Annotated in this window: 97 protein-coding genes and 3 rRNA genes (1 of these 100 running past the window's edge); 50 read left to right on the plus strand and 50 right to left on the minus strand. The window is 70.4% G+C overall.

Annotation, left to right across the window (positions count from 1 at the left end; translation table 11 throughout):
• Positions 1 to 271 precede the first annotated feature (271 nt).
• Positions 272 to 1,114: an amidohydrolase family protein gene (locus OG587_RS25465; protein WP_329079493.1), complete on the plus strand. Its 843-nt coding sequence runs from the start codon at positions 272 to 274 to the stop codon at positions 1,112 to 1,114.
• Positions 1,115 to 1,213: 99 nt separating this feature from the next.
• Here OG587_RS25465 and OG587_RS25470 read toward each other — a convergent pair whose 3' ends face one another.
• Both OG587_RS25470 and OG587_RS25475 read right to left on the minus strand, forming a co-directional pair.
• Complete coding sequence (locus OG587_RS25470) at positions 1,214 to 1,765, minus strand: Clp protease N-terminal domain-containing protein (RefSeq protein ID WP_329079495.1); 552 nt, start codon at positions 1,763 to 1,765, stop codon at positions 1,214 to 1,216.
• Positions 1,766 to 1,767: 2 nt separating this feature from the next.
• Positions 1,768 to 1,995, minus strand: coding sequence for a helix-turn-helix domain-containing protein (locus tag OG587_RS25475; RefSeq protein WP_329079497.1), 228 nt, complete (start codon positions 1,993 to 1,995; stop codon positions 1,768 to 1,770).
• A 99-nt stretch (positions 1,996 to 2,094) separates the two neighbouring features.
• Here OG587_RS25475 and OG587_RS25480 point away from each other — a divergent pair, with 99 nt between their 5' ends.
• Positions 2,095 to 2,457 (plus strand): DUF2203 domain-containing protein, encoded by a 363-nt coding sequence (locus tag OG587_RS25480; protein WP_329079499.1) that lies wholly within the window; start codon positions 2,095 to 2,097, stop codon positions 2,455 to 2,457.
• Between the two features lie 31 nt (positions 2,458 to 2,488).
• Here the strand turns inward: OG587_RS25480 and OG587_RS25485 are convergent, their stop codons facing one another.
• Positions 2,489 to 2,899 (minus strand): organic hydroperoxide resistance protein, encoded by a 411-nt coding sequence (locus OG587_RS25485; protein WP_329079500.1) that lies wholly within the window; start codon positions 2,897 to 2,899, stop codon positions 2,489 to 2,491.
• Positions 2,900 to 2,978: 79 nt separating this feature from the next.
• On the opposite strand from OG587_RS25485, the gene OG587_RS25490 reads away from it, so the two are divergent.
• Positions 2,979 to 3,410, plus strand: a complete 432-nt coding sequence (locus tag OG587_RS25490) for a MarR family winged helix-turn-helix transcriptional regulator (protein ID WP_329079502.1) — start codon at positions 2,979 to 2,981, stop codon at positions 3,408 to 3,410.
• A 64-nt stretch (positions 3,411 to 3,474) separates the two neighbouring features.
• Here the strand turns inward: OG587_RS25490 and OG587_RS25495 are convergent, their stop codons facing one another.
• Positions 3,475 to 4,476, minus strand: a complete 1,002-nt coding sequence (locus OG587_RS25495) for a hypothetical protein (RefSeq protein WP_329079504.1) — start codon at positions 4,474 to 4,476, stop codon at positions 3,475 to 3,477.
• Positions 4,477 to 4,576: 100 nt separating this feature from the next.
• Here OG587_RS25495 and OG587_RS25500 point away from each other — a divergent pair, with 100 nt between their 5' ends.
• The 5 genes from OG587_RS25500 to OG587_RS25520 all read left to right on the plus strand — a co-directional run bounded on the left by OG587_RS25500 (position 4,577) and on the right by OG587_RS25520 (position 10,143).
• Entirely contained in the window at positions 4,577 to 5,785 is a 1,209-nt protein-coding gene (locus OG587_RS25500) for an LLM class flavin-dependent oxidoreductase (protein ID WP_329079506.1), read from the plus strand.
• A complete protein-coding gene (locus tag OG587_RS25505) occupies positions 5,782 to 7,107 on the plus strand; it encodes an NtaA/DmoA family FMN-dependent monooxygenase (protein WP_329079508.1) in 1,326 nt (441 codons plus the stop codon). The genes OG587_RS25500 and OG587_RS25505 overlap by 4 nt, the downstream gene beginning before the upstream one ends.
• Positions 7,104 to 8,282, plus strand: a complete 1,179-nt coding sequence (locus OG587_RS25510; protein WP_329079510.1) for an LLM class flavin-dependent oxidoreductase — start codon at positions 7,104 to 7,106, stop codon at positions 8,280 to 8,282. The genes OG587_RS25505 and OG587_RS25510 overlap by 4 nt, the downstream gene beginning before the upstream one ends.
• Complete coding sequence (locus tag OG587_RS25515) at positions 8,279 to 9,412, plus strand: LLM class flavin-dependent oxidoreductase (RefSeq protein WP_329079512.1); 1,134 nt, start codon at positions 8,279 to 8,281, stop codon at positions 9,410 to 9,412. Before OG587_RS25510 ends, OG587_RS25515 begins: the two co-directional genes overlap by 4 nt.
• A gap of 383 nt (positions 9,413 to 9,795) precedes the next feature.
• Positions 9,796 to 10,143 (plus strand): hypothetical protein, encoded by a 348-nt coding sequence (locus tag OG587_RS25520; protein ID WP_329079514.1) that lies wholly within the window; start codon positions 9,796 to 9,798, stop codon positions 10,141 to 10,143.
• Positions 10,144 to 10,222: 79 nt separating this feature from the next.
• Here the strand turns inward: OG587_RS25520 and OG587_RS25525 are convergent, their stop codons facing one another.
• Entirely contained in the window at positions 10,223 to 10,660 is a 438-nt protein-coding gene (locus OG587_RS25525; RefSeq protein WP_329079516.1) for a nitroreductase/quinone reductase family protein, read from the minus strand.
• Between the two features lie 27 nt (positions 10,661 to 10,687).
• Entirely contained in the window at positions 10,688 to 11,449 is a 762-nt protein-coding gene (locus OG587_RS25530) for an SDR family oxidoreductase (protein ID WP_329079518.1), read from the minus strand.
• A 241-nt stretch (positions 11,450 to 11,690) separates the two neighbouring features.
• Here OG587_RS25530 and OG587_RS25535 point away from each other — a divergent pair, with 241 nt between their 5' ends.
• On the plus strand, positions 11,691 to 14,948 hold the full coding sequence (locus tag OG587_RS25535; protein WP_329079519.1) for a BTAD domain-containing putative transcriptional regulator: 3,258 nt from the start codon (positions 11,691 to 11,693) through the stop codon (positions 14,946 to 14,948).
• Here OG587_RS25535 and OG587_RS25540 read toward each other — a convergent pair.
• Positions 14,923 to 16,080, minus strand: coding sequence for a cation:proton antiporter (locus OG587_RS25540; protein ID WP_329079521.1), 1,158 nt, complete (start codon positions 16,078 to 16,080; stop codon positions 14,923 to 14,925). The two genes, OG587_RS25535 and OG587_RS25540, sit on opposite strands and share 26 nt — an antisense overlap.
• An 8-nt stretch (positions 16,081 to 16,088) precedes the next feature.
• Positions 16,089 to 16,571 carry a cation:proton antiporter regulatory subunit gene (locus OG587_RS25545; protein WP_329079523.1) on the minus strand — a complete coding sequence of 161 codons (483 nt, stop codon included), beginning with the start codon at positions 16,569 to 16,571 and terminating at the stop codon, positions 16,089 to 16,091.
• Between the two features lie 167 nt (positions 16,572 to 16,738).
• On the opposite strand from OG587_RS25545, the gene OG587_RS25550 reads away from it, so the two are divergent.
• The 5 genes from OG587_RS25550 (at position 16,739) to OG587_RS25570 (ending at position 21,884) form a co-directional block, all read left to right on the plus strand.
• A complete protein-coding gene (locus OG587_RS25550; RefSeq protein ID WP_329079525.1) occupies positions 16,739 to 17,563 on the plus strand; it encodes an ABC transporter permease in 825 nt (274 codons plus the stop codon).
• Positions 17,542 to 18,381 (plus strand): ABC transporter ATP-binding protein, encoded by an 840-nt coding sequence (locus OG587_RS25555; protein WP_329079526.1) that lies wholly within the window; start codon positions 17,542 to 17,544, stop codon positions 18,379 to 18,381. The genes OG587_RS25550 and OG587_RS25555 overlap by 22 nt, the downstream gene beginning before the upstream one ends.
• The gene (locus OG587_RS25560) at positions 18,378 to 19,376 is read left to right on the plus strand and encodes an ABC transporter substrate-binding protein (RefSeq protein WP_329079528.1); all 999 of its coding nucleotides are present in this window, start codon (positions 18,378 to 18,380) and stop codon (positions 19,374 to 19,376) included. The genes OG587_RS25555 and OG587_RS25560 overlap by 4 nt, the downstream gene beginning before the upstream one ends.
• A 40-nt stretch (positions 19,377 to 19,416) precedes the next feature.
• Positions 19,417 to 20,526: an LLM class flavin-dependent oxidoreductase gene (locus tag OG587_RS25565; RefSeq protein WP_329079530.1), complete on the plus strand. Its 1,110-nt coding sequence runs from the start codon at positions 19,417 to 19,419 to the stop codon at positions 20,524 to 20,526.
• Between the two features lie 164 nt (positions 20,527 to 20,690).
• Positions 20,691 to 21,884, plus strand: coding sequence for an RNA-guided endonuclease InsQ/TnpB family protein (locus OG587_RS25570; protein ID WP_329094012.1), 1,194 nt, complete (start codon positions 20,691 to 20,693; stop codon positions 21,882 to 21,884).
• A 229-nt stretch (positions 21,885 to 22,113) separates the two neighbouring features.
• Here the strand turns inward: OG587_RS25570 and OG587_RS25575 are convergent, their stop codons facing one another.
• Positions 22,114 to 23,145: a TetR/AcrR family transcriptional regulator gene (locus OG587_RS25575; protein WP_329079532.1), complete on the minus strand. Its 1,032-nt coding sequence runs from the start codon at positions 23,143 to 23,145 to the stop codon at positions 22,114 to 22,116.
• A gap of 82 nt (positions 23,146 to 23,227) precedes the next feature.
• On the opposite strand from OG587_RS25575, the gene OG587_RS25580 reads away from it, so the two are divergent.
• A complete protein-coding gene (locus OG587_RS25580; RefSeq protein WP_329079533.1) occupies positions 23,228 to 24,940 on the plus strand; it encodes a right-handed parallel beta-helix repeat-containing protein in 1,713 nt (570 codons plus the stop codon).
• 528 nt (positions 24,941 to 25,468) lie between these two features.
• Positions 25,469 to 25,753, plus strand: a complete 285-nt coding sequence (locus tag OG587_RS25585) for a DUF1540 domain-containing protein (protein ID WP_329079534.1) — start codon at positions 25,469 to 25,471, stop codon at positions 25,751 to 25,753.
• Positions 25,754 to 25,768: 15 nt separating this feature from the next.
• Here the strand turns inward: OG587_RS25585 and OG587_RS25590 are convergent, their stop codons facing one another.
• The gene (locus OG587_RS25590) at positions 25,769 to 25,969 is read right to left on the minus strand and encodes a hypothetical protein (RefSeq protein ID WP_329079535.1); all 201 of its coding nucleotides are present in this window, start codon (positions 25,967 to 25,969) and stop codon (positions 25,769 to 25,771) included.
• A 185-nt stretch (positions 25,970 to 26,154) separates the two neighbouring features.
• On the opposite strand from OG587_RS25590, the gene OG587_RS25595 reads away from it, so the two are divergent.
• From OG587_RS25595 to OG587_RS25620, 6 genes are all read left to right on the plus strand, one after another.
• Positions 26,155 to 26,382, plus strand: coding sequence for a Tn3 family transposase (locus OG587_RS25595; RefSeq protein ID WP_329094014.1), 228 nt, complete (start codon positions 26,155 to 26,157; stop codon positions 26,380 to 26,382).
• Between the two features lie 28 nt (positions 26,383 to 26,410).
• Entirely contained in the window at positions 26,411 to 26,680 is a 270-nt protein-coding gene (locus OG587_RS25600; protein WP_329079537.1) for a hypothetical protein, read from the plus strand.
• Between the two features lie 224 nt (positions 26,681 to 26,904).
• Positions 26,905 to 29,031 (plus strand): hypothetical protein, encoded by a 2,127-nt coding sequence (locus OG587_RS25605; protein WP_329079539.1) that lies wholly within the window; start codon positions 26,905 to 26,907, stop codon positions 29,029 to 29,031.
• The gene (locus OG587_RS25610) at positions 29,028 to 30,683 is read left to right on the plus strand and encodes a hypothetical protein (RefSeq protein ID WP_329079541.1); all 1,656 of its coding nucleotides are present in this window, start codon (positions 29,028 to 29,030) and stop codon (positions 30,681 to 30,683) included. The genes OG587_RS25605 and OG587_RS25610 overlap by 4 nt, the downstream gene beginning before the upstream one ends.
• 12 nt (positions 30,684 to 30,695) lie before the next feature.
• Positions 30,696 to 30,824: a hypothetical protein gene (locus OG587_RS25615; RefSeq protein ID WP_329079543.1), complete on the plus strand. Its 129-nt coding sequence runs from the start codon at positions 30,696 to 30,698 to the stop codon at positions 30,822 to 30,824.
• Between the two features lie 558 nt (positions 30,825 to 31,382).
• The gene (locus tag OG587_RS25620) at positions 31,383 to 31,772 is read left to right on the plus strand and encodes a nuclear transport factor 2 family protein (protein ID WP_329079545.1); all 390 of its coding nucleotides are present in this window, start codon (positions 31,383 to 31,385) and stop codon (positions 31,770 to 31,772) included.
• Between the two features lie 571 nt (positions 31,773 to 32,343).
• Here OG587_RS25620 and OG587_RS25625 read toward each other — a convergent pair.
• The 3 genes from OG587_RS25625 to OG587_RS25635 form a co-directional block, all read right to left on the minus strand.
• Positions 32,344 to 33,204 (minus strand): hypothetical protein, encoded by an 861-nt coding sequence (locus OG587_RS25625; protein ID WP_329079547.1) that lies wholly within the window; start codon positions 33,202 to 33,204, stop codon positions 32,344 to 32,346.
• Positions 33,205 to 33,232: 28 nt separating this feature from the next.
• Complete coding sequence (locus OG587_RS25630; protein WP_329079549.1) at positions 33,233 to 33,442, minus strand: hypothetical protein; 210 nt, start codon at positions 33,440 to 33,442, stop codon at positions 33,233 to 33,235.
• A 62-nt stretch (positions 33,443 to 33,504) separates the two neighbouring features.
• Positions 33,505 to 34,002, minus strand: coding sequence for an ATP-binding protein (locus OG587_RS25635; RefSeq protein ID WP_329079551.1), 498 nt, complete (start codon positions 34,000 to 34,002; stop codon positions 33,505 to 33,507).
• Positions 34,003 to 34,325: 323 nt separating this feature from the next.
• Between OG587_RS25635 and OG587_RS25640 the strand changes: the two genes are divergently transcribed.
• Positions 34,326 to 35,705, plus strand: coding sequence for a helix-turn-helix transcriptional regulator (locus OG587_RS25640; RefSeq protein ID WP_329079552.1), 1,380 nt, complete (start codon positions 34,326 to 34,328; stop codon positions 35,703 to 35,705).
• 153 nt (positions 35,706 to 35,858) lie between these two features.
• Here OG587_RS25640 and OG587_RS25645 read toward each other — a convergent pair whose 3' ends face one another.
• Together OG587_RS25645 and OG587_RS25650 are read right to left on the minus strand one after the other, a co-directional pair.
• Positions 35,859 to 37,310 carry an MFS transporter gene (locus OG587_RS25645; RefSeq protein ID WP_329079554.1) on the minus strand — a complete coding sequence of 484 codons (1,452 nt, stop codon included), beginning with the start codon at positions 37,308 to 37,310 and terminating at the stop codon, positions 35,859 to 35,861.
• Positions 37,311 to 37,617: 307 nt separating this feature from the next.
• Complete coding sequence (locus tag OG587_RS25650; RefSeq protein ID WP_329079556.1) at positions 37,618 to 39,225, minus strand: M4 family metallopeptidase; 1,608 nt, start codon at positions 39,223 to 39,225, stop codon at positions 37,618 to 37,620.
• Between the two features lie 482 nt (positions 39,226 to 39,707).
• On the opposite strand from OG587_RS25650, the gene OG587_RS25655 reads away from it, so the two are divergent.
• On the plus strand, positions 39,708 to 40,196 hold the full coding sequence (locus tag OG587_RS25655; protein ID WP_329079558.1) for a hypothetical protein: 489 nt from the start codon (positions 39,708 to 39,710) through the stop codon (positions 40,194 to 40,196).
• A gap of 147 nt (positions 40,197 to 40,343) precedes the next feature.
• On the opposite strand, the gene OG587_RS25660 is transcribed toward OG587_RS25655, so the two are convergent.
• The 3 genes from OG587_RS25660 to nfi all read right to left on the minus strand — a co-directional run bounded on the left by OG587_RS25660 (position 40,344) and on the right by nfi (position 42,692).
• Positions 40,344 to 40,892, minus strand: coding sequence for a hypothetical protein (locus OG587_RS25660; RefSeq protein WP_329079560.1), 549 nt, complete (start codon positions 40,890 to 40,892; stop codon positions 40,344 to 40,346).
• A 127-nt stretch (positions 40,893 to 41,019) separates the two neighbouring features.
• Positions 41,020 to 41,985, minus strand: coding sequence for an ankyrin repeat domain-containing protein (locus tag OG587_RS25665; RefSeq protein WP_329079562.1), 966 nt, complete (start codon positions 41,983 to 41,985; stop codon positions 41,020 to 41,022).
• Positions 41,986 to 41,987: 2 nt separating this feature from the next.
• Positions 41,988 to 42,692 carry a deoxyribonuclease V gene (gene nfi, locus OG587_RS25670; RefSeq protein ID WP_329079564.1) on the minus strand — a complete coding sequence of 235 codons (705 nt, stop codon included), beginning with the start codon at positions 42,690 to 42,692 and terminating at the stop codon, positions 41,988 to 41,990.
• A gap of 26 nt (positions 42,693 to 42,718) precedes the next feature.
• On the opposite strand from nfi, the gene OG587_RS25675 reads away from it, so the two are divergent.
• The 3 genes from OG587_RS25675 to OG587_RS25685 all read left to right on the plus strand — a co-directional run bounded on the left by OG587_RS25675 (position 42,719) and on the right by OG587_RS25685 (position 45,521).
• Positions 42,719 to 43,489 (plus strand): MOSC domain-containing protein, encoded by a 771-nt coding sequence (locus tag OG587_RS25675; RefSeq protein ID WP_329079566.1) that lies wholly within the window; start codon positions 42,719 to 42,721, stop codon positions 43,487 to 43,489.
• 272 nt (positions 43,490 to 43,761) lie between these two features.
• A complete protein-coding gene (locus OG587_RS25680; RefSeq protein WP_443075229.1) occupies positions 43,762 to 44,064 on the plus strand; it encodes a thiamine-binding protein in 303 nt (100 codons plus the stop codon).
• A 263-nt stretch (positions 44,065 to 44,327) separates the two neighbouring features.
• Positions 44,328 to 45,521, plus strand: a complete 1,194-nt coding sequence (locus OG587_RS25685; RefSeq protein ID WP_329079568.1) for an MBL fold metallo-hydrolase — start codon at positions 44,328 to 44,330, stop codon at positions 45,519 to 45,521.
• A 27-nt stretch (positions 45,522 to 45,548) separates the two neighbouring features.
• Here the strand turns inward: OG587_RS25685 and OG587_RS25690 are convergent, their stop codons facing one another.
• The 6 genes from OG587_RS25690 to OG587_RS25715 form a co-directional block, all read right to left on the minus strand.
• Positions 45,549 to 46,313, minus strand: coding sequence for a nucleotidyltransferase domain-containing protein (locus OG587_RS25690; protein WP_329079571.1), 765 nt, complete (start codon positions 46,311 to 46,313; stop codon positions 45,549 to 45,551).
• Positions 46,310 to 46,960 carry a nucleotidyltransferase domain-containing protein gene (locus OG587_RS25695; protein ID WP_329079573.1) on the minus strand — a complete coding sequence of 217 codons (651 nt, stop codon included), beginning with the start codon at positions 46,958 to 46,960 and terminating at the stop codon, positions 46,310 to 46,312. The genes OG587_RS25690 and OG587_RS25695 overlap by 4 nt, the downstream gene beginning before the upstream one ends.
• Positions 46,961 to 47,294: 334 nt before the next feature.
• Positions 47,295 to 48,551 carry an MFS transporter gene (locus tag OG587_RS25700; protein ID WP_329079575.1) on the minus strand — a complete coding sequence of 419 codons (1,257 nt, stop codon included), beginning with the start codon at positions 48,549 to 48,551 and terminating at the stop codon, positions 47,295 to 47,297.
• A 129-nt stretch (positions 48,552 to 48,680) separates the two neighbouring features.
• Complete coding sequence (locus OG587_RS25705; RefSeq protein WP_329079576.1) at positions 48,681 to 49,307, minus strand: DsbA family oxidoreductase; 627 nt, start codon at positions 49,305 to 49,307, stop codon at positions 48,681 to 48,683.
• A gap of 19 nt (positions 49,308 to 49,326) precedes the next feature.
• Entirely contained in the window at positions 49,327 to 50,847 is a 1,521-nt protein-coding gene (locus tag OG587_RS25710) for an MFS transporter (RefSeq protein ID WP_329079578.1), read from the minus strand.
• A complete protein-coding gene (locus OG587_RS25715; RefSeq protein WP_329079579.1) occupies positions 50,844 to 51,500 on the minus strand; it encodes a DsbA family oxidoreductase in 657 nt (218 codons plus the stop codon). Before OG587_RS25715 ends, OG587_RS25710 begins: the two co-directional genes overlap by 4 nt.
• A 99-nt stretch (positions 51,501 to 51,599) precedes the next feature.
• Between OG587_RS25715 and OG587_RS25720 the strand changes: the two genes are divergently transcribed.
• Complete coding sequence (locus OG587_RS25720; RefSeq protein ID WP_329079581.1) at positions 51,600 to 54,260, plus strand: helix-turn-helix transcriptional regulator; 2,661 nt, start codon at positions 51,600 to 51,602, stop codon at positions 54,258 to 54,260.
• Positions 54,261 to 54,444: 184 nt separating this feature from the next.
• On the opposite strand, the gene OG587_RS25725 is transcribed toward OG587_RS25720, so the two are convergent.
• Positions 54,445 to 54,723: a hypothetical protein gene (locus tag OG587_RS25725; RefSeq protein ID WP_329079583.1), complete on the minus strand. Its 279-nt coding sequence runs from the start codon at positions 54,721 to 54,723 to the stop codon at positions 54,445 to 54,447.
• Positions 54,724 to 55,104: 381 nt separating this feature from the next.
• Between OG587_RS25725 and OG587_RS25730 the strand changes: the two genes are divergently transcribed.
• Complete coding sequence (locus OG587_RS25730) at positions 55,105 to 56,070, plus strand: GntR family transcriptional regulator (protein ID WP_329079585.1); 966 nt, start codon at positions 55,105 to 55,107, stop codon at positions 56,068 to 56,070.
• Positions 56,071 to 56,141: 71 nt separating this feature from the next.
• Here OG587_RS25730 and OG587_RS25735 read toward each other — a convergent pair whose 3' ends face one another.
• On the minus strand, positions 56,142 to 56,888 hold the full coding sequence (locus OG587_RS25735) for a pirin family protein (RefSeq protein WP_329079586.1): 747 nt from the start codon (positions 56,886 to 56,888) through the stop codon (positions 56,142 to 56,144).
• Between the two features lie 234 nt (positions 56,889 to 57,122).
• On the opposite strand from OG587_RS25735, the gene OG587_RS25740 reads away from it, so the two are divergent.
• From OG587_RS25740 to OG587_RS25760, 5 genes are all read left to right on the plus strand, one after another.
• Positions 57,123 to 58,865 (plus strand): glycosyltransferase family 2 protein, encoded by a 1,743-nt coding sequence (locus OG587_RS25740; RefSeq protein ID WP_329079587.1) that lies wholly within the window; start codon positions 57,123 to 57,125, stop codon positions 58,863 to 58,865.
• A complete protein-coding gene (locus OG587_RS25745) occupies positions 58,862 to 60,880 on the plus strand; it encodes a galactose oxidase early set domain-containing protein (RefSeq protein ID WP_329079588.1) in 2,019 nt (672 codons plus the stop codon). The genes OG587_RS25740 and OG587_RS25745 overlap by 4 nt, the downstream gene beginning before the upstream one ends.
• Before the next feature lie 99 nt (positions 60,881 to 60,979).
• Complete coding sequence (locus OG587_RS25750) at positions 60,980 to 61,984, plus strand: glycoside hydrolase family 6 protein (protein ID WP_329079589.1); 1,005 nt, start codon at positions 60,980 to 60,982, stop codon at positions 61,982 to 61,984.
• A 101-nt stretch (positions 61,985 to 62,085) separates the two neighbouring features.
• Positions 62,086 to 64,083: a Xaa-Pro dipeptidyl-peptidase gene (locus OG587_RS25755; protein WP_329079591.1), complete on the plus strand. Its 1,998-nt coding sequence runs from the start codon at positions 62,086 to 62,088 to the stop codon at positions 64,081 to 64,083.
• A gap of 239 nt (positions 64,084 to 64,322) precedes the next feature.
• The gene (locus OG587_RS25760; RefSeq protein ID WP_329079592.1) at positions 64,323 to 64,493 is read left to right on the plus strand and encodes a hypothetical protein; all 171 of its coding nucleotides are present in this window, start codon (positions 64,323 to 64,325) and stop codon (positions 64,491 to 64,493) included.
• Between the two features lie 306 nt (positions 64,494 to 64,799).
• Here OG587_RS25760 and OG587_RS25765 read toward each other — a convergent pair whose 3' ends face one another.
• Both OG587_RS25765 and OG587_RS25770 read right to left on the minus strand, forming a co-directional pair.
• Positions 64,800 to 65,018 carry a DUF2277 domain-containing protein gene (locus OG587_RS25765; RefSeq protein WP_329079594.1) on the minus strand — a complete coding sequence of 73 codons (219 nt, stop codon included), beginning with the start codon at positions 65,016 to 65,018 and terminating at the stop codon, positions 64,800 to 64,802.
• A 237-nt stretch (positions 65,019 to 65,255) separates the two neighbouring features.
• Positions 65,256 to 65,612, minus strand: a complete 357-nt coding sequence (locus OG587_RS25770) for an ArsR/SmtB family transcription factor (RefSeq protein WP_329079596.1) — start codon at positions 65,610 to 65,612, stop codon at positions 65,256 to 65,258.
• A gap of 139 nt (positions 65,613 to 65,751) precedes the next feature.
• Between OG587_RS25770 and OG587_RS25775 the strand changes: the two genes are divergently transcribed.
• Positions 65,752 to 66,852 (plus strand): NADH:flavin oxidoreductase/NADH oxidase, encoded by a 1,101-nt coding sequence (locus OG587_RS25775; RefSeq protein WP_329079598.1) that lies wholly within the window; start codon positions 65,752 to 65,754, stop codon positions 66,850 to 66,852.
• A 219-nt stretch (positions 66,853 to 67,071) separates the two neighbouring features.
• Here the strand turns inward: OG587_RS25775 and OG587_RS25780 are convergent, their stop codons facing one another.
• Positions 67,072 to 68,379, minus strand: coding sequence for an aminotransferase class I/II-fold pyridoxal phosphate-dependent enzyme (locus tag OG587_RS25780; protein WP_329079601.1), 1,308 nt, complete (start codon positions 68,377 to 68,379; stop codon positions 67,072 to 67,074).
• Between the two features lie 162 nt (positions 68,380 to 68,541).
• Between OG587_RS25780 and OG587_RS25785 the strand changes: the two genes are divergently transcribed.
• The 3 genes from OG587_RS25785 to OG587_RS25795 are packed head-to-tail and all read left to right on the plus strand — an operon-like array spanning position 68,542 to position 71,234.
• The gene (locus OG587_RS25785) at positions 68,542 to 69,600 is read left to right on the plus strand and encodes a PucR family transcriptional regulator (protein WP_329079602.1); all 1,059 of its coding nucleotides are present in this window, start codon (positions 68,542 to 68,544) and stop codon (positions 69,598 to 69,600) included.
• A gap of 29 nt (positions 69,601 to 69,629) precedes the next feature.
• A complete protein-coding gene (locus OG587_RS25790) occupies positions 69,630 to 69,788 on the plus strand; it encodes a hypothetical protein (protein ID WP_329079604.1) in 159 nt (52 codons plus the stop codon).
• 3 nt (positions 69,789 to 69,791) lie between these two features.
• A complete protein-coding gene (locus OG587_RS25795) occupies positions 69,792 to 71,234 on the plus strand; it encodes a WS/DGAT/MGAT family O-acyltransferase (RefSeq protein ID WP_329079605.1) in 1,443 nt (480 codons plus the stop codon).
• Here OG587_RS25795 and OG587_RS25800 read toward each other — a convergent pair.
• From OG587_RS25800 to OG587_RS25815, 4 genes are all read right to left on the minus strand, one after another.
• Positions 71,121 to 71,648: an ATP-binding protein gene (locus tag OG587_RS25800; protein WP_329079607.1), complete on the minus strand. Its 528-nt coding sequence runs from the start codon at positions 71,646 to 71,648 to the stop codon at positions 71,121 to 71,123. The genes OG587_RS25795 and OG587_RS25800 overlap by 114 nt on opposite strands.
• Before the next feature lie 261 nt (positions 71,649 to 71,909).
• Positions 71,910 to 72,455: a type 1 glutamine amidotransferase domain-containing protein gene (locus OG587_RS25805; RefSeq protein ID WP_329079609.1), complete on the minus strand. Its 546-nt coding sequence runs from the start codon at positions 72,453 to 72,455 to the stop codon at positions 71,910 to 71,912.
• A 32-nt stretch (positions 72,456 to 72,487) separates the two neighbouring features.
• Positions 72,488 to 72,805: a DUF4031 domain-containing protein gene (locus OG587_RS25810; RefSeq protein ID WP_329079611.1), complete on the minus strand. Its 318-nt coding sequence runs from the start codon at positions 72,803 to 72,805 to the stop codon at positions 72,488 to 72,490.
• The gene (locus tag OG587_RS25815) at positions 72,802 to 73,353 is read right to left on the minus strand and encodes a TetR/AcrR family transcriptional regulator (protein ID WP_329079613.1); all 552 of its coding nucleotides are present in this window, start codon (positions 73,351 to 73,353) and stop codon (positions 72,802 to 72,804) included. The genes OG587_RS25810 and OG587_RS25815 overlap by 4 nt, the downstream gene beginning before the upstream one ends.
• Before the next feature lie 116 nt (positions 73,354 to 73,469).
• Here OG587_RS25815 and OG587_RS25820 point away from each other — a divergent pair, with 116 nt between their 5' ends.
• Together OG587_RS25820 and OG587_RS25825 are read left to right on the plus strand one after the other, a co-directional pair.
• Positions 73,470 to 75,056: an MDR family MFS transporter gene (locus OG587_RS25820; protein ID WP_329079615.1), complete on the plus strand. Its 1,587-nt coding sequence runs from the start codon at positions 73,470 to 73,472 to the stop codon at positions 75,054 to 75,056.
• 76 nt (positions 75,057 to 75,132) lie between these two features.
• Positions 75,133 to 76,083: a GNAT family N-acetyltransferase gene (locus OG587_RS25825; RefSeq protein WP_329079617.1), complete on the plus strand. Its 951-nt coding sequence runs from the start codon at positions 75,133 to 75,135 to the stop codon at positions 76,081 to 76,083.
• Positions 76,084 to 76,103: 20 nt separating this feature from the next.
• On the opposite strand, the gene OG587_RS25830 is transcribed toward OG587_RS25825, so the two are convergent.
• The 5 genes from OG587_RS25830 to OG587_RS25850 form a co-directional block, all read right to left on the minus strand.
• Positions 76,104 to 77,399, minus strand: coding sequence for an AAA family ATPase (locus OG587_RS25830; RefSeq protein ID WP_329079619.1), 1,296 nt, complete (start codon positions 77,397 to 77,399; stop codon positions 76,104 to 76,106).
• Between the two features lie 85 nt (positions 77,400 to 77,484).
• Complete coding sequence (locus OG587_RS25835; RefSeq protein ID WP_329079622.1) at positions 77,485 to 78,954, minus strand: hypothetical protein; 1,470 nt, start codon at positions 78,952 to 78,954, stop codon at positions 77,485 to 77,487.
• Positions 78,955 to 79,201: 247 nt separating this feature from the next.
• A complete protein-coding gene (locus OG587_RS25840) occupies positions 79,202 to 80,329 on the minus strand; it encodes a hypothetical protein (protein ID WP_329079624.1) in 1,128 nt (375 codons plus the stop codon).
• 28 nt (positions 80,330 to 80,357) lie between these two features.
• Positions 80,358 to 81,134, minus strand: a complete 777-nt coding sequence (locus tag OG587_RS25845; protein WP_329079625.1) for a hypothetical protein — start codon at positions 81,132 to 81,134, stop codon at positions 80,358 to 80,360.
• A gap of 135 nt (positions 81,135 to 81,269) precedes the next feature.
• On the minus strand, positions 81,270 to 83,321 hold the full coding sequence (locus tag OG587_RS25850; protein ID WP_329079627.1) for a HelD family protein: 2,052 nt from the start codon (positions 83,319 to 83,321) through the stop codon (positions 81,270 to 81,272).
• 73 nt (positions 83,322 to 83,394) lie between these two features.
• Here OG587_RS25850 and OG587_RS25855 point away from each other — a divergent pair, with 73 nt between their 5' ends.
• Entirely contained in the window at positions 83,395 to 84,000 is a 606-nt protein-coding gene (locus OG587_RS25855; RefSeq protein WP_329079629.1) for a TetR/AcrR family transcriptional regulator, read from the plus strand.
• A gap of 61 nt (positions 84,001 to 84,061) precedes the next feature.
• On the opposite strand, the gene gndA is transcribed toward OG587_RS25855, so the two are convergent.
• The 3 genes from gndA to OG587_RS25870 all read right to left on the minus strand — a co-directional run bounded on the left by gndA (position 84,062) and on the right by OG587_RS25870 (position 88,821).
• Positions 84,062 to 85,492, minus strand: a complete 1,431-nt coding sequence (gndA, locus tag OG587_RS25860) for an NADP-dependent phosphogluconate dehydrogenase (RefSeq protein ID WP_329079631.1) — start codon at positions 85,490 to 85,492, stop codon at positions 84,062 to 84,064.
• A gap of 237 nt (positions 85,493 to 85,729) precedes the next feature.
• The gene (locus tag OG587_RS25865) at positions 85,730 to 87,406 is read right to left on the minus strand and encodes a serine/threonine-protein kinase (protein ID WP_329079633.1); all 1,677 of its coding nucleotides are present in this window, start codon (positions 87,404 to 87,406) and stop codon (positions 85,730 to 85,732) included.
• Between the two features lie 158 nt (positions 87,407 to 87,564).
• Positions 87,565 to 88,821 (minus strand): glycosyltransferase family 4 protein, encoded by a 1,257-nt coding sequence (locus tag OG587_RS25870; RefSeq protein WP_329079635.1) that lies wholly within the window; start codon positions 88,819 to 88,821, stop codon positions 87,565 to 87,567.
• A gap of 981 nt (positions 88,822 to 89,802) precedes the next feature.
• On the opposite strand from OG587_RS25870, the gene OG587_RS25875 reads away from it, so the two are divergent.
• The 3 genes from OG587_RS25875 to rrf all read left to right on the plus strand — a co-directional run bounded on the left by OG587_RS25875 (position 89,803) and on the right by rrf (position 95,077).
• Positions 89,803 to 91,326: ribosomal RNA gene (locus OG587_RS25875) — 16S ribosomal RNA — on the plus strand.
• A 426-nt stretch (positions 91,327 to 91,752) separates the two neighbouring features.
• A 23S ribosomal RNA gene (locus OG587_RS25880) occupies positions 91,753 to 94,878 on the plus strand.
• 82 nt (positions 94,879 to 94,960) lie between these two features.
• Positions 94,961 to 95,077, plus strand: a 5S ribosomal RNA gene (rrf, locus tag OG587_RS25885).
• The 16S, 23S and 5S rRNA genes sit together here, the layout of an rRNA operon.
• 108 nt (positions 95,078 to 95,185) lie before the next feature.
• On the opposite strand, the gene OG587_RS25890 is transcribed toward rrf, so the two are convergent.
• Positions 95,186 to 96,325, minus strand: a complete 1,140-nt coding sequence (locus OG587_RS25890) for a serine hydrolase domain-containing protein (RefSeq protein WP_329079637.1) — start codon at positions 96,323 to 96,325, stop codon at positions 95,186 to 95,188.
• Between the two features lie 749 nt (positions 96,326 to 97,074).
• Here OG587_RS25890 and OG587_RS25895 point away from each other — a divergent pair.
• Together OG587_RS25895 and OG587_RS25900 are read left to right on the plus strand one after the other, a co-directional pair.
• Positions 97,075 to 98,250 carry a sugar phosphate isomerase/epimerase family protein gene (locus OG587_RS25895; RefSeq protein ID WP_329079639.1) on the plus strand — a complete coding sequence of 392 codons (1,176 nt, stop codon included), beginning with the start codon at positions 97,075 to 97,077 and terminating at the stop codon, positions 98,248 to 98,250.
• Positions 98,251 to 98,434: 184 nt separating this feature from the next.
• A complete protein-coding gene (locus OG587_RS25900; RefSeq protein WP_329079640.1) occupies positions 98,435 to 101,761 on the plus strand; it encodes a PQQ-dependent sugar dehydrogenase in 3,327 nt (1,108 codons plus the stop codon).
• 56 nt (positions 101,762 to 101,817) lie between these two features.
• On the opposite strand, the gene mctP is transcribed toward OG587_RS25900, so the two are convergent.
• From mctP to OG587_RS25920, 4 genes are all read right to left on the minus strand, one after another.
• Entirely contained in the window at positions 101,818 to 103,413 is a 1,596-nt protein-coding gene (mctP, locus tag OG587_RS25905) for a monocarboxylate uptake permease MctP (RefSeq protein WP_329079642.1), read from the minus strand.
• 4 nt (positions 103,414 to 103,417) lie between these two features.
• Complete coding sequence (locus OG587_RS25910; protein WP_329079643.1) at positions 103,418 to 103,660, minus strand: DUF3311 domain-containing protein; 243 nt, start codon at positions 103,658 to 103,660, stop codon at positions 103,418 to 103,420.
• A gap of 453 nt (positions 103,661 to 104,113) precedes the next feature.
• Complete coding sequence (locus OG587_RS25915; protein ID WP_329079645.1) at positions 104,114 to 104,830, minus strand: TetR/AcrR family transcriptional regulator; 717 nt, start codon at positions 104,828 to 104,830, stop codon at positions 104,114 to 104,116.
• 42 nt (positions 104,831 to 104,872) lie between these two features.
• Positions 104,873 to 106,063 carry a cytochrome P450 gene (locus tag OG587_RS25920; protein WP_329079647.1) on the minus strand — a complete coding sequence of 397 codons (1,191 nt, stop codon included), beginning with the start codon at positions 106,061 to 106,063 and terminating at the stop codon, positions 104,873 to 104,875.
• Positions 106,064 to 106,309: 246 nt separating this feature from the next.
• Here OG587_RS25920 and OG587_RS25925 point away from each other — a divergent pair, with 246 nt between their 5' ends.
• Entirely contained in the window at positions 106,310 to 107,224 is a 915-nt protein-coding gene (locus OG587_RS25925) for an SDR family oxidoreductase (RefSeq protein ID WP_329079649.1), read from the plus strand.
• Between the two features lie 53 nt (positions 107,225 to 107,277).
• Here OG587_RS25925 and OG587_RS25930 read toward each other — a convergent pair whose 3' ends face one another.
• Positions 107,278 to 108,432 (minus strand): helix-turn-helix transcriptional regulator, encoded by a 1,155-nt coding sequence (locus OG587_RS25930; protein ID WP_329079651.1) that lies wholly within the window; start codon positions 108,430 to 108,432, stop codon positions 107,278 to 107,280.
• A complete protein-coding gene (locus OG587_RS25935) occupies positions 108,320 to 108,679 on the minus strand; it encodes a CocE/NonD family hydrolase C-terminal non-catalytic domain-containing protein (RefSeq protein WP_329079653.1) in 360 nt (119 codons plus the stop codon). Before OG587_RS25935 ends, OG587_RS25930 begins: the two co-directional genes overlap by 113 nt.
• A gap of 298 nt (positions 108,680 to 108,977) precedes the next feature.
• On the opposite strand from OG587_RS25935, the gene OG587_RS25940 reads away from it, so the two are divergent.
• From OG587_RS25940 to thyX, 3 genes are all read left to right on the plus strand, one after another.
• On the plus strand, positions 108,978 to 111,119 hold the full coding sequence (locus tag OG587_RS25940; protein WP_329079655.1) for an anthranilate synthase component I: 2,142 nt from the start codon (positions 108,978 to 108,980) through the stop codon (positions 111,117 to 111,119).
• A gap of 120 nt (positions 111,120 to 111,239) precedes the next feature.
• Positions 111,240 to 112,736: an amidohydrolase family protein gene (locus OG587_RS25945; protein ID WP_329079657.1), complete on the plus strand. Its 1,497-nt coding sequence runs from the start codon at positions 111,240 to 111,242 to the stop codon at positions 112,734 to 112,736.
• Positions 112,737 to 112,809: 73 nt separating this feature from the next.
• The gene (thyX, locus tag OG587_RS25950) at positions 112,810 to 113,541 is read left to right on the plus strand and encodes an FAD-dependent thymidylate synthase (RefSeq protein ID WP_329079659.1); all 732 of its coding nucleotides are present in this window, start codon (positions 112,810 to 112,812) and stop codon (positions 113,539 to 113,541) included.
• 94 nt (positions 113,542 to 113,635) lie between these two features.
• Here the strand turns inward: thyX and OG587_RS25955 are convergent, their stop codons facing one another.
• Positions 113,636 to 113,965, minus strand: a complete 330-nt coding sequence (locus OG587_RS25955; protein WP_329079661.1) for a hypothetical protein — start codon at positions 113,963 to 113,965, stop codon at positions 113,636 to 113,638.
• Between the two features lie 365 nt (positions 113,966 to 114,330).
• Positions 114,331 to 115,343, minus strand: the 3' portion of a protein-coding gene (locus OG587_RS25960; protein WP_329079662.1) for a globin domain-containing protein. It continues 103 nt past the right edge of the window; only the last 1,013 of its 1,116 coding nucleotides appear in the window; its start codon lies beyond the right edge, outside the window; the stop codon is at positions 114,331 to 114,333.

Below are 115,343 nucleotides of genomic sequence, written 5' to 3' on the forward strand. Positions count from 1 at the left end.
TCGCCCCCGCCCGTACACGCGAGGGCGGGCTTATGAGAGCGCCCGTCACCGGCCGGTAGGCGTGAGGGAGTCTCCGCCGGGTCTGTGTGAGAGCGCGCCACCGATCTCGTACGCGTGAGGGAGCGCCCTCCGGGTCCGCGCGCGCGAGGGCGGGTCCGCGGACCGTACGGTCACCGGCTTCCCGCAGGCCGACGGCGTTGACACCTTTGTCGCGGCGCCCTAGTTTGTGCAGGCTCAGACGATTGATCGAGAAATCGAAGGGGAGCGGTGGATGGCCGTCATCGATGCCCACCAGCACTTCTGGAACCTGGAGACGGGCTCCTACTCCTGGCTGACGCCGGAGGCGGGGCCGCTCTACCGCACCTTCACCCCCGAGGAGCTCGTCCCGCAGCTCGCCGCCGCCGGTGTGGAGCGGACCGTGCTGGTCCAGGCCGCCGACACCTACGCCGACACCGACGCGATGCTGGCGCAGGCGGACACCCACGACTTCATCGCCGCCGTGGTGGGATGGGTGCCGCTGAACCGGCCTGACGAGGCGGCCGAGGCGCTGGAGCGCTACGGCAGGCATCCGAGGTTCGCCGGGATCAGGCACCTCATCCACGACGATCCCGACCCCGACTGGGTCGTCCAGGACACGGTGGTCGAGAGCCTGGGCCTGCTCGCCGCGGCGGGGCTGCCGTTCGACGTGGTCGCGGTGCTGCCCAGGCACCTGGAGCACGTGCCGTTCCTCGCCGAGCGTGTCCCCGGGCTACGGCTGGTCATCGACCATCTGGCCAAGCCGCCGATCAGGGAGAAGGGCTGGGAGCCGTGGGCGTCGCTGATCGCCCGCGCCGCCGAGCACCCCAACGTGTACGGCAAGGTGTCCGGCCTCAACACCGCCGCCGACCCCGAGACCTGGACCGCCGAGGACCTGCGCCCCTACGTCGACCACGCGCTTGAGGTGTTCGGCCCCGAGCGGCTGATGTTCGGCAGTGACTGGCCCGTGGCCGTTCTCGCGGGCGACTACGCCAAGGTCTGGGAGGAGACCGGGGTGCTGCTGTCTGGTCTCGACGGGGCCGGCAGGGACGCCGTCCTCGGCGGCACCGCCGCGCGCTTCTACGGCATCGAGGACTGACCCGCCCGCTCCCGCTCGTTCTCGCTTTTGGGCTGCCCCGCGCCTTCAAGCTGCCCCGCGCCTTCAGGCCGACTCGCGTCCTCAGGCCGACCCGCGTCCTCAGGCCGATTCACGCAGGAAGCCGATGCCCGCCGCGAGGCCGCGAATGTCGACGCCGAGGCCGCGCAGAATGGAGACCGAGGCGTTCGAGCCGTCGGCCAGCAGGCCCTTCAGCAACTCCTCGCCGGTCACCTCGGAGCCGGTGCCGGAGGTGTGCAGGGCGACCTCGACGACCTTCCTCGCCCTGGCGGTGAGGAGCAGGTCACCGGCCGGGCCGCTGAGCGTCACGTTCAGCGGGCGGAGCCGGGAGCGCGTCAGCCGCCACGCCAGGGGGTCTTCCCGCCGGGTCGGCAGGCGCCGCCTGATCTCGTCCAGGTCGACGCCGATGGAGGCCAGCAGCTCGCGGTCGCCCGCCCGGCCCCTCGCGGCCTCGCGGTTCCCGATCTCCGCGCCGACCGCCTCCGGGGTGATCGCGAAACCCGCCACCGGCCACGACTCGGCCAGGGCGAGCAGGAACATGTCCTCGTCGAGCGAGGTGCGGCCGTGGTCGAGCGCGAGCAGTCCGGCGCGGACCGTGGCCCGCCGTGCTTCGGGGGTGAATCTCGTGAACATCGTCAGCTCCCGCCCTCGGTGATCCGGTGTGCGTGCTTACGGTGCGCCGTCTGCCGCCTGACGCCGAGCGCCGCGGCGATGACCTCCCAGGACGAGCCCCGGTTCCTGGCCTCGATGACGTGCGCGGCCTCGAGCTCCTCCAGGAGCCTGCGCAGCGCCGCCACGGCCGCCAGCGCCACCACCGGATCCTCGCCGTCGACGGCCTCGGCGAACTCGTTCAGCGATCCCATGACGTCAGCATAAGCTGACAGATTCACTTTTGTCAGCACTTGCTGACAACATTCCGATGCCTCGCCGCGCTCCGGGCGGGGACACGCTAGCGTGCAGGGGTGGACAGGATCTTCACCGTCGAGGAGGCGCGGGCGCTCATGCCCGTGCTGCTGGAGCGGGCCGCCGCGTTCGTGGCGATGCGGGGTGAGCTGGCCGAGCTCGCGTACGAGCTCCGCAGCACCGGGACCTCCGAGGCCGGCGGGCTGGCGGAGGCGAAGGCCTACGAGGCCAGGCTGGAGGAGATCCTCGGCTGGTTCGAGGAGCGGGGTATCGAGGTCAAGGGCGTCGCGCCCCTGCTGGTCGACTTCCCCGCGGTGCTCGACGGGGTGCGGGTGCGGCTGTGCTGGCTCGAAGGGGACCGCGAGCTGGTGTGGTACCACCGAGACGAGCTCGGCTTCGCCGGTCGCAGACCCCTTCCCTGACCACGTTCCCAGGGGACTCCCGGGCGCCCGACTACTCGATCACCAGGTTGACCGGGATGTTGCCCCGGGTGGCGTTGGAGTAGGGGCAGACCTGGTGGGCGGCTTCCACGAGGGCGGTGCCGGCCTCCCCGTGCAGCTCGTCGGGCAGCTCGACGCGCAGCGTCACGGTGAGCGCGAAGCCCTTGCCCTCGGGAACGAGGCTCACCTCGGCGGTCACCGAGGCCTCGGAGACGTCGGCCTTCCGCTTCCGGCCGACCAGCTGGAGCGCGCTGGCGAAGCAGGCGGCGTATCCGGCCGCGAACAGCTGCTCGGGATTGGTGCCCTCGCCGGAGCCGCCCATCTCCTTCGGTGGCGTGAGGGCCACGTCGAGGCGCTTGTCGGACGAGACCGCCCGTCCTTCCCGGCCGTTGGCGGTGGCGATGGCGGTGTAGAGCGTGCTCATCGGGATCCTCTCTCGGTTTTGGACAACTCAATTGTGCACAATTCAGTTGATAGCAGTCAAGCTCAGTACAATTGGTGACGTGAAGATCTCCGTCGAGAATCTGGTCTGCTTCGACGTGCACGCGGCGTCCCGCGCGCTGGACGCCGTCTACCGCAGGGTGCTGAGCGAGCTCGGCCTGACCTACCCGCAGTACCTGGTCATGATGGTGCTCTGGGAGCGCGAGCCGGTGACGGTCAAGGAGCTCGGCGTCAGGCTGCGGCTCGACTCGGGCACCCTGTCCCCGCTGCTGAAGCGGCTGGAGGCGGCGAGCCTGGTGCGCCGCGAGCGCAGCGCCGACGACGAGCGATCCGTGCTGGTGCGGCTCACGTCCAAGGGCGTCCAGCTGGGGGAGCGGGCGTGCGACGTCCCCGCCCAGATCTTCGAGGCGGCCGGTCTCACCCCCGCCGAGGTCCTCGACCTGCAGCACACCCTGCGCCGCGTCATCGCCTCCCTCGACGAGTCGGCGCGATGACCACGGCTATGGCGGATGGCCGCGCCCAAGAGGCTCGCGGCCGCCCATCTCGGAGAGCCGGTGATCAGGAGGTTCCGCTGAGATGGACCTCCCGGGCCAGCTTCGTCGTCTGGGCGGTGGAGCGCTGCCAGGTGCTCCCCGCGGGGTGGGCGGTGAGCAGGACCATGATCCAGCGCTCCTTGGGGCCGACGAGCCCGGTGGTGTGCAGGACCGGGCGCCCCAGGTCGGGCACCGGTCCGGCGTGGGCGGGTACGACCTGTGCGGCGGGCGTGGAGCCGGTGGCGGACGCGGGACGCGCGGTGAGCGGGACGTCGCCGCCGGACGCGGGCCGGGCGGCGGGCGTGGATGCGGATGTGGATGCGGTGGAGTCCGAGGTCGTCGGGGTCACGGAGCTCGCGGGCCCGGTGGCGGACGCGGGGGAGGTCGCGGGGCGGCAGCGGACCGGGGGCGTGGAGCCGTACCCCGACCAGCCCTGCTTGACCGCCCACGGCCCGCGCACCGCGCGGGGGATGCCGAAGTACTGGTCGAAGCCGTCGGAGCCGCACTGCCCCGACCTGCGCAGGTGGCCCAGGATCAGGCCGCTGACCTTGGGGTCGGCCTGGTCGAGCAGGTAGCGGTAGGTCTTGACGACGTCCATCGCGCTGAGCGAGGTGTAGCCCCAGAAGCCCGGCTTGTCGGCCGGCGGGGGAGCGGTGTCGGTGAGCCGCAGCTTGCGCGCCATCCGCTGGACGATCCGGCCTTGGCCGCCCCGGGTCCAGAAGGACGTCGCGGCGCCGTCGTCGCTGACCCGCAGCATGACCTTGAGCAGCGCCAGGTCCCCCTTGGGAACGCTCTTGCGCGACTCCAGATAGTCGATCGCGATGAGGATCTTCACCACCGACGCCGACCGGAACCTCCGGTGCGCGTTGCGGTACTCGGTCACCTTCCCCGCCTGGCGGTCGAAGACCACGTACCCGGCCGTCACCCCCGCCGGGACGTGCGGCTTGCCGGGGGCGGCGGCCGAAGCCGGAGCCGGGACCGCGATAAGCGGGAGAACTGTCGCGAGGGCTACCAGAAAACGCGTCACGGGATGAATGCCTATCAGATCCCGGTGCCGGCGAGCCAACTTCCGCGACATAACCAACTAAACATGTAGAGATTAAGGGTTTTGGTGTTATTGTCGTCATATGTCGGCAGTTCCCTTGCATCTCACCGTCGCACTCGACGGCGCCGGATGGCATCCCGCGGCCTGGCGTGACCCCGCCGCCTCCCCGAAAGCCCTGTTCACCGCCGCCTACTGGGCCGCCCTGGTGGCCGAGGCCGAGCACGGCCTCCTCGACTTCGTCACCATCGAGGACTCCCTCGCCCTGCAGACCACGCGCCTGGACGGCCACGACGGCCGTACCGACCAGGTGCGCGGGCGTCTCGACGCCGTCCTCGTGGCCTCCAGGATCGCCCCGCTGACGAGCAGGATCGGTCTGGTGCCCACGGTCACCACCACGCACACCGAGCCCTTCCACGTCGCCAGCTCCATCGCCACCCTCGACTACGTCAGTTCCGGACGGGCCGGATGGCGCGCCCAGATCTCCGGGCGCCACACCGAGGCCGCCCACTTCGGCCGCCGGGAGGTTCCCGAGCTGAGGCCGGAGAATCTCGCCGACATCGACAAGGCACCCCTGGTGCGGGAGCTGTTCGGCGACGCCGCCGACGCGGTGGAGGCGGTGCGGCGCCTCTGGGACAGCTGGGAGGACGACGCGGTCATCCGCGACGTGGCCACCGGCAGGTTCGTCGACCGCGACAGACTCCACTACGTCGACTTCGAGGGCGAGCACTTCACCGTCAAGGGACCCTCCATCGTGCCGCGACCGCCCCAGGGGCAGCCGCTGGTCACCGCACTGGCCCACGCCCGGCTGCCGTACGAGTTCGCGGCGCGCGGCGCCGACGTCGTCTACGTCACGCCGCACGACACCGAGCAGGTACGGGCCATCGTGGGCGAGGTGCGCGAGATCGCGGGAGAGGTGCGCGACCCGGACGCCGGGGAGCTGAAGGTCTTCGCCGACCTCGTCGTGTTCCTGGGAGAGGACGGGGACGAGGCCCGCGGGCGCAGGGCCCGGCTCGACGAGCTCGACGGTGCCGCGTACACCTCCGACGCCGCGATCTTCACGGGCACGCCCGGCGAGCTCGCCGACCTGCTCCTGGAGTGGCGCGCGGCCGGCCTGGAGGGCTTCAGGCTCCGGCCCGCCGTGCTGCCGACCGACCTGAACGCGATCACGCGCGGCCTGGTGCCCGAGCTCCAGGGACGGGGCGCCTTCCGCCGCGCGTACGAGGCCGACACCCTTCGCGGCCACCTCCACCTGCCCCGACCCGCCAGCCGCTACGCAGGGAGCCGACGATGAAGCAGGTCATCCTCGCCGCCCACTTCCCGGGCGTGAACAACCACACGGTCTGGAGCGATCCCGCCTCGGGCAGCCAGATCGACTTCGCCTCGTTCACCCACCTGGCGCGGACCGCCGAGCGGGGGAGGTTCGACTTCTTCTTCCTCGCGGACGGGCAGCGGCTGCGCGAGCAGCGCGGCAAGATCCACGACCTCGACGTGGTCGGCCGCCCCGACTCGCTCACCGTGCTGTCCGGCCTGGCCGCGGTCACCGACCACCTGGGCCTGGCCGGGACGATCAACGCCACCTTCAACGAGCCGTACGAGCTCGCCCGCAAGCTCGCCACCCTCGACCACCTGTCCGGCGGGCGGGCCGGGTGGAACGTCGTCACCTCCTCCGACGCGTTCACCGGGGAGAACTTCCGCCGGGGCGGTTTCCTGGAGCACGCGCAGCGCTACGAGCGGGCCGAGGAGTTCGCGCGGACCGTCAACGAGCTCTGGGACTCGTGGGCCGCCGAGGACCTCGTCGCGGACCCGTCGGCGGGCACGTTCGCCAGGGCGGACGCGGGGGAGTTCGCCCACCGGGGCACCCACTTCGACATCGGCGGCCACTTCACCGTGCCGCGCAGCCCGCAGGGCCGCCCGCTGACCATCCAGGCAGGGGACTCCGAGGGGGGCAGGGCCTTCGCGGCGGCCACCGCCGACGCCATCTTCTCCCGGCACAGCAGGCTCCAGGAGGGGCAGGCCTTCTACCGGGACATCAAGTCGAGGCTGGCCGCGCACGGCCGGTCGCCCGACTCCCTGAAGATCCTGCCCGGTGTCACGTTCGCGCTCGGCGACACCGACGCCGAGGCCCAGGAGAACGCCGACCACATCCGCCGCCAGCAGGTCAGCCCGCAGACCGCGATCCTGCTGCTGGAGCAGCTGTGGAACCGCGACCTGTTGGCCTACGACCCCGAGGGCCCGCTGCCCGAGATCGACCCCGACGTCTCGGAGGATTCGATCATCAAGGGCCGGACCCGGATGTACCGCGACCCGCTCAAGACGGCGGCGGAGTGGCGGGCCCTGGCCGAGTCCAAGAAGCTCGGCATCCGCGACCTGATCATCGAGGTGACCGGCAGGCAGTCCTTCATCGGCTCGCCCTCGCGCGTCGCCGAGGAGATCAACGAGTTCGTGCAGGGCGACGCCTCCGACGGCTTCATCCTGGTGCCGCACCTCACCCCCGGCGGTCTGGACGCCTTCGTCGACACGGTCGTGCCGCTGCTGCAGGAGCGCGGGGTCTTCCGCGCCGAGTACGAGACCACCACGCTGCGCGGCCACCTCGGCCTGGAGAGCGAACGATGAAATTTCTGGCCATCACCCTGATCGTCCACGGTCCCGACCCCATCACCGGCGAGCTCAAGTCGACCAACGCGCGCCTGCGCGAGGTGGTCGAGAACGCCGTACTGGCCGAGGAGCTCGGCTTTGACGGCTTCGGCGTCGGGGAGCGGCACGAGCGCCCGTTCATCTCCTCGTCCCCGCCGGTCGTGCTCAGCCACATCGCGGCCAGGACGTCCACGATCAGGCTGTTCACCGCGGTCACCACGCTGAGCCTGCTGGATCCCGTACGGGCCTACGAGGACTACGCCACCCTCGACCACCTCTCCGGCGGGCGCCTGGAACTCATCATCGGCAAGGGCAACGGCGCCGCGCAGGCCCAGCTGTTCCACGTGACCGGCGAGGACCAGTGGGACCGCAACCGGGAGGGCTACGAGCTGTTCCGCCGCCTGTGGCGGGAGGACAAGGTGACCTGGTCCGGTAAGTTCCGGCCGTCCCTGACCGACGCGGAGACCTGGCCGCGCCCGCTGCAGCGGCCCGTCCGCGTCTGGCACGGCAGCGCCACCAGCGAGGAGTCGGTGGAGCTCGCAGCCCTGTACGGCGACCCGCTCTTCTCCGCCAACGTCAGCAACCCGGTCGAGCCGTACGCCGAGTTGGTCCGCCACTACCGGGAACGCTGGGAGTTCCACGGTCACGACCCCGCCGACGCGCTGGTGGGCGCGGGCACCGCCGGTTACTACGCGACCAAGAACTCCCAGGACGCGATCGAGACCTACCGGCCGATCTTCAACGCCAGGCTGGAGCTGTTCAGGAAGGTCGGGGTGACCCCGGTCTTCCACACCCTGGAGGACGCGATCGAGCGCAGCTCGATCCTGGTCGGCAGCCCGCAGCAGATCATCGACAAGGTCCACCGCTACCACGAGCGGCTCGGGCACGAGGTCATGCACCTGCACGCCGACGCGGACGGCCTCACCGACAAGCAGCACCGGGCGGCCCTGGAGCTCTTCCAGAGCGACATCGCCCCCGTGCTGCGCGCGGAGATCCCCAGCAGGCCGTTCCCCCGGCACGAGGACTCCGAGCAGCACGGCGACCTCGGGGGTTCGCGGCACGAGGTCTCCGAGCGGCACGGGAGCCCGAGCCTCGGGAGTTCGCGACGCGACGGCTCGCGGCACGAGGACGCGCGGGACGAGAGGCGGCCATGACCTCCCTGTCGATCCTCGACCTGGCCCCCATCCCCTCCGGCGGCACCGCCGGCGACGCGCTGCGCAACACCCTGGACCTGGCCCGGCGGGCCGAGGGGTTCGGCTACCACCGCTACTGGGTGGCCGAGCACCACCTCGCGCCCGGCGTCGCCAGCGCAGCCCCCGCCGTGCTCATCGGCCTGGTGGCCGCCGCGACCAGCACGATCAGGGTCGGCTCGGGAGCCGTCCAGGTCGGCCACCAGACCGCGCTGTCCGTGGTCGAGCAGTTCGGTCTCGTCGAGGCGCTCCACCCGGGCCGCGTCGATCTCGGCCTGGGCCGGTCGGGCCAGCGCAAGGCCGAGTTCGCCGAACTGGCGAAGAAGGCGCCGCCCCCGCCGAAACCCGCCAGGGTCGTGGACGGGCTGCTCATCCCGGAGGCCTTCTCCTTCGCCGCGCTCGCGAAGTCGCCGCTGTTCTCCCTGTACGGCGCGCTGCTGCAGCAGCCGGGCGCGGAGAGCCCCGACTTCGCCGACCAGGTGGACGACATCGCGGCGCTGCTGGCCGGGACCTACCGTTCCCCGGAGGGGGTGGCCGCGCACGCGGTGCCGGGCGAGGGGGCGGACCTGCAGCTGTGGATCCTGGGCAGTAGCGGCGGGCAGAGCGCGCAGGTGGCGGGGGAGCGGGGACTGCCGTTCGCGGCGAACTACCACGTCAGCCCGTCCGGGGTGCTGGACGCCGCGGAGGCGTACCGGGAGGCGTTCAAGCCCTCGGAGGTCCTCGCCGAGCCCTACCTGGTCGTCTCGGCCGACGTCGTCGTGGCGGAGGACGACGAGACGGCCCGGGAGCTCGCGTCCCCGTACGGGCTCTGGGTCCGCAGCATCCGCACCGGCGCCGGGGCGATGCCGTTCCCGACACCGGCCGAGGCCGCGGCCCACGAGTGGACGGAGGAGGACCGTGCGCTGGTCGCCGACCGGCTGGCCACCCAGTTCGTCGGCTCCCCGCGGACCGTCGCGGAGAAACTGCGCGTGCTGCGCGACGTCACCGGCGCCGACGAACTGCTCGTCACCACCATGACCCACGACCACGCCGACCGGGTCCGCTCCTACGAGCTGCTCGCCGAGGAGTGGGAGGGACCCGCCACCGGACGTTGAGCTCCCGTCATGCCCTGTCGGCGCCACCGGATCCGGTGGCGCCGACAGGGCATGACCGGTGTCGGAACGGGGCGCGAGCCGCAGCCTCGTATGTCTTTCGCGTCCTTCCGGCCGGTCCGAAACCGGGCCTCCGGTGCGCACGGACGGGGCATCGCGCGGAACCGGGCCGCGAGGGATTGCATAGGAAACTTTCCTATTGAATACTGCGATGAGCAGGCCAGTCCCCCTCAATCTCACCCCTCGCGCCCTCGGTACACCGCCCGGTGAGCCGACGTCCCCGACCGGTCGCCCACCCGGTGACCTCCCGTCCCGGCCGGACCGCCGCGAGGAGGGCTTTCGCATCGAGACATGCCACAGCCATTCCCCGCTCCAAGGAGGTCCCCATGCTCCGACGCGTCCTCGCGACGGCCGCCTGCGCCGTGCTCGCCGGTGCCGCCGTGCTCACACTCGGCTCCCCGGCACAGGCCGCGGCCGGTCCCGCCCGGAGCGCCGCGTCGCTCGTCACGGTCGACCTGGTCTTCAGCCCGCTGTACGTCGGCGACTACTGCAGGGCCAAGGTGAACTCGGCGGCCTACATCGGCTTCTACCGGAACAACAGCATCAGCTGCCACGGGTCGGGATACCTCGGGCAGGGAGACCCGTACCTGGCGTGCAAGTACCTGACCACCGACGTGGTGATGAGCGCCCTGCCCGGCCCGTACGAGGCGCTGCTCTGCCGCGTGATCCGCTGAGCCCCACCCCCACGGCTGAGACGGCCACCCGCCGTGGCGGGTGGCCGTCAGACCGCTCCGAGCGTCCCGCCGTCCTCGATCAGATTCGTTCGAGGACGACGACCGGTATCACGCGCCGGGACCTGGCCTCGTAGGAGTGATAGACCGGCGCGAGGCGGGTCATCTCGCGCCAGAGTCGCGCCCTCTCCTCCCCTTCGGCGGCGCGTGCCCTGGCGGTGAACCTGTCCGCGCGGACCTGCACCCACACCTCGGGATTCGCCATCGCGTTGAGAAACCACGAAGGGTGCGTGTGCGTGACGGCCGAGCCGGAGGCCACCAGAACGTAGCGGCCTTCGTCCTCCCCGAAGAACAGGCCCGTGCGGTACAGCCTGCCCGTTTTCCGGCCCCTGACGGTGAGCACCAGGTTGGTCATGCCTCCCTCCAGGTAGCCGTCCGCGCCGTCGGTCGCCAGGTAGCGGTGGACGTGCTCGGCCACCGACGGGTCGGGGCTGTCGATCACAACTTCTTCCGGCGTCACGTCGGTTCCAATCGGCGAGGCGGACAACTAGTGGGAAGCGGTCAGGCCCTGCGCGAAACCGCCGTCGACGGCCAGCTCGACGTTCGTGGTGAAGGTCGCGTCGAAGGCGAGGAAGAGCGCCGCGGTGGCGACCTCCTCGATCGTGCCGTTGCGCTGGAGGGGCGTCATCTCGTTCCCCTGCTTCTCGAACTGCGCCCGCTCCTCCTCCGACAGCCCGGCGACGCCCATGGTCGGCGTCTTGATGAAGCCGGGCGCCACCGAGTTGACCCTGATCCGCCGGGGCAGGAACTCGGCGGCGAACACATGGGCGAACGCCCGCAGCGCCTCCTTCGAGCCGGAGTAAACACTCATTCCGGGGAAGACCAGGTCGTTGGCCACGGTGGTGAAGACGAAGGAGCCGCCATCGTTGACGAGTGGCGCCAGGCGCTGCACCGTGAAGAAGGAGCCCTTGGCGTTGATGCCGAACTGCCGGTCGAAGGAGGACTCGGTCACCTGCTCCAGCGCTTCGAATTCGGCGATGCCGTGGTTGACGAACACCGCGTCGAGCCGGCCGAGCCTGTCTTCGACAAGCGCGCCGAGGTGGTCGATGTCAGCCATGCTCGCCGCGTCGGAGCGCACCACGTGCGCCGCCTGGGAGCCGAGTTCGGTCCTGGCCTCCTCCAGTTTCCGCTCGTTCCTGCCGGTGAGCAGGACCTCCGCTCCCCCTTCCAGGAGCGCCTTGACGATCGCCAGTCCCATGCCGTGCGTCCCGCCGGTGACGACGGCCTTCTTGCCTGCGTACTTGCTCATGAAATTTCCTTCTTTCTCGATGGATCTAGCGGGATTCCCCGTCAGGTACGGTTTCGCCGCTGGGGCGTATGTGGCGGAGGGTGACGAGGGCGAGCACGGAGGTGGAGTACAAGGCAGACCCTTTCGTCGGTCCCCACCTTGCGGGTGCGCGCTTCCGGCGGACTTCTGGTGGACTTCCGGTGGACTTCCGGCCTCCCACCTGAGCGCCGAGCCGGTCGATCTGCTGAGATAACGTCGCAACATGCGATTCGGGGTGCTCGGTCCGCTGGCGGTGTGGACGACGGACGGGCAGCCGGTCCGGGTGCCGGAATTGAAGGTCCGCGCGCTGCTGGCCGACCTGCTGGCGCACCGGGGACGGCCGGTGCCCGCCGACCGGCTGATCGACGACCTGTGGGGGGACAAGCTCCCGGCCAACCCCGTGGCGGTCCTGCAGACCAAGGTCTCGCAGCTACGCCGCGTGCTGGAGGACGCCGAGCCCGGCGGCCGGGAGCTCGTGGCCTCGCACCCGCCGGGATACCTGCTGTGGGCCGGCGCGGAGGTCGACGCGGAGAGGTTCGAGACCCTCCTGTCCCGCGCGCACCGGACCGCGACTCCGCGGGCTCAGGCCGCGCTGCTGACAGAGGCCCTGTCGCTGTGGCGGGGGACGGCGTTCGCCGACTTCGCCGACGAGGAGTTCGCCCGAGCCGCGATCACCCGGCTGGCGGAGCAGAGGCTGACCGCGCTGGAGCAGCTGGCCGAGGCGCGACTGGAGCTCGGCGAGCACAACCTGCTGGTCGGTGAACTCGGAGACCTGGTGGCCGGGCATCCCCTGCGGGAACGGCTGCGCGCCGCGCACATGCGTGCCCTGTACCGCGCGGGCCGGCAGAGCGAGGCGCTGGAAACCTACACCGACCTGCGCGTACGGCTGGCAGGAGAGCTCGGTCTCGACCCGGCCCCTGAGCTGGTCGCGCTGCACCAGGCGATCCTGGAGCAGGACCGGGCCCTGAACCTCGAACCCCTGCCGGCCGGCCAGGTCAGGACGAACCTGCCCGCACAGCTCACCGAGCTCGTCGGCAGGACGGAGGCGGTCACGCGGGTGCGCTCGCTGCTCGGCCGGGAACGACTGGTGACGCTCACCGGTCCCGGCGGGGTCGGCAAGACCCGGCTCGCTCTGGAGGCGGCCTCCCAGGTCGCCGACACCTTCTCCGACGGAGTGTGGGTCGTCGAGCTGGCGGCGCTGGACCGCTCGGTCTCGGTGGACGGCATGGCCGAGGTGGTGGCCGCGGTTCTGGGCATCCGTGACGACGCCACCGGCCCCCGCACCGGGCAGGGGCCGGTGGCGCGCCTTGGCGGCGCGTTGCGCGCCAAGGAACTGCTGCTGCTGCTGGACAACTGCGAGCACGTGGTCGAGCCGGTCGCCGAGCTGGCCGAACGGCTGCTCAAGGCCGCGCCCGGACTCCACATCCTGGCCACCAGCCAGGAGCCACTGGAACTGTCGGGTGAGTTCCTGCAGATGGTGCCGCCGCTGGAGGCGCCCGGCCCCGAGACCGAGATGCCACCCACGGCCCTGCTGGAGTTCGGCGCGGTCCAGCTGTTCGCCGTGCGGGCGTCCGCCGCGGCGCCGGGGTTCGCGCTCGACGCCGAGAACGCTCAGGCTGTGGCGGCGATCTGCCGACGCCTCGACGGCATCCCGCTCGCCCTGGAGCTGGCCGCGACCAGGGTCCGGGCGCTCGGCGTACGGGAGCTCGCGGCCCGGTTGGACGATCGATTCCGGCTGCTGGCCGCCGGGAGGCGGGACGCCCCCGCGCGGCAGCGGACCCTGCGGGCGATGATCGACTGGAGCTGGGAGTTGCTGACCGGATCCGAGCGCGTTGTTCTGCGCCGGCTGGCGGTGCATGCGGACGGTTGCACGCTGGAGGCGGCCGAGCAGGTCTGTGCCGGGGACGGCGTACCGGCGACCGGCGTACTCGGCATCCTGGCCCGTCTGGTGGACCGATCGCTCGTCGTCGTGCTGAACGGCGCCGACGGCCTCCGTTACCGGCTGCTCGAATCGGTGGCCGCCTACTGCTCCGAGCGCATGCACGAGGCCGGCGAGTTCGCGATCATGAAGCGCCGGCACGGCGGCTACTACGCGGCGCTGGCCGAGCGTGCCGAGCCGCACCTGCGCGGGCACGAGCAGAACCGGTGGCTGCGCCGGCTGGACGCCGAGACCGCGAACCTGCGGGTCGCGCTCGAGCACGCCGCCCATGACGATGACACCGAGCTCGCGCTGCGGCTGGTCAACGCGCTGGCGTGGTACTGGATCCTGCGCGGCAGGCTTGGCGAGGGCCGCAGGGCGCTGGCCTCGGCGCTGGCGCTGGGCCACCCCGCCGACGAGGCGGGGTCCGCCGAGTGGGGCACGGCCGAGGCATGGTTGGCGGGTACGACGATGCTGGCGGGCGACGGCCTCAACGGAGCGGCGCGCGGCCGTACCGGATCGATGCGCGAGGCCGGCCCCGGCGCGCTGTGCGGGCGGGCCAGGGCGGAGTGGTTCGTGGCGTTCGCGGAGATCGACTTCGGCGAGCTGGCGGCCAGTGAGCGGAAAATGAGTGAGGCGCTGGCGCGGTTCCGGACACTTGACGACCGATGGGGCAGCGCGGCGGCGCTGCTGGGCCTGGCCAAGCAGGCGCTGGTCAGGGGCGACCTCGCCGCGCTGAGCCGCGACGGCGCGCAGAGCCTCGCGTTGTTCGGCGAACTCGGGGATCGTTGGGGCCAGGGGCAGGCGGCGGATCTACTGGGCACGCTGGCCGAGGTCACCGGGGACTACGAGCGGGCCAGGCGGCTGCGTGCGGACGGGCTGCGCATGGCCGAGGAGCTCGGGCTGTGGAGTGAGGTCTCCTACCGGCTGTCCGGGCTCGGCAGGATCGCGTTGCTGACCGGCGACTTCGCGGCGGCTGAGCGGTTGCACCTGCGAGCCATGCGGCTGGCCGCCGAGCAGTCGAACCGGCTCGCGGAGGAGCACGCCGAGATCGGGCTGGGCCTGGGCGCCAGGCGCCAGGGCAGGCTGGCGGAGGCCGAGGCGCATCTGAACCGGTGGCTCGACTGGAACAGGCGGATCGACCCCGACAACGGGACGGCGCTGATCCTGGCCGAGCTCGGCTTCGTCGCCGAGCTGCGCGGGGACGCGGAGGGGGCGCTGGCTCTGCACCTGGAAGGACACGCCGCCGCCCGCGCCACCGGCGACCCGCGGGCGATCGCCCTCGCGCTGGAGGGCCTGGCCGGTGCCCGCGCTCTCGCCGGGCACCCCGGTCACGCCGTCCGGTTGCTGAAAGCGGCGGCCGCGGCGCGCGAGTCGGTGGGGGCCCCACTCCCCGAGGGCGAGCGCGGCGACGTCGACCGGATCACGGCGGCGACGCGAGGCGCCATGCTCGATCGCCTTACGGACACGATCGAATCCCTGGAAGGCGATCTTCGGTTTCCTGCCCGGCCCGCCGTTCCGGCGGGCCGGGCAGGACTCAGGCGCGCTTGGCGATGGCGGTGATGAAGGGCTGGACGAGCCGCGCGGCCAGCGGGCCGAACGCGGCGAGGATGAGGACGTACGCGGCGGCCAGCGGGCCCAGGTCGGGATGCACCCCGGCGGCCACGGCGAGTCCGGCGATCACGATGTTGAACTCGCCCCGGGGGATGAGCGCGATACCGGCCCGCGCCCGCCCGGCCTTGCCGATGCCCGCCCTGCGGGCGGCGTAGGCGCCGGTGAGCAGCTTCGTGATCATGCTGACCAGGGCGAGCAGCGCGGCCAGCCCGGCGACCGGCAGGATCTTGGCCGGGTCGGTCTGCAGGCCGAAGAAGACGAAGAACACCGCGGCGAACAGGTCGCGGATCGGGGTGAGCAGCGCCTGCGCGTCCTCGGCCAGCTCGCCCGAGAGCGCGATGCCGACCAGGAAGGCGCCGACCGCGGCCGAGACCTGCAACTGCTGCGCCACCCCGGCGACCAGCAGCGCGAGGCCGACGACCTTCAGCAGCAGCACCTCGGAGTTGGGGCTGGAGACGAAGGCCTCGATGAACCTGCCATAGCGGAGCGCGACCAGCAGCACGACGCTGACCGTGGCCAGCGCGATCGCCACGGTGACCGCGCCGCCGGCGAAACTCACTCCGGCCAGCACCGCGGTGAGGATCGGCAGGTAGACGGCCATCGTCAGGTCCTCGAAGACCAGCAGCGACAGCACCACCGGCGTCTCGCGGTTACCGATCCACCCCAGGTCGGACAGGACCTTCGCGGTGATGCCCGAGGAGGTCGCGTACGTGACACCGGCCATGGCGATGGCGGCCACCGGACCCCAGCCCAGCAGCAGCGCGGCGATCGCGCCCGGTGCCGCGTTGAGCACCAGGTCGACGACGCCCGCGCGCGCGTTGCCCTTCAGGCTCGTCACGAGCTCGTCGGCGTTGTACTCCAGGCCGAGGGTGAGCAACAGCAGGATCACGCCGAGCTCGGCCCCGACCGAGATGAACTCCTCGCTGGTGGCGAGGGGCAGGATGCCGCCGGTGCCGAAGGCCAGACCGGCGATGAGATAGAGGGGGATGGGCGAGATGCCCACCCTCAGAGCGAGTGCTCCCAGTATGCCGAGCCCGAGAAGGACAGCACCGAGCTCAAGGAAAAGAATCGCAGTGTGCACCCGGTGCCCTACCCGCCGGAAAGGATGTCGGAGACGGCGGATGTGCTCTCCGGGCTGCCCACCACGACCACCACGTCACCCTCGAACAGCGTGAAGTCGGGGGCGGGGCTGGCGAACACCTGACCCTCGCGCACCACGGCCACGATGGAGGCGCCGGTGCGGGTGCGGACGCGCGCGTCACCCATCGGCCGGCCGGCGTACGGAGAGCCGGGCACGATCGGCAGCTGCAGGCTGACCAGGCCCTCGACCTCGCGGTGCAGGGCGTTGAGGCGCTGCACGATGCGCGGGGCGCCGAGCAGCTCGGCGAGCGCGTCGGCCTCCTCGTCGTTCAGCTTGACGGTCTCGCACGCGCGGTCGGGATCGTCGGGGTCGTATATCACCAGGTCGCGGCGGCCGGTGCGATGAGAGACGATCCCGATGCGCCTGCCCGACCGCGTCGTGAACTCGTGTCGCAGTCCTATACCGGGCAGTGCCGTCTGCTCGACCTCCACCGTGCCAGCTCCTCCGCGTACGCGTGCGTTTTGTCCTTTCCGGAAAACCTACCAACCGGGGCACCGGAGCGCGCCATCGGTAATTACCCGTATTACCGATTGACTTTGTGGGTTATTTGCCAGACGATTGGCGGGAACCCAGCCTCCAGCCGTGAATGAGGTCTTCCGTGTCCGCTCCCGCCGTCGACGCGGGGATGCGACAACGGGCCGTGCGAACACGGTCACGCGTCCCCCTGCTCTCCGCCACCGCCTGGCAGCGCCTCGCCAGTCCTCTGGTCATCGTCGTCGTGTGGCAGGTCGCCAGCACCACCGGACTCCTCCCGGAGCGGCTCCTCGCCTCGCCCCTCAAGATCCTCACCACCGCCGCCGGGCTCGTCCAGGAAGGCGTCCTGCCCGAGGCGATCGCCGTCTCGCTCCAGCGGGCCGTGATCGGCTTCACCCTCGGCGCGGTCGCCGGAATCGGCCTCGCCCTGGTCGCCGGGCTCAGCCGCGTCGGTGAGAACGCCGTCGACCCGCCGCTGCAGATGCTGCGGGCGCTCCCGCTGTTCGGCCTGATCCCGCTGTTCATCCTCTGGTTCGGCATCGGGGAGACCCCCAAGGTGGCCCTGGTCGCCCTCGGCGTGGTCTTCCCGCTCTACCTCAACACCTTCTCCGGGATCCGCGGCGTCGACGGCAAACTCGCCGAGGTGGCCCGGGTGCTGCGGCTGAGCCGTACGGAGACGGTCACCCACATCGTCCTGCCGGGCGCGCTGGCCCAGACTCTCGTCGGCCTGCGGCAGAGCCTGGGCGTGGCCTGGCTGGCACTGATCGTGGCCGAGCAGATCAACGCGGACGCCGGGCTGGGATACATGATCAACAACGCCCGGGAGTTCCTGCGCACCGACGTGATCGTCGTCGGCCTGATCGTCTACGCGATCCTCGGCCTGCTGACGGACGCGCTGGTGCGCCTGCTGGAGAGGAGGGCCCTGTCATGGCGGCAGAATTTCCTGTAACGCTGACCTCGTCCCGTACGGAGGCGCCTGCGCGCACCGATTCCCGGTCCTCCACGGCGGCCCCGCCCCGCACGGAGCCCCGGCCCTCCACGGAGACCCCGTCCCGCACGGCGGCTCCGGTGGCGGCCGTACGGGGGCTCACCCGGGACTTCGGGGAACGGCGGGTCCTCGACGGGGTCGACCTGGAGATCGCCCGGGGCGAGTTCGTCGCCCTGCTCGGCCGCAGCGGCTCGGGCAAGTCCACCCTCCTGCGGGTGCTCGCGGGGCTCGACCCCGGCGCCGAGGGCGAGGTCGAGGTCGGTGGCACCGTCGCCGTGGCCTTCCAGGAACCCCGGCTCGTGCCGTGGAAGCGGGTCCTGGCCAACGTCGCCCTCGGCCTCCGCGCCCCCGACCCGCGCGCCGCCGCGCTCGCCGCGCTGGAGGAGGTCGGCCTCGGCGGCCTCCGCGACGCCTGGCCGCTCACCCTGTCGGGCGGCGAGGCCCAGCGGGCCTCGCTGGCCAGGGCGCTGGTCCGCGAACCCGGGCTGCTCCTGCTGGACGAGCCGTTCAGCGCCCTGGACGCGCTGACCCGCATCACCATCCACCGGCTCGTGCTCGACCTGTGGGCGAGGCACCGCCCCGGCATCCTGCTCGTCACCCACGACGTGGACGAGGCCATGCTGCTCGCCGACCGTGTCCTGGTGCTCGACGGGGGCGCCATCGCCCACGAGTCCAGGATCGAGCTGCCCCGACCCCGCCACCGCGACCACCCCGATCTCATCGCACTGCGCTCCACCCTGCTCAACCGGCTGGGCGTCACCCCGGAAGGAACCGCATGAAACGTCGTGTCACCGCCCTGATCGCCGCGGCACTGCTCCTCACCGTCACCGCCGCCTGCGGAGCGGAGGAGGAACAGGGCGTCCGCGCCGACGGCTCGGTCGACCTGTCCCAGGTGACGCTGCGCGTCGGCGACCAGAAGGGCACGGGCCTCCAGGCGCTGCTGACGGCGGCCGGACAGCTCGACGACGTCAAGTACAAGGTGACCTGGTCCCAGTTCACCTCGGGGCCGCCGATCCTGGAGGCCATCAACGCCGGTTCCCTGGACTTCGGCGCGGTGGGCAACGCCCCGCCGGTCTTCGCCGCAGCCGCCGGGGCGAAGATCTCCATCGTCGCGGTCGCGGAGAAGGGCGTCGGCGGCCAGGCCGTCGTCGTCCCGGCGGACTCGCCCATCAAGACCCCGGCCGACCTGCGCGGCAAGCGTGTCGCCGTGGCCAAGGGCAGCTCCGCGAACTTCCACCTGCTGGCCGTGCTGAAGAAGGAGGGCCTGGGCTTCGGCGACATCCAGCCCCAGTATCTCCAGCCGCCGGACGCCCTCGCCGCGCTCTCCTCCGGCAAGATCGACGCCTGGGCCATCTGGGATCCCTACACCGCCCAGGCCGAGTCCCAGACCAAGGCGCGCATCCTGGTCGACGGTGAGGGCTACGCCAACGGCTTCGAGTTCCAGATCGCGGGCAAGGACTCCCTCGCCGACCCGGCCCGCGCGGCGGCGCTGGGCGACTGGGTGTCGCGGATCCGCAAGGCGCACCGGTGGGCCAACGACCACCAGGACGAGTGGACCAAGGTCTACTCCGAGCTCACCGGGCTGGACCCGGGGATCGTCGGCACGGCGATCAAGCGCAGCTCGTTCAAGGACCTCAAGCTCGCCGGGGACGTCGTCGAGCGCGAGCAACTCGTGGCCGACGCCTTCAGCGAGGCCAAGCTCATCCCGGTACCCGTCAAGTTCGCCGACGTCGTCGACACCCGGTTCGACGCCACCCTGGAGAACCCCTCGTGACGCCCCTCGCGACGTCCCTTCCGAGGTCCGGAGGCACCCGATGAAGTTCCACTGGTTCCTGCCCACCGCCGGTGACAGCCGGGTCCTCACCGGGGGCGGCCACGGCCTCGCCAGAGGGCACGGCCGCTCCGAGGCGGCGGCGTTCCGTCCCCCGGACATCGAGTATCTGGCGCAGGTCGCCCGCTCCGCCGAGCAGCTCGGCTTCGAGGCGGTCCTCACCCCGACCGGCACCTGGTGCGAGGACGCCTGGCTGGTCACCGCCGCGCTGACCCGCGAGACCGAGCGGCTGAAGTTTCTCGTCGCGTTCCGGCCGGGCTTCATGTCCCCGACACTGGCCGCGCAGATGGCCGCCACCTACCAGCGGCTCTCGCGCGGCAGGCTCCTGCTCAACGTGGTGACCGGCGGGGAGACCGTCGAACAGGCCAGGTTCGGCGACCACCTGTCCAAGGACGAACGCTACGAGCGCACCGACGAGTTCCTGTCGATCGTGCGCGGCGCGTGGAGCGGCACCCCGTACGACTTCGACGGCACGCACTACCGCGTCGACGGCGCGATGGTGTCCGAGACGCCCGACCCCGTCCCGGAGATCTACTTCGGTGGTTCCTCGCAGGCGGCGGGACCGGTCGCGGCCAGGCACGTGGACGTCTATCTCACCTGGGGCGAGCCCCCGGAGCAGGTGGCGAAGAAGATCGAGTGGGTCCGCGGGCTGGCCGAGGAGCGGGGCCGCAAGCTCCGCTTCGGCATCCGGCTGCACGTGATCACCCGCGACACCGAGCGCGACGCCTGGGCGGAGGCGGAGCGGCTGCTGGCCGCCATCGACCCGGCCGACATCGTCTCGGCCAGGAAGCTGCTGGGCCGCAGCGAGTCGGTCGGCCAGAAGCGCATGCTGGAACTGCACGAGGGCTTCGCCGGCGGCACCGCCCGCGACCTGGAGATCCACCCGAACCTCTGGGCCGGGGTCGGTCTGGTCAGGGGCGGTGCCGGAACCGCCCTGGTCGGCAGCCACTCCCAGGTCGCCGAGCGGATCGAGGAGTACGCCTCGCTCGGCATCGAGGAGTTCGTCCTGTCCGGCTACCCCCACCTGGAGGAGTCGTACTGGTTCGGCGAGAACGTGCTTCCCCGGTTCGCCGCCGCGCCCGTCCCACGGTGAACACCCGGGCGGCCGCGGCGGGACCTTCGGCCGCCCGGAGGTGAGCGCGGTCACCAAGTCCTTGCAGAGTGGATGTCCCGTCCTTCAGGGCGGGGAGGAGTCGCGGAACGGTCGAGCATGGTGGTCTCCCGGTTTTGTCGGAGGGCGTCGGTAGGTTGGTCGGCGTGTCGCGTTTTCGGCTTCAGCCCTCGTCCGCTCAGGAGCGGGTGTTGCTGGAGCATTGCGGGCATGCCCGGTTTGTGTGGAATCTCGCGGTGGAGCAGCACGCTCATTGGAGGCCGGGCCGGGGGTCGGCGCCGGGGTTCGCCGAGCAGTGTCGTCAGCTCACCGAGGCGCGGGCCGCGTTCGAGTGGTTGCGTGCCGGGTCGGTGACGGTGCAGCAGCAGGCGCTCAAGGATTTCCACCAGGCGATGGCGAACTTCTTCGGTAAAACCCACCGCAAGCCCACCTGGCGTAGCCGGGGACGCAACGAGGGGTTTCGGATCGTCGCGGTCAAGCCCGGTGATGTGCGGCGGGTGTCGCGCAACGTGGGCGAGGTGAAGATTCCCAAGGTGGGGTGGGTGCGGTTTCGCTGGTCGCGCCCCGTCGCGCAGGCGAAGTCCTACCGGGTCACCCGGGATGCGGCGGGGCGTTGGCATGTCGCGTTCGCCGCGATTCCCGAGCCGATCCCCGCGCCGGGTGCGGGTGGGGTCGTCGGGGTGGATCGAGGGGTGACGGTCAGCGCGGCGCTGTCCACGGGTGAGTTGCTGAGCGTGCCCGCCCTGCGTGAGACCGAGAGGAAACGGTTGCTGAGGCTGCGGCGCAAGCTCGCGCGAGCCAAGCGGGGATCGAAGCGGCGGGCGAAGGTGAAGCTCGCCATCGCCCGTTTGAAGGCTCGTGAGGCTGATCGGCGTAAGGACTGGGTGGAGAAGACCTCGACCGATCTGGCGCGCCGTTTCGAGGTGATCGCGGTCGAGGAGTTGAAGGTCTCCGCGATGACCCGGTCGGCTAAGGGCACCCTTGAGGTGCCGGGCCGTAATGTTCGGCAGAAGGCGGGCCTGAACCGGGGCATTCTCGCCGCCGGGTGGGGTCGGCTCGTGGTCCGGCTGGAGCAGAAGGCTCCGGGCCGGGTTAGGAGGATCGATCCGCGTTTCACGTCGCAGACCTGTAACGCCTGTGGGCACCGTGCCGGGGAGAGTCGCGAGAGCCAAGCGCTCTTCTCGTGTGTGGGCTGCGGGCATCGGGTCAACGCCGACGTGAACGCGGCCAGGAACATCCGAGATACCGCCGCGGGGCACGCGGTGGCTGCGCGGGGAGGCCTGCCGTTGGGCGGGCCCGCGAACCGTGAACCTCAACGCGACCTCCTCTTCGTGGGGTAGGTGCCGTTGGAATCCCCCGCCTTCAGGCAGGGGAGGATGCCAAGGTGCTGAGCGACTCGCGGAAGTAGGCGTCAGGGAAGACAAGCGTTCGGAAGCAGGCATCCGCTCGGAGGTGGAACCTGCCTGACCGGCCGGGTCCGCCTGGCCGATCGGGCTCCGCCGACCCGGAACCCACCCGGCCCGGACCCGCTCGGCGAGAACCGGTTCGGCCGGAGCTCGTCCAGGCAGGTCATTTCCGGCCAGGGAGGTCACCCGGTCCCGATGTGGAGCGGTGGCGCCTGCGGTAGGCGCGCTGCTGGCAGGCCCGTGAGCAGTAGGCGCGAGGGCGGCCCGTCTCGGCCTGGTCCATGCTCGTTCCGCACATCGCGCACACGGCATTTTCGTCACGTATTACGTCACGCTCGCGAACCAGTGCCTCGACGCCGTCCAGGACGCGCCGCAGGCCGAACTCGAAGGAGTCCTCCGGCTCGTCGTAACCGCCCGCCTCCCAGACGCGGGTCAGCGTGGGATAGAGGTGGAGCTTCTCGTACAGGGAGCTCCTGGCGCCCCACCATTCCTCCTCGGAGACTCCGGTGTGCCGCTCGACCCTGGAGATCTCCGCGGCCCTGGCCGCCTCGCTGTCCACGAACCGGCCGACGAGGCCCACCACGGCGACCATCTCGGAGGGTTTCAGGCCGATCCCCGCCACGGTGCTGAGCGCGTACTCGAAGTGGGCGATGGAGTTCGGGCCGGGAACGTGCCGGGTGCCGCGTGCCCCGGCCAGCCAGGGATGGCGGTGGCACAGGGCCCAGCCGCGCCGCGCCCACCTCTCAACCGCCTCGCGCCACCCGTGCGGCGTGCCCGCCGCGCCGCCGCCGCCCGCCTCGTTCCTCGCCGCGCCCGCCGCCATGTCGCCCGGCATCGCGTCCGTCGCGGTGTCCGTCGCGGTGTCCGTCGCCACGTCGCCCGGTACCGCGTTCGCCGTCGTGTCCGTCGCCACATCGCCCGGTACGGCGTCTGTCGCGACATTGCCCATCACCGCGTCGCACATCAGGTCGACGAGCTGCGCCTTGCCCGGTACGTGCCGGTACAGCGACATGCTGGTGAAACCGAGCCGTTCGCCGACCCGGCGCATGGACAGCCCCTCGATCCCGTCGACGTCGGCGATCTCGACGGCCGCGCGCACGATCGCGTCGAGGCTCAGCCCCTGTCTCGGGGCGGCGTCCCGCGGTTCCCGCCACAGCAACTCGACCGTCCGCTCCGGATCCTCCTCGACGGCCACCCGTCCTCCTTCGGTTTGACGCTCGACCCCAATATCTGTTTATGCTGTATAGCACTGTTTACATTATAAACGAGGAGTGCTCTTGAAAGAGCTCTACGTCTCTCCCTCCGGTGACGACGCCTGGCCCGGCACCCGCGAACAGCCCCTCGCGACCCTCACCCGCGCCCGTGACCTGGCCCGTGGCACGGGTGCCGTGGTCAACCTGCTGGCGGGCACCCACCGGCTCGCCGAAACCTTCCATCTCACCGAGGCCGACTCCGGCGTGACCTACCGGGCCGAGGGCGAGGCCGTCGTCAGCGGTGGCCGGAGGATCACCGGCTGGCGCGAGCGGGACGGCGTCTGGCTGGCCGAGGTCGGCGACCTCGACACCCGCCGGCTCCACGTCGACGGCCGCAGGGCCGAGCGGTCCGCGATCGACACCGTTCCCGGGAACGCCACCAGAACCGACACGGGTTACGTCACCGACAGCACGGCCCCGCAGAGCTGGGGCAACCCCGGCGACGTCGAGTTCGTCCTGCGCGGCGTCTACCCGTGGACGGAGGCCCGCCTCGGCGTCGCCGCCGTCGAGGGAGACGAGCACTCCACCACCATCACCATGGCCCAGCCCGCCTTCGGCTGGGCGATCAAGCTCTACAACTCGGTCGTCCCGTGGGAGGGCGGCGGCGAGTCCTACGGCCCCGGCCTGCCGACCCGGGTGGAGAACGGCGTGGGCTTCCTGACCGAGCCGGGCACCTTCGCCCTCGACAGGTCCCGCCCCGGCCACCACGTCCTGCACTACCGGCCGCGCCCCGGCGAGGATCCCGGGCGGACGGAGGTCGTCGCGCCCGCACTGGAGGAGCTGGTCAAGGTCACCGGCGCCCGCGACGTCGCCTTCCTGGGCATCACCTTCGCCGACGCCACCTGGATGCGGCCGAGCAGCCCCGAGGGCTTCCTGCACTACCACGGCACCGGCTACTACGACGGCGGCCCCATCGAGAAGATCTCGTTCGCCGAGGGGGCGTGGGTGACGGTGCCGGGGGAGTCGCTGACGATTCCCGCGAACGTCGTGTTCGAGGGCACCGAGCGAGTCACGGTCGAAGGCTGCCGCTTCACCAGGCTGGGCGCCACGGCCCTGTGCTTCTCCGGCGGCACCGGCATTCTGGTGCGGGGCAACGTGTTCGAGGACGTCTGCGGCGGCGGCATCTCGATCGGCGAAAGCCGTGGCGCCAGGATCGAGAACAACTGGATCCACGACATCGGCCTGGAGTACTCCGGCTCGCCCGGCATCGCGGTGACCGCGAGCGAGGACTCCACGCTCGCGCACAACCAGGTGAACGACGTCCCGCACTGCGGCATCGTGCTCGGCCCCGGCAAGAGCACCCGGGTCCTGCGCAACCTCACCTTCAACACGCTGAAGGTGCTGGCCGACGGCGGCGGCGTCTACCTGTCGGGGCCGCAGGGCGACTCCCACGACAACGGCGCGGTGATCCGCGGCAACGTCGTGCGCGACACCCTCACGCCGTACAACTTCGCGCTCTACACCGACTACGGCGCCGCCTGGGTCACCGTCGAGGGCAACGCCGTCCAGCGCGCCGACAACACCGCCACTTTGCAGGTCTGGCCGCCGCTGGAGAACGTCGTCCTCCGCGGCAACATCTGGGACGCCGACCCCGTGGGCCTGGACGACCCGCCGGAGGGCGTCACCCTGGAGGACAACGTGACGGTGGCCGACGCGAAGGACTTCGAGGCCCGTGCGGCGGCCATCACCGCGCGGGCGGGACTGGAACCCGGCTACGCCCACCTGCTCGGCAGATGACCCCGGCGCCCGTACGACGCCTCGGCCGGTGACTCCGGCGCCCGTACGGCGCTTCGGTCGGCGCCCCTTGGCGTCCGCGCGGGGGTCTCGGCCGGTGACCTCCGCGCTCGTACGGCGGCCACGGCCGTGACCACCGGGGACCGTACGGTGGTGCCGGCCGATGGCTGTCGCCGCAGTGGCCGGGGCGGTCGCGGCCCGCCCCGGCGTCTCCCGGTTCCCGGAGAGCACCCGGCCGTCCGGGGAGGCCGCTCTTGGAGAAGCCTTGAGATCGGCATGAGCGTGAAGGCGATTCCGGCGCGGTATTTAGACGGGTAGTCCTGTGCCCGTGCTGCGGGCACAGGCCGCGTCCGTCCGACCGCGAATCGAAGATCGTGATCGGGACACGGCGCGTGAGCAGCTCGACGACCAGAGCGCCGGCCGGATGTGCCGACGCTGCCAAGCGGTGACAACCAGACAAACCAATGGGTGATGGCCCCGGCGATGGCTCGTCGAGCCCGGGACCGGCCCGAGCCCTAGGAGAGTTCAGCCATGGAGATGCCCGCGGTCAACGAGTGCCAGGTCGAGGCGTGCGCGTACAACACGGAACACATCTGCCACGCCCTGGCCATCACGGTCGGCAACAGCAGCCACGCGGAGTGCGAGACCTTCTTCAAGGTCCCGTCGAAGGGCGGCGACCCGGCCGCCACCGGCCGCGTCGGCGCCTGCAAGATGGCCAACTGCCAGCACAACGTCCAGTACGAGTGCCAGGCCTCCGGCATCGTCGTCGGCTACGCGCAGCAAGACATCGACTGCCTCACGTACGCGCCCGCCTGACGCCGGGCGGCCCGGTCAGGACGGCGGAGAGACCGGGCCGAGGCGTTCGGTGAGGAGACGCACCTCGTTGTAAAGGGCCCGCAGTTCACCGGCTGTCGGGCTGAGCTCGTAGCCGTGGTGGTGGCAGGCGGCGCTGAGCGCGGCCCACGCTCCGGAGACACGCCGGGTCGCCGAGGCCGTCCACCCACTCCAGATGGGCCGTCGCCTGGAAGCCACTTAACGATCATGTATTGCGGCTTTTGGGCTCACCTTGGCTGAACCCCAACCAGGCCCGCTACCCGCGCGATCACCGCGGCCGCGCCGACCACCAAGCCGCTCGTGCTTACCTGCGGATGCAGCGCGACGCGGCTGCCACCCGAGCCACCCCCCGCCCGGCGGCCGCTGCGTGACGAGCGACCGCGCTGACCGCGCTCCTCTGGACGACCGTCTACCTCGATGCCGCCGTCCACCAGCTCAAAGCCCAGGACTACCCCGTCCGGGAAGAGGACATGGCCCGGCTCTCGCCGTTCGTCCACTACTCCCACCTCGGCGTCCACGGCACCTACACCTTCGCCCTGCCCGACCTCGCGTCCGGCGCCGTCCGCGACCTACGCGACCCGGACGCAGCGGAGGATGACGACGAGATCTGACCAGCAGGGCGCAACAGAGGGTGGCAACGTGGGAACCATGGAGGAGACACCGGACTCAGCAGCAGCGACCTACGAGGACCTGATGCGCCAGACCCGCCGGATTTACCGGGAGCTGGAGCGGCACGACGGGCTGACCCGGCGGCAACTCGAGCAGGAGTGGAAGACCGTCGAAGCCGCGATCTATGTCGTGCTGGACACCACCGACGACGAGTCGGACAAGGTGGCAGGACAGGCTGCCCTGGACGCCGCTCAACAGATACGGGCGCGGTGGATCCCGGACGCGGATGACCTTCCGTAGGCCGCAGACGGACTGTTCAGGAGTGGGCACACCCGGACGACCCGAGCCGTCGGCCAGGCTTGCCCCAACGACGCTCTGCCCCTGACGCAATCAAGATCCGTGATCGAGCTCTGGCCCCGACAATGGGTGCGAACGAGCCACCGATAACGGGTCTGTACGGCATGTTGGGTGTCACCTATCTTGGGGCGGATGATCAGGGAACGTTCCACGTCATATGAGGCCGAATGAAGAAGAATCCCCGGGCGACCTCGCCACGCACACTCGCCCCCGCGCCTCCCGACACGAAACCGGTCGTACGCCCGCGCGCACCGTTGACCGGCGCGACGGGTGCGGACGGCGCGGACGGTGCGACGGGTGCGGACGACCGCACGAACGGTGTTCCCCCGGCCGCGCCGGACTGGGTCAAGTCGAAGCGCGATCTGCCGGCCCCGTCCGCCGCCTCCCAGGATGTTCCGCGGGACGCCACGCCGGCCCTGTCGCTGGCCTCGATGCTGTGGGACCTCGCGCAGGCACTGGAGGAGGGCCGGCTGGTCCCCCTGAAGGAGGCCTTCCCCGGGCAGTCGGAGAGGTTCCGCGAGCCCCCCGACCTCGGTTCCGACGGCTACCAGCTCCGGCTCATGGAGTCGGAGCGGTACTACGCGATGCTCGACGTGGCCGGGGCGCTGCCGGCGGTGCTCGCCGATCGGCCGCTGGACATCCCATCCGTCGCGAAGTTCATGAAGTCGGCGACGAGCGTTGAGGACGCCCAGATGATCGCGGCGGTGCTGGAGAAGGCCGCCGCCGGGGCACCCGCCCGGCGGGAGGCCGCTATCGCCGGGGCACAGCGGGAGGGGGAGCTCACGCTCGCTGAGCGGCGTGGCCTGCTCACGGACCTGCTCGGCGGGGGCCTGCCCGTATCCGAGGCCGCGCACGCCGCGCGCGTACGGATCCTGCAAGACACGCCGCTCGACCCGGAGTTCGAGAAGGTCGACGACCCGCTGCGCGCTCAGGCACGCGCCGCCCTGGTGGCGGAGTTCTCCGGAGTCACCCGCCGATGGCCGGGGATGCCGGCGGAGGAACGCGCCGGCGTCCTGAACAAGGCGGTGCGGCTCCACTGCGAGCGGCTGGGCATCCTGGGGCGCCTGCCCCGGATCGTGCTCGGCGAGGGTTCCGTCGACGTCGGCGACGGCGAGCGGTCCGTGACCGATCTGGCGGCGTTCGTCGACGCCCGCCTGACGATCGAGATGAACACCCGGACCCCGATGTGGGAGTCGTTCCCGCTGGTCGTCGAGGCCCTCGTGCACGAGAACACGCACAACTACCAGGGCTGGCTGATAGGCGAGCTGCGGGCCGGCCGGCTCGATCCGGCGGACCCGCGGTACCTGCAGGCCGAGCTGTTCGCGGTCAACATCGGCCGCGGGTACGTGCGCACCCGGCCCGGCGGCGGCGACCACCTGGCGTACCTGAACCAGCCCCTGGAACGGCAGGCGATAAAGGCCGGGCTGGAGGCCAGGTACGCGTTCACCGCCGCCCTCCAGCAGGAGGGACGGGCACTCTTCGAGGTGGCGCTCGCCGCCTCCCCCCGTCCGCCCGAGGCGATGCTGCGGCGGTTCGGCGCGGCGCTCGGAGGCGAGGTCGCGGCCCCGATGGTCACCGCGATGGACCTCACCGCCCGGTACCTGGCGGCGAAGAACCCCGTCGAGCGCTTCAAGGTCGAGATCCTGCAGTGGCTCGACGAGCGGCCCGGTTTCACGGATCAGGAGCTCGCGCCGGTCCGCGCCCTGCTCGACTCCGACCATCGGGAGGGCCCGCTCAGGCGGATGTTCGATACCCAGGCCCATGGCGCCGAGAGCGGCGCCTTCCAGCGGCTCAGGCTGGCCGCGGAGCGGCAGGACGGCCTCGCGGGCGATGCCGCCAAGGCAGCGCGGGCCGCCGCCGAGGACGCGGCCACGGCGGTGGCCCGCGCGCGAGACCTTGGCCAGAGGGTCATGGACGAGGCCGTCCAGTCGGCGGTCGCGGCCGCGCGGGCTCAGGCGGCCTCGGCCACCGAGCTCGCCGATGGCGCCGAGCAGGCCGCGGCGCTGGCCGCCACCGCCGCCGCCCGCAGGATCATCACCCACGCCGAGGCCGCCGCGAACGAGGCGGAGGCGGCGGACGCGTCGGCCGAGGCGCAGCTGTTCCGCGACGCTGCGGTCGCCGCGGCCCGGGCCGCGCACGCGTACGCGGACCTCGCCCACGGGTCGATCGCGTACCTCGCCGCGACGACCCGCGCCGCTGGGGCGGCCAGGGCCGAGGTATTGGCACAATCGCAGGCCGAGGCGGTGCGCGCGGCCGCGCGCGGCGCGAACGCGAAGAGCGAGGACCCGCGATGACCACCCCCCGAAGGCCGAGATCGCAGTCGGCTCCCGCCCTCCTGCAGACGACCAAGCGCGAGAAGCTGCGCTCTCCGGCACCCCAGATCCGCCCGGGGGAGGCGAATCCCGATGCCACGCCCCGCCCGGGCGGCGTCCGGACGCGCGGCCCGCAGACGCAGGAGGAGGCGGCCGTCTTCATCGACCGTGGGCAGGAGGGGTTGCACACCCTGTCCCTCGACCGGAAGTTCTCCCTGCTGAGCTCGATGGCGTCGGAACCCGACCCCGTCGGCCGGTACTCGTCGCAGTTGGGCAGCCTCTACCGGAGCATGAAGACGCTCGACCCCGGCTTCGCGGAAGACGACAGGCTCAGGCAGTCGCAGGTCTTTGAAGCGGTCGCCGAGCAGTTGCCGGACGCGCCGCGCCGCTGGCGGAACGCCTCGACGAAGGAACGCGGGGACATCGTCCGCTCGATCCTCGAAGTCCAGTGCCAGGTGCTGGAGATGGGCCGAGACCGGGTGCCCACGGTGGAGCTCCTGGGGGACGGACCGGAGCCCATCCCCGGCAACAGCATGGGCCAGTACTTCGAGGCCGACAGAGTGCTCGAACTCATCACGAAGGCGCCCGGCTGGGAGGAATTCCACGAAGCGGTGAACACCGTGCTGCACGAGGGCACGCACAACTACCAGTACAGCCTGGTCGCCGATCTGGACGCGGGACGGCTGGCCGGTGACCCCAGGGAGAAGCAGGCCGGGGCGTTCAAGAGCAACTTCGCCGCGTACCTGAACGACGGCGACGGCGGTGACCGGGAGTCCTACCTGTCGCAACCGGTCGAACTGCACGCGATGGCGGTGGGAGACGACGCACAGGTCTACTTCCTCGACCAGGCCCTCATGGCGGGCGCGGCGGTGTACGAGGCGCTGGAACAGGTGGGTGAGACGCCGGAGGCCGGCCGGATACGGGAGGAACTGCACGCGGCCATGAACGGGAGTTCGTCGTCGGCGATCTACCGGTTGATGGAGCAGGCGCGACGGTACCTGCCGGACGTGGAGCCCCGTCCCTCCGAGCCGGAGCGGCGTCTTCACCTGGTCGAGCGGGCGGCGGGCCTCGGCAGTGATCCGGGTGCCACGTCCGCCGATCGAAACAGGATCATTCCTCTGGTCACCGACCCGGCGCTGAGCGACGACGCGCTCGGTGACGCGCTGGCCGAGCTGGGCGCGGAGATCCGCGCGCGAGGCCTCGCGGCCCACTGGGATCGGCTCTCGGCCCGGTTCCTCGACGCGGACCACGCCGCCCTCTTCACCGACCTCGCCGCGTCCGTGATCCGGGACCTGGGCGGATCCGTCCCCGAGTCGCGGGAGACGGAGCGCGTCGAGGCGGAGATCAACCGGATCAAGGAGGCGCCGTACTACTTGAACCTGGCCTGGCTGGCCGGGGAGGCCGCCGCGGTCAGCGACAACGCCGAGAGCACGGCGGACCTCGCGCACGCGGCGATGGTGCGGAAACTGCGTGAGGCGGGACTGTCCGAAGAGGCGGAGGCGTGCGAACGCACCTACGCCGTCTACCGGCAGGCCAAGGAGAGAGAGCGTGCGGCCCTGACGGAGGTCGATCGCACGCGGCGGGTGCTCGGCGAGCTGATCGCGCGCCGCGGCCTGGCCACCATCCCGACCTGAGTGGAGTACTTCTTGGATGAGGAGTATCAGGAGTACGGCACTGACTGGCGCATCCTGGTATGGGACGTCCCCGCCACGGGCTACGACCAGCGCAGCACGGTGCCGCCTCCCGGTGATCCGCTCCGCGCGGGGTTCGGGTGAACCAGACATCGGGTGTTTATCTAGGGCCGGAGGACTCTTCCTGCAGGTCAGAGAGCGATGATCTCTTCTTTCAAGTAGGTCGAGTTGGCCTGGATGCCGAGGCTCAAACCAACCCGGTCTGCATCGAACTCAGCGTCGAACGCGGAGAAGGCCATGCAGGCGACCTTGATCGATAACAAGAGCAAGGGCAACGGTGTTGTCGCCGAGAGGTCCAGCTTCCTATAGGTGCTCAACCTCGGGGTACGTGCGGGCGCGAACGTCTGGCTTTGTGCCGTTCCGGACGGGTCGCCGACGCGCTCGCGGGACCGCGACACAGGCTCGCCGACGTGGGCGCCGCGCCGATTGGAGCTCGACTCCCTCGTTGGGGAGGGGTCCCGAGATGACCCTGGCGCTGATCGTCGGCACCGCCGGCCTACGGCAAGACCGCCCTCGCCGTACGTTCTAGCAACACTGTTAAGCCACGACGTTTCCTATGAGCGCCGACCCGGGCTGCGGTCCACCCCTTAAAGCACTACTCTGTTCACTTCGCGCGGGATCGATCGCTGGAGAGGGTTCCTCATGGCCGACCACACCACCCTCATTGACGAACTGGCCAAGGCCGAACAGCGCCTGCAGGCGGCACAGCTCGCCGGAGACGTCGAAGAGCTGGACCGGCTGCTCGATGAGCGGCTCGTCTTCACCGGACCGCCGGACAACCAGTGCCACCCGGATGCCAAGCAGCTCGATCTCCACAATCACCGCTCACGAACACTGGTCCTGACGAAACTCCTCCAGGAAGACCTCACCGTGCTCGTTGTGGGGAACACCGGCGTCACCTGCTTCCTCGGCACGCTGGAAGGCAGCTTCGCCGGAACGCCATTCGCCGGACGGATGAGCTACACGCGGACGTGGGTTCACACGAACGAGCACGGGTGGCGCATCCTGGCCGCCCACGCCAGCCCGGCGTAAGCGGGCGAGCCACTCCGTCCTGCGGGGGGAAGCTCAGGCCCGCGTTCGACGAGCCCGCCGGGTCTGTCCAGTTAACGGCTCTGGCTCACTTCCGGTGGTAAGGGAACGTGCGCTTCAAGCTGACGTCGTGGAGTTGGGCGGGTTCCTCACCAGACGCCCGCAGGACCGCGCGATCGTCCGTGCGCCTGTTCGCCGGACCGCGCCACGGCACCCTTTTGACCGGCTGATTCGTCCCCAGCGCGCTCTCATCACCTGTGACCACGCTCGGTCACCGCCGAAAGTGAGCCAGAGCCGAAAACCGTACAGTCCCACCGGAGACACGTTGTGCGGTCTGGCGCTACGGTGCGCGCATGAACAGTCCCCATTCCTCTGGTGTTGGCGCCTGAACCACGGCCGTCGCCAACCAGAAGGCGTCAGCAAGACGACGACCACGATCAATGTCGCTCCGGCGTGGCCGATGCCGATGCGCTGTCCGGCGATAGCGATCGTGTACCTGGTGCACCAGTCTTACCCACGGCCCGAGACCCGGAGGCCGCCGATGGCGGCGGTCAGTGCCAGGACGCGCCCCAGGTCACCCGGCGCGGCAAGGGCCCGGCCAATGGAGGCAGATGGGAAGCTGGCTCTTCGCATCCAGCACCACCCGGCTGCCCAGCGGCTCCTGGAGCCGGACGACGCCCTCACCGGATGCGCCGACGCCCGCGCACAAGCCGTTACCGATGCGCTTGCGAACTTTGATCCCGAGGACCACGACGTCGGGCCGCTCGTCGGTCCGGAGGTGGACGGTCGGCGTCTCTCGGCTGTCGCAGACGCCGTAGTCGTAGCTCACCCGCAGTGTGCGCTCGTCGAGCACCTCGAAGCCTCTGACATCGGGGGCCAGGTGGTCACCGACGGCGTCCTCGACGGTGCCGAGCGTGGCCCGGTCGACCGCGACGTGGTCGATCGGGCCGGGCAGGTTCGAGAAGGACAACCGCCACGCCGGGACGGTGGCCATGCCGCGCAGGGTCCGCAGGCGCATGGTCGTGAAGGTGGCGGCGGTCATCTTGTACGCCCGATCGTCCTGGGCGGAGGCCTCCATCTCGAAGGGGGACAATGCGATCAGCGCCTGGCGTGCACCGATCACGGGGACCCGCATGGTGGAGCCGTCATCCCAGCGGATTCGCGCCTCTTTCGGGGTTACGGGGAGCGGTCCGGCCACGGCGAAGCCGTACTCCTCATCACTGGAGATCTGCTTCTCCACGTCCTGCCGCATCTGGCTCAGGTCCTCCGTCGGGACGAAGCCGTTGCGCCAGATCTCCGCCGCGCCGCCGGCCTGCCAGGTCCAGACGGCACGGGCGGCGTAATCATCGAATGTGAGCCGTCTGGGGAGGTGGTCGCCGCCGACAAGCACAGTCACCGTCAGGAGCGTCACCAATAATCGCAGCAATCGCAGCATCCGAAGATTATCGAGGTCCCCAGGACCGTCAGGGCACCCTGTAAGGCCGGGCCAGTGCCTCCGGTGAGGGCAGGGCCTGGAAGTCGGACGCCGCGACCCGGAGAATCGAGACGTCGAGTGCTTCGTGATTCCCCTGGGTGATCTGGGCCGTAGCGGGGTTGCCGAAGGTCTCATCGCCTGTGCACCCGCTCAGGGCAAGGGCCGAAACAAGGGTCAGGGCTGCGATAGGGCGCTTCATCGACAGGCTCCTTTCTGTTTTCAGGGCCACCAGGAGTTAGCGTGATCGAGGGGCCTGAACCTTCAGGCGGACGGATCCCCATCACTACCGGAGCCGGGGAGAGCGGGGAAGGTCAGGCGGGGGAGGGCGAAGGTGACGGCCTTGCCGGGGGTGCCGGTGGTGTGGGTCGTGGTGGGGTGGACATGGCACCGCCCTTGGGAGAGCCGGTGGACCAGGAGCAGGCCGCGACCGTTCTCAGCGAGCAGGGGCAGGCCGATCTCCTCCACCGAGTGGAGGAGGCCGAGAATGATGCGGACCTCGTGGAGGTCTGGGTCGCCGTCGACGACCTCGCACCAGGCGGGGACGCCGTCCAGGCTGAGGACGCGCAGCTCGTACGGGGGACGGGCGTGCCTCTCGGCGTTGGCGGCCAGTTCCGCCACGATGGTCTCCGCGTCGGCGATGGCGTCGTCGTCCAGACCGGCTTCCCGGAGCACCTCCCGGACCACGGCGCGGGCGCGGCGCGAGGCCGAGCCCGGCTGAAGGACCTTCACCAGCGCGTGAACGTCGCCACATCTCACCATGTCGGCGTCCTGTCCCGCTGAGCCGGTGCCTCTTCGGTCGTGATTCGCGGGGAAGGTCAGATCCTCGCCGGGGTGGCCGTGAGCACCATGGGGGATGCCGCCGGATGGCCGCATGAGCACACTCCGTTCGCTGTCGGTAGCCGTGGACAGCAGGAAACGCGATGGGCGGAGTGGGATGAACGTCGAAGCCTGCTCGTTCGGGACGGAATGAAGATCGGCGTGGCGAGGATGGTCGATCCCTGGTCGTTTCCCGGGGTGGGGTGGTGCGCGGCGACTCTCCTTAATCACAATGGGTAGTCATTCGGCTACCAAAGGAGAGTGGCATGGGTGGGTCACGGAGTCGTAAGGAGCGTCCTGAGCTGGTGAGGGCGCGGGTGCGGCGGGGGATGAGCCAGGAGGCGGCGGCGGAGGCTCTCGGGGTGACGCCGACGACCTGGGCGCGGTGGGAGCGCGGCGAGCAGGGGGTGCGTGCCTGCTACCGGCCGCGGATCGCCGCCGTGTTCGAGGTCGAGGCGGTCGAGGTCGAGCGGTGGATAGACGGCTGGTCCTACGGGGAGACATCATCGTGGCCGATCGCGGGCTGTGGCGACGGCTCACCGGCGGCTACCGTGAGGTCGGCCGCGCTTCTGTGGAGGTTGGAGATGGATCCGTCCCGGCGTCACCTGCTGGCCTCGCTGCCGTTCGTGCCCGGAGCCCTGGGGGAGTGGCTGGTCTCCTGGAACTACGGCACTCCGATCGCGTCGGCCGCCCAGCAGGAGGGTGCGGGGCGTGTGGTGGGTCTCGCCGACGTGGCGCGGATCGTCGAGGCACAGAAGGCGTTCGGCCAGATAGACCAGCGGTTCGGGGCCGGGCTGGTGCGCCCGGTGGTGGTCAAATACCTGAACGAGAGCGTGACGCCGTTGCTGCGGGGCCGCTACGACGACCGGGTTGGCTCCGAGCTGATGACGGCGGCGGCCGGGATGACCTGGCTGGCGGGTTGGACGGCCTTCGATTTGAACCGGCACGGCCAGGCACAGCAGCACTTCGGGCAGGCGCTGCGGCTGGCCAAGAGCGGTGACGACCCGCTGACCGGCGCCTGGGTGCTGGCGACGCTGACCTTGCAGGCCATCCATCTGGAAGAGGGCAGTTGGGCGGTATGGCTGGCCAGAGCCGCCGTCGACACCGCCCGTCGGGCGCAGGCGCCCCCTCGCGTCATGGCCTTGATGCTGGCCAGGGAGGCCAGGGCGACGGCCTTGCAGACCAAACCGGCTGAGACCCACGATCGGCACAGTGCCAAGCAGGTCGAGCAACTGCTCGTCGAAGTCGAGCGCGCCTATGCCCAAGGGACCACTGACCGCGATCCGGAGTGGATCGACAAGTACGACGAGGTGGAGCTGAACGGGCAGGCGGGCGGGTGCTGGCGGCTGCTGGGTGATTACGCGCGGGCGGCGGCTTGCGCGGAAGCGGCGGTGACCGAATTCAGTGAGCGCCTTCCTCGATCCGCCCAGATCAACCGGCTGAGTGCCGCTGGGGCGTATTTGGGAATGGGCGAGCTGGATCAAGCCCTCGCCTGTGCACGGGCCGCCATCCCGGCGACCAAGGCGCTGACCTCCGCTCGCACGGTGGAGCGCCTTCAACGGTTCGCCGGACAGCTTGAGCCGTACGAGGACAGCGTGATGGTTCGCGAGTTCCGCGATCACCTGAACAGTGAGCTGGCCGCCTGACCAGGTGCGATCTTTCATGGGCGGCGAACCGTCCGGGAGTGTGACGACGGTGAGCCAGGCGGATGGGGTGAAGTTCGCGAGAGTCTTTTTTGCCGATGACCACCGTCGGAGAGCTGATCAAGCCCGGGGTGGCCACCGTCCACCAGGTGCCGATCAGGGCCGGGTGGTTCGGCGGGAGGTGATCACGTCGGTGACGGCCACGACCAGCGCGACCAGCACGAAGGCGATGGTGACCAGCAGCGAGTGCCGGAAGGCCGTCGCGTAGTCGCCGTGCGAGGAGGCGACCTCGGAGAAGAACACCGAGCCGATCGCCGCGATGCCGACGGCGGCGCCGATGCGCTGTCCCGTCTGGAGCACGCCCCCGGCGGCGCCCGCCCTGGGGACCGGCACCTCGGACAGGGTCAGCGTCTGGTTCGGGGAGATCACCAGGCCGCTGCCCAGGCCGGCGAGGAGCAGCGGCACCGCGGTGGCCCAGGCCACGTGCGTGCCGGGGACCAGTTCCACGGCGAGCGCGGTGACGGCCAGGGAGACCGCGACCAGCACCAGCCCGGCGACCACCAGCGGGCGGCCCAGCCGGGTGACGATCCTGCCGCCGAACAGGGCGGTCACCGCCGACCCCGCCGCGAACGGCGTGGTCGCCAGCCCCGCCTCCAGGGCCGAGTAGCCCAGGCCGTTCTGCAGGTACAGGGTGAGGATGAAGAAGATCGCGGTGAAGCCCGCGAAGTAGAGCGCCCCGAGCAGGGCGCCGAGCGCGTACGAGCGCCTGCGGAACAGGGACAGGTCGACGACCGGCTGGTGGTACCGCCCGTACCGGCGCTCCCAGGCCGTGAAGGCGGCGAGTACGGCGAGTCCGGCGAGCAGAGTCGGCCACTTCGCCGAGGCCTCCCACTCCTGCCCCTCGACGAGCGGCAGGAGCACCAGGACGACACCGGTGGCGAGCAGCAGCACGCCCACGGGGTCCATGTTCTCCCGGGGGCGCGCCCCGCTCACCGGGGGCCGGATGTAGCGGTACGCCAGGACCACGGCCAGGATGCCGATCGGCACGTTGACGTAGAAGACGAGGCGCCACCCGTCGGTGTCGCCGCCGAGGTTGATGAGCATCCCGCCGAGCAACGGGCCGATCGCGGTCGAGACGCCGATGACGGTGCCCAGCATCCCGAACGCCCTGCCTCGCTCCGCTCCCCGGAAGAGCTGCTGGATCAGCCCGCTGACCTGCGGGTTGATCACTCCGCCGGCCACTCCCTGCACGAGTCTCGCGACGACCAGCAGGGTCGGGTTCTGGGCGATTCCGGCCGCCGCGCTGGCCACGGTGAACAGTACGACGCCGAAGACGAACGCGTCGCGCCGGCCGTGCATGTCGCCGAACCGCCCGGCGGGGACCAGTACCAGCCCGAAGGTGAGCGCGTACCCGGAGACCACCCACTGCAGGGCGCTCTGCGGGGCGTCCAGCCCGGTGCGTATGGAGGGCAGCGCCACGTTGACGATGCTGACGTCCAGCAGGGTCATGAAACCGGCGACGAGGCAGACGGTCAGCGCCTTCCAGCGGCGCGGATCCGCTCCCCCGTGGTCACAGGAGGACGTCACCCTGTCCGGTCCGGTGCTCATCCGGCCGCGTGGGGGAGCGGTGCCCCGGCCCCTGGCCGGCTGAGGATCGTCATGACCGCCTCGTTCCCCATCTCCGGTTGAGCTCTCCACCTTTCAGCAGCGCATACGTACCCTTTTCCGACTTCTCAATTCGCAATCCGGCCCTCGGAGACGCGCCCGCGAGGGCCAGGGGTCGGGCTTGCCACGTGCCACGTACGAAAGTGCGGCGGGCGGCCCCATCGCCGCCCGCCGCACCGGTCCGTCCGGGTATGGCCGGTGAATCCCCCCGGACGGTGCGATCACCGTCGGTGCGGGGGACCGCCCTGCGTCATGGGCACGACACCTCGCCGCTCGTGGCCGGGACGTTCACCGCGCTCCAGGCGGCCTTGACCGCGTTGACCTCGACGCAGCCGCTCGGGAAGAGCGACTTGGCGGCGGCCACGGTGGCCCTCCGCGCCTTCGCGTGCGTCCACGGGGCGGTCTTAGTGTTCAGCCCGGCCATGTAGATGCGGCCGGCCTTCTGGATGCCGATACCGGTCAGGCTCGTCGGACCCGAGCAGACGGAGCTGGCCGGCTTGCCCACCGGGTTGGTGCCCTCGGAGAGCAGGTAGAACCAGTGGTTCTGCGGCCCGGCCGCCGCGTGCACCGGGGTGGAGGGGATGGACGAGCTGTAGCAGTTCGGGTGTCCCTTGGCCGAGGGGTTGTACATGTTGCGGATCTCGCCCGCGCCGGTCAGGTTGACCTCCTCGCCCACCAGGTAGTCCGGCGGGTCGAGGGCGGCGGGCTGGTTGGCGTAGTGCTCGGTCAGCGCGCCGAAGATGTCGCCGGTCGACTCGTTCAGGCCGCCGGACTCGTTGCCGCTGCCTCCGCCGCCGCTGCCGGAGGTCTGGAAGATGGCGTGGCCGTACTCGTGGCCGACCACGTCCATCGGGGTGACCTGCTTGGTGTTCGCGCTGTTGCGCCCGAAGCTGGTGTAGCTGCCGTTCCAGTAGGCGTTGACAGCGGTCAGGCCGACCCGGGCGGGGAAGGCGCCGCCGGAGCCGTTGAACCCGTTGCGGCCCAGCCAGCCGCTGAGCATGTTCCATTCTGTCTGGGCCGCGTACAGCACGTCGACGCAGGCGGTCTCCAGGTTGGTGCCCGAGCCGTTACCCCAGGAGTCGTCGGTCCCGGTGTAGGCGGTGCCGTTCTGGCCGCCGCAGCGCAGGCCGGGGCGGGTGGTGTCGGTCATCGAGTACGAGCTGCCCGAACCCGAGGTCTGGATGGTCACCGGGTTGCCGTTGTAGTGGCTGTTGCCGGTTCCGGCGTGCACGTCGTCGTAGGAGTCGACGATCGATCCGTCGAGGGCGTCCACGAAGACGTGCAGGACGCTCGGGGCCTCGGCGGTGGCGCCGTTGACGACCACCTCCCAGGCCAGCTTGGGCGTGGTGGTGGTCGCGTGCACGACCAGCCTGGGCGTGGCCACGGTCTCCACGACGGGCAGCTGCGCGCGGGCGGTGGCGGCCGCGGTGGCGGCGTCCACCTTGCTCGTGACGTCGATCGTGATCCTGGCCTGCTGGCCCGAGCTCACGGTCCCGACGAGCTCTCCGGCCCTGTCGGTGGAGACGACCACGTCACCGCCGTAGACAGGCAGCCCACGGTAGGTGCGCGCGTAGGTCAGGTACTGCAGGCCGTAGGCACCGGCGATGTTCCTGGCCAGGGTGAACTTCTCGTTCCGTCCCTTGAGGACGGCTTCGGACCTGGCGGCGAGGGTCGTGTTGGCGGTGGCGACCGCACGGTTGCGCGACTCCGCGTCCGGCGGTGCGAACACCGGCGGCTCGGCTGACGCGGTGCGGGCTGCGGCGTTGTCCGCCGGGGTGGCGGCGTTCACCGCCGTGGGGGTGATCATGGCGGCGACGGCCAGTACGGCCACGGCGCCAAGCTTGACCTTCGGATTCACGCGGGGTGACTCCTCTCGATGTCCCTGGGGGGGTAGGAGGGATGCAAGGAGCCCTAAGAGTCCGGGCCACCTAAAGTTGACACCGAGAGGGGCGGAGGAATACCTCACAAAATTCCATAACGTCGTGATATGGGCTGCTGCGCGTACCGGCGTGGACCCTCCGGTAGTGCGCTCACCTGCGCGGGAGCGTTCTCGGGGCGGGCGGGATCGCGCCCGCCGTTCCGCGACTCGGGAGAATTACCGGAGTCGGGAAGCCTCGCGAGATTGGGTCTTCTCAAGGGCGCGGTCGCGGGTTATCAAGAGCCTTGAACATCCGGTACGTCATTTGCCACAAGGGCACCACCCAGGTCGGCCACTTCTCGATGGTCACCTATCTCTCCGCCTACGGCTTCTGACCGCCGGGCGGTTCCCCGGGCGAGCAGGGCGAGGATCTTCGCCCTGTTCCGTGGCAAGGCGTGGAGAGGGCTCGCATACTTGCAGCCATGGAAGTACAGATCACTGACGCGACCGTGGGAGAGCTGACGCTCACGCTGGATCGGGACGGCGGCACCATGAGGGTCGAGGGTGACGCGATTCCCGCGGTCGTCGTGCGCCGATCGGCCGAAGCCGTCGCGCAGCCGCACATTCCCATCGGCACCCGGGGGCCCGAGCACCTGACCATGACCCTCGACGGCACCGAGATTCCGCTGCGTCCCGCGCCGGGCCGTGTCACGCGCCACTCCTACCGGGCCGAGGTGGACCACGCGGGAAGCACCTACACCCTGGTTCCCATCTCCGAGGTGTCCAGTGGCCTTTTCCGTGGCAAGCACGGCCTCGGGGAGTTCACCACCCTCGCCGACGGCGAGGTCAGGGCCGAATGGATCGCCCCGCCGAGCCCGGAGGAGGCCGCCATCGGCTACGCGCTCGCCGCGTGCTTCGGCAGCGGAGCGGAACATCCCCTGCTGGCGTTCTTCGGCTACACCGCCCTGTGAACGGTGCCGTCGGATCCGACGGCACCCGGCCGTCCGGCGCTCGGGGTACGTGACGTTCCGACCGGCCGACGCGGTCTCCAACGGGAGGCCGCGCGACAGGGAACCGGCTCGAGGATCACGAGGCCTCCGGGCCCGTCCGGCGGGCGCTCAGCCGGTGGCGTGTTCCCAGTACGGGTCGCGGTAGAGCATGACCGAGGTGCCGCGGAGCAGTTCGTCGGGGGCGGAGACCAGCACGAGCTCGCCCTCCGCCTCCAGGCCGCGCAGGATGTCGCGGACGCGCGGGCCGACCGGCAGGCGGCCCGCCGGGAGGTGGAGGGTCTCGCGGACCAGGTCGGCGACCTGGGAGAGCCGGAACGGCTCGGCGAAACCGGCGATCAGGCCGCGGACGATCTCAACGGTGATCACCGACTCGGCCTCGACCTGGGCGAGCTGCCAGGTCAGCTGAGCCATGCGCCGGCCGGTCCCGGCGCAGGAGGTGCACTTCTGGGAGAAGCCGGGCACGATGTCCTCGACGGCGGTGCCCAGGCAGGTGGTGCACTGGTCGGTCTCAGACGCGTGCGACTCCGCCGCCGTCCGGTCGGCCAGCTGTTTTCCGCACACGCACAGATAGGTCCGGAACCCGCCACGCACCAGGACGAGGTCGTCGGCGCCGTCGGGGACCTCTTCCCACAGGGCGGTGATCGTGTGCTTTCTCATCGTCGTGCGACTCTACCGGTTTCGTCCGTAGTGCTCCGGCCTTCAAGCCGGGGGTGAAGCGGACTGTCCCGCGTAGCGGGACAAGAACAGTCGATCCATTCCGGACCCGTCCCGGTCCCGGGTCCCGTCACCGCAGCATGACGGGGACCAGCCTCATGGGAGCGCTCCACAGCCACTCCTCGGTGATGTAGGTGGAGGTCAGCAGGGTCATCAGGCCCAGGGCGCGCTCGGTGGCGGTGGAGGGGTGGGCGCCGCAGTCGCCGAAGCGGCACATCCACAGCTCGAACATGCTGTCGTCGGAGAGCTGCTCGTGGACCGAGGGCCGCCCCGCGGGAAACCCGTCCCGCCAGATGTCGACCGACGGGCTGGTGGACGGGAACGCCCCGGCCAGCACCCCGCCGCCCGAGGTGACCGCCCGGCCGACCCCGTCGCGCACCGGCAGGATGCCGCCGGACTGGAAGAGCGCCACCCCGCCCCCCGGCGGGCTGGCCACGCGCAGGACCTCCACGGGGGAGGACCGCTCCGCGCCCCGCAGCTCGCCGGTCTCCAGTGGCGGGCACGACTCCGGCGCGGCGCCCAGGCGCCGGATGACCTCGTCCTCCGGCACCTCGCCGACGAAGGCCACGCACAGTTCCTCGTTGTAGTCCTCGTACGAGAACATCATCGCGTCGACGGTCTCCTGAAGCTCACGGAACCTGGGGCTCACGCTGGGGGCCCCGGGCAGGTGGGCGAACAGGCCGGCCATCTCGGTGAAGAGGGCCTGGGCGCCGGGGGAGCGACCCGCGATGCACGGCCGCCAGGGGTCGGCGCCCGCGGCGAGCAGGACTCGCACGGCGTCGTCCCAGCCGTGGCGGACGGCCTCCCACAGCGGAGTGGCGCCGTCGGCGTCGACGGGGTCGACCTCCGCGCCCGACGCCAGCAGCAGCTCGATCACCTGGGTGGCGCCCTCCTGGGCGGCCTGGTGCATGGGGGTCGTGCGCAGCCACGGCAGCCGCCGGCCGGGGTCGAACCCGTTCGCCAGCCGCTGGCGGATCTGCGCCAGGTTGGTGTCACGCCACGCGTCGACGTTCTCGGCCCACTCGTCTTCGCCCACTTTTATCCCATCTTGTCGTGCTGTGCGGATCCAACCAGGTCCGTACGACAGTTCTCGGTCAGGGTTCGTCGCGAGAGGCGGTCGGCGGCGCGGGTGGTTTCGGGGAGGCGGTAGCGGGGTGTCAGGTTCAGCACGTTGTGGCAGGCGGTGTCGAGGTCGACGCGGTGACCGGTGGAGACGAAGACGGGTTTCACCCCGTCCCGGGTGCGCAGCACGCGGCCGACGACGTCGCCGTCCAGCGTCAGGTCGGTCCACGAGCCCCGCTCGGGCGCGGGCTCGGGGTAGGTGCCGACGAAGGCGGTCTTGCCGACCCCGATCGTGGGCAGTCCCGTGAGCACGCCGAGGTGGCAGGCCAGGCCGAAGCGGCGCGGGTGCGCCAGGCCGTATCCGTCGCAGACGACCAGGTCGGGAGGTGCGGACAGTCGCTCAAGGGCGTCCAGGAGCGCGGGGACCTCGCGGAAGGCGAGCAGCCCCGGAACGTAGTCGAAGGTCACCCTCCCGGCCACGGCGACCTCTTCGACGATCTCCAGCGTCGTCCCGTCCAGGACGACCACCGCCGCCGCCAGCCGGTCCCTGTCGTAGGCGACGTCCACTCCCGCGATCCTCGCGGGCCGGCGGGGTCCGGGACCGGTCAGGTCGAGCAGTGCCCTGAGCTCGTCCTGGATGGCCTTGGCCTCCGTGACAGTGCGCGGCATTTGTACCTTCATGACTCCATGATCGCTACTTTTATAGTATGACGTCATATTTCGGTACTGTTCATCGGATTCTTCGGTGGCCGGTGAAGTCGCTGCGGGGCGAGGAGCTCCGGGAGGCGCGTCTCGACGACCGGGGACTGGCCGGCGACCGGGCCTACTCGCTCGTCGACGAACGGGAGAACCACGCGGGCACGGTGCTGACCGTACGGCGGCGGGCGGAGATGTTGCACTGGCGCGCCACCTACGGTTCCCCCGGTTCCCCGGAGAGCGGGCCCCACGGGAGCGGCCCCCGAGGAGACGGCGACGCGCCGACCTTGACCGGGCCCGACGGCGCCACGTGGCGGTGGGACGCCCCCGGCCTGGCGGACGCGCTGGCGGAGTCGCTCGGCCGGCCGCTGAGCCTGCGCGCCGCCGAAGGGCAGCAGGACCGGGGCCCGACCGTGCTGGTCACCTTCGAGGCGTCCCTGGCGGCCCTGGGCGACGAGCTCGGCAGGCCGGTGGACCTGCTCAGGTTCCGGCCCAACCTGCACCTGGCGACCGACATGCCCGCGTTCGACGAGGAGGGCTGGACACCCGGCACCACGGTCACCGCGGGCGAGGCCGAACTCACCGTCACGGGCGACCATGCGGGACCCTGTATCAGGTGCGTCGTGCCCAGCTGGGACCCCGAGGGACGTGAGCGCTGGCCTGACCTGCAGAAATGGCTGATCGGCAAGCACGAGAACAAGTTCGGCGTGATCATGCGGGTCACCCGCCCCGGCACCGTCCGCCTCGGTGACCGCGCCACCGCCGCCCCCGGCCACCTCTGATCCCGCACCGCTGCTCCGCTCGCTTCCGTGCCGGTCTCGGTGACCGCGCCACCGCCGCTTCCGGTCACCGTCGCTCCCGGTCACCTCTGATCCCTCATCGCTGCTCTGTCCACCACGGTTCTGTCCGCCACCGCCCCGCCTGCCTCCGCCCCACCCGCCTCGTCCCGTCCGGTACGGCGTCCCCGGTCCCCGTCCCGCCGGATTGCCCGTCGGTCCGGCGGGAAACTAGGGTGCGTGGGGAGAGGCGCGGGGATTCGGGGAAAGGGCGATACATGTCGGTGCTCGTGGCGTTCAGCGTGACCCCCATCGGAGCGGGGGAGGATGTCGGCGAGCTCGTCTCCGAGGCGGTGCGCGTCGTCCGCGCCTCCGGCCTGCCCAACAGGACCGACGCCATGTTCACCACGGTCGAGGGCGAGAGCTGGGACGAGGTCATGGCCGTCGTCAAGGACGCCGTCGCGGCGGTCGAGGCCCGCGCCGGGCGGGTCAGCCTCGTCCTCAAGGCGGACATCCGCGAGGGGTCGGGGGGCCGCCTGGAGACCAAGGTCGCCACCGTCGAGCGGCACCTCGCCCCGTGACGCCCTTCGCTTCCGGGAACGCGCGACGCGCGCCGGTCACCCGCCGGCGCCCGTTCCCCGGCGGCCCGTGACGTCCTTCGCGGCAGGGAGACGCGCCTGCGGTGTCTCGTCGGCGTCACGCGGTGTTTCGTGCCCCGAGGGGGTCTTTCGTCCCCGCGTGTTCTCGTGGTCCGGGTGAGCCGGTCTCGCCCAGAGCGTAACGGGAACACCGGCGGGACCGGGGTCGTTCTGCAGGCACGGGCGACTTCAGGAGCGTGAACCGCATGGCGGGCAGCAGATCGATCGGGCGTCTCCTCGCGGGCGGGCTGGCGCTGGCCGCCGCCGGGTGGGCGCTGAAGGACATCCCCGCGGAGCTCGGGGGCAAGGCCGAGGGAGAGCGGCTGGAGCGGATGCGCCGCTCGCCGCGGTTCCATGACGGCGTCTTCCACAACTCCACGCCCGGAGGCTTCGTGCCCTCCCCGCAGAGCGCGCGGGAGATCGCCTGGAACATGTTCCGCAACCGCGAGGAGCGCCGCCCGGTCGCGCCGATCCCCGTGGTGACCTCACCGGCCGGCGGGCCGTCCCCGGCGGGGCTGAGCGTCATCTGGTACGGCCACGCCACCGCGCTGCTGGAGATCGAGGGCCGCCGCGTGCTCGTCGACCCGGTGTGGAGCAGGCGTGCCTCGCCCTCCCAGCTGGTCGGCCCGCGGCGTCTGCACCCGGTGCCGGGGCCGCTGGCGGGTCTTCCTCCGCTCGACGCGATCGTCATCTCGCACGACCACTACGACCACCTCGACCGCGCGACGGTCCGCGGGCTCACCGCGCTGCAGGCCGCCCCGTTCCTGGTGCCGCTGGGCATCGGCGCCCACCTGGAGCGGTGGGGCGTGCCCGCCTCGCGGATCATCGAGCTCGACTGGGACGAGGAGGCGATCGTCGCGGGCCTGCGGTTCGTCGCCACCGCCGCCCGCCACTTCTCCGGCCGCACCTTCAACCGCAACGACACCCTGTGGGGTTCCTGGGTGATCGCGGCCGGGGAGAAGAAGGTCTTCTACGCGGGCGACTCCGGATACTTCGACGGCTACGCGGGGATCGGCGCCGCGCACGGCCCGTTCGACCTCACGCTCATGCCGATCGGCGCCTACAACGCCGCCTGGCCCGACATCCACATGGATCCCGAGGAGGCGGTCAACGCCCACCTCGACCTGGGCGGCGGGTTGCTCCTCCCGGTCCACTGGGCGACCTTCGCCCTGGCCACGCACCCGTGGGCCGAGCCGGTCGACCGCCTGTGGCGCGAGGCCAAGGCCCGCGACGTCCGCATCGCCGTTCCCCGTCCGGGCGAGCGCGTCGACACCGCCGACGTGCCCATGCTGGAGAGCTGGTGGGAGATGCTGCACGGCGGCGAGACCTCCCGCCGGCCCCGGCAGGTGCCGCCGCCGGTGCGGGCCTCCCCACCCCTGGGTTCCGACCCCAGGCTCTGACCGGCGGGTGCGCGACGCCCCGGGACCTCAGGCCCCGGGGGTCCTCGCCGACAGGCGGGTACGGACGACGAGATCGTGCACCGCGTCCGCCGACGGCGCGATGTCGGGAAGGCGGGAGGACTCCCGGGCCTCCTCCAGTTTCCCGGTCAGCCGGGCGACGTCGTCCGCCAGCCGCTCCGGGCCGGGTGCGCCCGCCGGCAGCGGGCCGTACTCGACGGAGCGCTTGGCTGCCACCAGGTCACCGACATACGGCGGGCCACCGGAGAGCCGGGTGAGATCGGCCTCCAGCTCCCCGGTGCGCATCAGGTGGATGCCGGTGAGCAGCACGCGGAAGGTGTAAAGCAGGGGCTTGAGCTCGCCGGAGCGCTCGAACAGCCGCCACTGGGTGCGGGCGAAACCCAGATAGTGGTGGGCGTGGTGGCGGGTGACGCAGCCGGGGGCGATGGCGATCATCTCCTGGTGGACCGGCGAGGTGGACACCACCAGCGGGGAGAGCAACTGCTCCAGCACGTAGCCGTTGCGGCGCAGCAGCAGGCGGCAGAACTTGGCCAGGTCGTGGGTGACCAGGTCCACCTCGACGCCGTCGCGGACCCAGGAGCGGGTGAGGGTCTCCTCGCCCGTCCGCAGGCCGACCACCTCCTCCAGCGGCAGCAGGTGCGCGCCGCGCAGGTCCACGTCGGAGTCGGCCGAGGGAAAGCCGTACAGGTGCGCCCCGCTGACCGTGGCGAAGGCGGCGGGGTGCGTCTGCCCGGCGGGGATCTCGGCCAGCCAGGGGGGCAGGGTGACCGTCACAGCGCCGCCTCCCTCGTGCTCGCCAGGTACTCCTCCACGCGCCGCCGGTCGGGCTCGGCGGGCAGCACGCCGGTGTCGTCGAACCTCGCCGTCAGCTCGGAGCGCCAGCGGTCGACCTCCTCCCAGGGGAGCTCTCCCCGGCGTACGGCGAGCAGCCGGTCCCGGTGGGCGTCCATCCGGACCAGCGGCTCGCCGTGGCGGGACAGGTGCAGGCCGCTGAGCAACAGGCGGATCATGTGCATGGCCTGCTTCCACTTGGGGCGCGCGGGGTCCAGGCGGCGGAACTGGGCGCCGGCGTATCTCACGAAGGTCTGGTTGGCGCGTTCGGACAGGAAGGCGTCCCGGATGGCGAGCAGTTCCTCGCCCGCCGCGGTGGTGTGCTCGACGATCGGCGACCACAGGCACTCCAGGACCGTCGGGTTGGCCTCCAGCGCGAGACCGCAGAACCGCTCGACCTCCCACGAGAACTGCTCGGGCAGTGGCCCGTCGACGTGCGTGGGCGGCTTGGCCAGCCGCCAGAACAGCCGGGTCGGCGCCACGAAGACCCCGCGCCGGTCGACGTCCGACTCCTCGGTATCCAGCCCATATGCCCGCGAACCGACCACCACCGACAGCACCGAGTGATCCGGGACGTACCGTACATCCATCCGCATAGCCTGCCAGGCCCGCTCCCGGCGCGGGTACGGGTTTTCGCGCGGGAGGCCCCTGCGGGAACGGGGCCTCGGGCAGCTCCACGCTCTGGCCCGGCTGGAGCCTGGCCACGTGCGGCGCGGCGTACCTGTTGTCGATCCGGATGGCGCTGCGGCCCTCGTCCCTGGCCATGCCGGAGGCGACCGGGATCAGGGCGCCGCCGAGCAGCTCGGAGTCGATCTCCAGCTGTTCGTACCCGGGGGTGAGTCCACCCACATCTGGACGAAGTGCACCGGGGCGGTGTGCTGCTCCCCCTGGATCGGCGTAAGGCCGACACGAAGGCCATGGGCTTCACCGAGCCACGGGTGCCTGGCTGTCGCGCCTGCCGTCATGGCCGTCCTCCCCCCTGTCCGCGCCGGAGGAGAAGAGCAGCTGGCCGAAGGGGCGCCAGGCCACGCCCATGAGCACGGCCATCACCACCGCTGACACCCAGAAGGGCCCGGTGATGCCGATCCATCGGGCGATGAGCCCGCCGACCAGGGAGCCCAGCGCGAAGCCGCCGACGGCGAACATCATGTACACGCTCTGGACGCGGCCTCGCAGCTGGTCGGGTACGGTCCGCTGGCGCAGCGTGACGCTGACCGCGCCCAGGATCGAGCAGTGGACGCCGAAGACGATCAGGACCGGCCCGGCGACCCACACCGTGCCGGCGAGTGCCAGCCCGACGTGCGTCAACGTCTCGACGACCAGGCCGGCCCGCAGCAGCAGCGAGTCGGAGAACCGCCTCTGGAGGCGAGGGGCGATCATCGCACCGGTCAGTGCGCCGACCGCGTACGCCGTGATGAGGAGGCCGTAGCCGTATTCGTTGAGCCCGAGCCGGTCTCGGCTGTAGAGCACGAGGATCGAGAAGCCCGCCATGTATGTGATGTTCATCAGGAACAACACGACTGTGAGCATCCGGAGCGTGGAGTGGTTCCACAGCCAGCGCAGGCCCTCGCCGATGTCGGCGCGTACCGATCGCCGCTCGGCCGGAGTGGCTCGTCGTACCCCGCGCAGGGTGGAGAACAGCACGGCCGCCAGCACGAACGTCACGGCGTTGATCCCGAACGGCAGCGCCGTCGCCATCACGAACAGGGCGGCGCCCAGCGGCGGTGCGGCGAACTGGTTGACCGCGAAGAAGGCCGTCTGCATGCGCGCGTTGGCGCGCGGGAGATCCGCCGACTTCACGATCATCGGAATCAGCGTCCCCGAGGCGTTGTCGCTGAGGGTCTCGCACGTGCCGAGCAGGAACCCCGCGGCGTAGATGACCGGGATCGTCGCCATGTCCTGCCACACCGCCAGCGCCAGCACGCCCACGACCAGGCCGCGGAGCACGTTGACCACCACGATCAGCCAACGGCGATCTAGGCGGTCCACGAAGACGCCGCTGACCAGCGAGAACAACACCCAGGGCAACTGCTGGACGAACACGGCCAGGCCGACCAGCACCGGATCATCGGTGACGGAGGCGACGAGCAACGGCGCGGCGGCCGCCGCTATGCCGTCGCCGATGTTGGAGACGATGGTGGCCGCCCACAACGTGTTGAAACCTCTGCCGAGTCCCGCCATCCTCTGCGTTCCCGTCGTTTGGTACTTCCCCGACACTTCGCGATCTTGATCCTTGAGGTGGCGTGAAGAGGGCAACCACGTGATCATCCAGCCCGTGAGCCCAGTTGCCCGGGCTCACGGGCCGCAGGTTCAGCCTCCGGCGCCGGCGGTTCGCAAGGCCTGAAGGTACGTCTTCTCGGGCCGTGCTCCGACCATCGCGGGACCTTCGCCGAAGGAGATCCGCGGTACGGAACGGATGCCCCGTTCGTGAACGCCGACGAGCTCGGCGCGCACCCCGTCCGCTGCCGCGTCGTTCCGATCGACCCCGATCTCGGCGGCCAGCCGCTCCAGGGTGCCGAGATCGGCGATGTTCAGTCCGTCGGTGAAATGTGCTCTGAACAGCCGCTCGACCATGGGCTCGGCCAGGCCGCGGGCCGCGGCCGAGGCGATGAGGCGGTGTGCCTCGAAGGTGTCCGCGGCCACCGCCCGTTCGTAGGCCAGAATCACACCGTCTCGCACCGCGTCCGCCGTCGCCTGTCGTGTCTCCGCCACCACGTGCTCCCCGAATTTGGCGGTCAGCACGTCCAGCAGTGGTTTCCCGTCGAAGCCCGCGTCGGGGGCGAGCCGGAAGGGTTTGACGGCCACCTCGACCCTTGCGCCGTCGGCCCGTGTCCTCTCGATCGCTCGCCTCAGCCGTACGAACGCGATGTAGGAAGCCGCGCAGATGACGTCGAGGACGATCTCGACCTTGACGCTCTTGGTCTCGGTTCGTTCCATGTGGGGAATCTCCGTTCTCTCAGTGCTCGCCGGATCCGGGCTGGACGTTCCGCAGCAGGGTCGCCGCCAGGACCGCGAGCGCGACGGCGACGGCGGCTCCGACGACGGCTGTCGTGTGCAGTCCTTGGACGAAGGCCTCACGGGCGACAGTGAGCAGTGCCGCCCCCGCCTCTCCGGAGAGTTCTCCGGCCACCGCCACCGCGCCGCCGAGCGATTCGCGCGCGGCCTCGTCGTCCACGCCGATCGGCATGGTGTCGGCGATCCGGCCGCGGTAGACGGCGAAGCCGATGCTGCCCAGCACCGCGATGCCCAGTCCGGCCCCGAGTTCGGTGCTCGTCTCCGAGATCGCGGACGCCGCGCCGGCGCGCTCCGGCGGGGCCGCCCCGACGATCAGGTCGGTGCCCAGGGCCGCCATCGGCCCCAGTCCCAGGCCCATCACCGCGGATGCCGCGACCAGGATTCCCAACCCGGCGGTCGAGCTGACCAGCAGGAGCATCCCGAGACCGGCGGCTGCCAGGAGCAGGCCCGCCGCGATGACGAAGCCGGGGCGCAGCTTGGCCGCCAGAGCCGGAGCGGTCATGGCGCCGACCATCAGACCGGCCGCGTTGGGCAGCGACCAGAGACCGGCCTGCAGCGGGGAGAGCCCGTTCACGAGCTGGAGGTACTGCAACGTGAACAGCTGAGAGCCGGCCATCACGAGAATGCCGATGGTGAGCAGGGCGGCGGAGGCGCTGAAGGTGCGATCGCGGAACAGCCTGAGGTCGAGCAGCGGGTCGGCGAGCCTGCCCTGGCGGCGGATGAAGACGAACCCGGCGACCAGTCCCGACACCACGAACGCGACGGGTGACCAGCCGAAGCCGTGCTCGGCCGTCAGTTTGAGTCCGTAGACCATCGAGAGCACGGCCACCAGTGACAGTGCGACGCTCGCCAGGTCCATCCGGCCCGCCTCGCGGTCGCGGTGCTCGGGCAGCAGCACCGGGCCGAGCACGAGCAGGATCGCCATGACCGGGACGCCGACCAGGAACGCCGACCCCCACCAGAAGTGGTCGAGCAGGAATCCGCCGAGCAGGGGGCCCAGCGCGCCGCCGACCGCGAAGGCGGTCATCCAGACGCTGATGGCGACCGTGCGCTGCGACGCGTCGTGGAACATGTTGCGGATCAGGGAAAGCGTGGAGGGCATCAACGTCGCGCCGGCGATTCCGAGCAGCGCCCGGGTCGCGATCAACATCTCGGCACTGCTGGACAGGGCGGCCGCCACCGAGGCCACGCCGAAGGCGGCGGCGCCTGCCAGCAGGAGCTTTCGCCGTCCGATGCGGTCGCCGAGTGTCCCCATGGTGATGAGCAGGCCCGCGACCAGGAATCCGTAGATGTCCATGATCCACAGCAGTTGCGCGGTGCTCGGCTGCAGGTCGGCGCTCAGGGATGGAACCGCCAGGTGCAACACGGTCATGTCCATCGCGACGAGCAGGGTCGGCATGGCCAGCACCGCCAGGCCGATCCACTCCTTCCTGCCCGCTCGGGGTGTGGCGATCGTGGTCATGAGGGTCTCCTGTCTGTGGTGGTGAATCGGGGTGCCACTCGGCGCCTGCCGACGGCCGAGTGCAGCGCCGCCAGCAGGGAGTCTTCGGATGGAGTGCCGGTCAGCGCGGGCCGGTCCTCGAACTGGAGGATCGGGATGCCGTGAACGCCGAGGCGCCGGGTCGACTCGAGCGCCTCGCGGGTCCGCGCGATGCCTTCGTCGCTCCAGCCGACGCCGATCTCGGCGGCGAGCGTCTTCAGCGTGTCGAGGTCGGCGAGGTTGAGCTGGTCGGTGTGGTGTGCGCGGAACAGCCGCTCGGCCATGTCCTCGCCGCAGCCCTGTGCGCTCGCCACCGCGATGAGCCGGTGCGCGTGGAAGGTATTGGAGTGGACCGCCCGTTCGGGGTGGAAGGTGAGCCCTTCGTCCGAGGCGAGGGCGGCGATCCGGCCGATGGAGTGCTCGGCGTCGTCGCCGAACGCGTGCCGGAGCACGTCAACATTAAGCCGGCCTTCGACTGTCGCGTCCGGAACCAGCTGGTACGGACGGAAGGTCAGCTCCGCCCGGCCGCCACCGGAACGGAAGTGGGCCAGGGCCCGCTGGAGGCGGGCGTAGGTGAAGTACGACCACACGCACGGGATGTCGAAGACCATCTGCACATTGACCTTGGGGTCCATGGCAGCAACGCTAGGAGCGGTCCCATGACCGGGGCCTCTGTCGATTGACTGGGTTCCGCCGACCCGGTCGGCAGATGCCCGAGCAGTAGGATTTCGGGCATGCTGATGGGGCGGAGCGCGGAAAAGGCCACGATCGACCAGGTGCTCGCCGATGCCCGTTCCAGCCGTAGCGGCGTGCTGGTGATCCGAGGTGAAGCGGGGATCGGCAAGTCGGCGCTGCTGGACCATGCCGCCGCGGCGGCCGCCGACATGCGGGTGATGCGCTGCGCCGGGGTCGAGTTCGAGAGCACACTGCCCTTCGCCGGCCTGCACCAGCTCCTGCGCAGGCTCACCGGCCGCCTCGACTGCCTCCCGGCAGCGCAGGCGCAGGCATTGCGGGCGGCCCTCGGGCTGGGATCGGCCGCCGGAGGTGATCGCTTCCTGGTCGGTCTGGCCGTGCTCACCCTGCTCGCGGACCTGGCGGAGGAGCGACCCCTGTTGTGCCTGATCGACGACGCCCACTGGCTGGACCAGTCCTCGGCGGAGGCCCTGCTGTTCGCCGCCCGCCGCCTTGAGACCGAGCGGGTGGCGATCGTCTTCGCCGCGCGGGACCTGCACGCCCCCGAATTCCCCGCGCCCGGCCTGGCGGAGCTGCGACCGTCTCGACTGGACGGTGCGGCCTCGGCGGACCTGCTCGCCCTGTACGCCGCGGACCTCGACCATCACCGGCGCGCCCATGTTCTGCGCGAGGCCGAGGGCAATCCGCTGGCCCTGCTCGAACTCACCACCGCGCAACGCCAGGGCCGGTCGGACTCGCCGTACCCGGCGATCTCGACGACCAGCAAGATCGAGCAGGCCTTCGCCGACCGGATCGGCCGCCTGCCGGAACAGACCAGGACCCTCCTGCTGGTGATCGCGGCCGATGACAGCGGCGATCCGGCCACGGTGTTCAAGGCGGCGGCCCACCTCGGTGCGACCGTCGCCGACCTTGAGCCGGCCGAGCGCCACAGCTTCGTCCACCTGCGCGAGGACCGGCTGGCCTTCCGCCACCCACTGCTCCGCTCCGCCGTCTACCACAGCGCCCCGGTCTCGCGGCGAATCGCCGCACACCGCGCTCTCGCCGCGAGCCTGCATGACGATCGCGCGGCCTGGCACCTGGCCGCGGCGACGACCGAGCCCGACGAGTACGTCGCCGCATCGCTGGAGAGAAGCGCCCAACGGGCGCAGGAACGCGGCAGCCACGCCACGCTGGCCAGGGCCTACGAGCGCGCCGCCGCCCTCAGCCCCGACCCCCGAGACCGGGGCCGCAGACTGTCGGCGGCGGCGTGGGCGGCCCTGGAGGCCGGGCAGGTGGGGCACGCGGGTTCGCTGGCGGAACGGGCGAGCCTCCATCTCACCGAACCGGTCTCGCTGGGCCGCATGGCCGAGGTCCGGGCCATGGTCGCCGACCTTCAGGGAGACCTGCACAGGGCGCACTCGATCCTGTCCGACGCCGCGCGGTCGCTCGTTGAGGTGGCCCCCGACACCGCCGGGCGCATGCTGGTCCAAGCCGCGGGGTCGGCCTGGGTCGCCGGTGATCCGGCGGCGGCCGAGAAGGCGGCCGACCAGGCCAGGACACTTCCCGTGGCACGGCGCGCACGGGCGACGGCCCATCTGGCCTCGACGGACGTGACGCAATGGTCGGCCGCCGTGCGTGAGCTCGACGAGGAGGAAGACGAGGAGGAACCGGAGAGCTCGCTTCGAGCCGCCGTGTGGGCGGCGTGCCTGACCTCCTTCCTGCGCGATGACCAGCGCGCCTTGCGCCGCGCCTTCACCGTCGAGCAGAAGTGCCGTACCCAAGGAGCGATCGGCGTCCTGCCGCACGCTCTGCTGGCACTGGCGAGCAGCCAGTTGAACCTCGGCAGGCATCATGAGGCACGCGCCGGCGGCCTGGAGGGCATGCGCGTCGCCGAGGACACCGGCCAGCCCAGAATCCGGGCGCACCTGGCGGCGGTGCTGGCACACCTGGCGGCGATCGCCGGAGAGAGGGAACGGCATGCCGAGCTAGCAGCGATCATGGACACGGTGGACCTCCCGGACCTCAGGCGCGAGGCCGCGCGAAATACGATCATGTTGGAGCTCGGCCTCGGCAGGTACGACACGGCCGCCGACCGGCTCGCCGACCACTCCGTCGAACACGAGCTCCCGGGTTCGTGGCTCGCCGACCACGTGGAGGTCGCGGTTCGCGCGGGCCGGCGCGAGACGGCGGACAAGGCGTTCACCCGCTACGTGACATGGGCCGACCACATCAGGCGGCCCGCGATCGACGCGATCGTGTCACGCTGCCGTGCGCTCATGGCCGATGATCGGAGGGCGGAGCCCCACTACCGGCACGCCCTGCGGCTCGGTTCCGCCCCGTTCGAGCACGCCCGCACCCAGCTTCACTACGGCGAGTGGCTGCGCCGCGCGCACCGCCGCGTCGACGCCCGCCCCCACCTCCGTTCCGCCGTGGAGGCCTTCCGGCGGCTCGGCGCCACCCCCTGGGCGGACCGGGCCGACAGCGAACTGCGTGCGACGGGCGAGAGCCGTACGGCCTCCCATCACGAACCGGACCTGCTGGGCCGTCTCACACCGCAGGAACTTCAGGTGGTACGGCTGGCCGCCACGGGCCTCAGCAACAAGGACATCGGCGCCCAGCTGTTCCTCAGCCCCAGGACCGTCGGCTATCACCTCTACAACGCCTATCCCAAGCTGGGTGTGGCCTCCAGGGGCGAGCTGGCCAGGCTCGACCTGGTCGGATAGCCGCGTGCGGGGCCGTCGATCCTGTAGGTGAGCAGGCCGGGGCCGCCCGATGGTGATCGACCGGCCGGGGTCGATGTGCCGCTCGGCCGAGGGACGGCCGCGTCGGCGACTCCGAACAGGTGTCGAAGCGGCTGACGCCGACCCGACACCCCGTTCGACGTCCACGCGGCGCGAGTCCTCGTCCTCATCGAGCCGCGGTGTGGTCTCGGCTCAAGGACTCGACGGGTTCGCGAGGCGGTGCGCCGGGCGAGTGCCCGTCGCCGCCGGTCGCCATCTCGCTGCGGCGGGCGGCCGAGACGGCCAGGGCCGCCGCCAGTGCGGTCACGACGACCGTTACGGCGAGTGCGGTCCACGTGGCCGCGTCGGGGTGGACCAGCGACTGGCCGCGCATCGCCTGCCACGTCGTGATGGCGAACAGCGCGGTGTAGCCCAGGATGACGACCCCGGTCAGCCGGGTGCGCACGCGTTCGCCGCGCAGCCAGCCGACCCGGGCCGCGAGGGTGCGCCGTGTCGCCAGGAAGGAGCCGGCGCGCCAGGGAGCTTGGGACCGCCTCGGGCGCCCGTCCTGTGGTCGGCGCCGGCCACGGCGAGGGGACGAGCCGACGGGCCAGCGGAATCGCTCGAAAACGCTTCGGCGAGGACGTCCAGCACCGCGTGCCCTTCTGCGTCATCCGCGTGCCACACAGATGCGTACGATGTATATAGCGTCATGCGTACGTCGTACCTGAACTACGCAAAATGCCTACGTATTTTGCTTTGAAGAGCTCAGAAAGTGAACTAGTACTTCAAAAATTGGACTAGTACACTCGTCGCAATGCGCGACACCCCTACGAATTGAGGTCCCATGCCGTCGTCAACGCAACGTCCGGATCCGCCCTACCGACGGATCGTCGCGGAGTTCCGTTCCCGGATTCTGACCGGCGACCTGCGGCCAGGCGATCGAATGCCCTCGATCCGGCAGATCGCCCAGCGAAGGGGCGTGGCGGTCGCGACCGCCACGAAGGTGATGGCCGCTCTCCGCGACGAAGGGCTGGTCGAAACGAAGGTCGGCGCCGGCACGGTGGTCAGCGTCCGTGCGGTCCGGGAGCAGCCGGTCGGCCCGACCGCGCCGCCAGGCCCGCGGCGAGCCGACATCCCCAAGCAGGCACTGAACCGCGGGCATGTGCTCCGAACCGCCATCTCGATCGCCGACCTTGAAGGACTCGACGCCTTGTCCATGCGGCGATTGGCGACGGAACTCGACGTCGGTGCGATGTCGCTGTACCGGCACGTGGCGAGCAAGGACGAACTGGTGACGCAGATGGTCGACGAGGTCTTCGCCGAATCGGAGCTGCCCACCCCCGGGCCGGAGGGGTGGCGAGCCAAACTCGAACTGGTCTCCCGCCGACAGTGGGAGCTGGGGCGCCGGCATCTCTGGATGCCCAGGGCCGTCTCCTTCACGCGCCCGTTGCTCGTGCCCAACATGATGGCTCACACCGAGTGGACCCTGCGCGCGCTCGACGGGCTCGGGCTGCCCATGACGACACGAATCCGTGAGGCGCTCACGCTCCACGCGCTGGTCGTCACCACCGCCCTGTCCATGGCCGACGAAGTCGAAGCGGAGCATGAGACCGGAGTGACGCTCACCCGGTGGCGGCTCGCACAGCAGGGCCGGGCGGACGAACTCCTCGGCCGCGGAGGTTTTCCCCTCCTGGCCGAGATTCCCGAGGAAACGGTGTCGGACCTGGACGGACTGTTCGAGTACGGCCTCGCACGCCACCTCGACGGTTTCGCCGCCATGCTGGAGAGAGAATCCCGAACGCGGTCGTGAAGGCCGCCGTTTCCCGGCGTTGAGCACGACCGTCGTTCTTGGTTTCCATCCGCGCGGCCTGCCGGGCCGTGTCAGGCGGCGAGGGCCGCGTGCATCTCCCAGAGGAGGATCTCGGCCGGGTCGGTCGCGGTGACGCGCTGGCCGCCGGTGGCGGTGAGGCGGACGGCGTCGCCCTCGGCGAGGTGCCCGGCCCCCTCCAGGTCGACGGTGCCGCGGGGGACGAACAGGTGCAGGAACGGGGCCTCGGGCAGCTCCACGCTCTGGCCCGGCTGGAGCCTGGCCACGTGCAGCGCGGCGTACCTGTTGTTGATCCGGATGGCGCTGCGGCCCTCGTCCCTGGCCATGCCGGAGGCGACCGGGACCAGGGCGCCGCCGAGCAGCTCGGAGTCGATCTCCAGCTGTTCGTACCCGGGGGTGAGTCCACCCTCGTCGGGAACCACCCACATCTGGACGAAGTGCACCGGGTCGGTGTGCTGCTCCCCCTGGAGCCGCCACGAGTCGTTCTTCTCCGAGTGGAGGATGCCCGTCCCCGCGCTCATCCGCTGGGCCAGTCCCGGATAGATCACCCCGGAGTGCCCCTCGGAGTCCTGGTGGACGAGGGATCCGCGCAGCACCCAGGTGACGATCTCCATGTCCCGGTGGGGGTGGGTGTCGAAGCCGGTGCCGGGCTTGACGATGTCGTCGTTGTTGACGAGCAGTACGCCGTGGTGGGTGTTGGCCGGATCCTGATGGCGGCCGAAGGAGAAGGAGTGCTTCGAGTCCAGCCACTGGATCCTGGTGGCGGGACGCTCGCCGGACCTGCGGATGTCGATGCTCATGTCTGGTGGTCCTCTCGTCTCGGTTTGTTGAAACTTAAACTACAGAACCCTGTGAAATGTTCCTCACATCTCCGGGTTGGGGAGATCTTGCTTACCGACCCCAATATGATGTGTGACGATTTATCACCACGCGGGCCGCGGGTGACCTCGCCTTGACGAGGAGCGGCCTACGCGATCTACCTGGGGGAACACCGTGCTGGGCTTGCTTTCGTGTGCTCCGAGGTCGCTGGATCGATGAGCGCCCCTGCCGACGCCGCGAAAATCGCTCCCTACGACTACGAAAGGTTCAGCAGGCTCGCCGGGCCCGTGACCGAACCGGAACCCGGGGTGCCCTACCGCGTGAGCTACCGCTCCCTGCTGGCCACCGAGCCACACCGGGTGCGGGCGGTGCTGCTGATGGTCGCGGCCCTTCTCGTGGAGTTCACCCTGATGGTCTGGCTGCTGCTGCCCGAGCACTGGACCGTCCGGCCCGACCCCTACGGAACGATCCCGTGGTACCTGCCGGTGGCCGACCGGATCATGCTCGTCGCGATCGCCCTGATCGAGGTCTTCCGGCTGGTCAGCGTGGTCTCCAACGTGCACGCCATGCTGGCGGCCAGGGACCCGGTCCCGGTCGCGCCCGAACCCGGCACCCGGGTGGCCTTCATCACCACCTGCGTACCCGGCAAGGAACCGCTGGAGATGGTCAGGGAGACCCTGGCCGCCGCGCTGAAGATCCGCCACGACGGCGTGTTCGACGTCTGGCTGCTGGACGAGGGCGACGACCCAGACATCCACGAGCTCTGTGACTGGCTGGGCGCCCACCACTTCACCCGCAAGGGCGTGCCCGAGTGGAACCGGCCCAAGGGAAGCTTCCGGGCCAAGACCAAGCACGGCAACTACAACAGCTGGCTGGACGCGCACGGCGACGACTACGACTTCTTCGTCTCGGTCGACACCGACCACGTACCGCTCCCGGAGTTCTGCGAGCGCATGCTCGGCTACTTCCGCGACCCGAGGGTGGCCTTCGTCGTCGGCCCCCAGGTCTACGGCAACTACGACGCCGGGGTCACCAAGGCCGCCGAGAGCCAGCAGTTCCTGTTCCACTCGCTGATCCAGCGCGCGGGCAACCTGTACGGCGCGCCGATGTTCGTCGGCACCAACAACGCCGTGCGCATCCGCGCGCTCAAGCAGATCGGCGGCCTGTACGACTCGATCACCGAGGACATGGCCACCGGCATCGAGTTCCACCGCTCCCGCGACCCGGAGACCGGGCAGCGCTGGATGTCGGTCTACACCCCCGACGTGCTGGCCGTGGGGGAGGGGCCGTCGTCGTGGACCGACTTCTTCACCCAGCAGCTGCGCTGGAGCCGGGGCACCTACGAGACGCTGCTCACCCAGTTCTGGAGGGCCGCGCCGAAGCTCTCGCCCGGACGGTTCTTCAACTACACCCTGATGGTGACCTTCTACCCGATGTCCGCGCTCAACTGGCTGCTGGCCGGGCTCAGCGCCACCCTGTTCATGGCCGTCGGCGGCTCCGGCGTGACCGTGCCGATGGACGTGTGGCTCATGCTGTACGGCGACGCGGCGCTGCTGCAGGTCATGCTCTACACCTGGAACCGGCGGCACAACGTCAGCCCGCACGAGCCGGAGGGCTCCTCGGGGGTGGCCGGGATGGTCATGTCGGCACTGTCGGCGCCCATCTACGTCACCTCGCTGATCGGTGCCGCGTTGCGCAGGCCCAGCAAGTTCGTGGTCACCCCCAAGGGCGACTCGGCCAGCCCCGACCAGATCGCCACGTTCCGCATCCACCTGTGGTGGGCGGCGATCTTCGGCGGCGGCCTGCTGCTCACCGTCTTCTGGACCGGCCACATCCACCTGGTCATGACCCTCTGGGGGATCCTCGCCCTGGTCATCTGCCTGGGACCGCTCACGACCTGGGCCTGGAACCTGCGGGCGGCCAGGGCCGGCCTGCGAGCGGCCGGTGACGAGTCGTGAGCCGCCTGCGCAAGCACCTGGTCGGGGCGGCGGTGGTGACCGCGATCCTCGCGATCAACCTGCCCGCCGTCGCGGGCTTCGCCACCGAGAAGTGGCGCGACTACCGCATCAACGGCGACGACTACAAGGCCACCCACGGCCACTGGACCTTCCTCGACGTCCCCGAGAAATTCAAGGTCAACGCCATCCACGCCGCGCTGCTGCACACCGGCAAGGTGCTCATCGTCGCCGGATCCGGCAACAACGCCGCCAACTTCGACAAGGGCACCTTCAAGACCGTGCTGTGGGACCCGGCGAAACCGGGCGGGCCGGACGAGTTCAAGCTGATCGACACTCCCGTCGACTTCTTCTGCGCGGGACACGTGGTGCTGCCCGACGGCAAGCTCCTCATCGCGGGCGGCACGGGCCGCTTCGAGGTGCTGAAGGCCAAGGTCAAGCGGGCCGCGGGCGCCCTGACCATCAAGAACGAGGATCCCGACGCCAAACCCAGGGAGTTCCACCCCGGCACGCTGCTGACCGCCCCCGGCGGGCAGGTCTACCGCACCACCGCCCACGTCAGCGTGCCGCCCGCGAGGAAGGTCGAGACCGGCGTGCCGGGAAAGGTGCGGATCCGGCCCAGCCAGACCAAGGTCTTCGCCGAGGCCGTCACCGAAGGCGCGGCGGGCCTGCTCACCGCGCCGGCCGGTTCCGTCAAGTACGAGATCCAGGGACTCAAGGGCCGGGAGAAGCGCGACCTGTACGCCATGGGCGGCAGCATGACACTGGATAAGCAGGACTTCCAGGGCATCAGGGACGCCTACGAGTTCGACCCCGTCACCGAGCGCTACGCCAAGGTCCAGGACATGACCGAGGGGCGCTGGTACCCGACCATGACCACCTTGCCCGACGGCAGGGTGATGACCGTCTCGGGACTCGACACCGTGGGGCAGATCACCAGGGACAACGAGATCTACAACCCTCAGACCAAGACCTGGCTGCCCGGCCCCAAGAGGTTCTTCCCGACCTACCCCGCGCTGTTCCTGCTGGAGGACGACACCCTCTTCTTCTCGGGCATGAGCGCCGGGTACGGTCCCGGCCAGCTCTCGCTGCGTCCCCCCGGCATCTGGGACTACCGCCGCGACACCGACCGGCCGGTCAAGACCCCGGGCGGCGTCGGAGGGGTGGCGCCCGACGAGATGGAGGCGTTCACCCCCGTACCCGGGCTGCCCCAGCCAGAGCTGAACGAGACCGGCGCCTCCGTGCTGCTGCCGCCCGCGCAGGACCAGCGGGTCATGGTGATGGGCGGGGGCCCGGTCGGGGAACGCCAGCCGGGCCTGCCCAACGCCACCGCCAGGACCGCCATCGTCGACCTCACCGAGGCCAGCCCGCGCTACGTCAGGGGTCCGGACCTGTCCGACCCGGTGCGCTACCCGAACGCCGTGCTGCTGCCCGACGACAGCGTGCTCTCCTTCAACGGCTCCAGCGACTACCGGGGGCGCGGCGCCAGCGACGTCCTGCGCGCGGAGGTCTACCGCCCGGAGAGCAACAGCTTCCACGAGGCCGCGGCGCCCGCCGTCGGCCGCAACTACCACGCCGAGGGTCTCCTGCTGCCCGACGGCCGGGTGCTCAGCATGGGCTCCGACCCGCTCTTCGGCGACAAGGCGGGCTCGCTGCCCGGTACCTTCGACCAGCGCATCGAGATCTACACGCCGACCTACCTGCACAACGGCGAGAAGGCGCCGGTGTTCACCGGCGGGCGCGAGAGCGTGTTCCTGGGCCGCAGGGCCGGCTTCCAGACCCCCGACGCCGCACGCATCCACCAGGTACGGCTGATGCGCCCGAGCGCCGTCACCCACGTCACCGACGTGGAGCAGCGCTCGATCAAGCTGGACTTCACCCGGGTACCTACCGGGATAATCGCGGAGATCCCCTCCAATCCGGCCCTGGTGCCCCCGGGGTGGTACATGCTGTTCGGGGTCACCGAACGGGGAACGCCGTCCCCGGCTCGCTGGGTCCACATCCGAGGAGAGGGCTGACATGATCCCCGCGGCCCTCTCACGGCGTACGGTGCTCTCTCGGCCCTCCCATTTCCGTTCCCCGGGGCCAGGCCCGGGGCCCCACGCCGGAGGTATTCGATGAACAGGTACGGCCTCGCAGCCGCGCTGGCTCTCGCTCTCGCGACGGCGGCCTGCACCGGCGACCCCGCGCCGCCCGCCGGCTCAGGAAGCACCGCCTCGGGGGACGCGACCCCCGGTCCCGCGGGCGGTTTCTACGTCGACCCCGACGGCGCCGCCGCCCAGGAGGTCCGCAAGCTCGAGGGGGAGGGCAGGACCGAGGAGGCCGCGCTGATCCGCAGGATCGCCGACCGGCCCAACGCGATCTGGATCGGCGACCAGGACCCGAGGGACCGGGTCGCCGGCATCACCACCAAGGCCCGGCAGGCGGGCCGGATCCCGGTCCTGGTGGCGTACCACATCCCCAACCGCGACTGCGGCCAGTTCTCCGCGGGCGGCGCCGCCGGCGCGGAGGAGTACCGCTCCTGGATCGGCCGGTTCGCCGAGGGCATCGGCGACCGGCCCGCGCTGGTCGTCGTCGAGCCCGACGCGCTGGCCCACATCCTGGACAACTGCACCCAGGGCGGCCAGGCGGGTGAGCGCCTCGACCTGCTTCGCGGCGCGGTGGAGACGCTGAAGAGGCAGCCCAACGCGAAGGTCTACGTCGACGCGGGGAACGCCGGCTGGATCAAGAACCCCGGCGAGTGGGCCGAACCCATGCGCAGGGCCGGGGTGCCCCAGGCGGACGGCTTCGCCTTCAACGTCAGCAACTTCTTCACCGTCGAGGAGAGCGTCGCCGTCGCGAAACAGCTCTCGGACGCGGTCGGCGGGGCCCACTACGTCATCGACACCTCCCGCAACGGCAACGGCCCCGTCCGCGACGCGCAGGGCGACGACGCGTGGTGCAACCCCAAGGGCCGCGCGCTCGGCGCGGAGCCGACCGCCGAGACCGGCCACGAGCGGGCGGACGCCTTCCTGTGGATCAAGCGCCCCGGCGAGTCGGACGGCGAGTGCCACCGCGGGGAGCCCCGCGCCGGCGACTGGTTCCCCGAATACGCGCTGGAACTCGCGCGTAACGCGAGATAGCCGCTTATTCGTTATATCTTCGATCTTGCAGGTCAAGATTGCTTCGCAGGAGATTGACCGGAGTTGTCAGTTTTTCAGCGACCCTCTGGGAGCTTTCCTCGATGAACAGATGGAAGACGGTCATCGTCGCACTGGCGGTCACCCTGCCAAGCGGCGTACTGCCGGCCGCCGCGCTTCCCGCCGGTGTGCTGCCCACCGGCGCGTTGCCGGCCGCCGCCGCGCGATCCGCGGCCAACCCGATCGAGAACGCCGAGACCCAGCCGATCCACTCGCGCGCCGACGCGCTCACCGAGACCGTGTTCGTCGAGGTCGCCGGGGTCGACAGTGACGCCGACGGCCGCCCCGACCGGGTCGCCGTCGACATCATGCGTCCCAAGGAGACCGCCTCGGGACTGAAGGTCCCGGTCATCATGGAGGCCAGCCCGTACTACGCGGGCGGCAACGACGTGCCCAACCACGTCGTCGACCTCGACGGCTCCGACCCCGCGGGCATGGAGTACCGGCGCAACAAGTTCAACGACCTGCGCGACGCGATGTTCGGCGTCGACGGCCTCGACGTGAGCCGCGCGGCCGCGCCGCCCTTCCGCGGCTACTACGACAACTACTTCGTGCCGCGCGGCTACGCGGTCGCGCTGGTGGAGAACCTCGGCTCGGGACGGGCGACCGGCTGCCCCACGACCGGCCTGGACAACGAGACCGCGGGCCCCAAGGCCGCGATCGACTGGCTCAACGGCCGCGCCCGGGGCTTCGACGCGGCCGGGAACGAGATCAGGGCCGACTGGTCCACCGGGAACGTCGGCATGATCGGCGTCTCCTACAACGGCACGCTGCCCAACGCCGTCGCCGCGACCGGGGTCAAGGGGCTCAAGGCGATCGTGCCGATCGCGGCCATCTCCTCCTGGTACGACTACTACCGCGCCAACGGCGGCGTGCTGGCCCCCGGCGGCTACCAGGGCGAGGACGCCGACGTGCTCGCCCGCTACGTCCTGACCCGCGAGAACGCCACGCAGACCTGCGGCGCGCTGATGGACCGGATCGAGCAGGACCAGGACCGGGTCACCGGCGACTACTCCGGCTTCTGGGACCGGCGCAACTATCTCAACGACGTGCGCAAGGTCCGCGCCGCCGTCTTCCTGGTGCACGGCCTCAACGACTGGAACGTCAAGACCAAGCAGGCCGTCCAGTGGTGGGACGCCCTCGCGAAGCGGAACGTGCCCCGCAAGATCTGGCTTCACCAGGGCGCGCACTTCAACCCGTTCTCCTTCGCCGGGCGCAACGCCGAGTGGCTGCGCCAGCTCCACCGCTGGTTCGACTTCCACCTGTACGGTCTGCGCAACGGCATCATGGACGAGCCGCAGGCCGACGTGGAGTCGGGCCCGGGACAGTGGGCCCAGCACGCCTCCTGGCCGCTGCCCGGCACCCGTGACGCGCGGCTGCACCTGGCCGCCGGCAAGGACGGCCGCAACGGCACCCTGGGCGCCGACCGCTCCCGGGGCCACACCGTCGAGTCCTTCGTCGACCAGAGCACCCGCACCGCCGAGCGGCTCGCCGAGAACGCCGAGGCCACGGACCCCAACCGCCTGGCCTACCTGTCGGGCCCCCTGACCCGCGACGCGCGCCTGTCGGGCACCCCCGAGGTCTCGGTGCGCGCCGCGTTCAAGGGCGGGCGCTCGCCGTACCTGACGGCGCTGCTCGTCGACTACGGCACCGACGCCCGCGCGTACGGCGACGTCGCCTACGGCGACACCCCGGTCTGCTACGGCCAGGGCGTGCCCGGCGACACCGGCTGCGCCCGGCTGGCCGAGCACGCCACGGTGACCGCCCCCTACAAGATCATCACAAGGGGCTGGCTCGACGTTCGCAACCGCGACTCCGCCTCCAAGACCGAGCTCCTGCGCGAGGACCGCTTCTACGACTTCCGCTTCGAGCTCCAGCCGAACGACTACGTCGTCAAGGCCGGCCACCGGATCGGCGTCGTGCTCCTCTCCACCGACCGCGACTTCACCCTGCGCCTGCCCCCGGGGACCGGCGTCTCGGTCGACCCGGCCTCCAGCTCGGTCACCCTCCCGGTCGTCGGCGGGCACCGCGCCCTCGGCTGACGCCCTCCGGCCTCCCCGGAGAACGCGGCCCCCTCGGAAGGCACGGCCTCCGGCCTCCGCGGGGAACACGAAGCGCGGTCCCGCCGAGAACACGGATCCCCGGCCCTTTCCCGGGCCGGGGACCCGTTGCCTCCGGCCCCCCGGGCGGCAAGGGAGGTCATGAGGGAGAACCCTGGCTTGTCCCTGACATCGGGGCTCCGGCCTGCCGCCGGGCCCGGCGGGGGCCTAGCGTGGAGTACATGGGACGAATTCTTCTGATCGTGGCGGCCGTGGTGATCGGCTTCCTTCTGCTGGGCTCGGTTCTGGGCTTCCTCTTCACGCTCCTCAAGTGGGCTCTGATCATCGGCCTGGTGGGCGTGGTGGTCATGTTCGTGAGCAGGCTCTTCCGCTCCTCGAACGCGCGCGGCTGACCGGCGCCCGGCGAGACCGGACCCGGCCGGACCGGCGTCCGGCCGCCGCCGGTCGCCCCACACGTCGTGCCCGTACCCGTCGCCTGCCCGGCTGAGGTCGACCCGGCGCATCGTGCGCGCCCACAGGTCGGCCACCAGGGGGTTTGGATCCTGGCGGAGCCGGTCAGATCGAGACGCCGCTCGACCGCCCGGGGGTCGAAGAGGCCCTCCGGCTGGTTCGTGAACCTGGCGAAATCACGCACGAGGTCGTCGAACGACACGTCGTTGTAGCTGAAGACGACCTCCCATCGTCTCCGCCGTCTCCGGTCAGTCCCGGGACACGTGCTTCAGCTGGAGGTCGTCGAGCAGGGTCTGGGTCGCGGCGGCCACCGCCTCGACGGCCTGCTCGAAGGCCTCCGCGTTGCGCGTCGACGGGGAGCGGAAGCCCGACACCTTGCGGACGTACTGGAGCGCGGCGGCTCGCACGTCCTCGTCGGTCACATCGCTGGCGTAGGGCTCACGAAGGGTCTTGATACTCCGGCACATGACAGGACGGTACTCCGTCTCGCGGCTCTCCCGGGCCTCCCGCCTTGCCGAAACCGTCCCGAGGGGTGCGTTCCGCCCCGCCGAAGTCGCCCGCCGGAATCACCCGGCGGCATCTGCCCGCCCCGCCCCGGCTCGACCGCCGGGTCGTGTCAAAGCGCGTCGCCGTCCACCGGAGCGTGCCCGCGGCCGGTCCCTCGCCGGGTCGCGTCGAGGCCCCTCGCCGGACCACACCGGCGCTCAGTCGTCGCGGTCGTCGCGCTCGCACTGGAGCGCGTCGGCGCCCAGGACCGCGCCGAGAAGCCCGGGAAAGAGCGCGTCGAGGTCACGCCGGCGCAGCGCGTTCATCTTGGCCGTGCCCCGGTAGACCTGGTTGATCACGCCCGCCTCGCGCAGCACCCGGAAGTGGTGGGTGGTGGTCGACTTGGTGACCACCAGGTCGATCGCCGAGCAGGGGGCACCCTCGTCCTCGTCCAGCCGCGACAGGAAGCGCACGATCTGAACGCGCGTCGGGTCGGACAGCGCGTGCAGCACGCCCTCCAGACGGATCTCCCCGCGCGTGGGGTGCTCCAGAGCCCTGACGGACGCGGTCGACACGATGACTCCCTCCTGTGGGTCGACTCGATTGTACGAAGGTAATCGTAGTTTGACATCTCTCGTAGTACGTGAACTATCGTAGTAGCCGTGAAGCCGGGGCGCCGCCCCCGGAGATCCCTCCCCCAGAAGGAGTACGGCCGTGAGCGCCCTGTTCGAGCCCCTGACGTTGAGGTCCCTCACCATTCCCAACCGGATCTGGATGGCCCCGATGTGCCAGTACTCCGCGGCGGTCGAGGGGCCGGAGCAGGGGGTGCCGACCGACTGGCACCTGTCCCACCTGGCCGCCCGCGCGGTGGGCGGCGCCGGGCTCATCCTGGCCGAGGCCACCGCGGTGACGCCGGAGGGCCGCATCAGCCCGGCCGACCTCGGGCTCTGGAACGACCGCCAGCGGGAGGCGTTCACCCGCGTCACCCGCCTGCTGCGGGAGCACGGCGCCGTGCCCGGCATCCAGCTCGCGCACGCGGGACGCAAGGCCTCCACCCGCCGCACCTGGCAGGGCGGCGGACCCACCGGCCCCGGCGAGCACGGCTGGCAGCCGGTCGGGCCGAGCCCGATCCCCTTCAACGACGGCCACCCCACTCCCGCGGAGCTGAGCGCCGGCGACATCGACCGGATCGTGGGCGACTTCGCCGACGCGGCGCGGCGGGCGCTGGCCGCGGGCTTTCAGGTGGCCGAGATCCACGGCGCGCACGGCTACCTGATCGCCGAGTTCCTGTCGCCCTTCAGTAACCACCGCACCGACGCGTACGGCGGCTCGTACGAGAACCGCACCCGGTTCGCGCTCCGGGTCGTCGACGCGGTGCGCGCGGTCTGGCCGGACGAGCTTCCCCTCCTCTTCCGCATCTCGGCCACCGACTGGCTGGCGGAGAACCCCGCGGACGACCGGGAGGGCTGGAGCGCCGACGACACCGTCCGCTTCGCCAAGGACCTGCTCGCCCACGGCGTCGACCTGCTCGACGCCTCAACCGGCGGCAACGTCGCCGGGGCGCGCATCCCCGCAGGGCCCGGCTACCAGGTGCCGTACGCGGCCAGGGTGAAGGCCGAGACCGACCTGCCGGTGGGAGCGGTCGGTGAGATCACCCGGCCCCGGCAGGCCGAGGAGATCATCGCCTCGGGTCGGGCCGACGCCGTCCTGCTCGGCCGCGAGCTGCTCCGCAACCCGTACTGGCCGAATCTCGCCGCCCGCGAGCTCGGCTCCGCCGGAGCCCGCTGGCCCGAGCAGTATCACCGCGCGGTCTGACCCGGTCGCGGCCGCCACCCGGCGCGTCCCTCCCGCCGGGCGGGGAGGTGACCCGTCCGGATGAGGGGACGCGCGCGGGTGGGGCGGTAGGCGGCGAACCGGTCCGCCAGGGGGGACGCGGGCCGGTCCGCCCGTCAGGGGGACGTCAGGGGGAGTGGTGGTGAGCGGACCGGCCCGCCAGGGGGCGAACCCCCGGGGGTCGAGCGGGCCGGTCCGGGATCATGGGATGGCGCGGCGCAGGGCCACCGCGTCCCGGTGGACCGCGCGGGGAGCCTGGCCGTCGATGAGCAGGCGGCGCATCAGGACCGCGACCTCACCCATGGTCTCCGGGCCGAAACCGCGGCGGGTCACCTCCTGGGTGCCGATCCGCAGGCCCCACGCGGGCTCACCGGGAGGCTGCCCCGGCAGGCGGACGCCGCTGAGATAGACGCCGCCCTCGGCCAGCAGCCGGGCGGCCTCGTCCCCGCCGCCGAACGCGGCGGCGTCCACCGCCACGTGGTGCGAGACGGTCCAGCCCCGGTGGGCGGCGGCCACGGTGAAGCCCTCGCGGTCCAGCGCCGCGGCCAGCGCCCCGGCGTTGGCGAGGCAGCGGTCGGCGTACGCGGAACCGCCCGCGGCGTGCTCGGCGGCGGCGAGGGCCAGCGGCGCCAGGCGTGAGGCGTCGTAGTTGGCGGTCAGGCCCGGGTAGGCGGCCGCCGACACCTGGCGGGCGAGATCCTCGTCGCGGGTCACGACGGCCGCGCCCGGCGGGCCGCCGAAGGAGGTGTAGGTGGACATGGTCACCAGGTGCGCGCCCTCGTCCAGCGGTCGCTGGAACCGGCCGCCCGCGATGAGCCCCGCCACGTGCGAGGCGTCGTAGACCAGCAGGGCCCCCACCTCGTCGCACGCCGCCCGCAGCGCCGCGACGTCGTACGGGAACAGCATCAGGCTCGCGCCGACCATCACCAGCGTGGGCCGGCGCTCGCGCAGGAACGCCGGCAGGGCCTCGTGGTCGACGTCGAGTCGCCCGGTGTCGTAGGGCAGGTCGGCGACCCGCAGGCCGCGGATCCCGGCGACGCCCTGGGCGTGGTGGCTGGCGTGGCCCCCGGCGGCCTCCGGCAGCACCGCGATCGTGTCGCCGGGGCTGGTGAACGCGCTGTAGCAGGCGAGGTTGGCCAGCGTGGCGCTCTGCAGCCGCACCTCGGCGAACTCGCCGCCCATCAGTGCCGCGATCTGGAGCGGGGCGAGCACCTCCAGCACGTCCAGCTCGTCCAGGCCGGTCTGGCACTTGTCACCGGGCCAGCCCATCGACGGGCGGCAGCCCAGGGAGATCTCGTGCGCGGCCCTGGCGCGCTCGCTCATCGTGTTGGTGCCCGCGTACAGCACCACGCCGTCCTCGTCGAGGCGGCCCCGGTGCTCGGCCAGTACCGCGTCGACCAGCCGGGAGACCGCGTCGAGGCCCAGCCCGTCGACCTCGGCCTCAAGCTCGGCCAGGCGCAGCTGTGCCCGCGGCGGCGCCCACGGGGCGACGCGGCTGCGCTCCTCCACGAGGTTCCTTTCACCGGGCGATCGGACGACTCTCACGAGGCGGACTCCCCGACTCTCACAGAGCGGGTCCCCCGAAATGAATAAGTGCGACGCTACGGCCCACACCAGATCGAGTCATCGTTCCGGCGCCGGAGATACTTCCTACATATGTAGGATTGGAACGTGATAGCGGACGATGTTCAGGATCTGCTGGAGTCGCTGGCCGTGGCCGTGGGCCGGGGCATGTCCGTGGACGACCTGGAGGGCCGGGTCGTCGCGCACAGCGCCCACCACGGCGAGGTCGACCCGGTCAGGGCACAGGCCATCCTCTCGCGGTCGGTTCCCGCGGAGGTGGGGGCCTGGCAGGAGGCGCACGGGGTGGCCGCGACCCGCGATCCGGTCCGGGTCCCGAAGAATCCTGAGCTGGGGATGGCGGCCAGACTCTGCGTGCCCCTGCTCCACCAGGACCGCCGCGTCGGCTACCTCTGGATCATCGAGGGGCCGGGACCGCTGAATCCGCAGGAGCAGGACAGGGCCGTGCGCGACGCCGCCGCGATCGCCGCCCTGCTCGACGACGGCGGCAGCTCCCACACCCTGAGCCAGCTGCTCACCGGGGAGATCGGCGTGCGGCGGGCGGCCGGGGTGCTCGGCGAGGGGCCGCTGCGCGTCCTGGCGCTGCGGGGCGACCCGGACGGCCTGCGCGAGGCGGTCGGCGCGGAGCTGGCCAGGATACGCCGCCCACCGGCCTTCACGATCCTGGACCGCCACGCCGTGCTGCTGCTGAACCGCGGCGAGGACGCGGCGGTGCTGGGGGAGCGGCTGGCCGTCAGGACCCGCGCGGGCGCCGGGGTCAGCGCGCCGCACCCGGGGCTGGAGTCGGCCGTAAGGGCGCACGAGGAGGCGCTCGCCGCGGCCAGGGCCGCCGCGGCGGAACCCGCGCTGCGGCCGGTCGCCCGCTGGCCGGACCTGGGCGTCTACCGGCTGCTCACCGAGCCGGTCGCGGGCCAGTCCGGCCCGCTCGACGCGCTGCGCGAGCACCCGGCGCTCCTCACCACCCTGGAGACCTACCTGGACAGCGGGGGAGACGCCCAGGAGACCGCCAGGCTGCTGCACCTGCACCGCACCAGCCTCTATTACCGCCTCACCAGAATCGAGCACCTGGCCGGCCGCAACCTCAAGAACGGAACCCATAGGTTAGAACTCCATCTCGCGCTGAAGCTCGGTCGCTGGAATGCGGTGTAACGGCCGGATAATCCGGGCACAGCATTCCGGTGCCGCAGTTGATCAGCGAGATCATGACCGTCGTCGTCGTGCTCATGCTCATTCCGCTGTCGTTGATCCTGGTGTCCGTGGTCGTTCTCGTCGCGCTGGCCGCGTTGGCTCTGGCGACCTCACGGGAGCAGGATGGGAGGACGACATCCCGGAGGTAGACGGTGCGGCAGCTCAGCGCGGTGGACACGCAGTTCCTGAATTTCGAGACCTCGACGAACGTCGCGAACATCGGGGGACTCGCGATCCTGTCGGGCGGGCTGTCGCGGGGTGACCTGGTGTCGCTGCTGGCCCGCCGGCTCCACCTGGCCGCGCCCTTCCGCATGCGGCTCGCCTTCGTCCCGCTCGGCCTGGACCACCCGTACTGGACCGAGGACTCCAGGATCGACCTCGACTACCACGTGCGCGAGATCGCGCTGCCCAAGCCGGGCAGCGACAAGCAGCTGGGCGAGCAGGTGGCCAGGCTGCACGCCCGCCGCCTCGACCGGCGCCGCCCGCTCTGGGAGATGTACGTGATCCACGGCCTCCGCGGCGACCGTACGGCCCTCTACATGAAGGTCCACCACGCCGCGGTCGACGGCGTCACCGGCGCCGACGTGCTGGCCAGCCTGCTGGACACCTCCCCCGAGCCCGCCGAGGTCGAGACGGCACCCGCGGGCGAGCCGGAGGAGGAGATCGACACGGGGGAGATGATCGTCAGGGGGCTGGCCAGGGCCGTCGTCAACCCGGCCAACACGATACGGTTCCTGATCAACGCCGTCCCGCACCTCGACGAGATCCCGCTGATCTCCCAGGTGCCCGGGGCGGGGCTGGTCTCGCGGCTCACCAGGGACCTGGCCACCTACCTGTCCGGATCCGGGGCCGCCGAGGTGCCCGCCATGCCCCGCATGGCCGTTCCCCGCACCCCCTTCAGCGGCAGGATCAGCGCGCACCGGCGGTTCGCCTACACCACCCTGCCGCTGGAGGACGTCAAGCTGGTCAAGAACGCCTTCGGCGTCACGGTGAACGACGTGGTGATGGCCCTGTGCGCGGGGGCGCTGCGCCAGTGGCTGCTCAAGCACGACGCGCTGCCCGAGCAGCCTCTCATCGCGGGGGTGCCGTTCTCGCTCCGCGTCCCCGGCGACCAGAGCGCGGGAAACCAGGTCAGCATCATGATCACCACCCTGGCGACGCAGGTCGCCGACCCGGTGGAACGGCTGCTGGCGGTACGGGACGCCATGCGGCTGATCAAGGATCGCTCGTCGCTCGCCCCGGCGCGCTGGCTCCAGCAGCTCAGCGACATGATGCCCTCCGCGCTGACCGGCCTGGCCTCCCGCGCGGCCTTCAACCTGTTCGCCGGCAGCGCGGGCCCGATCAACGTGGTGATCTCCAACGTGCCCGGCCCGCAGCTCCCCCTCTACGTGAGCGGCGCCAGGCTTCTCTCGTACCACCCCGTCTCCGTCGTGACCGACGCCAGCGGCGGCCTCAACATCACGGTCTTCTCCTACGACGGCTCACTTGACGTCGGCGTGATCGCCTGCAGGGAGATGGTTCCCGACGTGTGGACCGTCACCGACTATCTCAGGGACGCGCTCTTCGAACTCAAGTTCCTCGTTGAGGAGCAGTGACAGGCCGGGGGCGTCCTCGACGAAGCGCAGGGTCTTCTCCAGGCAGACGATCGAGCCCCGCTCGTGCCTTTTGACGAACCGGATGTCGTCGGCCAGGGCCCGCATGATCAGCAGCCCCCGGCCGTGCTCGGAGGTGGGGGCGGGCGACGTGGCACCCGCGAAGTCGAAGCCGTTGCCGGCGTCCACCACCTTGATCACGCAACGGTCCCTGGACAGCTCGGTGCTGACCATGTAGTCGTCGCTGGGTGTGGCGTGCTGGATGACGTTGGAACACGCCTCCGAGAGCATGAGCTGAATGTCCTCGCGAATCTGCGGCACCACGCCCAGGGCCTGCAGCGAGGAGTCGAGAAGTTGCCTGATCACGGGAACACTCGCAGCGTCACGTGGCAGACGCAACGCGATCGTGGCCTCCACAGTCCCCTCCTTCACAGCCGATGTAGAAGCCTTGCCCTGGGTGACCCGTCCTAACCGGGGATGGGTGATCGTGTCCCTGGAATGTGGCAACACATGGCAAAGTGCTACTTCTACGACATGTCCTCGGGTGTGCGGAGGATTCTCTTCCAGCTCCGCCCTCGGCTCCAGGGCTCGGGCCGGCGACGCCGCCCGGGGCCGGGCATGGAACGTCCGCGGGGCGGGGGTCCGGGACCCCCGCCCCGCTTCGGTGATCGACGGACGCTAGCCGGCGAAGGCGTCCGTCGCGGCCTGGCAGAAGGCCTTGAGGTCGTCGGGCCTGCGGCTGGTGATCAGCGTGTTCGGGCCCGAGGAGCAGATCACGACCTCGTGGTCCTCCCAGGTCGCCCCGGCGTTGCGCAGGTCGGTCCGCAGGCTCGGCCAGGACGTGACCTCGCGGCCGCGTACCACGTCCGCCTCGATCAGTGTCCAGGGCGCGTGGCAGATGGCCGCGACCGGCTTGCCCGCGTCGAAGAACTCCCTCGCGAAGCCGACGGCCGCCGGTACGGTCCGCAGGAAGTCGGGGTTGGCGACGCCGCCGGGCAGCACCAGCCCGTCGAAGTCGGCGGCGGAGACCTCCTCGACCGTCGCGTCCACCGGGAAGGTGTCGGCCCTGTCGAGGTGGTTGAACCCCTGGACCTCGCCTCGCTCGGTGGAGATCAGTTTGGGAGTGCCCCCCGCCTGCTTGACGGCCTTCCACGGCTCGGTGAGCTCGACCTGCTCGATGCCCTCCGGGGCCACGAGGAACGCGATCGTCTTGCCGTTCAGCATGTCGTCCCCTTCGTTGACGTGCGGTTATGTCGTCAAAGGGATGCCATGCCCGGGGTGCCGGGATCTATGCGAGAGCTGTTGATTCCAGGACGGACCTTGCGCCGGCGGAGACCGGCGGCGGTGAGCCGGGTGACGAGCTCGCGCGAGGGCACGGCCTCGGCGCCCAGCGCGACGGCCCGCTCGTAGACGGTCTCGGGAACGTCGTAGTGGTCGCGGTCGAACGCCCGGCGCGGCACGCCGAGCAGCTCCGCGAAGGCGTGCAACTCCCCGGTCGAGCTGTCGCTGACCAGGTGTGACCAGAGCAGGCCGCGCGGACCCGGCCAGTTGGGCGGGTCGATGAGCACGCTCACCGCCGGGAGAGGTCGAGCGCGACCTCCAGGGCGGCGGCCTGGCGCTCCTCGTCGGAGATCTCCTCGCCCCTGAGCATGAACCACGAGGCGTGCAGCGCGAACAGGGCCATCGAGTGCTTCAGCCGGGCGGGCAGGGGGTCTTCCGGCTCGACGAGGAAGGTGAGCAGCTCGAACATCCGCTCGCGGGTCTTCTCCATCGTCGGGTGGTTCTTGAGCGAGGTCTGGTTGCGCTCGAAGAACCGCATGATCTCGTGGTGCCTGCCCCGGTGCAGGTCGTGCGAGTAGCGGCGGATCAGCTCCTCGCGCATCTCGTCGGTGCGCGGCTGGGACCGAGCCCAGACGATCAGCTCCTCGATCGCCTTCACCCGGTTCTCCGCCAGGCTGGCGATGATGTCGTCTTTGGTCTTGAAGTGATAGTAAAGTGCCGCTTTGGTCACGCCGAGGGCCTCCGCGATCTCGCGGAGCGAGGTGGCCTCGTAGCCCTGCTCGGTGAAGAGCTTCAGGGCGATCTCCTGGATGCGTGTCCGCGTGTCGGCGTGTTCCCTCATGGTTCCCTTACCGAGAAATTAACTTGACGGCCGGCAAGTAAGCGGCTTACATTCCAGCATAGCCGACACTAGCCGGTCGGCAAGTAAGTAAGATCGAAAAAACAGGGGGCAAGAAAGTGAAGGAGACCGCGGCCGCGCCGGCGCGGCGTCGCGAGGTCATGGTGGTGCTGCCGGGCCTGATGCTCGCGATGGTCCTGGCCATGCTCGACAACATGATCGTCGGCACCGCGATGCCCCGCATCGTCGGAGAGCTCGGCGGGCTGACGCACCTGTCCTGGGTGGTGACCGCCTACGTGCTCGGCACCACCGTCTCGACCCCCATCTGGGGCAAGATCGGCGACCTGTACGGCAGGAAGAACATCTTCCTCGCCTCCATCGTCATCTTCATGATCGGCTCCGCGCTCTGCGGCATGGCCGGATCCGAGATGCTCGGCGGGCCGTCCGACGGCATGATGCAGCTCATCGCCTTCCGCGCGCTCCAGGGCCTGGGAGCCGGGGGCCTGATGGTCAACGCGATGGCGATCATCGGCGACCTCGTCCCGCCCCGCGAGCGCGGCCAGTACCAGGGCATCATGGCCGCCGTGATGTCACTCGCCATGATCGCGGGCCCGCTCGTCGGCGGCTTCATCACCGACAACCTCGACTGGCGCTGGGCCTTCTACGTGAACCTGCCCATCGGCTTCGTCGCCCTGGCCCTGCTCGCGGTCAAGCTGCAGCTGCCCAAGCTCCGCACCGAGCACCGCATCGACTGGCTGGGCGCGGCCCTGCTCTCGGTCGGCATCACCGCGCTGGTCCTCATCACCACCTGGGGCGGCAACGACTACGCGTGGGGTTCGTGGCAGATCCTCGGCCTGGCGGGGCTCGCCATCGTCACGCTGGCGCTGTTCGTCCTGGTGGAGCGCCGCGTCGCCGAGCCCATCATGCCGCTCAACGTCTTCCGCGACCGCAACTTCAGCCTGATCTCGGGCGTGGGCTTCCTGCTCGGGTTCGCCATGTTCGGCGCGATCAACTTCCTTCCGCTGTTCCAGCAGACCGTCCAGGGGGCCAGCGCCACCAACTCCGGCCTGCTGCTGCTCCCGATGATGGGCGCCGCCATGGTGGTCTCGCTCTTCGTCGGCCGCGCCATCACCCAGACCGGCAAGTACAAGATGTACCCGATCCTCGGTGGCGTGGGCATGGCGATCGCCATGTGGCTGCTCTCCCTGATGGACGTCAACACCCCCGCCTGGCAGACCGGCGTGTTCATCGCGGTGCTCGGCCTCGGCATGGGCTTCCTGATGCAGACCACCATGCTGATCGCCCAGAACAGCGTCGAGCAGAAGGACCTCGGCGTCGCCAGCAGCGCCTCGACCTTCTTCCGCTCCATCGGCGGCTCGTTCGGCGTCTCGCTGTTCGGCGCGATCTTCAACAACCAGCTCACCTCCAACCTGGAGAGCAAGCTGGGCGCCGCGGGCGGGCAGCTCGCTTCCGGAGGCGCCCAGTTCGACCCGGCCGCGCTGCACGAGCTTCCCGCCAACGTGCGGGTCGGCTTCCTGGAGTCACTGGCCGAGTCGATCTCCAGCGTCTTCTGGTGGGCGATCCTGTTCGCCGTCGTGGTGCCGCTGCTGGCGGCCTTCATCAAGGAGATCCCGCTGCGCGGCGGGCCGGAGGCGTCCGAGTCCAAGGAGGAGGACGACCGGACCCCGGTCCCGGTGCTCGACTGACCGGCCGGCCCGGCTCATCGGCCGGTGCCAAGTCCCGGCCCAGCGATCCCCAAGCCGCCCCCGCCACGATGGGGACATGAAGACAACCACCCCCGCCGGATACCTCACCCGGCGCCCGCTGGCCGGCGACGCCCGCGAGATCCACGAGCTGATCTCGCTCTGTGACACCCAGGTGATCGGCAAGGCCGACATGACCCTGGACGACGTCGCCGACCAGCTGAACGACTCCTCCTTCGACGGGGAGTCCGACGGCTGGCTCGTCCACGACGAGAGCGGGCGCCTGGTGGCGTGGGCGTGGGCCTGCCGCAAGGGCGGCAGCGACAACGTCGACGTGGACGTCGTCGTGCACCCCGCCGCACCGGACCTGACCGGCCCGCTCTGGGACACCGTGACCGAGCGGGCCAGGCGGATCACCACCGAGCTCGGCCACGACCGGGCCGTGGTGGACATCGGCCTCTACCGGGAGGACAGCGGCAAGCGCGCCATCGCCGCGTCCCGCGGCTTCGCCGCGGCCACCAGCTTCATCCGGCTCCGCGCCGACCACGAGGGAACGGTGCCCCGGCCCGAGCTCCCCGCCGGGATGACGGTGCACGACGGGCTCACCGAGGAGGTACGCCGCCAGGGCCACGCCGTGCAGCAGGCCGGTTTCGCCGAGCACTTCGGGTTCACCCCGAAGAACTACGACGAGTGGTACGGCGAGCTGGACTCCTCGGTCAACACCGACTGGGCGCAGCTGACGGTGGCCCGCCTCGACGGCGAGCCCGTGGCGATGCTGCTGGGGACCAACGCCTTCCTCGGGGACGAGAACTCCGGCTACGTGCGCCGGCTGGCCGTGCTCCCCGCCTTCAGGGGCCGGGGCCTGGGCCGGCTCATGCTGCGCCTGGCGTTCGCCGACGACGCCCGCCGCGGGCGGGTCGGCACCTATCTCCACGTCGACGCCAACAACAGCACGCCCGCCCTCGACCTCTACCTCTCGGTGGGCATGCGCCAGGTGCTGGCCATCGACGTCTGGCGGCGCACGATCTGACCTCTGCCCCGGCGAGGCGGTCACCCGTCCGGGGTCACCCGGTGCTTGGAGAGGTGGGCCAGCACCGCCTGGTTGGCCTCCCAGCCGTCGGGGAACTTCACCGGCACGCCGAGCTGGACCGGCTCGGAGGACGGGTGGGCGTCCAGGAGTTCGGGAATGCCCGCCCTGGCCACCACGACGCAGGCGTGCCGGTGCCGGGAGGTGAGCACGCACAGCCGCCCCGACTCCAGGTGGAAGGCGGTGGCGTCGCGGCGCCCGGAGAGCGGGTGCAGCACGATCGTCACGTCGTACTCCCGGCCCTGCAGGCGGTTGGCGGTGTCCACCGTGATCTCCGGGGGCACCCCGGCGGCTCTGATCGCGGCGACCTGGTCGCGGTGCGCGGCGCCGATGGCGATCCGGTCGGCCGTGACGGGATGGCTGCCGCGCTCGGAGTGCGCGACCGGGCCCCGCTGGAGCAGCCGTGTCGCCAGGACCGCGGTCGCCGCCACGGCCTCCGCGTCGGTGCGCACCGTGTGGCGGCTCGGCAGCTCGTACAGCGCCCAGCCCGACACGGCCGCCTCCTCAAGTGCCCGGTCGTGGGAGGTGCGCATGCCGTTCACGGTGAACTCCAGCGACCGGTCGTCGGGGCCCGTCCCCGCGCGGAACCCGGTGAACGGGTAGAACGCCTCGGAGACCACCGGCGCCGCCGAGGCGGGCAGCCGCCAGGAGACCGGCAGCCGGTGCACCGGCAGGTCGGGGTTGTGCCGCAGCAGCACCGAGACCGCGCTCTGCACCGGATCCCACGACAGGCCCGCCCAGCGGTCGCCGTCCACGATGGAGAACGGGTCGAGCTGGCCCGGGTCGCCCACGAACAGCGACCGCTCGAACAGTGAGGCGATGCGCAGCAGCTTGTCCGAGCGCATCTGGTACGCCTCGTCGACGATGGCCCAGGGCCAGGTGCGGTCGCCGATCCAGGCCCACTTGTCGGCGGTGGCGATCACCACGGCCGGGTCCCCCAGGTCGGGCAGCTTGCCCGCGACCGAGACGTTGGGGTGGGCGAGGATACGGCCGGGCGTGATGTAGCCGCTCGCCGACAGGCGGCCGATCGGCAGGTCGGGATGCTCGACCGCGAGCCGTTCCACCAGGTCGTCCACCTGCTCGTTGGTCTGGGCGACGATCATCAGCGGCTCGCCGGTCTCCGCGATGTGCCCCGCCGCCCTCACCACCAGCGTGGACTTGCCCGCGCCGGGCGGCGAGTCCACGACCACGCCGCGGTGGCGGGGCAGGTCGGCCAGCACGGCCCCCACCACGGCCGCCGCCTCCTGCTGCGGGGTCATGCCGCACCCCCGTCACGGTCCGCCCCGAGGGGAGCGCACGCGACCGGACGGGACACCCCCCGGCGACGCGAGGTCCGGTGAACACTCACAACCATTCCTCCTGCGCGTCGTCGTCACTGGGCTCGTACTCCTGCGGGGGCCCGCCGTGGGTCCACGGTGTCCGCTCCGGGTCGGGCAGCGCCGCCGACGACTGGAAGTCGTCGGTCAGCGAGGTGTAGGAGACCCGCTCACCGGGCTGGGGCACCGAGCCGGGGGCCGGTGTCCTGCCCCGCCCCATCCCCTTGGTGACCTTGAGGGTGATCTCCCCGTCCGCGATCTCGACGATCTCGGCGGCGTGACCGCGCCGGTCGGGGCTGCCGACCGTGGTGCCGGGGGAGAGCCGCACCGGGTCGCCGGTCTGTACCGTGATCAGGGGGCGGAGCTTGCGCGAGCGGCCCTCGCCCTCGCTGTGCTCGGGGTCGGCGGACGTCACCGTCCCGGCGAAGGCCTCGCCGCTCAGCCGGTACTCGGCCATGAGCAGCGGGTCGTCGTGGGCCCGCTGCACGTCGTAGCTCGCCCGCGCCCGCTCCAGCCCCGCCAGTCGCGCGGCGGCGCCGACCGCCCCGTCCCTGCGCGCCTGAGGCGGCCCGCCCTCGGCGATCCGCTCGACGAACCGGGTGAACGACCCGCGGTCGATCTCCCAGCGGTCCTTCACCCGCGCCCCCTCGGGCAGGGAGCGCAGCAGGTCCACGCTTCGCCACATCAGCCGCCAGGTGGGTTCGAGCTGGGTGCGCAGCGCCTGGCTGATCCGGTCGACGGCGCGGTCGGTCGGCGCCTCCTCGTAGGCGCGTATCGCGGGGCCGAGCACCTCGTTGTCGAAACCGGGGTCGGTGGCGGGACCGGCCGGAGGCCAGAGCAGCGGATCCTCGGCCTCCTCGGCCGCCCGGCGCCCGGACATCCCCGGCGGCGGATCGATCCACCCCAGCAGCGCCGCCAGATTGGCGTCCTCCAGGCCGCTCTGCCCGGTCACCCAGTGCAGGCCCAGCGCCTCGGTGGCCGTGAGCAGCACCGAGGAGCCCGGCTGCCGCGACCGGTCGGTGAAGTAGGTCAGCCATCGGCCGAGCAGCGGCACCGACGGGTGCACCGGGTAGGGGCCCTCGGCCCGGCGGAACCGGGTGGACCGGCCCAGCAGCGCGGCGAACGAGGCCGCGGGCCGGTTCGGCACCAGGATCTGCGGTGCGTCCAGGCACCGCTCGTACGGCTCGCCGCTCTTGCGCTCGACCGTCTCGGTGCTCTTCTCGAACCCCTCGATGTACGGCAGCAGCACCTCGGCCAGCCCGGCGGCGAAGCCGAACCGCAGGTCCCGGTTGCGGGGCTGGGGGACGACGAGCAGCCGGGGATGATTCGGGTCGGTGCCGACCATGGCGGCCAGCGGCGCGGCGGCCTCGCCCGCGAGCTTGAGCGGGATGAGCACCAGCGGCTGGGCGGAGATGTGACAGTGCCGGACCGTGGTGATCCGCTGCGCGACGCCGTCCCTGACGGCCCGCAGCTGCGCCAGCGCCGTCAGCGCGCTCACCTGCCCCCCTCCGTCCGCCTCGCGGGCCCGGCCGGGCCCGGTCCGCCGGTCCTGGTCGCGGTGATCTCTCGTGTGCCCGGTTCGCCGATCCTCGCCGCGGTCGCTCCTCGTGCGCCCGGTTCGCGGGTCCTGGTCGCGGCGGTTTCCGGTGCGGCCGGTCGGCCGGTCCCCGCCGTGGCGGCTCCTCGTGTGCCCGGTCCGCCGGTCCCCGCCGTGGCGGCTCCTCGCGCGGCCGGTCCTCCCGTCCTCACCGCAGCGACTCCTCGCGCAACCGGTTCGCCAGCCGGAGCAGGCGGGCGATCTCCTCCTGGCCCTCGGCCGGTTCGCGGGTGCCCTCGGCCAGGCCGAGCGCCTCGTCCATGCCGGAGACGCCGCCCAGCTGGTCGCGCACCTGGCGCCCGAGCAGGTCGGTGGACCCGCAGACGCGGGCCTCGTGACGGCAGAACATGCACATGTCGCAGGTCGACAGGCAGTCGGGCGCGTAGCGGGCGGGCACCTGGAGCAGCGCCTGGGCCAGCTCCTCCGCCGAGCGGGTCGGCACGCCGTCCTCGCCGGGGGCCAGGTCGAAGGTGAGGTCGCCGGGCAGGCCCTCCAGCAGGTGCTCGACCCTGGTCATCCGGGCGAGCTGGCGGTTGAGGACCGAGAGATGCTTGCGCACGTCGACCAGCGCCGCCGTCGGGCGGTTGGCGAAGTTCTCCGGGCAGACGAGGACCACGTCGTGGGAGACGCGCTCCGGGGCGTGCCCGAGGTCGGCCATGAGCGTGCGCAGCGCCATGACGTAGACCGCCGCCTGCCGCGCCGCCGCCGCGACCTTGTCCGGCTCGGCCTGGTCGTCGATCACGCTGAACGACTTGATCTCGACGATGTGGAAGCGCCCCCCGATCTGGAAGGCCACCACGTCGGGCTCGAGGTACGAGGTGTGCCCGGCGATCTCCAGGCTGAACAGCGGGTGGTCGTAGAACACCGCGGTCCCGTCGTCCTCGCGCGCCGCGCGGTCGATCAGCGCCCGGGTGTGCGAGTGGCGCAGGTGGGAGCCGACGCTCTCCACGTCCTGGTAGCCGACCTGGGCGACCTCCAGGCCGAGCAGCTCGCGCAGGAGCCGCAGCAGCTCGGCGCAGCCGTTCTCCTTCACCAGCGACTCGAACACGTTCCCGCGGGTGATCGCGAACTGGGACTGGCCGAACGGCGCGGGGAAGCCGACGTGCCGGGCCGTGAGGTCCTTGTCGATACCCGCGGCGTCCATCACCGCCCGGCGCGTGCAGCCGGGGTTGGCGGCCAGCGCCGCGATGGCCCGCGCGTCGTGCGGGTGGGACGGCATCGGCCCGCGCAGCTCGTCAAGCCTGTTCAGGAAGGTCCTCTCCCCGAGCTTGTTCATGAGCCGGTCTCCCCGTCCAGCCTGGTCTTCAACAGGCCCCCCTCAAGGTGTTCATCGCGGTGGCGCCGAACAGGCGCTCCACGTCCGGTAGTTGCCTCATCGCCCGCGCCGCCACCTCGGCCCGCTGCGCCGAGTCGGCGGCCAGGTGCACCTCCAGCTCGGCCCGTGCCGCGCGGATCGCGGTCGCCGGGTCGGCCGGGGCGAAGCCCTCGACGGCGCCCGGGATGTTCTGCGCCATCCGCGACAGCAGCCGCACCGCCCCCGCGGGCGGCTCCGCCAGCCGCGTCAGGTGCTCGGCGACGCGCATGGCCGAGGTGAGGAAGTCGACGCGCGGGCTCAGCGGTCCCAGCACCCGCAGCTCGGGGGGCCACGTGCTGTCGGCGAGCAGCCCCCGCGCGGGGGAGAGGCGGTCGGTCAGCGCGGCGCACAGGTAGTACGGCCTGGCGTAGGGGTCGCCGCGGAACGAGCGCTCCTCGTCGCGCCGCAGGCTGGTCAGCTGGGAGCCGCGCAGCTCGCGGGAGAAGAATGCGTCGTTCACCGCCACGATCAGCTTGGCCGACGTCGGCACGCCCATCATGGCCAGTGCCTGGTGCACCTGCTCCCTGATGGGCAGCAGCGAGGTCTCGGGTTCGTGTGGCGGTGCCGGGGCCTCGGAGGTTATCGCCGCGTCCCACGCCTGCTCGGCCCTGCGCAGGTCGCCGCGCAGCGACCGGGCGAGCGAGTTCTCCTTCGCCTTGACCGCCCGTCGCACCTCGGCGCGCAGGTCGGCTATTCGCCGTTCCAGCGCGTCCAGTGAATCACTCACGGCCCGGAGCGTAACAGGAGTTCCACCAGCCTCCCTTGAATTCCAGCGAATTCCAGCATTAAAGCGCGAGCCATGAAATGGCAATAACGGACGAAAGGGGTATTTAATGCGAAACCTATCGCGCGGAAAGCGAGGTCAGCCGACGTGGCCGGTCCCCGCCTCGCGGGGAAACCAGGCCGGGAGCGGGAGGGCGTGCAGCACGTCCAGCCGCGACACCGCGCGGGTCAGGGCGACGTAGAGCACGTTGGGGCCCCGCGCCCCCGCTCCCGCGATCCCCGCCGGTTCGGCCACCACCACGTGGTCGTACTCCAGGCCCTTCGCCGTCGACGCGGGGACAGCGGTGACCCGGGCCCCGCCGCCACCCCCGTCGTCTCCCTCGTCCAGGGTGGCGATCTCGACCCCCGCCGTCCTCAGCGCCGCCACCAGCGTGCCGAGGGTCGCATCGGCGGCGATCACCGCGACCGAGCCGTCATGGCCGAGCGCGTCGCGTACCGCGGTGACCACGGCCGCGGTGAGGTCGGGTGCCCGGCGGACCCGCAGGTGGCCGTCCGTACGGAACGAGCGGGTCCTGGGCACGTCCACGGCCAGCTCCTCCAGCAGGCGGTTGGCGAGCGCGACGACGGCGGCGGGCACCCGGAAACCCGTGGTCAGGGCGATCAGTCCCGCGTCAGGCTTGCCCAGGTGGGCCAGGTGGTCCCGCCAGCCCAGGGCCGCCCACGGCGTGGTGCCCTGCGCCAGGTCGCCGAGCACCGTGATCGAGCCGTGCTCGCTCCTGCGGGCGACGGCGCGGCACTGCATCGGCGAGAGGTCCTGCGCCTCGTCGACGATGACGTGGCCGTACCCCCTCGGGCGCTCCAGCAGCCCCGAGACCTCGTCGAGGAGCACGAGGTCGGCCGCCGACCACCGGGCGCTCTTGAACGAGCGCGGCGGCCTGGCCCACAGGATCGCCGACCGCTCGCCGAGGGTGAGGATCCCGTCCGAGGCCACGGCCAGCGCCGCGGGATCGCCGAGCAACTCCGCCACCACCTCCTCGGGACGGACGGCGGGCCACACCGCGTCGACGTGCCCGGTGACCGCCCTGGCCATCCGGCGCGTCCAGGCGGCGTTCGTCACCTGACCGCGCGCCTCCGCCTGCCGCAGCAGGACGGCCACGGTACGCGACAGCACGCGCTCGCGGCCCACGCCGTACGGGGTCGCCTCCCGCAGGGCGCCGTCCACGATGTCGCGGAACTCCTCCCGCCCCACCCGCCAGCGGTAGGAGCCGTCGGGGACGGCGATCGGGTCCGCGGGAGCCGTCACCCGCTCGTACAGCGCCCGGCGCAGCACCTCCGCCATACGGACGTCGTGCTTGACGGCCGCGGCCTCCTCACCGTCGGCACCTCGGAGCGGCCCCCGCTCCAGCAGTCCCTCCACGGTCGTCTGCTCGACGTCGACCTCGCCCAGAGCCGGGAGCACCGCCGAGATGTAGCCCAGGAACGCCCGGTTGGGGCCGAGGATCAGCACGCCCCCGCGCGCGAGCCGCTGCCGGTGGGTGTAGAGCAGGTAGGCGGCCCGATGCAGTCCCACGGCGGTCTTGCCCGTACCGGGCGCCCCCTGGACGCAGATCGACTCGTCCAGTCCGGCGCGGACCAGCTCGTCCTGCTCGGGCTGGATGGTGGCCACGATGTCGCGCATCGGCCCGACGCGGGGGCGCTCGATCTCGGCGGCCACGATCCGGCTCGCGGTGCCCAGGTCCTGGCCGAGGTCGAGGCGCTCGTCCTCGAAGCCGGTCAGTGCGACCGGTCTCCGAGACCAGCCGAAGCGGCGTCGTACGGACACCCCTCGCGGGTCGCGGGCGCTCGACCGGTAGAACGCCCTGGAGACGGGAGCGCGCCAGTCGATCACCATCGGCTGCCGGCCGGTGCCGCCGGAGATGTGGCGCCGGCCGATGTAGTACCGCTGCCCGCGGTGCTCGCCGGAGTCGGCACCGAAGTCGAGGCGGCCGAAGAACGGCGGGCCGTCCGGTTGCTCGTCCAGCTCCTTGGCGAGGCTCTTCAGGTGGTAGCCCAGCCGCTCCGCGCTGTAGCGGTCGCCCGCCACCCGCTCGCCGATGACGACGTTCAGCCGCGCGCCCTCGATCATCCGGCGCATGGCCGCCTCGCACTCCGCCAGATAGGCCCGCTCGTCGTCGAGTCCCGTCTCGGTCATCGCACATCCCCCTCAAAAAAGCTTAACTCGGTTAAGATATTAACCGAGTTGCGCTTCTGTTAGGTTGGAACGCGTGACAGGACTCCGTGAACGCAAGAGGCAGCAGGTCCACGAGGCGATCTCGGCGGCGGCGATCACGCTCTTCCTGGAGCGCGGGTTCGACGAGGTGCCGGTCGCCGAGGTGGCGGCGGCGGCGGGCATCTCCAAGCCGACCCTGTTCAAATACTTTCCGACCAAGGAGGACCTCGTCCTGCACCGGATCTCCGACCATCAGGGAGAGGCCGCCCGGGTCGTCCGCGAGCGCGGGGCGGGCGAGGCGCCGCTGGCGGCGCTGCACCGGCACTTCCTGGCCGGGCTTGAGCGGCGCGACCCCGTGACGGGGCTCAACGACCATCCCCAGGTGCTCGCCTACCACCGGATGGTCTTCTCCACGCCCAGTCTCGCGGCCCGGGTGTTCCACTACATGGCCGTCGACGAGGGGGCTCTCGCCACCGCGCTCGCCGAGGTCACGGACGAGCTCACCGCGCTGCTCGTCGCCGGTCAGGTCCTCGCCGCGCAGCGGGTGCTGGCCCGGCGGAACTGGCAGGCGCTGGTCGAGGGGGCGACGGCCGAGGAGACCCACCCCTCGGCCGTCGCCGCCGCGGACCGCGCGTTCGCCCTGCTCCCCGAACTCCCCTGAGCGCGACTGAGCGCGACGCGGGGATGGGAGCGGGCGGGGGCGGGACTCCGCCCCCGGAGTACTAGCCTTCGACCTCCGTGCGGTCGGCCGACCACAGGGTGTGGAAGGAACCCTCGCGGTCCACCCGCTCGTAGGTGTGCGCGCCGAAGAAGTCACGCTGGCCCTGGATCAGGGCCGCGGGCAGGCGCTCGGCGCGCAGCCCGTCGTAGTAGGCCAGCGCGGTCGAGAAGCCGGGCGCCGGGATGCCCAGCTCGGCGGCCTTCGCCACCACCCGCCGCCACGAGTCCTGAGCCAGGGTCAGCGCCTCGGCGAAGTAGGGCGCGGCGAGCAGGGTGACCGGCTTGTCCTCCGCCGCGTACGCCTCGCGGATGCGGTCGAGGAAGACGGCGCGGATGATGCAGCCGCCCCGCCAGATCGTGGCCAGCGCGCCGAGGTCGAGGTCCCAGCCGTACTCGGTGCTGCCGACCCTGAGCTGGTCGAACCCCTGGGCGTAGGCGACGATCTTCGAGGCGTACAGCGCCCGCCGCACGTCCTCGGCGAAGTCCTCGCCGACGGCCCCGGCGGGTACGCCCGACGGTCCCGGCAGACCGCGCGCGGCCTTCCGCAGGTCCGCGTGGCCGGACAGGGAGCGGGCGAACACCGCCTCGGCGATGCCGCTCACCGGAACGCCCAGGTCCAGCGCGATCTGCACCGTCCAGCGGCCGGTGCCCTTCTGTTCCGCCCGGTCGGCGATCACGTCGACGAGCGGCTTGCCGGTGGCCGCGTCGACCTGGCGCAGCACCTCGGCGGTGATCTCGATCAGGTACGAGGACAGCTCACCCTCGTTCCACTCCGCGAAGATGTCCGCGAGCTCCGCCGGGGTCCGGCCGAGTCCCTGCCTGATCAGGTCGTAGGCCTCGGCGATGAGCTGCATGTCGGCGTACTCGATGCCGTTGTGCACCATCTTCACGAAGTGCCCGGCGCCGTCGGGGCCGATGTGCGTGCAGCAGGACACGCCGTCCACCTTCGCCGCGATGTCCTCCAGCAGCGGGCCCAGCGCCTGGTACGACTCCTTCGAGCCGCCGGGCATGATGCTCGGCCCGAGCAGCGCGCCCTCCTCGCCGCCGGAAACCCCCGCACCGACGAAGTGGATGCCGCGCTCGCGCAGCGCGGCCTCGCGCCTGCGCGTGTCGAGGAAGTGCGCGTTCCCGCCGTCCACGAGCATGTCGCCCGGCTCCAGCAGGGGGGCGAACTCCTCGATCACCGCGTCGGTCGGCGCACCCGCCTTCACCATGATCAGAATGCGCCGGGGGCGCTCCAGCGCCGCGACGAACTCCTCGGGAGTCTCACAGGGGACAAAGGTTCCCTCGTCCCCGTGTTCCTCGATCAGTGCCTTGGTCCTGTGCTGGGACCTGTTGTGTACCGCTACCGAGTGCCCATGCCTGGCCAGGTTGCGGGCGAGGTTCGCCCCCATGACGGCCAGTCCTGTCACACCGATCTGAGCCTGAGTCATCTCTGACACTCCTTTGTCGTGTCCAAGGATGCCAGTTTGCACCCACCGCCGATCAAAGGTACGAAGAGGGCACCGGCGAAAGGGCGCCGGCGCCGTACGGTTTCGCGAATCGCCGGTCCCCACGGGGTTCCCGCGTCCGGCGGGAGCGGGGACGCGATCGAGCGACCCCGTGCCCGCCCGCCGGCCGGTGCCGGGAGCCCTGAGCGGGGGCGGGGAACCAGCGGGGAATCCCCGGGATCAGCGGCGGAACAGGGTTCCGGGAGCCTCCGAGCCGAGGACCCCGCCCAGGCAGCGATAGGTCCGCGCGCCGCCCTGGAACTGCTCCTTCGAGGGCGGCAGGACCGTGCTCCGCCACCTGGCCCGGCCGATCCCGCGGGCGTCGCCGTACCGGGAGGAGAGCATGATCTGCGCCGAGCACACCTTCTTCACCGTCGGATGCATCTCCAGGGCCGCCAGGTCGTAGGTGAGCGAGTCCCGCGGCAGCGGGGCGATCGCGAACGTCTCCCACGAGTGGGACTCCTCGCAGCCGATCCGCTTTGCCGTGGCGTCGCCCGCGATCGCGACGAGGCCGCCCCAGCACTCGGCCTCCGCCACGCACGCGGCTCCCGCGCCCGCCACCGCCGTGGCGGGGCAGGCGGTCGTGACCGTGGGAACCTCCGGGTTCTCGCGCGCCGCGGACGCGCCCGACTCCGGTGCCGCGCTCCCGCCGCCGCCCTGGAGTGCCCGCTGCCCGGCGGGCGGGGCCTGGTCGCGGTTCTCGATGTACATGAGCCCGACCCCGGCCAGCAGCAGGATCGCGAAGGCCGCGGCTACCGCGACGAAGACCCGCACGTTCGAGGAGGCGGGATGCGCCGGGGTCACCGCGGGAGACTGGGTACCGGAGAGCCCCTTCACGCCCGGCGACGTCAGATGCGACCGCACCGGATCCCCGCCCGGCCCGCCCTGCCCCGGCGGTGTGCCGTACGGCGATACGGGTGCCGACCCCTGCCCCGGCGGTGTGGCGTACGGCGACGCGGGTGCCGCCCCCTGCCCAGACACCGGGGGAGAGGGGGCGGGGCGCGGGGCGAGGGACCGGTGGGCCGGGCCGCTCCCCTCCAGGCGCAGGTCCGTGAGGGCGTCGCGCAGCGCGGCCACCGAGGGGGTACGCCGCGCGGGGTCGGTGGCCATGGCCTCCCTGAGCACGGCGGTCAGCTCCGGAGGCACCCCCGGGATCTCGGGGATCGGCAGGCGATGCAGGGCCATGATGACCGCGATGTTGACCACGCCGCTCTCGGGGAAGCGCGGCGGACGCCCGGAGAGCAGCGCGTACAGCGTGGCGGCGAGGGAGTAGACGTCGCTGGCGGCAGCGGGTTCGGTCAGCTCGAACGCCTCGGGCGGGGCGTAGGCGGGGGTGAGGGACTCCCGGGTCACCGACGCCTCGCTGCCCGAGGACGGCATGGTGGCCAGACCGAAGTCGGAGAGCACCACGTTGCCGTACCGGTTGATCAGGATGTTGGCGGGCTTGATGTCGCGGTGCAGCACTCCGGCGGCGTGCGCGGCCGACAGGGCGTCGGCGATCCGGACGCCGATGTCGGCGACCTCGGCCGGCGGCAGCCGCTTCTCGGCCCGCATCCGGTCCAGCAGCGACCCGCCGGGACACAGCTCCAGGACCATGTACGGCCGGCCGTCGGGCAGGACCCCCGCGTCGTAGACATGGGCGACGTGCGGGTGACCGGAGAGGGCGCCGGCCGAGGTCACCTCACGCATGAAGCGGCGCCGGTCCCGCTCGGAGACCAGCACCCGGTTGTCCACCTTGAGCGCGACCTCACGCTCCACCGCCAGCTGCCTGGCCCGGTAGACGATCCCGAAACCGCCCTGGCCGAGCACCCCGGACACCTCGTATCCCGGTACCGCAAAGGCGCCAGCTCCGGCCACCTGCCACCTCCTGAAGACGAGCGGCAGATTACCGGAGTTTCCAACGCGAACTACGTGCGTATTCCCTTATCCCTGGTCAGGCAAATGGCGTCCGTGACCGGTGAGACGTCTGTCATGTCTGGTCGGGTGGACGGTGCCCGGGATCGGCGGGACGTCTGTCATGTCTGGTCGGGTGGGCGGTGCCCGGGATCGGCGGGGTGTCCGTCGCCGAGCTCCGCCAGGAGCGCGTCCCAGCGGGCGCCGATGACGTCGAGACCGTAGCCGGCGGCCGTCAGCACGGCGTTGCCGCCGAGCTCGCGGCGCAGCTCACGGTCCTCGATCAGCCGGCAGAGCGCCCCGGCGAGCGCCGCGGGCCTCTTCCGAGGAACCAGCAGCCCGTTGTGCTCGTGCGCGACGACCTCCCCGGGGCCGTGCGGGCAGTCGAAGCTCACCACCGGCACACCCTTGCTCATCGCCTCCAGGATCGTCATGCTGAACCCCTCGTAGCGCGAGCTGACGACGTGGATCGACGACCTGGCCAGCTCCAGACCGATCTCCGGCGAACTGCCCATGAGCAGCATCGTGTCCGACAGCCCGGCCTCCTCGATCCTGTCGCGGAGCCTCCGCTCGGCCTCGGGCCTGCCGCGCCCGTAGAGGCGCAGTACCCAGTCCGGATGTGCCTCGGACACCGGCTTCCACGCTTTGACCAGCAGGTCGAAGCCCTTGGCGTACACCATCCTGCCGACGGCGATCACGACCTTCTCGTCCAGTTTCGAGATGTCGCCGGTCAGCGTGGTCACGGCGTTCGGGATGTGCAGCAGCCGCCCCGGGGGCGCCTTCAACACCCTGCGGTAGTGCTCCAGGTCCGTCTGGGTGAGGGTGACGAAGGCGTCCAGCCTGCCGTAGCGCCGTTTGATGAGCCGGACGACCTCCGGGGCGTGCACCTCGAGGGCCACATGCTCCTGGCCGACGGTGATGACACCCGGCGGCGCGAACAGCGCGGTGATCAGGTTGAACCCCGGCCGGGTGGAGATCAGCACGCCGGTGCGCATGGACCGCAGGAAACGGACCATGAGCAGGTCGGTCCGGAGCGAGACCGCCGGGTGGATGTTCTCCTGCCTCGGGATCAGGACACTTGGCAGGCGCGACAGCAGCCGAGCCACCGGACCCCGCCGCCGGGTCCTGTCGTCAAGGAACGACACCCGCACGCCCGGCGGGATGGGGAAGAACGGCTCCTTCGCCGTCCGGACCACGCTGACGATCTCCACGTCGCGCTCGCGCGCCAGGTGACCCGCCAGGTTGAGCACGGTTCTGATCGTGCCGCCCATCCCGTACGCGTGCTGCAGCAGGATGCGGATCGTTCCGATGTCGGGGGCCGGAGCGTGTTGCGCCCGCCTCGCGTTGAGCGCCCGCAGCAGCCGGAACGCCGCGCGCATGGCCTGTCTCCGGACCTTCCCCGACGTCCCCGGCATTCTGAGAGCCCCCCGCCTCTCGCCCCCTGCTCCTCATCTTCCCGGAGCCGCTTTCCCCTAAAGCGCGCACAGAACGACATCCTGATCACTGTCCGGCAAGCTGTTTGTGCTTCCGGTGCTCTTGTTTCTCGCCGCTCGTCATTCGCCGAAGCGGGACAGCCGGCCGTGTACCCGAGCGTGGCGCGGCGCTCAGGGGGTGACGAGGTGGACGGTGTCCAGCGGTGCCGCCCAGGCGAGGCTCTCCCAGGGGCACGGCGCCGCTCCCCGTGCCGTGCCCGTGGGGCGAGGGCATGAACTCCGCGACGGCCTGAGGAGGGGAGCGGGGAAGCGTCTTCCTCGCCAGGCCGAGGGACCAGCCTACGAGCGGCAGCGGCAAGGATCATCACCGCGCAAGCGAGCGGCCTGTCGTCCCCTCCGGGTAATCGGTTTTCCTCTCGCGGGGCGGTTGATTTGACGATGCGGGTCGGGGTTCATAAAGTTCACCAGACCCGAGGGAGACGGCGGTGACGCCGGGGCCTCGGGATCCTCTCTATACGATCTTCATCCTTACGGGATCTTTGTCCCCGAAGGGGTCTGATTCGACATGAATCAGACGATCGAGTAGGTTAGAACGGTTGCCCCGAAAGGGGAAGCTGTAAATTCTGAAACAGGTAAGCCGGATCGGGTCGGTTTGACACGAAAAAGCGGGCCTGAAAGAATAAAGGCACAACGAAAGAACAGAACAGAATAAAAACGAACGCCCCGGAGTTCTGGTCGGCTGGTTGGTCGGGTCAGGGTGATGGTGTACGCGTCCGTTTCTTGAGAACTCAACAGTGTGTTAAAAGCCAGTGCATGAAGCACAACCCCGTCCTACCACTCTTTTCGGGTGGGGGATGGATTCCTTTGGTTGATTACATCCACCATGTGTGGTGGGTGCTTTCAGCTGGGTAAGGACTGTTCAGACATTGTTTGGAGAGTTTGATCCTGGCTCAGGACGAACGCTGGCGGCGTGCTTAACACATGCAAGTCGAGCGGAAAGGCCCTTCGGGGTACTCGAGCGGCGAACGGGTGAGTAACACGTGAGTAACCTGCCCCTGACTCTGGGATAAGCCCGGGAAACTGGGTCTAATACCGGATATGACACATGACGGCATCGTTGGTGTGTGGAAAGTTTTTCGGTTGGGGATGGACTCGCGGCCTATCAGCTTGTTGGTGGGGTAATGGCCTACCAAGGCGACGACGGGTAGCCGGCCTGAGAGGGCGACCGGCCACACTGGGACTGAGACACGGCCCAGACTCCTACGGGAGGCAGCAGTGGGGAATATTGCGCAATGGGCGAAAGCCTGACGCAGCGACGCCGCGTGGGGGATGACGGCCTTCGGGTTGTAAACCTCTTTCAGCAGGGACGAAGTTGACGTGTACCTGCAGAAGAAGCGCCGGCTAACTACGTGCCAGCAGCCGCGGTAATACGTAGGGCGCAAGCGTTGTCCGGAATTATTGGGCGTAAAGAGCTCGTAGGTGGCTTGTCACGTCGGGTGTGAAAGCTTGGGGCTTAACTCCAGGTCTGCATTCGATACGGGCTGGCTAGAGGTAGGTAGGGGAGAACGGAATTCCTGGTGTAGCGGTGAAATGCGCAGATATCAGGAGGAACACCGGTGGCGAAGGCGGTTCTCTGGGCCTTACCTGACGCTGAGGAGCGAAAGCGTGGGGAGCGAACAGGATTAGATACCCTGGTAGTCCACGCTGTAAACGTTGGGCGCTAGGTGTGGGGACCTTCCACGGTTTCCGCGCCGTAGCTAACGCATTAAGCGCCCCGCCTGGGGAGTACGGCCGCAAGGCTAAAACTCAAAGGAATTGACGGGGGCCCGCACAAGCGGCGGAGCATGTTGCTTAATTCGACGCAACGCGAAGAACCTTACCAAGGCTTGACATCGCCCGGAAACACTCAGAGATGGGTGCCTCTTCGGACTGGGTGACAGGTGGTGCATGGCTGTCGTCAGCTCGTGTCGTGAGATGTTGGGTTAAGTCCCGCAACGAGCGCAACCCTTGTTCAATGTTGCCAGCACGCTCCTTCGGGGGTGGTGGGGACTCATTGGAGACTGCCGGGGTCAACTCGGAGGAAGGTGGGGATGACGTCAAGTCATCATGCCCCTTATGTCTTGGGCTGCAAACATGCTACAATGGCCGGTACAGAGGGTTGCGATACCGCAAGGTGGAGCGAATCCCTAAAAGCCGGTCTCAGTTCGGATTGGGGTCTGCAACTCGACCCCATGAAGTCGGAGTCGCTAGTAATCGCAGATCAGCAACGCTGCGGTGAATACGTTCCCGGGCCTTGTACACACCGCCCGTCACGTCACGAAAGTCGGCAACACCCGAAGCCCGTGGCCCAACCAGCTTGTCTGGGGGGAGCGGTCGAAGGTGGGGCTGGCGATTGGGACGAAGTCGTAACAAGGTAGCCGTACCGGAAGGTGCGGCTGGATCACCTCCTTTCTAAGGAGCACCGGCTTCCATGGCGCAAGCTGTGGGGGTCTACGCCGTGTTCGTGAGCGAACGTCTCACGCTCGGCACGCTCATTAGTGGAGCACTGGCTACTCGGATCGGCTTGGTCGCTGGCCGGCTAGTACCGCCCTCTTCGGAGGGAGTGGGAACGACGGTTTCAGGGGTTGGGCTGGTTCGAACACACTGTTGGGTCCTGAGGAAACGGACCATGTTCGGGGCTGCTGCCGGTTGGTGGTGGCCCTGGTGCCTGCCCCGGGTTCGGGGTGGGTGTCTGTTTTGCCTCGTGCGGGGCCGACCTCCTGTCAGACCAGTTCACAGCTGCGCATGTTTTGTGTGTGGTGGTGGGTGTTGGTGGCGGGTGTGGTTTGGTCGCTGTTTGTTGTTTGAGATTTGCATAGTGGACGCGAGCATCTTTGTGGCCAAGTTTTTTAGGGCACACGGTGGATGCCTTGGCATCAGGAGCCGATGAAGGACGTGGGAGGCTGCGTTAAGCCCCGGGGAGTCGCCAACCAGACTTTGATCCGGGGATGTCCGAATGGGGAAACCTAGCACCAGTCATGTGGTGTTGCCTCCGCCTGAATGTATAGGGCGGTTGGTGGTAACGCGGGGAAGTGAAACATCTCAGTACCCGTAGGAAGAGAAAACAAATAGTGATTCCGTGAGTAGTGGTGAGCGAAAGCGGATCAGGCTAAACCGTAGGCGTGTGATAGCCGGCAGGCGTTGCGTTTGCGGGGTTGTGGGACCCTCTGGGAGGAACTGCCGTTTCTCCAGACAGTTAGAAATCCTTCCGATAGTCGAAGCTTCTGGGAAGTTGCGCCGTAGACCGTGAGAGTCGGGTAGGCGAAATTGGTTGGACTGTTTGAGGGGATCCCAAGTAGCACGGGGCCCGAGAAATCCTGTGTGAATCTGCCAGGACCACCTGGTAAGCCTAAATACTCCCTGATGACCGATAGTGAACAAGTACCGTGAGGGAAAGGTGAAAAGCGCCCCGGTGAGGGGTCGTGAAATAGTACCTGAAACCGTGTGCCTACAAGCCGTAGGAGCGTAAACGAGGTTCGCCTTGTTTGTGATGTGACTGCGTGCCTTTTGAAGAATGAGCCTGCGAGTTATGGTGTGTGGCGAGGTTAACCCGTGTGGGGGAGCCGTAGCGAAAGCGAGTCTGAATAGGGCGTTTGAGTCGCATGCTGTAGACCCGAAGCGGAGTGATCTAGGCATGGGCAGGTTGAAGCGCGGGTAAGACCGCGTGGAGGACCGAACCCACCAGGGTTGAAAACCTGGGGGATGACCTGTGTTTAGGGGTGAAAGGCCAATCAAACTCCGTGATAGCTGGTTCTCCCCGAAATGCATTTAGGTGCAGCGTTACGTGTTTCTTGCCGGAGGTAGAGCACTGGATGGCTAATGGGCCCGACAAGGTTACTGACGTCAGCCAAACTCCGAATGCCGGTAAGTGAGAGCGTAGCAGTGAGACTGCGGGGGATAAGCTCCGTAGTCGAGAGGGAAACAGCCCAGACCACCGACTAAGGCCCCTAAGCGTGTGCTAAGTGGGAAAGGATGTGGAGTCGCAGTGACAACCAGGAGGTTGGCTTAGAAGCAGCCACCCTTGAAAGAGTGCGTAATAGCTCACTGGTCAAGTGATTCTGCGCCGACAATGTAGCGGGGCTCAAGTACACCGCCGAAGTCGTGGCATTCACACATGTACCGAGCCTTTGTGGTTTAGGTGTGTGGATGGGTAGGGGAGCGTCGTGCGGCCGGGGAAGCAGCGGAGTGATCCAGCTGTGGAGGCTGTGCGAGTGAGAATGCAGGCATGAGTAGCGAATCAGAAGTGAGAAACTTCTGCGCCGGATGACCAAGGGTTCCTGGGGCAGGCTAATCCGCCCAGGGTAAGTCGGGACCTAAGGCGAGGCCGACAGGCGTAGTCGATGGACAACGGGTTGATATTCCCGTACCCGCTACGATGCGCCAATACTGAATCCAGTGATACTAAGGGTCCTTAACCCCCTTGAGCCTTCGGGCTTGGGGTGAGGGTGAACGCCTGGCCTGAACTGGTAGTAGGTAAGCGATGGGGTGACGCAGGAAGGTAGCCCAGCCCAGGCGATGGTAGTCCTGGGGTAAGCATGTAGGGAAAGAGGTAGGCAAATCCGCCTCTTATGTATCCTGAGATGTGATGCCGAGCCGATTGTGGCGAAGTGGGTGATCCTATGCTGCCGAGAAAAGCCTCTAGTGAGTGTCGTGGCGGCCCGTACCCTAAACCGACTCAGGTGGTCAGGTAGAGAATACTAAGGCGATCGGGTGAACTGTGGTTAAGGAACTCGGCAAATTGCCCCCGTAACTTCGGGAGAAGGGGGGCCTTCGCTGGTGATGAGCTTCGCGCTCTGAGCTGGTGGGGGTCGCAGAGGCCAGGGGGAAGCGACTGTTTACTAAAAACACAGGTCCGTGCGAAGTCGTAAGACGATGTATACGGACTGACGCCTGCCCGGTGCTGGAACGTTAAGGGGACCGGTTAGTGCACTTTGGTGTGCGAAGCTGAGAACTTAAGCGCCAGTAAACGGCGGTGGTAACTATAACCATCCTAAGGTAGCGAAATTCCTTGTCGGGTAAGTTCCGACCTGCACGAATGGCGTAACGACTTCCCCGCTGTCTCAACCGCAGACCCGGCGAAATTGCACTACGAGTAAAGATGCTCGTTACGCGCAGCAGGACGGAAAGACCCCGGGACCTTCACTATAGCTTGACATTGGCGTTTGGAACGTCTTGTGTAGGATAGGTGGGAGACGGTGAAGCTATCACGCTAGTGGTGGTGGAGTCATTGGTGAAATACCACTCTGGTCGTTTTGAACGTCTAACTTCGGTCCGTGATCCGGATCAGGGACAGTGTCTGGTGGGTAGTTTAACTGGGGCGGTTGCCTCCTAAAGAGTAACGGAGGCGCCCAAAGGTTCCCTCAGCCTGGTTGGCAATCAGGTGTCGAGTGTAAGTGCACAAGGGAGCTTGACTGTGAGACCGACGGGTCGAGCAGGAGCGAAAGCTGGGACTAGTGATCCGGCGGTGGCATGTGGAAGCGCCGTCGCTCAACGGCTAAAAGGTACCCCGGGGATAACAGGCTGATCTTCCCCAAGAGTCCATATCGACGGGATGGTTTGGCACCTCGATGTCGGCTCGTCGCATCCTGGGGCTGGAGTAGGTCCCAAGGGTTGGGCTGTTCGCCCATTAAAGCGGTACGCGAGCTGGGTTTAGAACGTCGCGAGACAGTTCGGTCCCTATCCGCTGCGCGCGCAGGAGACTTGAAAGGAGCTGTCCCTAGTACGAGAGGACCGGGACGGACGAACCTCTGGTGTGCCAGTTGTTCCGCCAGGAGCACGGCTGGTTGGCTACGTTCGGAAGGGATAACCGCTGAAAGCATCTAAGCGGGAAGCTCGCCTTGAGATGAGGTCTCCCACCATGAGAGTGGGTAAGGCTCCCGGTAGACGACCGGGTTGATAGGCTGGAAGTGGAAGCGCAGTAATGTGTGGAGCTGACCAGTACTAATAGGCCGAGGACTTGACCACAAAGCAACATGCTTGCATGTCTTGCTCGCGTCCACTACGCAATTCTGAGACAACAAACATTGGTTTGTGTGTTTCATAGGGTTACGGCGGTTATGGCGAAGGGGAAACACCCGGTTACATTCCGAACCCGGAAGTTAAGCTCTTCAGCGCCGATGGTACTGCACCGGGGACGGTGTGGGAGAGTAGGTCACCGCCGGACAATCGTTTCACGTAGGCCCCCACCTTTGGTGGGGGCCTTTGTGCTTTCCAGGGTCCGGGGCCCTGGGGTTGGATTTCCGGGAGGGATTCCACCCAGCCGTCGGACGGTTCACCGGCACATGAGCCTTCCCGCCGCCGCGATCGCCTGTCCCGCCGCCGGGGAGTTGAGCTGGATCACCACCTGGCGCCGGCCGTCCTCGCTGCTCATGGCGATCCCCGAGTATCCGTAGACCATCCCGGAGTGGTTCCACACCCGGGTGCCGCACGGCAGCCTGTCGGCGAAGACGCCCAGGCCGCCCGCGCGCTTCAGCGCGGCCCCCTCGGGCAGTCGCTTCAGGGCTGGCCTCCTGGCGGGATCGCCGGACACGACCCGCTTCCCGCCGAACAGTGCCTCGTAGAAGGCGCCCACGTCCCCCGCGGTCGACACCAGCCCGCCCGCGGACCAGAAGATCGAGGAGTTCACGACCGTCGCTCCGGGGCCGTCGCCCTGTCTGCCCGTGGCGAGCCCGGGTGGCCGTAGATCTAGCGGCAGTTCGGTGTCGCGCAGCTTCAGGGGCTCGGTGACGCGCTCGTGGAGCACCTCGGCGTAGCTCTGGCCGGTGACCTTCTCGATGATGAGGCCGAGAAGGATGAAGTTGCCGTTGGAGTATCGGTTCACCCCGCTCCTGCCGGGTCTGCCGCCGTAGCCGAGCAGCTCCCGCGGTGGCCAGTCGCGCGTGTGCATGCCGCCGTCGACGACGGCGTCCGTGAAGCGGGAGTCGGTGAGATAGTCCGGTATCCCGCTGGTGTGGGTGAGCAGTTGCTCCACGGTCACCCGGCCGGCACCGGGAAGGACGCCGGGAAGCAGCTCGCCGAGCGTGTCGCGGAGCGCCAGCCGCCGTTCGCGCACCAGCTGGAGCGCGATGGTCGCGGTGAACGTCTTGGTGATGCTCGCGATCCGGAAGCGGTGGTCGACCCGCATCGGAGTGCGCGTGGCGGGGTCGGCGAACCCGGAGGCGGCCTCCTGGACCCTTCCGTCGTCGCGGACGTGCACGACGGCTCCCGGAGATCCGGCCGCCACCACCAGGTCGTCCGTGATCGTCTGGAGGGCGGAGGCCGATCCGGGCGGTTCCGGTGTCGAGGGGGTACGTGGCCGTTCGGAGGACGCGGGTGCGGGGCTTGTCCATGAAGGGGAGGCGGCGTCGGAGATCGGGGCGCAGGCGGTCAGCGTGATCACCAGCGAGACGGCTCCGAGTCCGGTCGCGCGCATCCGGCGGTTCCCTTCTCGTTCCGCGTGGTCCTCGCCGGGGTCATCGGTTCTCCTCAAAGGCGGAACGAACGCGGAACCCCCCGCCTTCGGACGGGAAGGATGTCAGGACGCTACAGCCATCGAGGCGAACGGGAAAGCCCGCCCGATGGAGATCCGGCGCCCGGCACGCCTCCCACCGCTCGGTCTCGCTCGCGACCCGCCGCTTCTGTCGATTATGAGCGAAAGTTTCAGGTTTCTCAACCAAAGTGCCCGCCGGATGGGCTCGGTGACCGTTCGTGGCGAGACGGCTCGCGGGTTGATCGGCGAGTCGCAGGTCCGGCCGGGTGGAGGTGTCGCGGAGGGTCGTCTGGCGGAGTTATCTGCTCATATCGTTACAAACCAAGTCTATTGCGACATTCTCCGAACGGCCACCCCGGCTCATCAGGGAAGATCCCCCGTTCGGGGGTGCGGCGGAGCCCGGTGGGCGGGGGTGTGCGCCAGGGTGACTTCGGTCGTTGACCGTAGAAAGTTCAAGTGATCATGACAAAAGTTCTTCCAAAAAGGGCAGAAGCCGCGTAACTTCCACGCCAAGTTCTCTGCACAACATCAAGAGGGCGAAGTGAGTCGGCCGGCGGGTTCGCGGGCGGATCTCCTCGAAGAGGTGACCCGCCGGGCAGGACCGCCGACCTGCGGCGGAAAGGAGTCGGCGGTCACTCGGCTGAGGCGCCGGGAACCACGGGCTCCATCCACCCACACGAAGGTAGGAAACCATGAGTGCACACGAAGAAGAGATCGACGAGGTCGCGGGCGCGCTGCGCCGCAGGTTCGGCCTGAACCGCCGTCAGTTCCTCGCCGCCACGACGGGAGTCACCGCGGTGGCCGCCGTGTCGGCGGTGGGCTCGCTCGCGTCGCCCGCGTACGCGTCCCCCGGCGGTGACCAGGAGCGCGGTCAGGGCCACGGCCACCGGGACCCGCTGGTGCCCGAGGTCAAGCGGGGCATCATCCTCTACACCGTCCGTGACGTGATCTCCCGCGACCCGGCGACGAACCTGCCGGCCGGCTTCCGGCGCGTGTTCGAGGAGCTCTCGCGGATCGGCTACAAGCAGGTGGAGTTCGCCGGCTACGGCCAGCACGCGAACGCCGAGGGCGGCGCGAACCTGGAGACCGTCGAGGGCGCCAGGCTGCTGCGCCGGTGGCTCGACGACAACGGGCTCAAGGCCCAGGGCAACCACGGCTTCATCCCCGGCTCCTGGCCGCTCACCCAGGCCGACCTCGACCGCTTCAAGCTGACCCTGGAGATCGCCAACATCCTCGGCATGGAGCACGTGGGTACCGGCGGCGACCCGACCAACAGCGCCTACAAGGCGGACTGGGACCTCGCCGCCCAGAAGTGGAACGGCCTCGGGTCGATCGCCTCGGCCGCCGGTCTCAAGCTGTACACGCACAACCACGACGCGGCGTACGGCTTCCTCCTCGACGAGGGCCCGCTCGACGAACTGGGCCGGCCCACCCGCTCCTCGGGCGTCCGGAAGCTGGAGTACTTCCTGCGGATCACCAACCGCAGGCACGTCTATCTCGAGATGGACATCTTCTGGGCGCACGTGGCGCAGTACAAGCACCGCTCGTACGTCGCGCGCAACGGCTCCACCAGGACCGACATCTTCGACCCCCTGAAGCTCGTACGGCAGAACGAGAAGCGGTTCCCGCTGTTCCACGCCAAGGACGGGAAGTCCAACACGGCCACCGGCAACGGCTACGACATGGTGCCGTTCGGCACCGGTGACATCGACTACGGCGCCTTCTTCTCCAAGCTGGACATCGCCAGGCGCCACAACCCCATGTACGAGCAGGACAACGCCCCCGGAGGGGCCGCGGAGCCGGGCCGCTCGCTCCAGTACGCCGACCTCAGCTACAAGAACCTGGCAGCCCTGCGCCGTCGCCGCTGAGAGCCGGGCGAACGGCCGGACACATCTCGAAGAAACACCCGAGGATCGAAGAAACACCCGAGGAAGGATCCGCGGAGAAGGATCCGACGGGTTCGGCGGACCGCCACGTGATCGAAGCCGTTGCCGCGGCACGCGTGGCGGCCCGCCATGTCCTGACACCCCCCTGAAGAAGAGGCTCAGGAAGTTGAAGCGTACCCGCGCCATGTTCGGCGGCGCACTGGCCGCCCTGTTGTTCCCCCTGGCTGTGCCCGGCGCCGCGCCCGCACAGACCCACGTCGCCGTCCAGGACGGGCCCACGGACTGGTCGAACTACGAGAAGATCACACTGACCAAGAACGTCGGCGAGCCGATCGATCTGGCTGTCCTGCCCGACAAGAGGGTCCTGCACACCGCCCGCAACGGTGACATCCGCCTGACCGACGGAGCCACCGGCGTCACCAAGGTCATCAACACGATCCCCGTCTACGCGAACTCCGAGGACGGCCTCCAGACGATCGCGATCGACCCCGAGTTCGCCGAGAACAAGTGGGTCTACGTCTACTACGCGCCGAAGACGATGACGGCGCCGTATCCGGAGACGACCCCCACCGGGTCGGCGCCCAACTCGCTGCCCGCGGGCGCGGACGAGTCGTACTGGAACCAGTGGAAGGGCTACAACCAGCTGTCGCGGTTCAAGTGGACCGGTGACGCGCTGGACCTCTCCACCGAGCAGGTCATCATCAAGGTCGAGGCGCAGCGCGGGCAGTGCTGCCACGTCGCGGGCGACGTGGACTGGGACGCCGAGGGCAACCTCTACCTCGTCACCGGTGACAACACCCCGGCGGGTACGCCCGGGGCCAACGGCATGGCGCCCAACAACGACGCCCCCGGGATGAACCCCGGGCTCGACGCGCGGCGCGGCGCGGGCAACAGTAACGACCTGCGCGGCAAGATCCTGCGGATCACGGTGAAGGAGGACGGCTCCTACACCGTCCCGGCCGGCAACCTGTTCCCGCCGGGAACGGCCAAGACGCGTCCTGAGATCTTCGTGACGGGTGTGCGGAACGCCTTCAGGATCGACGTCGACGACGTGACCGGCACGGTCTCCTGGGGCGACTACGGCCCCGACGCCGGGGCGGCCGACCCCGCCCGCGGGCCCCTGGGCTACGTCGAGTGGAACGTCACCCCCATCGACAGGCCGATGAACAGCGGCTGGCCCTACTGCACCGGGAACAACTTCAACTACAACGACTGGAACTTCGCGACCTCGACGCCGCGCGAGTGGTTCGACTGCGCGGGAGGGCCGACGAACACCTCCCGCTGGAACACCGGCCTGGCCACGCTGCCGGCCGCGACCCCGGCGGATCTCTACTACGGCGACAACAACACCCACCAGCCCGCGGAGTGGGCCGGGCTCACCGACTTCGAGCCGGCGGGCGGCCAGGGACCGATGGGCGGCCCCGTCTACCACTACGACGCGGCGAACCCGTCGACGACGAAGTTCCCGGCGTACTGGGACAGGAAGTTCTTCTACGGCGAGTTCTCCCAGGACTACCTCGCGGCGTTCACCGTGACCGCGCCCGACGGGCCGGTGACCAAGCTCGAACACTTCCTGCCCAACGGCGCGCTGACCACGGCGGCGATGCCGATCACCGACAGCCCGATGGACATGGAGTTCGGCCCCGACGGGTCGCTGTACGTGCTCGACTACGGTGACGGCTTCTTCCGCGCCAACCCCGACGCGGGCCTCTACCGCATCGACTACGCCGAGGGGAACAAGACACCGCAGGCGAAGATCGTCGCCAAGCCGACGTCGGGCAGCTCCGCGCCGCTGACCGTCGCGTTCAGCGCGGAGACGTCCACCGACGCCGAGCCGGGCGCGCTGCGCCACGAGTGGGACTTCGACGGCAACGGGACCTTCGACGCCACCGGCGTGACGGTCTCGCACACCTACCCCGCGCTCGGGCAGTACGCCGCCAGGCTCCGCGTGACCGACGCGCAGGGCAAGTTCGGGCTCACCTCCACCGAGATCACCGTGGGCAACACCGCGCCCGAGGTGACCATCCAGACGCCGGGCAACGGCGCCTTCTTCAACTGGGGCGACGCGGTGCCGTTCCAGATCAGGGTCTCCGACAGGGAGGACGGCGACACCCCGGTGTGCGGCCGGGTGCAGTGGACCTTCGGTCTCGGCCACGACGCGCACGCGCATCCGGAGACCCTCGGTTCGGGCTGCTCGGGCGCGTGGCCGACACCGGCCGACGCCCCCGAGCACGGCGAGACCGAGAACATCTTCGGCGTCGTCGTCGTGAGCTACCGGGACAACGGCGCCGGTGACATCCCCGGGGCGCTCGGCGACGCCACGCTCATCCTCAACCCCAAGGAACTGCAGGCCGAGCACGCGGACGCGAGCAGCGGCGTCACCAGGGTGGAGGACGAGAGCGCGTCCGGCCTGGCGAAGATCACGTCGTTCGACGCCGGTGACTGGATCGCGTACGACCCGGTGAACTTCGCCGGTGTCACCGGCGTGAGGACCCGCGCCTCCGGGGCGGGAACGCTGTCCCTGCGATGGGGCTCGGAGACGGCGGATCCGTTCGCCACCGTCACCGTGCCCGCCGGATCGGGCTGGCAGAGCGTGGACACCGCGCTCACCGGTGCCCCGACCGGCAGCGGCAGGCTCTACGTCACCTCGACCGGCGGCGTGGAGGTCGACGGGTTCACCTTCCAGGGCGACGGGGTCTCCGACGAGACGCCCCCGACCGTGTCGGCCACGCTCGCCCCGGCCCAGCCGGGCGGGGAGAACGGCTGGTACACCGGCAACGTCACGCTGACGGTCACCGCGACCGACAACGGCACGGTGGCGAGCCGGCAGTACTCGCTCGACGGCGGTACGACGTGGCTGAACGCCAACAATCCGGTCACCCTGACCGCCGACGGGACGGCCATCGTGCGCTACCGGGCGACCGACAACGCGGGCAACGTCTCGCAGGTCGGCACCGTCACGGCGAAGATCGACAAGACCGCCCCGGTCCTGTCCGTGAGCGGGGTGCAGCCCGGTAAGTACGGCGACTCCGCGTCCGTCACGCCCGTCTTCTCGGCGGCCGACGCGGCGTCGGGGACGGCGAGCGTGACGGCGGCCATCGGCGACCTGCAGGTGGTCTCCGGCAAGCCGCTCGCCCTGTCACAGCTGGCGCTCGGCGCGCACACGCTGACCGTCACCGCGAAGGACAGGGCGGGTCACGTCACGAAACAGGCCGTCGCGTTCGAGGTGACGACCTCCTTCGCCGACGTGCGGAAGCTCCTCGACCGCTTCAAGGCGGAGGGTTCGGTGCGGGGAGTCCTGCTCGGTGTCCAGCTCGACCAGGCCGGGAAGCACGCGCAGGCGGGAAGGACGAAGGCCGCGATCGTGTCGCTGGAGGTCTTCGTGACACTCGCCCGCCTCAAGCTCTGGGTGCCCGACACGAAGGCGCGTGACGTGCTCGTCCGGGACGGGAAGGCGCTGATCGCGCAGCTGCGCGCCCCGGCCGGCGGCTGACACGGGCGCGGGGGGAGGGCCCGACCGGCTCTCCCCCCGCGTTCGGTGTGGAGGCGTCAGTGGGCGGTGAGGTCCAGGTCCTTGATCCTGGGGTCGCCCTCGTCGGCGAGGTAGTGATCGGGCTTGGTGGAGTCGTCGCCCTCGGCCACCTTGGCGGAACGCGCGATGACGGTGCCGAGCGCGGCGACGGCCAGGTTGGCCGCGAGCGCGATGATGCCCGCGTAGATCGTCATCTTGGTGTCCAGGCCCAGCTTCTCCAGCGGGAACGCCGACCCGGCGAAGTGCAGCTTGCCGGTGGCCGGGTTGCCGATGTTGTAGAGCAGGAGCATCCCGGTTCCCATGCCGGCGACCCATCCGGCGATCAGGCCACTCCGGTGGAACCAGCGGGTGTAGAGGCCGAGCGCCACCGACGGGAGCGTCTGCAGGATGATGACGCCGCCGATGAGCTGCAGGTCGATGGAGAAGCCGGTGTCCAGGAACAGGATGCACAGCACCGCGCCGACCTTGACGAGCAGCGAGGTGATCTTGGAGACGCGGGCCTCGTCGGCGTCGCTCGCGTCCGGCTTCAGGTACTCCTTGTAGATGTTGCGGGTGAACAGGTTCGCCGCGGCGATCGACATGATGGCCGCCGGGACCAGCGCGCCGATGCCGATCGCGGCGTAGGCGACGCCGGTGAACCAGTCGGGGAACATCTTGTCGAACAGCTGCGGCACGATCGTGTTGTTGTCGGTGCCGATGGGCTTGATCCCGGCCGCGATGGCCATGAAGCCCAGCAGCGCGATCAGGCCGAGCAGCAGGCTGTAGGCGGGCAGCGCCGACATGTTCCGCTTGATCACGTCGCGGTTCTTGGAGGCGAGCACGCCGGTGATGCTGTGCGGGTAGAGGAACAGCGCGAGCGCCGACCCCAGGGCCAGCGTGATGTACTGCAGCTGGTTGTTCGCGTTGAGCAGGGTGCCGTCACTGAGGACGGTACTGGCGTCGAACTTGGCCTGGGCGGCGTCGAAGATGCCCGACCAGCCGCCCTCGATCTGGGCGGGGATCGCGAAGATCGCCACCAGGATCACGATGTAGATCAGCGTGTCCTTGACGAACGCGATCAGCGCCGGGGCCCGCAGGCCCGACTGGTAGGTGTACGCGGCCAGGATCGCGAACGCGATGATGATCGGCAGGTGGCCGGTCACCCCCATCGACTTCAGCACGGCCTCGATGCCGACGAGCTGGAGCGCGATGTAGGGCATCGTCGCGACGATGCCGGTGATCGCGACCAGCAGCGCCAGCGTGGGGGAGCCGAACCTGGCCCGGACGAAGTCGGCCGGGGTCACGAAGCCGTGCACGTGCGAGACCGACCAGAGGCGGAGCAGCACCAGGAACACGATCGGATAGACCACGATCGTGTACGGCACCGCGAAGAAGCCCATCGCGCCCGCGCCCCAGAGCAGGGCGGGTACGGCCACGAAGGTGTAGGCGGTGTAGAGGTCGCCGCCGACCAGGAACCAGGTGACCCACGAACCGAAGTTGCGGCCGCCGAGCCCCCACTCGTCGAGGCTGGCCAGGTTCTCCGGGCGGCGCCAGCGCGCGGCCACGAACCCCATGCCGCTGACCACCAGGAACAGCACGGAGAAGATGATGATCTCTGTCAGGTGAGCTTCCATCAGGTCACCGCCGCCGCTTCGTCATCTGGTAGACGATCGTGGTGCACGTGACACCGACCGCGATGAAGGCGAGCTGGAGCCAGTAGAACAGCGGGAAACCGAAAAGCCGGGGTTCATGGGAATTGTAGAGAAGAGGGAGTAAAGGTAGGATGATCGGCACGATAAGCAGCCAGTTCCATGGGCTGCGGTCGCTCCGGTCCCCGTTTGGAGTGGTCAACACGATCTCCTCGAAGTGGAGAAGGGACACCCGGACAGGATCATCCCCTTCGGCTGACCGGCAGCGTAATTACACGGTCGTTTCATTCGGGTCACCGAGCGCCGAGTGGCGCGGGTGGCGCGACGAGCGGTAGCCCGGCTCCGCCGCCGAGGTTCCCGGCCAGGTCACGGGTGCCGTCCGCTGGAGGCGGGTCCACTTCGCCGCCGGGTTCCCGCCGGTCACCGAATCCCCGGCGCGTCTTCCTTGACATGATCGAGTGAGTCTCGTAAAGACGCGTCCGACAGGATGGCGCGCGGCCCCGCGCGGTGCCGTCGGCTCCGCCGACGTGCCGCGTCACCCGGCGCTTCGGCCAGCTCGGAAATCGTCGCGGGATGGCGTCCAGCCCCGGTCATGAGCGTGTCGCGGCTGACGGGCGCGCGCAGGCGCACGTCGCCGGGAACTCCGCGGTGCTCTTCCCCGGCCGACGGGCGACCGCGGGCCCTCTCATCCGGCCGGTGGGCGACCGTGTCCCGACCTCTCGGGGTGGCGTTCGACGGCCACCTTCGGCGGGTGAACGGCCCTCTCGGCGGCGGGCGGCTCCTCCTCGCGCGCGCGGTCCTCCTCCCCGCCGAAGCGGCGGGGAGACGAGAGACGGGGGAGCGGCTCGGCCGACGGGCGGATGCCGTCCATGAGGAGCGCCAGGTAGCGCCGGTGGTCGGCGCTGTCGTGGTCGGCCCGGTAGACGGTCGCCAGCGCCATCACCACGATCGCCGCCAGGTCGCGGACCTGCAGATCGGCACGGACCAGCCCACGCCGCTGGGCGCGGGCCAGCACGTCGCCGAGCGGCTCCGCGAACCGCTCGGCGACGGCGACCGTGAACGCGCCGGCCTCCCGCGCGGCGGTGAGCAAAGCCCGATGGGCGGCCAGCGTGTCGGTGATGGCCGCGAGGGCCTCGGTGAGCCCGCGGCCGGGGTCGGCGGTCTCGCGGGCGGCCAGCGCGAGAGGCTCCACCTCTTCGGCGAAGTACGTCTCGAAACAGGCCAGGATCACCCCGTCGCGGTCGCCGAACCGCCGATAGACGGTGGCGATCCCGACACCGGCCCGGCGGGCGATCTCCTCCAGGGAGACGGTCGCGCCGGTCTCCCGCAGAGCCGCGATCGCCGCCCGGACGATCCTGTCGGAATTGCGCAGGGCATCGGCGCGATGTCGCTGCTCTGGCACACGCCAAACGCTAGCAGCCCGCGAACGGCCGTCCGGTGGCGGTCACCAGGCGACGCGCAGGGACGACAGACCGTACACGACGCTGAAGGAGCGGAAGTGCGCGTCGGGCTCGATCGCGCGCAACTCGGGGAAGCGCTTGAACAGCGCGGGGAAGGCGATGCGCATCTCCATCCGCGCCAGCGGCGCCCCCAGGCAGTGGTGCACACCGTGGCCGAAGGCCACGTGGCCGGGTGCGCCCCTGGTGATGTCCAGCGCCTCCGGGTCGGGCAGGAACCCGGGATCGCGGTTGGCGGCAGGCAGCGCGCACATCACCAGCTCGCCGGGCCCGATCCGCCGGCCGGAGAGCTCGACCTCCGTGGTGGTCGTCTTGACGGTGCCGGAGTGGACGATGCTGAGCCAGCGCAGCAGCTCCTCCACCGCGGCGTCGATGCGCTCGGGCTCCTTCTTGAGCAGCTCCAGCTGCTCGGGGTTGCGCAGCAGTGCCAGCGTGCCCAGCCCGAGCATGTTGGCGGTGGTCTCGTGGCCGGCCAGCAGCAGCAGGCCGCCGATGCCGACGAGCTCGGCCGCCGTCAGGTCCTCGTGCTCGCGTACCAGCGTGCCGAGCAGCTCCTCGCCCGGGTCGGCCTGGGCGCGGGCGACCAGCTCGGCCATGTAGGCGCGCGACTCCGCCTGCACCGCCATGCGTTCCTCGATGGGCGCCGACACGTCGAGCAACCGGCCGGTCCTGCGCTGAAAGTCCTCCCGGTCGGCGTACGGCACGCCCAGCAGCTCGCAGATCACCAGCGAGGGGACCGGCAGCGCGAACGACGACACCAGGTCGGCCGGGGACCCGGCGCTTTCCATCGCGTCCAGGTGGTCCTCGACGATGCGCGTGATCCGCGGCTCCAGCCGGCGCATCCGGCGGAGCGTGAACTCCGGCGTCAGCGTCCGGCGCAGCCGGGTGTGCTCGGGAGGGTCGAAGGCGAGCAGGTTGCCCGCGCGGATCGCGGCCAGCTCCTCCTCGCTCCGCTGGACGCCGGGCAGCTGGAAATTGACCATCCGGGCGTTGCTGAACCGCTCCGCGTCGCTCAGCACCGCGCGCACGTCCTCGTAGCGGGTCACCAGCCAGGCGTCGACGCCCAGCGGTGTCCTGGTGAGCCTGACCCCCTCCCCGTCCCGCAGTGCTCCCAGCTCCGGATCCGGATCGAACCCCGCCCGCCGCATGTGCAGCGGTAGCGTCGGAGACTCGCTCATACAACCCCCTGGATGACTCGTCGTCCTGACTGCTCCATAAAAACGATAGCAACCTATCGATTAGCTGCAAAGGATCCGGGCGGTCGTCCGGTGTCCTGCGTGGCGCCGAGACGGCGCACCGTCCCCTTCCCGTCGGCCGTGCCGATCCATGGGGCGACCCGGTCCTTCCGTCCCAGCCGTCGCGTTTTCGGCGAGCGCGGGAAAAACATGACAGAAGATGTCCTGTTTTCGCGTCACGCTGACCTCATGACAAGAACGCTGGAAGGAAAGGTCGCCCTCGTCGCGGGGGCGACGAGGGGGACCGGCCGGGGGATCGCGGTGGAGCTGGGCGCGGCCGGCGCCACCGTCTACTGCACCGGGAGGAGCACCCGGGAGCGGCGCTCGGAGATGGACCGGCCGGAGACCATCGAGGAGACGGCCGAACTCGTGACCCGCGGTGGCGGGCACGGCATCGCGGTCCGGGTGGACCACCTGGAGTCGGAGCAGGTCCGCGCCCTGGTGGAGCGGATCAGGAGCGAGCAGGGCAGGCTCGACATCCTCGTCAACGACGTCTGGGGCGCCGACCCGCTCACCGAGTGGAACGTCCCCGTCTGGAAGCACTCCCTCGACGACGGCCTGCGCGTCCTCCGGCTGGCGGTGGACACCCACCTCATCACCAGCCACCACGCCCTGCCCCTGCTGATCGAGAACCCGGGGGGCATGGTGATCGAGGTGACCGACGGCACCCTGGAGTACAACACCGCCAACTACCGGCTCTCGGCCTTCTACGACCTGGCCAAGATCTCGGTGAACCGCCTGGCGTTCAGCCAGGCCCACGAGCTGCGCCCGCACGGCTGCGCCGCGATCTCGCTGACTCCCGGCTGGCTCAGGTCGGAGAACATGCTGGAGCTCTTCGGCGTCACCGAGGAGAACTGGCTGGACGCCACCGCCAAGCAGCCGCACTTCGTGATCTCCGAGACACCCGCCTACGTCGGCCGCGCGGTCGTCGCCCTCGCCGCCGACGAGGACCGGATGCGCTGGTCGGGGCAGTCGGTCTCCAGCGGGCAACTCGCCCAGGTGTACGGCTTCACCGACGTCGACGGCAGCAGGCCCGACGCCTGGCGCTACATCGAGGAGGTCGAGAGCAAGGGCAAGCCCGCCGACGCCACCGGCTACCGCTGACCACCACCCGAATCGCCGGGCAACGGACCTCAGGCTGGGATCGTCGTGAGAGGTCAGCGGTCTGACACGCGGGTGTCGCCGGTCTCGAAGGTGTCGGCGGGGGAGCCGGAGGGGCAGGGGGAGGCGTACAGGTCGCGCAGGCGGGCGGCGGCTTCGGCCAGGCGTGCCCGGAGGCCGGGCGGGTCGACGACCTCGGCCTCCGGGCCGAAGCGGAGGATCTGGCTGTAGGCGACCTCCGGCGACTCGACGGGCAGGCGGAACGTGACCCACCCCCGCTCGTCGGGCTCACCGGCGGAGGCCAGGGCGGCGTCGAGGGCCGCGGGGTCGGCGACGGAGGGGAGCGCGCGGCGGCCGGCGGGGCTGAGGCGTACGGTGACGTGCGTGGTGAGCAGGGACCCGGCGAACTGCGCCGCCCTCTCGCTCCAGAACGCGGCCAGGTCGAAGGCGCCGTCCCGCTCGAAGCGCAGGCCGGAGTGGATCTCGACCTCGTCGAAGCGGTCGACCCGGTAGATGGCGAACCGGGTCGCCAGGTACCAGACCCCCGCCTTCAGCACGAGCCCGTACGGCTCCAGGCGCCGGGCGGCGCCGGCCTGCTCGGTCTGCCTGGCCGCTTCGGTCTGCTCGCTCTCCCCGGCTTGTTCGCCGCGTCCGGCCCGCTCGGTTCTCCTGGTTTCCGCGGCTTGTCCGGTCTGCCCGGTCTGCTCGCCCGGCCGGGTGCGCGTGGCACGCCGATAGAGGGCGGTGACCGGGTGGTCGCCCCACACCGCCCTGGCCAGGGGCGCCAGCGCCGCCGGGGGAGGCCGCTCGCTCGCGAACCAGCCGGGGGCGTCCAGGTGGAAGCGCTGAGCCGCGGTCGCGGGGGCGTCGCGGAGTCCGGGGGAGAGCGCTGCCGAGGCCTTCAGGCGCGCCGTGGCCGCCACCTCGCTCAGTCCCATCTCCCGCAGCGCCTCCGGCACGCCCGACAGGAACAGCGCCTCCGCCTCGGCGCGGTCCAGCCCGGTGAGGCGGGTGCGGTATCCGTCCAGCAGCCGGTAGCCGCCACCTCGCCCGCGGTCGGCGTACACCGGCACACCGGCCTCCGACAGGGCCAGCATGTCACGGTGGACGGTCCGCTCGGAGACCTCCAGCTCCTGGGAGAGCTCCGCCGCGGTCATCCCGCCCCGGGCCTGGAGCAGCAGGACCAACGACATCAACCTGGCTGCGCGCACCCCCCGACCCTAGCCCCGGCGCACCCGCCACCGCGGCCGGGACGGGTTCGGGCGGGGACGGCCGGGCGGGGGCCGCGGGGGACGGGTCGTGGAAGACCTCGTGGCCGGTCGCGACCATCGCGCTGCCCGTGCCCGGGGGCTCGCCGGTGCCGAGGTCGCGGGCGATCCGGGGATACGCGCCTCCGGCGACGTGCACGCGGATCCGGTGTCCGCGCCGGAAACGGTGCCCGATCGGCCACAGGTCCACCCGGATCCGGCGGATCCCGTGGTCCCGGCGCGGGCCGGATCGCTCTACGCCCGCTTACCTTGTGGGGATTTTTGCTGTTTTTGGACCGGAGTGGACCCGTCGCGGTGTCACGTTGCATGATCACGGTCGCCGCCGGTACTCTGGCCACATGCGACACCCGACTACCCTTCAGTGGTGGCGCCGCTTCTAGGCGGCGCAGGTTTCGCATTCGCGAGCAGACAGACGGCCGCCCGGGGAGGCGGCCTTTTCTGTGTCCGCTCCCTCAGGGCATCAGGGAAACAAGAGGGGCGATACCGCAGTGGAGACGAGCCGATATACCACCGCCGGCGGCATAGGGGTCGAGGTCACCGCGTCCGACGTGCCCGAGACGGTGCTTGAGGACGTCGTCACGACGCTCGGCGAGCGCCGTGGCGGAGTGCTCTCCTCCGGGATGGAGTATCCCGGCCGCTACAGCCGATGGCACCTCGCCTACGTCGACCCCTGCCTGGAGATCGTGGCCAGGGGACGTAGGATCTCCGCCCGCGCGCTGAACGCCCGGGGCAGGGTGGTCCTGCCCGCCATCGTGTCCTGCCTGCTGGCGGCGGGCAAGCCCGTCGAGGAGCCGACGGCCGACCTCGTCGAGGTCCACGTGGCGGAGTCGGAGGACATCCTCCCCGAGGAGATGCGCAGCCGGCGCCCCACGGTCTTCACCGCGATCCGCGAGATCATCGCCGCCTTCAAGGGCGAGAACGAGCACCTGGGCCTGTACGGCTCCTTCGGCTACGACCTGGCCTTCCAGTTCGAGCCGATCAGGCAGGTTCTGAAGCGGGCCACCGACCAGCGTGACCTCGTGCTGCACCTGCCCGACCGGGTGATGGTGATCGACCGCAAGAGGGAGACCAGCAAGGAGTTCCGCTACGAGTTCACCGTGGACGGCGTCTCCACCCACGGGCTCGCCCGCGAGGGGGAGGTCGTGCCGCTGACCCCGCCGCCGTCCGAGCTCCCGGCCGACCCCGAAAGGGGCTCCTACGCCAAGGTCGTGGCCGCGGCCAAGGAGAAGTTCGTCCGCGGCGACCTGTTCGAGGTGGTCCCCGGCCAGGTCTTCCACGCCCCCTGCACCGACCCGGCCGCCTTCTACCGGGGACTGCGCAAGGTCAATCCGGCGCCGTACGAGTTCCTGTTCAACCTCGGCGAGGGCGAGCACCTGGTCGGCGCCTCCCCGGAGATGTACGTCCGGGTCAGCGGCGACCGCGTCGAGACCTGCCCCATCTCCGGCACCATCGCCCGCGGCGGCAACCCCATCGAGGACGCCGACGCGATCCGGACCCTCCTGTCCAGCGTCAAGGAGGAGTCGGAGCTGACCATGTGCACCGACGTGGACCGCAACGACAAGTCCCGCATCTGCGTGCCGGGGACGGTTCAGGTGATCGGCCGCCGCCAGATCGAGATGTACTCCCGGCTCATCCACACCGTCGACCACATCGAGGGCCGGCTGCGTCCGGAGTTCGACGCCCTCGACGCCTTCCTCACCCACATGTGGGCCGTCACCGTCACCGGAGCCCCCAAGACCTGGGCGATGCAGTTCATCGAGGACCACGAGGAGACCACGCGGCGCTGGTACGGCGGGGCGGTCGGCTACATCGGCTTCGACGGCTCGATGAACACCGGCCTGACCCTGCGCACCGCGCAGATCCGCGGCGGGGTCGCCACCGTCAGGGCCGGGGCCACGCTGCTGTTCGACTCCGACCCCGAGGCCGAGGAGCGGGAGACCGAGCTCAAGGCCAGCGCCCTGCTGGGCGCCCTGGCGGCGGTCGGCGCGGCCCCGCTGGAGCAGGTCGAGGCGGAGGTGGTCGCCGAGCAGCCGGGAAGCGGCATGAAGGTGCTGCTCGTCGACCACGAGGACTCCTTCGTCAACACCCTCGCCGACTACTTCCGCCAGCAGGGCGCCGAGGTCGTCACGCTCAGGCACGGCTTCCCCGTCACGATGATCGACGAGATCGCGCCCTCCCTGGTGGTGCTGTCGCCCGGCCCCGGCTGGCCGTCCGACTTCGGCCTGCCCGCCCTGGTCGGCGCCCTCTACGAACGCGACCTGCCGGTGTTCGGCGTCTGCCTCGGCCTGCAGGGCATGGTGGAGCAGGCGGGCGGCACCCTCGAACTGCTGTCCTACCCCGAGCACGGCAAGCGCGGCCAGGTACGGCGGCTGGGCGACAGCGCCCTGCTCGACGGTCTCCCCGAGGAGTTCACCGCCGCGCGCTACCACTCGGTCCACGCCAAGCGGGCGGGCGTCGCCGGGTTCACCGCCACCGCGCTCACCCCGGACGGCGCGGTGATGGCGATCGAGGACGTGGAGCGACGCCGCTTCGCGGTGCAGTTCCATCCCGAGTCGATCCTCACCGCCGGGGGAGGCTCGGGAGCGAAGATCATCGCCAACGTTCTCCGGCTCTGCCGCACGACCGGGTAAAGAACCCGTATTCCGCGCCCGGCGGTCGCGCCGGATGATCCTAGAGTTCTCCCCGTCGTGGAGATCGCGGGCGTACCGGGCCAGGCCCGGCCGGTACGCCCGCGGCGGGGAGGAGCGGGCATGAGGTCGGACGGCGTGCTGCCCGTCGAGCTGCCCGACGCCGTACGGGAGGCGCTGCTGGCGCCGCTGGTCGACCACAACTGCCACGGCGTGTGCCGCGACGACCTGACCCGGGCCCGGTTCGAGACGCTGCTCACCGACGCGGGGACTCCGGCGCCGCCGGGCACCACCCATTTCGACACCCCCGCGGGCGCCGCGGTCCGCCGCTGGTGCGCACCCGTCCTCGGCCTCGCCCCGCACGTGCCGCCCGCCGTCTACCTGGCCCGCAGGATGGAGCTCGGCGCGGCCGAGGTGAACCGGCGGCTGCTGGACGCCGCGGGGATCGCCACCTTCCTGTTCGACGGTTCCGACGGTTTTGATGGTTTCGACGACTCCGACGGCCCGGGTCCGGAGGGCTTCGGCGGCTTCGAGGGGTTCGGCGACCTCGGCGACCTCGGCGGTCCCGGCGGTCGCGGGGGCGCCGGAGGGCTCGGCGCTCTCGGCGGCTCCCGGGGGTCCGAGGGCCCCGGCGCTGTGGATCGTCTGGATCGTCCGGACCGCTTCGACGCCGGCCTCGGCGGGGCCGGGGTGCCGCCGAGGACCGGGACGGGCCACGCGGGCGGCGCGGAGACCGCGCGGGTCGTCCACATCGAGCGGGCCGAGGAGGAGGTCGCCGGGACCGCCGTCTCAGGAGTCTCCTACATCTCCGCCCTCGCCCAGAACCTCGCCGAGCGGGCCGCCCGCGCCGTCGCCCTGAAGTCGGTCACGGCCCACAGGTCCGGCCACCACCTCGATCCGGCCAGGCCGAGCCGGGGAGCGGTGATCGCGGCGGCCACCCGGCGGCTGGCCTGCCCGGGGGAGGAACTCACCGACCAGGTGCTGCTGCGCCACCTGCTCTGGACGGCCGTCGACGTGGCCAGGGAGTACGGGCGGCCGCTGCAGTTCCACACCGGTCTCGCCCGCTACGCCGGCGGTACGCGCCACGGCGCCCACCCGGGACGTGGCGGCCGTGTCACCTCGGGCCGTCGCGGCGCGTACGGCGGCGCTTCCGGGGGGGCCGGCTCCTCCGGAGTCCACGCCGGTCCCGGCTGGAGCCCCGACCCCGGCCCGCACGGCACCGGTCCGGCGCCGGTGACCGGCTTCATCATGGCCGTGCAGCCGGTGGGCGTCCCCGTCGTCCTGCTGCGCTCCCACCCGTTCCACCGCCAGGCGGCCAGCCTGGCGGGCGCCCTCCCGCACGTCTACGTCGACGTGGGAGCGGCCCTGACCCGCAGCGCCACGGGTTCGGCCGCGGTCATGGCGGAACTGCTGGAGCTCGTGCCGTTCCACAAGCAGCTGTTCGGCTCCGGTGGCCACGGTGTGGCCGAGACCTGCCACCTCGGCGCCCTGCACTACCGGCGCGGCCTGGCCGGGGCGCTCGCCGCGCGGCTGGCCGACGGCGAGTGGAGCGCGGCCGACGCCGCCCGGGTGGCCCAGATGATCGGCTCGGGCAACGCCCGGCGGATATACCGGTTGTGACGGGTGCCCGACGCTGGGACGGCTGAGCCCCTGGAATAATGTGGCGACTGTTGGTGCGACGAGGGGGAGCAAGTTGACGGACGATGGGGCAGAGGCACGTTTTCTCGACGACGTGACGGTGGAGCTGGTCAAGCACAGCGCCTCCGACACCGACGTGCTCTGGGCAGCGCGGGTGTCGACCGCCGGGGAGCAGTCCCTGGAGGAGGTCGGCAAGGACCCCGAGCGTTCCAGGGGGCTGCTCAACTTCCTGATGCGCGACCGGCACGGCAGTCCCTTCGAGCACAACTCGATGACCTTCCTCGTCAGCGCACCGATCTTCGTCTTCCGGGAATTTCACCGCCACAGGGTTGGATGGTCATACAACGAAGAAAGTGGGCGTTACCGGGAGCTTCAGCCTAATTTTTATGTTCCGGGGGTGGAGCGGAAGCTGGTTCAGGAGGGCCGTCCGGGCAAGTACGTCTTCGCCGAGGGCAGCGCCGAGCAGCACAAGATCGTCACTGAGGCGATGGAGTCGTCGTACCGGCAGTCCTACGCCGCCTACCAGGAGATGCTGGCGGCCGGGATCGCCCGGGAGGTGGCCAGGGCGGTGCTGCCCGTCGGTCTCTTCTCGTCGATGTACGCCACCTGTAACGCGCGCTCGCTCATGCACTTCCTCTCCCTGCGCACCAAGAACGAGCAGGCCAGGGTGCCCTCGTTCCCGCAGCGCGAGATCGAGATGGTGGCGGAGAAGATGGAGGCGGCCTGGGCGGAGCTGATGCCTCTCACGCACGCGGCCTTCGTGGCCGCCGGCAGGGTCGCCCCCTAGAGGCGTCCGCCGGGCGTGCGGGCCGGAGGGGTCCCGCCCGCCGTCTTCCTGTCGTCGTCTCCCGGTTCGTCGTCTCCGCGTCCGGCGCCGGTGGTCAGCCCGTCGTCTCCTGGCGGCGGGAGAGGGCGGGCAGGACGAGGATCTCGGCGCCCGGAGGCAGCGCGCAGTCGAGGCCGCCGAGGTGCCGGGCGTTCTCGCCGCAGACGAACATGCTGATGTGCCGGCGGATGCACCCGTAGTCGTCGCGGAGCCGCTGCTCCAGGGACGGGTGCGTGCGGCGGAGCATGTCGAGGGCGGAGCCCAGCGTGGGGTGGCCGTCGTCGTGGTCGGCGATGGCGAAGACGCGGATCTCGGTGGTCTCGCCCGCCCAGTGCCGCAGGGTGGGGGGAAGCATGAAGGTCACGAGGGTGACGGGTCTGGCCATCGGCTCAGAGCACCGTGTCGCGCCGGGCGGGCACGCCCGGGGAGCCTGGACGGCCGGCTGGTCGCCGGTCGGACGGGTGCCGGGGGCGGGCGTCGCCCTCATCGTGGAAGAGCCACCACCGGTGGAGGGGACCGGGGACGGGTTCGTGCGGGTGGGCGGCTCCGGCCGGGGGGCCGGGCGGATGACGATGGTGGCGGACGGGTCCGTGCGGGTGGCGGTCGAGAGGGGGGCACGGGCTGTGAGGGGGGCCGTCGTGCATGACCATCTCCTTTCGGATTGGGCCTCATGCTGCCATGTCACGCCGCGTCCCGCCGTGCTCTATAAAATTTGGGTGATCAGTTCGGGGTGTTAGTCCCGAATGTCGTTCAGGGCTCACCCGGCACGATGTCCCGGTGGATCTGGGCCGACGGCATTCCGCCCCGCTGGAGTCTGCGGACCGCCTCGTTGACCATGGAGGTCGGGCCGCAGACGTAGGCCTCGTGCTCGGCCCACGAGTGGAAGCGCTCCATCACGTCGGGAACCCTGCCCCGCATGCCGTCGTACCCCGGTTCCTCGGAGACCACGGGCAGCACCCGCAGCCGCGGGAAGGCCGACTCCATCCGTACCAGGTCGGTCAGGTCGTAGAGCTCGGCGGCCGTGCGGGCTCCGTACAGCAGGTGGATGTTGGGGCGGCGCCCGGAGTCGATCACGTGCTCCAGGATGGCCTTGATCGGGGCCAGGCCGGTGCCGCCCGCCACGCACAGGATGTCGCGCTCCGAGTCGGCGGGCACCATGGTGCCGATCGGAGGGCCCAGCGTCACGGTGTCGCCGATCCGGGTGTGCCGGACCAGCGTGGTGGAGACCCAGCCGCCGGTGAGCGCGCGGACGTGCAGGCGGACGGTGTTGTCGTCCCGGGGCGCGTTCGCGATGGAGAACGTGCGCCAGACGCGCGGCCAGCGCGCGGTCTGCACGTTGACGTACTGGCCGGGCGTGTAGGGCAGGTCCTGGTCGAGCCGCAGGGTGATCACCGCGATGTCCGGCGTGCGGAGCTCGTGGTCGATCACCTCGGCCAGCCACCAGGCGGGCGACACCCCCGCGTCCGACTCGGCTGATTCGATCATGAGATTGGCGGCGGCGGTGTACGCGGCCACCCACGCCGCCTCGATCTCGGTGTCCCAGATCTCGGCGGCGAAGTGCCGGATCGTGGCGAGGAGCGCGTTGCCGACCGCGGTGTAGTGCTCGGCGAGCACCCCGTACTTGCGGTGGTCACGGCCGAGCTGGCCGAGGAACGACGCCAGGCTGCCGGGACTGTCCAGACTCCAGACGATCCTGGTCAGCGCGCTGAACAAGCGGTCGCGCTGGACGTCCATCGCCGGGGGGAACATCGCCCGCAGATGCG

Source organism: Streptosporangium sp. NBC_01469, assembly GCF_036227305.1.
Lineage (GTDB): Bacteria > Actinomycetota > Actinomycetes > Streptosporangiales > Streptosporangiaceae > Streptosporangium.

Bases quoted from the DNA above. Each gene is read 5' to 3' on its own strand.
- OG587_RS25505 (WP_329079508.1), top strand. From the start codon at position 5,782: ATGAAGCAGGTCATCCTCGCCGCCCACTTCCCGGGCGTGAACAACCAC.
- OG587_RS25805 (WP_329079609.1), bottom strand. From the start codon at position 72,455: ATGCTGAACGGCAAGACGATCGCGTTCCTCGTGGCCCCGGAGGGCATC.
- OG587_RS25605 (WP_329079539.1), top strand. From the start codon at position 26,905: ATGAAGAAGAATCCCCGGGCGACCTCGCCACGCACACTCGCCCCCGCG.
- OG587_RS25675 (WP_329079566.1), top strand. From the start codon at position 42,719: ATGACGTCATATTTCGGTACTGTTCATCGGATTCTTCGGTGGCCGGTG.
- OG587_RS25830 (WP_329079619.1), bottom strand. From the start codon at position 77,399: ATGACCCCGCAGCAGGAGGCGGCGGCCGTGGTGGGGGCCGTGCTGGCC.
- OG587_RS25765 (WP_329079594.1), bottom strand. From the start codon at position 65,018: ATGTGCCGGAGTATCAAGACCCTTCGTGAGCCCTACGCCAGCGATGTG.
- OG587_RS25470 (WP_329079495.1), bottom strand. From the start codon at position 1,765: ATGTTCACGAGATTCACCCCCGAAGCACGGCGGGCCACGGTCCGCGCC.
- OG587_RS25730 (WP_329079585.1), top strand. From the start codon at position 55,105: ATGCCGTCGTCAACGCAACGTCCGGATCCGCCCTACCGACGGATCGTC.
- OG587_RS25895 (WP_329079639.1), top strand. From the start codon at position 97,075: ATGAGTGCACACGAAGAAGAGATCGACGAGGTCGCGGGCGCGCTGCGC.
- OG587_RS25710 (WP_329079578.1), bottom strand. From the start codon at position 50,847: ATGACCACGATCGCCACACCCCGAGCGGGCAGGAAGGAGTGGATCGGC.
- OG587_RS25475 (WP_329079497.1), bottom strand. From the start codon at position 1,995: ATGGGATCGCTGAACGAGTTCGCCGAGGCCGTCGACGGCGAGGATCCG.
- OG587_RS25680 (WP_443075229.1), top strand. From the start codon at position 43,762: ATGTCGGTGCTCGTGGCGTTCAGCGTGACCCCCATCGGAGCGGGGGAG.
- OG587_RS25740 (WP_329079587.1), top strand. From the start codon at position 57,123: ATGAGCGCCCCTGCCGACGCCGCGAAAATCGCTCCCTACGACTACGAA.
- OG587_RS25520 (WP_329079514.1), top strand. From the start codon at position 9,796: ATGCTCCGACGCGTCCTCGCGACGGCCGCCTGCGCCGTGCTCGCCGGT.
- OG587_RS25535 (WP_329079519.1), top strand. From the start codon at position 11,691: ATGCGATTCGGGGTGCTCGGTCCGCTGGCGGTGTGGACGACGGACGGG.
- OG587_RS25610 (WP_329079541.1), top strand. From the start codon at position 29,028: ATGACCACCCCCCGAAGGCCGAGATCGCAGTCGGCTCCCGCCCTCCTG.
- OG587_RS25955 (WP_329079661.1), bottom strand. From the start codon at position 113,965: ATGGCCAGACCCGTCACCCTCGTGACCTTCATGCTTCCCCCCACCCTG.
- OG587_RS25750 (WP_329079589.1), top strand. From the start codon at position 60,980: ATGAACAGGTACGGCCTCGCAGCCGCGCTGGCTCTCGCTCTCGCGACG.
- OG587_RS25500 (WP_329079506.1), top strand. From the start codon at position 4,577: ATGTCGGCAGTTCCCTTGCATCTCACCGTCGCACTCGACGGCGCCGGA.
- OG587_RS25700 (WP_329079575.1), bottom strand. From the start codon at position 48,551: ATGGCGGGACTCGGCAGAGGTTTCAACACGTTGTGGGCGGCCACCATC.
- OG587_RS25485 (WP_329079500.1), bottom strand. From the start codon at position 2,899: ATGAGCACGCTCTACACCGCCATCGCCACCGCCAACGGCCGGGAAGGA.
- OG587_RS25560 (WP_329079528.1), top strand. From the start codon at position 18,378: ATGAAACGTCGTGTCACCGCCCTGATCGCCGCGGCACTGCTCCTCACC.
- OG587_RS25515 (WP_329079512.1), top strand. From the start codon at position 8,279: ATGACCTCCCTGTCGATCCTCGACCTGGCCCCCATCCCCTCCGGCGGC.
- nfi (WP_329079564.1), bottom strand. From the start codon at position 42,692: ATGAAGGTACAAATGCCGCGCACTGTCACGGAGGCCAAGGCCATCCAG.
- OG587_RS25920 (WP_329079647.1), bottom strand. From the start codon at position 106,063: ATGAGCGAGTCTCCGACGCTACCGCTGCACATGCGGCGGGCGGGGTTC.
- OG587_RS25635 (WP_329079551.1), bottom strand. From the start codon at position 34,002: ATGGTGAGATGTGGCGACGTTCACGCGCTGGTGAAGGTCCTTCAGCCG.
- OG587_RS25695 (WP_329079573.1), bottom strand. From the start codon at position 46,960: ATGGATGTACGGTACGTCCCGGATCACTCGGTGCTGTCGGTGGTGGTC.
- OG587_RS25645 (WP_329079554.1), bottom strand. From the start codon at position 37,310: ATGAGCACCGGACCGGACAGGGTGACGTCCTCCTGTGACCACGGGGGA.
- OG587_RS25565 (WP_329079530.1), top strand. From the start codon at position 19,417: ATGAAGTTCCACTGGTTCCTGCCCACCGCCGGTGACAGCCGGGTCCTC.
- OG587_RS25760 (WP_329079592.1), top strand. From the start codon at position 64,323: ATGGGACGAATTCTTCTGATCGTGGCGGCCGTGGTGATCGGCTTCCTT.
- OG587_RS25510 (WP_329079510.1), top strand. From the start codon at position 7,104: ATGAAATTTCTGGCCATCACCCTGATCGTCCACGGTCCCGACCCCATC.
- OG587_RS25715 (WP_329079579.1), bottom strand. From the start codon at position 51,500: ATGGACCCCAAGGTCAATGTGCAGATGGTCTTCGACATCCCGTGCGTG.
- OG587_RS25530 (WP_329079518.1), bottom strand. From the start codon at position 11,449: ATGAGCAAGTACGCAGGCAAGAAGGCCGTCGTCACCGGCGGGACGCAC.
- OG587_RS25890 (WP_329079637.1), bottom strand. From the start codon at position 96,325: ATGCGCGCGACCGGACTCGGAGCCGTCTCGCTGGTGATCACGCTGACC.
- OG587_RS25640 (WP_329079552.1), top strand. From the start codon at position 34,326: ATGGGTGGGTCACGGAGTCGTAAGGAGCGTCCTGAGCTGGTGAGGGCG.
- OG587_RS25815 (WP_329079613.1), bottom strand. From the start codon at position 73,353: ATGAGGGAACACGCCGACACGCGGACACGCATCCAGGAGATCGCCCTG.
- OG587_RS25850 (WP_329079627.1), bottom strand. From the start codon at position 83,321: ATGACCGAGACGGGACTCGACGACGAGCGGGCCTATCTGGCGGAGTGC.
- OG587_RS25685 (WP_329079568.1), top strand. From the start codon at position 44,328: ATGGCGGGCAGCAGATCGATCGGGCGTCTCCTCGCGGGCGGGCTGGCG.
- OG587_RS25555 (WP_329079526.1), top strand. From the start codon at position 17,542: ATGGCGGCAGAATTTCCTGTAACGCTGACCTCGTCCCGTACGGAGGCG.
- OG587_RS25735 (WP_329079586.1), bottom strand. From the start codon at position 56,888: ATGAGCATCGACATCCGCAGGTCCGGCGAGCGTCCCGCCACCAGGATC.
- OG587_RS25620 (WP_329079545.1), top strand. From the start codon at position 31,383: ATGGCCGACCACACCACCCTCATTGACGAACTGGCCAAGGCCGAACAG.
- OG587_RS25655 (WP_329079558.1), top strand. From the start codon at position 39,708: ATGGAAGTACAGATCACTGACGCGACCGTGGGAGAGCTGACGCTCACG.
- OG587_RS25465 (WP_329079493.1), top strand. From the start codon at position 272: ATGGCCGTCATCGATGCCCACCAGCACTTCTGGAACCTGGAGACGGGC.
- OG587_RS25660 (WP_329079560.1), bottom strand. From the start codon at position 40,892: ATGAGAAAGCACACGATCACCGCCCTGTGGGAAGAGGTCCCCGACGGC.
- OG587_RS25585 (WP_329079534.1), top strand. From the start codon at position 25,469: ATGGAGATGCCCGCGGTCAACGAGTGCCAGGTCGAGGCGTGCGCGTAC.
- OG587_RS25870 (WP_329079635.1), bottom strand. From the start codon at position 88,821: ATGCGCGCGGCGTTCCGGCTGCTGCGGGCGCTCAACGCGAGGCGGGCG.
- OG587_RS25945 (WP_329079657.1), top strand. From the start codon at position 111,240: ATGAGGTCGGACGGCGTGCTGCCCGTCGAGCTGCCCGACGCCGTACGG.
- OG587_RS25625 (WP_329079547.1), bottom strand. From the start codon at position 33,204: ATGCTGCGATTGCTGCGATTATTGGTGACGCTCCTGACGGTGACTGTG.
- OG587_RS25720 (WP_329079581.1), top strand. From the start codon at position 51,600: ATGCTGATGGGGCGGAGCGCGGAAAAGGCCACGATCGACCAGGTGCTC.
- OG587_RS25705 (WP_329079576.1), bottom strand. From the start codon at position 49,307: ATGGAACGAACCGAGACCAAGAGCGTCAAGGTCGAGATCGTCCTCGAC.
- mctP (WP_329079642.1), bottom strand. From the start codon at position 103,413: ATGGAAGCTCACCTGACAGAGATCATCATCTTCTCCGTGCTGTTCCTG.
- OG587_RS25840 (WP_329079624.1), bottom strand. From the start codon at position 80,329: ATGAACAAGCTCGGGGAGAGGACCTTCCTGAACAGGCTTGACGAGCTG.
- OG587_RS25630 (WP_329079549.1), bottom strand. From the start codon at position 33,442: ATGAAGCGCCCTATCGCAGCCCTGACCCTTGTTTCGGCCCTTGCCCTG.
- gndA (WP_329079631.1), bottom strand. From the start codon at position 85,492: ATGACTCAGGCTCAGATCGGTGTGACAGGACTGGCCGTCATGGGGGCG.
- OG587_RS25825 (WP_329079617.1), top strand. From the start codon at position 75,133: ATGAAGACAACCACCCCCGCCGGATACCTCACCCGGCGCCCGCTGGCC.
- OG587_RS25755 (WP_329079591.1), top strand. From the start codon at position 62,086: ATGAACAGATGGAAGACGGTCATCGTCGCACTGGCGGTCACCCTGCCA.
- OG587_RS25925 (WP_329079649.1), top strand. From the start codon at position 106,310: ATGACAAGAACGCTGGAAGGAAAGGTCGCCCTCGTCGCGGGGGCGACG.